The organism is Streptomyces sp. SID5469 (assembly GCF_009862865.1).
Taxonomy (GTDB): domain Bacteria; phylum Actinomycetota; class Actinomycetes; order Streptomycetales; family Streptomycetaceae; genus Streptomyces; species Streptomyces avermitilis.
Window position 1 is genome coordinate 2,285,579 of sequence record NZ_WWIN01000001.1, and the last position, 114,337, is coordinate 2,399,915.

Consider the following 114,337-nt stretch of genomic DNA (forward strand, 5'->3'; position numbering starts at 1 on the left):
GACGTGACGGTGGCCGAACTGGCCATCGAGACGTTCCTGCCGGCCGACCCGGCGACGGTCAAGTACCTCCAGTCACTACAGCCCTGACAGCTCGCCGTCGCCGGTCAGGACGGTGGCGCCGCCGTCCTGACCGGCGCAACTCCCTTGCGGGCGAAGGAAATCAAGACACCTCGACCCCATGAACCTTCCCGCGGGACATGTCACACTGCACGGATACTTCGGCGCGTGGGGAGGCGTGGCGTGAGTGAGCGGCGGGCCGCGCCCACCGTCGGACAGGTGGTGCTGGGGCGGCGGTTGCAGGAGTTGCGGGAGGCGGCCGGGCTGCGGCGGGAGGAGGCCGCGCGGGTGCTGCGGGTCGCCCCGGCGACCGTGCGACGCATGGAGACCGCCGAGGTCGCGCTCAAAATCCCCTACCTCCAGGTGCTGTTGGCCACCTACGGGGTGCCCGACGCCGAGGTCGCGGCCTACGTCTCGCTGGCCGAGGAGGCGAACCGGCCCGGCTGGTGGCAGCGCTATCACGACGTCCTGCCCGACTGGTTCAGCATGCACGTCAGCCTGGAGGGCGCCGCGAGCATCATCCGCTCGTACGAGCCGCACTTCGTGCCCGGGCTGCTCCAGACCGAGGACTACGCGCGTGCCGTGCTGGAGGCCGGGACCGTCGGGCAGACGCGCCCCGAGGACATCGAGCGGCATGTGTCGCTGCGCATGGCCCGGCAGAAGCTCCTCACCCGGGAACGGCCGCCGCATCTCTGGGTGCTCATGGAGGAGACCGTGCTGCGGCGTCCGGTGAGCATCCGGGGCCAGGTCATGCGCGACCAGATCGACCGGCTGCTCGAAGCCGCCGAGAGCGACGACATCACGCTTCAGGTCCTCGAGTACGCGGCCGGTCCGCATCCGGGGACGTTCACGTCGTTCGTGCTGTTCCGTTTCGCGGAGCCGGAGCTGCCCGACATGGTCTACAGCGAGTATCTGTCCGGCGCTCTCTATCTCGACTCGCGCGCCGAGGTGTCCCTGCACCTGGAGGTGCTGGACCACATGGCCGCCCGCGCCGCCTCCGGCCGGCGCACCCGGCAGATCCTGCGCGAGTACCGCGAGCGCTTCTGACCGCCGGAGCTCCTGACGGCCGATCTCCTGACCGCCGGACCTCCCGACCGCCGGAGCTCCTGACCGCCGGACCTCCCGACCGCCGGAGCTCCTGACCGCCGGACCTCCCGACCGCCCGATCTCCCGACCACCCGATCTCCCGACCGACCGCCAGGTCTCCCGACCGCGGTTCATCCGACCGGGATCATCCGACCGCCGGTGGCCGTGCCTCGTCGGGGAGTTGCCGAGCCGCAGGCCGGGACATGACGATGCCGCGCCCTCCTCGGGGAGGACGCGGCATCGGCGTACGGGCGTGTGTACGCGGGTCAGGCGAGCTTCGCCGACAGGGTGATCGTCGTGCCGGTCAGCGCCTGGCTGACCGGGCAGTTCTTCTTGGCGTCCTCGGCGGCCGCGACGAAGGCGTCGTTGTCGAGGCCCGGCACCGTGCCCTCCACGGTGAGGTGGATGCCGGTGATGCCCTCGCCGGGCTGGAAGGTGACATCGGCCGAGGTGACAAGCTTGGTGGGCGGGGTGCCGGCGCCGGCCAGGCCGTGCGACAGCGCCATGGAGAAGCAGCTGGAGTGGGCGGCGGCGATCAGCTCCTCGGGGCTGGTCTTGCCGTTCGCCTGCTCGGCGCGCGACGGCCACGACACCGGCTGCTGGCCGATGCCGGAGGAGTCGAAGGTGACGACTCCGTTGCCCTCGAGCAGGTTGCCTTCCCAGACGGTGTGTGCGGAGCGCGTGGTTGCCACGGTTCTTCCTTTCGGGTGGGGTCCCGTTGCCGGGAATCCGTCCCCGCCATCCGATCACACCTGGGCCCGCGACACCCACCCGACGGGGCGGCGACCTGCCGAACCGGCCGGTGAATCCCCTGCCGAAGGCCCCAGGGAAGCCTTACAGTCCATGCATGGTCGAACTCTTCCAAGTCCTCGGGGGAATCGCGGGATTTGGCGGAGTCGCACTCGGCGTCCTGTATCTGCTCTACCGGGACTTCGTGCGCGACATCATCCGCACCAGAATGTTCCGGACCCTCACCTCGGCACAGGCGACGGCGCTGTTCGGTGCCGTCATCGTGCTCGCCTTCGCCGTCGCGATCCTCGGGATCTTCGCCACGCTGGCCGAGAGCAAGGGCATCCAGCAGTTCGTCGTGCTCGTCGGGATGCTGCTGTTGTTCCTGCTCGCCGTGGTGGTCATCGCGGCGCGGGTGGCCACCGGCCCGCGGGCGCGCCGCCCGGCGGCCGGGGCGTCCCGGGCCGAACGGTCGCTCACCACGGTGCGCCGGCATGTGGGCCTCGGCGAGCCGGACCAGGCGGAACGCGCCCTGGAGGCCTCGCACGTGGACCAGGAGTCGGAGGAGTTCTGGTACTGGAAGGCCCGGATCGCGCTCGCCCGCTCGAACATCGAGGTCGCTTCCGGATATGTCGACGAGGCGCTGAGGCTCGAGGCCCGCAATCCGCACAGTCTCGCGCTGAAGATCGCGCTGCTGGTCCTGGGCCGTGATCCGGACCGGCGCGACCGGGCCGTCCGGCTGTCGGAGGAGAGCACCGGGCTCGGCCCCGAACTCGACGCCTGGCTGCGGCGGATGAGGGCCGAGGGAATGTTCGACGGCGGCGTGCACACCCGCACCGAGCTGGAGAGCCGGTGCCCGCTGCCCGCCCGTACGACGGAGAGTGCACATGCCGAGTGACGAGAACCAGCAGAACAGCCGGCGGAATGCCGGACGGCCCGCGGTCCTGTACGTCGGGCCGCCGGTCGCCGGGGACGACGTGGACCGGGCGGCGGCCGAGGCACGGGAGCGGGCGCGCGGAGCGGGGCTGGCGCCGCTGGAGGAGTTCGCGCGGACGGCGGAGGACGCCGACGCCTTATTGGCGGCCCATCCTGACGCCGTGCTCGTGGTCCATCCCGGTGACGCGCCGCCCGCGACGCCTTCCGAACCGGGCACGGGGCTGTGGGACTTCTTGCGCTGTGGCGCCGTACTGCGTCTGTGCGGGTCCGAAGCCGCGGGCGATGCGGAGCGGGTGCCGCTGCCGCCGCGCCGGGAGTGCTGGGCGTTCCTGGTACTCGACCTCGTCCGGCCGGACACCACCACGGGCGCGCCGTACCTCCGGGACCCCCGGCGCGAGGCGGAGTGCCGGGACTTCGCGGCGCTGCACGCTCTCTCGGTCATGGACGTCCTCACCGGCGATCGGGCGGTGTGGACACGGACCAGCGGTCTCGCCTCCGTGCTCCTGCCGGTGAACGAGGAGACGCTGACCGTCATCGTCCACCCGGAGATCACCGCCCCGGACGCGGACACCCTTGACGGCCTGCTGTGGCGGTGGCTGCGGCGGGGACGGACGATCCGCTCCGGGCGGCCGGTGGACCGGCATGCCCCGGGGATGCCCAGTGCCCGGGACATCACTTCCGAGCCCATGTACGAGCGGCGCCTGGCCGCCAATCCCGACACGGTGGCGGCGACACCAGACTCCGTCGGTCTGCTACTACCGCGACCTGGAAGCCCCCCTTTAAGCCCGCGCGTCCGTGGGAAACCGCTGGGGGCACAGCCCGGGGCTTCGGAGATGCCCTGCCACCCCCAAGCGGCCCCTTCCCCACACCCCCGCGACAACCACACCAGCCCCTCCCCCACGACGGCCTCTACAATACCGCCGCAACAACGCCTTCGGCACCCGGTCCGCGCTCGGTGTGAGGGACCTCATCGAGCAGGGCGTCATCATCGGGCAGGAGCAGATCCGGTTCGACGACTTCGTGGCGGACCGCACCGAGCAGGTGCCCGGCCCCCGGCCCGGCGAGGCCGTCGCCGTGAGCCATGGACTCGCCGCCGTACCGGGCGAGTTCAAGGCGAACGAGGCGACGACCCACTTCGTCGAGATCGCGCTGAAGGCGGGCCGCGCCCGCCCCGAGGACGCTCCCGCCACCGAGCCGCTCCCCGTGAACTTCGTCTTCGTCGTCGACACCAGCGGCTCGATGACGGGCACCAAGCTCGACACGGTGAAGTCCGCTCTCCAGACCATCTACCGCGAGCTGCGCCCCGCCGATTGCCTGGGCATCATCACGTTCGACCACAATGTGCGCACCGTCCTGCCGGCCGTCGCCAAGCAGGACCTGCCGCCCGAGCGCTTCGCGGAAGTGGTGTCCGCGCTGACCACCCAGGGCGGGACCGACATCGACCTCGGTGTGCAGTACGGCATCGACGAGATCAGCCGCCACTCCGTCAGCGGACGCACCGTCAACTGTCTCTACCTGTTCTCGGACGGCGACCCGACATCCGGCGAACGGGACTGGATCAAGGTCCGGGCGAACGTCGCCGCCAAACTGCGGGGCGACCTCACGCTGTCGTGCTTCGGTTTCGGCTCCGACGCCCGGATGCCCGAACTCGCCGCGCTCGCGGGGCTGGCCGGCGGCCACTCGACCTTCGTGACGCGGCCCGAGCAGGTCGGCGCGGATCTGCTGGGCGATCTGAGCAGACGTGACCACCTGGCCGCCATCGACATCCAGCTGCGGCTCGACATCGACCCCGAGGTGGAGATCCGGCACCTGTACGGGCATGACCTGGTCACCGACCCAAGAGCGCGCGCCGCGGTGCTCCGCGAGGCGGGGCAGGCGGCCGAGCGGGCGTTGCAGGACTACGGCACCAAGGCGCTGCCCGACATCATCACCGAGGACAAGGGCATCAGGATCTTCGCGCCCGACCTCGCGTTCGAGGAGACGTACTGGGTCGTCCTCGAGATCAGGGTGCCGGCGGGGCGCGAGCTGTCCGGGCTGGGTACGGCGACCGTGCAGTACGTGGACACCGTGGCCCGCGCGGGACGGCGGCACGAACTCGACCTGTGCGAGGCGCTCACGCTCCCCGAGGAGACGGTGACGGTGCACGCGGTCGGCCTGTGGACCAGCGAGGTCACCTTCTACGCGCTGGACGACCTGTACGACCGCGACAGGGAGGCGGCGAAGAACCGGCTGACGCACCACCTCAAGAACCTGGAGGCCGCACACAGTCACCTCCCGGCCAAGGAGTTCCGCGACGACCAGGTCACCCTGCGCAAGCTGATCACGCTCACCGGAGCACTGGGTGCCGTGGTCTCCTTCAGCGACGTCTCCCACGGCGCCGGTGCGGGTCCCGGCTTCGCGCCCGCCGTGCGGGTGATGAACGACTTCGGCAGGGTCCGGTCGGGGTTCTGGCCGCACTACTGACGCTGGCCGCTACTGACGCGGCCCCGGCCGTCGCGGTCGCCGCGCTTCGCGGTCAGCGCACGTCGCCGTCACCGCACTTCGCCGTCACCTCACCCGGAAGACCGGCCCCCGTGCGGTGAACGGCAGCCGTGCGCCCTGCGGGATGAGGTACGCGTGCTCGCGCCGGACCCGCAGGACGTCGCACCAGCCGTCCGTGATCACCGGGACGGGCGCGCCGGGCGGGAGGTCGTCCGCGCGATGCAGCAGGTCGATGCCGGGCTGGAGCACCGTACCGCCGCGGCCGTGCACCCGCAGCCGGCCGGCGATCACCGTGACCGGCAGATAGCCCGCGTCGTGCGGTGCCGCGTCGCAGAAGAAGGTCCACGTAGTCGCGGGGACTGCCCAGCGGGGCGCCGAGGATGTCACCCGCGCCCTTGCCGCGCAGGGTGGACAGGCGGCGCATCCAGCGCAGGTCGCCGGCGATGCGGTCGTACACCTCCTCCGCGGACAGGCCCCTCAACTCCGGTTCGCGGAGCAGCCCTTCGGGCATCGAGCCGATCTGCATCTCGCAGAGCCAGCCGTTGATGACGTAGTCGCAGGCGATGTTGAACAGCAGCGGGTCGCGGGCGCCGCAGCGGGCGCAGTGCGGCGTGCAGCATCTCGTGGGCGAGGATGAACCGCCATTCCTCGTCGTCGAACCGGCGCAGCGGGCTGATGTAGATCTCGGCGGCCTCCGTGCTCACGGCGGCGACGGAGATGCCGTGGGCGCGGGCGAGTTCGGCGTCGGCGACGAGGGACCGAAGGACTCCAGGAGCGCACTCGCCAAGTCCGGAGCCGCAGGATTCCGGGTGCGTGATGTCGGTGCCGGTGGCACCGGCCCGCCCCGACCGGACGGCCCTACGCCGCGCGCTCGTCGGCCCGCGTCGCCAGGGGCACCTGCGGGCCGTCGCACTCGCGCAGCCAGCGGCGGAAGACCCGGTGGAGGTGCTCGGCGCCGACCAGTTCGGTGCCGTCGTCCACCGGCGCCGAGAACGCGACCGGCGAGAGCAGGAAGGGACGCCCCTGCGCGCCGCCGAGCCCGCCGTGCGAACCGATCTGCTCCTCGAAGGCGAGGACTTCGCCCTCGACCGGGTCGTACCAGGAGTTGACCATGATGTCGGCGGTGTGCGGGAAGGAGTGCGTGCGCCGTACGGCGTCGGCGGCGCCGGGGCCGAAGTCGGCGAGCGGGCCGGGGTGTTCGTCGTCGAGCGCGTCGACGGGTATCTCGGCGCCGTGCGCCCCGAGCACCAGCCCGCCGTGCTCGTCGCTCCGTACGAGGACGAAACCTATGCCGGGATGGTTGGCGAGGGTGGACAGCAGCGCCGGGTGGCGCCGGTCGATCTCCTCCTTGCTCATCCGGTGCGGCACGTCGGGGAAGGAGACGAGCCCGAGGTTGCCGGAGGCGAGCACGACCGGCTCGGAGCGGCGGTGCGACGGGCGGTGTTCCTCGCCGCCCTCCTCGACCGGCCGCCGCAGCGCGGCGCGCACCGCCGCCCGCGCCTCGGCCCCGCTGTGGGTGCGCCGGGCCCTGCGCGGCACGGGCAGCCCGCAGCCGGCCCGGACCAGATTGCCGAGGGAGAGGCCGTAGCGGGTCTGGAAGGTCTCGCCGGGGCTCTGGCCGTGGTCGGAGAGGACGACGACGCGGTACGGCCGCGGGGCGTGCTCGGCGACTTTGGCGATCAGCGCGAGCGAACGGTCGAGGCGCTCCAGGACCTTCGCGGCGTCCCGGCTGCGCGGCCCGGAGTGGTGCGCGACCTCGTCGTACCCGACCAGGTCCGCGTAGACCGCGTTGCGGCCGGCGAGCATGTCGCCGATCACCGCGGCGACGACGACGTCCCGCTCGACGACGGTCGCGAAGGCGCGGATGAACGGGTAGAGGCCGCCGCGCTTGACCCGGGGCCGCTGTTTCCGCACGCGCGCCAGGGTGGACTGGCCCATCTCCCGGCCGACCTCGGCGACGAGGGACATGGCGGTGCGGACGGCGTTGGCGGGGTCGCAGAAGTAGGCGAAGTAGCCCGCCCGGGAGCGGTTCTTCCTCCCCCGCCGCGCGGCGATGGACAGGACGAGCGCGAGCTGGTCGGCGCCGCCGCTGAAGAGGTTGCCGCGGCTGGCGCCGTCGACGGTGAGGAGACCGCCGTCACCGGTGCGCTCGACGGCGCGGCGCTGGAGCTCGGCGGCGCTGGAGGGGCGGTTGCAGACCATGACCTCGTGGGTTTCCTTCTCGTACCAACGGAAGGCCGGGATGTCGTGGTTGGAGCCGTGCAGGATGCCTAGCTGGCTGGCGCCGGTCTGGCTGGACCAGTCGGTGCGCCAGGGGGTGAGCACATGGGTGGGGCCACGGCCGCCGCGGGTGCCGGCGGTGGGGAGGCCGAGCCAGGCGGCGACGGTCGGCATGAGCCCCTTGGCCGTCGCCTCCGCCAGGACGTCGTGGCCGACACCGTCGAGCTGGAGGAAGACGGTGCCCGGGGTGGAGGGACCCGCCTGCCCCTCGCCGCGTCTGCGGCGGCGGTCGGCGAGCCGGTACAGCCTGCGGCGGTACGCGTCGTCGTCCCGTACCGCGAGGGCACCGCCGGTGGCGGAGGCCACGGCGGACATCACGGCGGCGACCACGACGGCGGTCTCGGGCGCGGCCTCGCCCCGGCCGGAGGGGTTGATGCGCAGGGCGATCAGCAGCAGGGAGCCGTTGAGGAAGAAGACGAGCAGGCCGATGACGAGGGCGGGCACGAGGAGCAGCAGGCGCACGAGCAGGGGCCAGAAAAGGGACGACAGCAGACCGAAGACGCCCGCGCCGGCGGCCGCGGTGATGGCTATCCGGGTGGCGCTGTCACCGTTGTCGGACTGGAGCTGGAAGTCGGGGAGCAGTCCGGCGAGGACGAGCATGGTGACCGTCGAGACGGCCCATACGGCGATACTCCGCCACACCCCGCTGAGCACACTCCGCCAACGCCCGCCACCCACGCCGCACCCACCTCGCGTCCCGGCCCACACCTGTACGGGCCTTCTCCACCCTGTCACAACGCATGGGGGATCCCGGGTGTCACCGGATGCTCTCCCCCCGGCCATCCTGCTCCGCCGCAAGGGCGCGCAAGCGTGCGACCACGACGGCGGTGGGTCCACCCACAGGGGTCAGCGGCCGTCGTACCCCGCTGTCGGCATCGAAAGGCGCCGGTGGATACGGGCCTTCATCTTCGCGTCGTACGACGGTTCCGCGCGGCCCACCGTCTCCACGCGGACGCCGCGGCGGGCGCACTCCGCGGCGAACTCGTCCACGGAGGCGAGCGCGCGCTCCAGGACACGGTGGCTGGGGGCGACGAACAGGTCGACGAGGCCGGCCTCGACGTCGGCCCACAGGGCGCAGTGGTCGGGCCGCAGTCCGCGGACGAGGAGTTCCCGGGTCACGACGTAGCCGCGCTCGGCGGCCCAGCGGGCGCACATCGCGTACTGGCTGCGGGAGTCGACGAGGAAGGGGTCCGCGTCCAGTTCCTCCAGGGGCGTCAGGCTGGCGATGGCCGTGACCCGTACCGTGGCCGACGGGCCGAAGGCGCCGCGCACGTCTCCCATGGTGTCCCCCCTCACCTCCGGGTTTCGCCGCCGACCCTACTCCTGCCCGTAGGCTCGGGGGGAGTCGCGCGAAGGAGGCAAAGGGAGTGCCGGTGGAGATCACCTGGTGGGGGCATGCCACCTGCACGGTCGAGGACTCGGGAACGCGCGTTCTCACCGACCCGCTCTTCGCGCGCCGCCTGGCGCACCTGCGGCGCCGCCGGGGCGCACCGCCCCCGCCCGAGGCGGCGGTCGCGGACGTGGCGCTCGTCTCGCATCTGCACGCCGACCACCTCCACGTACCGTCCCTGGCCCGGCTCGCCCCCGGCACCCGGCTGCTGCTGCCGCGGGGCGCCGTGCGTCAGGTGCCGGGGCTGCGCAGGCTCGGTCATCTGCGGCTCACCGAGGTCGCGCCCGGCGATCGGACGCAGGTCGGTGACCTGGTCGTACGGACCGTTCCGGCGCGGCACGACGGACGGCGGCTGCCGGTCGGTCCGCACCGCTCGCCCGCGCTCGGGTTCGTGATCGAGGGTGCCGCGCGGACGTACTTCGCGGGGGACACCGGGCTGTTCGAGGAGATGGCCGAGGAGGTCGGGCCCGTCGACGTGGCGCTGTTGCCGGTCGGCGGCTGGGGGCCGTATCTCGGCGAGGGGCACCTGGACGCGGGGCGGGCCGCGCAGGCGCTCGCGCGGCTGACGCCCCGCAGCGCGGTACCGGTGCACTACGGCACGTACTGGCCGATCGGGATGGATGCCGTGCGCCCCCATGAATTCCACACGCCGGGCGCCGAGTTCGTGCGCCTCGCGGCGGAGCGCGCGCCGGCGGTCGCGGTGCACCTGCTGGCGCACGGCGAGAGCGTACGCCCGGAGGTGGCCCGGTGAGACGCCCGGTCCGCAGACCGCACACCACCGTGACGGAGGCCGCCCGGTGATATTCCTGGCCGCGGTGAACTCGACCGTGTCACCGGCGTCCACGCAGCAGGCCATCGGCTATCCGACGCTGTTCCTGCTGGTGCTGATCGGCGCGCTGGTGCCGGTGGTGCCGACGGGCGCCCTGGTCAGCTCCGCGGCGGTGGTGGCCTTCCATCAGTCGGCGCCCTTCGCGCTGCTGTTCGTCTTCGCGGTGGCGGCGCTCGCCGCGTTCCTCGGCGACATCGCGCTGTACTGGCTGGGCCGGCGCGGAATGCGCTCCAAGAACGGGTCGCGCTGGCTGCGGGCGATCCGCGACCGCGCGCCCGAGGACCGGCTCGCACAGGCGCAGGAGAAGCTGCGCGACCACGACATCGCGGTGCTCACGCTGTCCCGGCTGGTCCCGGCGGGCCGTCTCCCGGTGATGCTCGCCTGTCTGATGGCGGACATGCCGCTGCGGCGCTTCGCCCGCGGCAACGGCCCGGCGTGCCTCGCCTGGGCGGTGACGTACCAGCTGATCGGCATCCTCGGCGGTTCCCTGTTCGAGGAGCCGTGGGAGGGCGTGGTGGCGGCGGTCGCGCTGACGCTGACGATCAGCGTCGCGCCGAGCGTGTGGCGCAGGCTGCGCAGGGACGCCGCCTAGCTCTACGTCCTGTCCGGCGGATCATGATGCCGGAGGAAGGCGGCGGAGCCTTGTCAGCCCGGGTGCGCCGGGGCATGAACCGCCGGACAGGCTCTGGGCCCGGAGATCACTCCAGGACCCGGGAGGCCCCCACCGGCAGGTCCCACAGGTCCTCGCGGGCCAGCCCCGCCTTCTCCCAGGCCGCCCGCACCCGGGTGAGCGGCTCCAGGACCGGCTCCGCGGACAGGACGAACGTCGCCCAGTGCATCGGCGCCATCCGGTGCGCGCCGAGGTCGACCGCCGCCTGTACCGCCTCCTCCGGATCGCAGTGCACGTCGCTCAGCCACCAGCGCGGGTCGTACGCGCCGATCGGCAGCAGCGCCAGGTCGATACCGGGGTAGCGGCGGCCGATCTGCGCGAACCAGTGCCCGTATCCCGTGTCCCCAGCGAAGTACACGCGCTGCCCGTCGGGCGCCGTGAGCACCCAACCGCCCCACAGGGTGCGGCAGGTGTCGGTCAGGCTGCGTTTGGACCAGTGATGGGAAGGCACGAAGTCCAAGCGGACACCGCCCAGTTCGGCCGCCTCCCACCAGTCCAGCTCGGTCACCTGCGTGAAGCGGCGGCGCCGGAACCAGCGGGCGAGTCCGGCGGGCACGAACACCGGGGTGTCGCGCGGGAGTCTGCGCAGGGTGGGGGCGTCCAGGTGGTCGTAGTGGTTGTGGCTGATGACGACCGCGTCGATGCGCGGCAGGGCGCTCCAGGCCACCCCGACGGGGGTGATCCGGGCGGGTGTGCCGAGGATGCGGCGGGACCAGACCGGGTCGGTGAGGACGGTGAGGCCACCGATCCGGACCACCCAACTCGCGTGCCCCGCCCAGGAGACGGCGACCATGCGCGCGTCCACCCGGGGCAGCGGCGCCGGCTCGAAGGGCAGCTTCGGGATGTCGGCGAGTCCCTCGGGTCCCGGCCGTATCGCGCCCTCGCGGGCGAACCGGGCTAAGGCCTTGAGTCCGGGCAGCGGGGCGGTCAGCCGGTCGGCGAAGGAGCGCTGCCATCGCCGGCGCTCGCCGAGCGGACGCGGCTCGGGCGGTGCGTTCGGCGGTGCGAGGGGCCCGGCGGGGGTGGGCGGGGACGGGGACGGGGACGTGAATGTGGTCGTGGTCGTGGTCGTCGACGTCGGCTCGTCGGCGTCCTGGTCCGTCGGCGAAACGGTGCTCGTGGTGAACCCGGACTGCTTCGTCTGCTTCGTCTGCTTCGTCTGCTCCGTCTGCTCCGTCTGCTGCGTCTGCTGCGTCATCGAGGAGGCTCCCATCGCTGAGCGTCGTCGCGAAGATCGTCGAAGACCGATCCCAGAAGGATCAACGCGCGTTGCACGTGTGGCAGTTCCAAAGGCGCGGGTGAATCGAGGCACCGCGTCCGCTCCTCGGCGGTGGTGCCGAGGAGCGGCCCGGTGGACAGCCGTACGCGCAGGGCCGCGAGGTCGTCCCCGAAGCGCTGGCCGCCGGGCGCGGGCAGGCCGAGCCGGGCGGTGAGGAAGTCCTCCAGTTCCTGTGCGTCGCCCACTCCGTGCGCGCTGAGCGCGGAGCGCAGCGGGCCGAGGTCCACGTACAGATGCCGGCCGGCCTGCGGGGGCCGGGCGAGGGCGCCCGCGGTGACCACCGCACGGTGCGCGGCGGTGGCCACGCGCGCGTGCAGGCGTACGGCGGCGGTGAGGCGTTCGGTGACGTCGGCGGGCTCGTCGAGCGCGTACGCGGCGGCCGCGGCGACCGGTCGGGCGATCCGGGCGCCGAGCGCGGTGAGGACGTCGAGGACACGGGCGCGCAGCCCGGCGCCGTCGGCGGTGTCCGGGAAGCGGGCGACGGCCGCGGGCCAGCCGGCCGGCAGGAAGGGGCCGGCGAGGTCGGTCAGGACGGTGACCCCGTCGGGGAGCATCTCGGCGGGGCTGAACAGCACGGTGTCGTGCGGGCGGTGCACGGTGTCGCGCCAGGTCTCGTCGCTGACCAGGTGCAGTCCCTCGCCCGCGGCGGCCTCGATGGTCTCGTGCAGCACCTCGGGCGGGTGCGACGGTTGGCGGTTGGGGTTCGTTCGGCCGACCCGGCGACGGAACCGAAGGACCCCCCGGGATTCCCCCGGCCTTCGGGCACGGAACCCTGCGACCGGTTCTTCCAGGAGGGGGGGTCCGGAATCCCGGGAAGGCCCCCCCAATTTCCCCCGGGGGGTTCGCCAACAAGGGAACACCGGACCCTTCCCAGGCGGCCCCGGGCCCTTGGGGGTGCCCACCAGGCGGCGCAGGGCCGGGGCACGAGCACATCGCCACCGAGCGCCGCGGTCAGTGCGAGGAGCAGGGCCGGGGCGCCCGGTGCGGCGGCGACGCGGTCGGGGCCCGCGGACAGACCGCGCCGCCCGAAGTAGCCGCAGGCCGCGGCGAGGAGGGCGGGGCCGCCGCCGGCGGGTTCGGCGTCGGGGCGGTCCGCGGCGGCGGCGAGGGCGGCCGCGAGTCCCGGCAGTACGGGCAGTCCCTGGTCGGGCAGCGGCGGGCCGTAGCGGACGGGGCCGTGTCCTTCCCGATCCGTCCGCCGCATGGGTGCCTCCGCGCAGTCTCGTACGTCCGTTCCCCATACGGTCTCGGCCGTGCCCTCGGCCTCTCCGTACCCAGGGTTCCGTCCTGCCATGGGCGCCCGGCCGGGTTGCGCCCGTCACAGCGTCAGATGCGGGAGGACGTTCCCTTCCGGCGCAGCACTCGGTAGCAGGCGGCGCCGATGGCGACCGCGACCAGGACGCTGCCGGTGACCAGGGCGGGGATCGACCCGGTGAAGGCGCCGCCCTCGCCGGCCTGCGCTCCGCGCTGGACCCCGGGAGGCGCATCCGCCGCACCGGACGGATTCACGGCGTCGGGGCCGTTCGGCGTGTCGGGGGGATCGACGGCGTCGGGGCGATTCACCGCGTCGGGCGGCTCGACCGTGCCGGGGCGGCTCGCGGTGCCGGGCGGAGCCAACGTGCCGGGGGGATCCACCGCGGCGGGCGCATCCAGCGTGTCGGGCGGGACCACCACACCGGGCGGCACCACCGCACTGGGGGGATTCACCTCGTCAGGACGGTTCACCGCGTCGGGCGCGTCCGCCGCGTCGGGGCGATTCACCGCACCGGGATCCACCGTGTCGGGCGGAACCACCGCACCCGGAGGATCCACCGCGGCGGGCGCATCCAGCGTGTCGGGCGGAGCCACCGCGCTGGGAGGATTCACCTCGTCAGGACGATTCACCGCGTCGGGCGCGTCCGCAGCGTCGGGCGCGTCCGCAGCGCCGGGCACGTCCGCAGCGCCGGACGGATCCGCCGCGCCGTTGCGGGCCTCGCCGTCGCGGGTGTCGCTGGGCAAGGCGGTCCACTGACTCTCCTGGCCGCCCGTCGTCACGGGGCACTGTCCGTCGACCTCCCACTGCGCCGGGGGGCCGGCCGCACCGGTAGCACCGCCGTCGAAGTCCCCGTCGGACGGCATACGCGCCGTCTCGCCGTCGGCGGCCGCCCCGGCGTCGTCGTTCCCTCCGAGCCGCAGCTGGGCCTCGGTCTCCTCGGAGCTCTGCGGGCCGGCCTCGATGGCGTCGGACCGCTCCGCGCCGGTGGCGTCGCAGGAGACGGAGAGGGTGACGGCGCCGCCGGGCGCGACGGAGCGCGGTCTGACCTCCGTGGCCGGATCCGCGGACGCGGCCGGGGCGGCGACGCCCAGGGCGGCACCGGCCAGGGCGGTGGCGGACAGGACACGGGCGCAACGGCGCATGGGCTGGGCTCCTTCGGCGGGCTCTGCGGGGGCACGGCGGTCGTGCCCCCGCAGCCCATGACAGCCCGCCCGGCGGCCGCACGCGCGCGGCCGGGCACCATTCGCGCTACGTACGCCGCCGGGCGGGTGACAATGCCGGACCACTGCGGAGCCTGCGGTCGGCGGTACGGCGTCTGCGGTCGGCGCCCTGGGAGAGCCCTGGGAGAGCCGGCGCAGGGCTCCGAAGGCCGCGTCCGACCCCGCCGAGGCCACCCGGAACGCGGCGCCGGTGGGTGAGCCGCTTCTCCATGGCGAAGGCGAGGGCGAGGGCACGGCGAGGGACATGATGTCCCGTCACCTCGCCCTCGCCCTCGCCCTCGCTCTCAGCCGGACGAACCTGAACCTCGGCTCAGGCGGCGTCCCGCATCACCTGCTCGCGCAGTCGGTCGCAGCAGCGGCTGATGATCCGTGACACATGCATCTGGGAGATGCCGAGCTGCTCGGCGATGCGGCTCTGCGTCATGTCACCGAAGAACCTCATGTAGAGGATGTCCCGTTCGCGCTCGGGCAGCGCCTGGAGGCGCGGCTTGACGGCCTCGCGGTCGACGACGATGTCCAGGGCCGGGTCGGCCGAGCCGAGGGCGTCGCTGAGCGAGTACCCGTCCTCGCTGCCGGGCAGTTCGGCGTCGAGGGAGAGCGCCGTGAAGCTCTCCAGGGCCTCCAGGCCCGCCCGGACGTCCTCCTCGCTCATGTTGGCGTGCTCGGCGATCTCGGCGACGGTGGGCCTGCGGCCCGAGATGGTCTGCGAGAGGTCCTGACTGGCGAACCGCACACGGTTGCGCAGATCCTGGACGCGGCGCGGCACGTGCAGGGTCCACATGTGGTCGCGGAAGTGGCGCTTGATCTCGCCGGTGATCGTGGGCACGGCGTAGCTCTCGAAGGCGTTGCCGAGCTCGGGGTCGTACCGGTCGACGGCCTTGACCAGGCCGAGCGACGCGACCTGGCGCAGGTCTTCGTAGTTCTCGCCGCGGTTCCGAAAGCGTCCGGCGAGCCGTTCGGCCATGGGCAGCCAGGCCTCGACGATCTCCTCACGGAGTGTGTCGCGCTGCTGGCCCGGCGGGAGCGTGGCGAGCTTGCGGAAGGCCTCTGCGGTGTCGGGTGCATCGTCGTGCGAGTGGCGCTTCGCGCTGGCTTGGGTTCGCATGGTGCGTCGCAACTCCCTTGAGGGGTGCCTGGGGTGGACGGTCACCGTGGGAGCGCACCCGGACACGGGACCGGACACACCCGTGGTGAGGGTTTCCCGCTCCCACGGACGTGCCTCCTGTCCGAAGCACTGTCAGACCGCCTGCCCCTGATCATGCGAGGCAAACCACCCGCACAGCCTCCGGGTGAAAACCGTTGCCGCCCCCGGTTCAGGAGCGACGGCAGGGCCACGCGGCGGACGCTCCGCACGGGTCCGCCCGATCCCGTGTCGACCTCGTCCCACCGGGTACGCGGTGCTCACCCGAGCTCACCCCGAAAGGATCTGGAGCGAAACATGCAGCGAGGCAGTGACCGGCTGAGCGTCCACCGGGACGACGAGATGAAACACGAACTGCAGGGTCTGCTGCGGTCCGGTCACCCGACGCGGGCCGAAGAGTGGAACGACCCGGAACCGACGGCCGACGACGACCCGCAGATCGCGGGCGGCCCTGTGACGCCCGGCGGCGCCACGGGCTCGCTGGCCGCCGTGCGCTACGAGCTGGGCCGGCATCTGGGACGCACCTCGTTCCCCGCGGGGCCCGCCGATCTGATCGGCGCCCTGCGCCGCAGCCACGCCCCCGACGCGCTCGTCGAACCGCTGGAGCGGCTGCCGCACAAGGCCCGCTACACCAACGCGCACGAGCTTGCCGAGGCGGTCGTACGGACCGCCGACGGCGCCGGGCCGCAGGACGAGGAACAGGGGTAACACGGGTAACAGGCGAACTGGAGGAACAGGAGCCGGACGCCCAGCGAACAGGTTCGCGGGTACCGCGGGCCACAGCGGGAGATCACAGAAGGGACCACTTCCATGGCTGATTTCGTCAGGGAGGTCATGACTCCCGGCGTCGTCGCGGTCCGCCCCGACGCATCGCTCGTCGAGGCCGCGCAGCTCATGCGGGCCCAGGATGTGGGCGATGTCCTCGTGACCCTCGACCAGCAGCTCGTCGGCGTGCTCACGGACCGTGACATAGCGCTGCGTGCCGTCGCGGACGGCGTCGACCCGCGCACCGTGAGCGCCCAGGGCGTGTGCACGACCAACCCGGTGGTGATCGGCCCCGACGAGCCCGTGTCGGCCGCGGTCGCGCTGATGCGGGAGCACACCGTGCGCCGACTTCCGGTCGTCGAGGACGGACACCCGGTGGGCATGGTGAGTCTCGGCGATCTGGCGGTCGCGCAGGACCCCGAATCGGTGCTCGCCGACATCAGCCGCGCCGAACCGGACAGCTGGCCGGGCGCGGCTCCCGCGGCACGCTGAGGGCCGGCCGGCAGGCTGAGAAAGGACAGTGAACAGTCATGCGCATCGCATTCCTGACCGCCCCCGAGGGGGTCGAGCAGATCGAACTCACCGACCCCTGGCAGGCGGCGGTCGACGCCGGGCACCAACCGGTCCTGGTCTCGACCGAGCCCGGACAGGTCCAGGCGTTCAACCATCTCGACAAGGCGGACACCTTCCCCGTCGAGGAGGTGGCCGGTGAGGTGCCGGCCGACTCCTTCGGCGCGCTGGTCCTGCCCGGCGGGGTGGCCAACCCCGACGCACTGCGGATGGACGAGCGGGCGGTGGCTTTCGTCCGCGCCTTCTTCGACCAGGGCCGTCCGGTCGCCGCGATCTGCCACGCCCCGTGGACGCTGATCGAGGCCGGCGTGGTCCCGGGCCGTGTGCTGACCTCGTGGCCGAGTCTGCGGACGGACATCCGCAACGCGGGCGGCACCTGGGTCGACGAGCAGGTGCAGATCTGCGACCAGGGGCCCAACACGCTGATCACCAGCCGCAAGCCGGACGACCTGAAGGCGTTCCGCGAGGCGTTTCTGACCGAGTTCGACAAGGCTGCGGCCGCGTAGCGGCTCAGCCGGACGTCCCGAAGCCGGTGCTCGGTCCGGACCAGCTGGTCCGGACCGAGCACCGGCTTCACGTGCGCCGACCGCACGGGGGCCGGACGGTCGACGCGGACACCTCGGTCAGCTCGGACGCCTCACGCGCCCTGAGCACCTCACGCGGCTCGGGCAGACCTCACGCGAGTCACGACTGGAGGCTCGTCACGCCTGGGCGCATCCCCGCTCCCGGGCTCCCTCACGAGTGCGGCCCGGGGCCACCGGGCGGCGTGGATGGCGGCGCAGATACTCGCCCTCCAGCTGCGCCATGCGGACGTTGTGCACCCGCAGCGCGTCGTTGGAACCGTGCAGCAGCGTGTCGTGACGCGTGCGGTGGATCGCCTCCAGCTCCTTCATGAGTTGCTGGTCGGTCAGGCGGCCCGGGTCGACTCCGTTCATGATCGTGCCCCGATCGTCGTGTCCCTGGTGCGGTCCGGGTACGCGCTCGGGACCTACCACCCGAGGGCATCCAGGAGGGACCATGGATCTCGCCTCTCTCCATCCACTCTACGAACATCCGGGGCCCTGGGCCTCCGCATACGCCGACACGCCCCGGCGCACCAGGGCCACGCCTACGGGCGCTCCCCGACGGCGCGGGCCGCGCGCGTTCCGCTACCTGGCCCGCTCCACCCGGCGCTCGTCCCACACCGGCTCCGCCGTCTCCCGTACGCGGCCGTCGGAGCCGAAGACGAGATAGCGGTCGAAGGACCGGGCGAACCAGCGGTCGTGCGTGACCGACAGGACCGTGCCGTCGAAGGCCTCCAGGCCCTCCTGGAGGGCCTCCGCCGACTCCAGGTCCAGGTTGTCGGTCGGCTCGTCCAGCAGCAGCGCGGTCACGCCCTCCAGCTCCAGCAGGAGGATCTGGAATCGGGCCTGCTGTCCGCCGGACAACCGCTCGAACCGCTGCTCGGCCTGGGCGGTCAGCTCGTAGCGCCGCAGCCGGGACATGGCCGCGCCGCGGTCCTGGGAGTGCTCGCCCCACAGGATGTCCAGCAGCGTGCGGCCCTCCAGCTCCGGGTGGGCGTGGGTCTGCGCGAAGTGCCCGGGCACGACACGCGCGCCCAGCTTCCACTCCCCCGTGTGCGTGACGTCGTCGCCCGCGAGCAGGCGCAGGAAGTGCGACTTGCCGGAGCCGTTGGAGCCGAGGACGGCGACCCGCTCGCCGTAGAAGACCTCCAGGTCGAAGGGTTTCATCAGCCCGGTGAGCTCGAGCCCCTTGCAGGTGACCGCCCGTACCCCGGTACGGCCGCCCTTGAGCCGCATGGTGATGTCCTGCTCGCGCGGCGGCTCGGGCGGCGGTCCCGCCTCCTCGAACTTCCGCAGCCTGGTCTGCGCGGCCTGGTAGCGGGACGCCAGCTCATGGCTGATGGAGGCCGCCTGCCGAAGATTCAGCACGAGCTTCTTCAGCTGGGCGTGCTTCTCGTCCCAGCGCCTGCGCAACTCCTCGAAGCGCGCGAAACGTTCCCGCCGCGCCTCGTGATATGTCGCGAAACCGCCGCCGTGCACCCAGGCGTCCGCCCCGGTGGGGCTCGGTTCGACGCTCACGATCTTCTCCGCGGCGCGGGCGAGCAGCTCACGGTCGTGGGAGACGAAGAGAACGGTCTTGCGGGTCTCCTTGAGCCGCTCCTCCAGCCAGCGCTTGCCGGGTACGTCGAGATAGTTGTCGGGCTCGTCGAGCAGCAGCACCTCGTCGGTGCCGCGCAGCAGCGCTTCGAGCACGAGCCGCTTCTGCTCGCCACCGGAGAGGGTGCGCACCTGTCGCCACTGCGCCTTCTCGTACGGCACTCCGAGCGCGGCCATGGTGCACATGTCCCAGAGCGTCTCCGCCTCGTACCCGCGGACCTCGGCCCAGTCGGAGAGCGCCTGCGCGTACCGGAGCTGGGCGGCCTCGTCGTCGACGGTCATCATGGCGTGCTCGGCGGTGTCCACGGCGCGCGCCGCTTCCTGGATGCGGGGCGACGCGACGGACACGAGCAGTTCCCGTACGGTCGTCTCGTCCCGCACGGACCCCACGAACTGCCGCATCACCCCGAGTCCGCCGCCCACCGTGACCCCGCCACCGTGCGGCTTCAGCTCACCGGAGATCAGCCGCAGCAGGGTGGTCTTCCCGGCCCCGTTGGGCCCGACGAGGGCGACGACGGCCCCTTCTCCCACCCGGAACGACACATCGCCGAGCAGCACCCTCCCGTCGGGAAGGTAGTACTCGAGATGCGCGGCTTCCAGATGTCCCATGGCGCGCATTGTCCTGGGAATCGCCTGCCCCGGGCAAACTCGTTTCGTGTCCGCGGCCGCCTCCGCCCGGGCCGGCACGCAGTAATCCCGCCGCCCTGGGTACGTGCCCCCCATGACCCCAGATGTCGACCTGACGGTCCGCCCCCCGCGCCCCCGCGTCCTGCGAGACCGACTGCTCGCCGCCGACTACCGCCTCTTCGAGAAGGTCGCCGCCCGGCACTGGCCGGGGGGCGACCGCCTGCTGCCCAGGCTGAGCCGCACCGCGAACCACGGGGTCCTGTGGTTCGCCGCGGCCACCGCCCTCGCGGCCACCGGCAGCCCCCGTGCCCGCCGGGCCGCCGCCCGGGGCCTCGCCTCGCTCACCCTGGCCTCCGCCACGATCAACACCCTCGGCAAGCGCTCGGTCCGCCGCCCGCGCCCCGTTCTCGACCCGGTCCCGCACGTCCGCCGCCTCAAGCGCCAGCCGATCACCACGTCGTTCCCGTCGGGCCACTCCGCCTCGGCCGCCGCCTTCGCGACGGGCGTCGCCCTGGAGTCACGCGGCCTGGGCGCGGCGCTCGCACCGCTCGCCGCCGCCGTCGCCCTCTCGCGCGTCTACACGGGCGTCCACTTCCCGAGCGACGTCCTGGCGGGCGCGGCCCTGGGCGTGGGCGCCGCGTTCGCCGTCCGCGGGCTCGTGCCGACCCGCGACCGGCTCCCGCCGCCGGGCCGCCCGCGCGTGGACGCGCCCGCGCTGCCCGACGGCGCGGGTCTGGTGGTCGTGGCCGACCAGGGCGCGGCGGCCCCGGACCGCGTCCGCGCCCTCGGGGACGCCCTCCCCCGTGCCGAGACGGTGCAGTGCGAACCGGACGAGGTGCGGGCCGAGTTGGAGAAGGCCGCCGCCCGCGCCCAGGTGCTCGGGGTGTGCGGGGACGACGGCACGGTGAACGCCGCCGCCGAGGTGGCCCTGCGTCACGGCCTCCCGCTCGCCGTGCTGCCGGGCGGCTCACCCGACCACCTCGCGCACGACCTCGGCATCGAGGGCGTACGTGACCTGACCCGCGCCCTGCGGCAGGGCGACGCCGTGCGCGTGGACGTCGGCCGCTTCACCTCCGGGGACATCGAGCGCTGCTTCCTCGGCTCCGTCGGTCTCGGCGTCCATCCGGAGCTGGTACGCGAGCGGGAACGCTGGGCGGAGTGGCTCGGCGCCTGGCCGGCCGACGTGATCGCCGCGCTGCGGGTGCTGCGCGCGGACCATCACCCCTTGCAGGTCGGACTGGGGGGTGCGCCCCGCCCGCTGTGGCTGCTGTTCGCGGGCAACGGCACGCACCACCGCACGGGGCTCGCGCCCGGCCGCCGCCACGAGCTCGCGGACGGGCTCCTCGACGTACGCGTCGTGCACGGCGGCCGCCGCCCCGCCGCCCGCCTGCTGGCCGCGGCCCTCGCCGGTCCGCTCACCCGGTCCCCCGCCCACGCGGCGGTCCGGGTACGGGAACTGCGCCTGACCGGTGTCGCGCCCGGCACCCTCCTCGCCCACGACGGCGAAGTCACCGAAGTCCAGGGCGATGTGACGCTCCGGAAGCTTCCGGAGGCGCTGACGGTCTACCGTCCGTTCCCCCGCACCTGACCGCGAGATCGGTGGTCCATATGGCAAGACGCGGGTCTCATCATTCGACATTCGCACGTACCGTGATGCCTGTCGCCCCGCGGTGAGGCTCCGCGGGGCGCGTACGACGCGCAACCGACGCGAAGGGGAACGGTCATGTCGAAGTCGCAGGAGACCGCCGTCTACACCCACGGCCATCACGAGTCCGTGCTGCGCTCGCACACCTGGCGCACAGCGGCCAACTCGGCGGCGTATCTCCTCGACTCGCTGAAGCCCCACATGAAGATCCTCGACATCGGCTGCGGTCCGGGCACCATCACCGCCGACCTGGCGGCGCTGGTCCCGGACGGCCGGGTGACCGGGGTCGACCACGCACCGGACATCCTGGAGCAGGCCAGGGCCACGGCCGCCGGGCGCGGTCTGCGCAACGTCGAGTTCGCGGTCGCGGACGTGCACGCGCTGGAGTACCCGGACGACACCTTCTGCGTGGTGCACGCACACCAGGTGCTGCAACACGTGGGCGATCCGGTGCAGGCGCTGCGCGAGATGCGCCGGGTCACCAGGCCGGGCGGTTTCATCGCCGTCCGCGATGCGGACTACGCGGCCATGACCTGGTATCCCGAGTCACCGGGCATGACCGACTGGCTGGACCTGTACCGGCGCGTCGCCCGGGCCAACGGCGGTGAGCCGGACGCGGGGCGCCGGCTCAGGGCGTGGGCGCTGCGGGCGGGCCTGACGGACATCACCGCCACGTCGAGCACCTGGACCTTCGCCACCGCGGAGGAGCGGGACTGGTGGAGCGGCCTGTGGGCGGACCGCACCCTCGCCTCGGCGTACGCGGCCCGCGCCACGGAGGGCGGCCACGCGACCACGCGCCAGCTGCGGGCGGTGTCGCAGGCGTGGCGGGAGTGGGGGCGGCAGGAGGACGGCTGGTTCTCCGTCCTGCACGGAGAGATTCTCTGCCGCAAGATCGTCTAGAGCAGCGATCCGGCTAGAGCAGCGATCCGAGCGGTCCGAGGTCCAGATTCAGGTCCTCGGGCCGCACACCGTAGCGCTCGCACAGTTCCTTCATGCGGTCGTCGAGCAGCATCAGCGTGAGCCCGATCCGCTCTTCCTGGTCCTCCGTCAGCTCTCCCGTGTCGAAGCGGCGCACCGCCTGCCGCTCCATCAGCTGCCGCAGCAGTTCCACGACGGTCAGCACGAGCTTGACGAGATCGCGCTCCACGGTGTCGGGCTCGAGATCCAGCCGATTACGTCCACTGCTGCTTGTGCTCACTGTTCCTCCTGGTCCGGCCACGGCGAGGGGACCTGGGCGTTCACCGAGCTGATGAGCGCGTTCAGATCGATGCGCACGAGATCGACGTCCGCGATGCGCAGGGTGAGGTCGCCGGTGATGACGACGCCGCCGGCGAGCAGCCGGTCGAGCAGGTCCACCAGGGCGATCTCACGGCGTTCCACCACGGTCACGCGTCCGCCTCCCCGTCGATGCCGCTGAACGAGTACGCAGCCCAGGGGCCGGTGAGTTCCACCCGTACCCCGGACAGTTCGTCCTTCGTACGGTCCACTTTCTCCACGAACTCCTCCGAGTCCGAACGCGGCACCAGATAGGCCGCGTTGAGCACGTTGCGTCCCGACGCCCGGGAGAGCGCCGGATTCTGCGGGGCGTGCAGACGCGAATCCTCGGCGTATTCCGCGAGGGTGTGGTGCAGCCGGCCCGCGAAGCGCTCGCTGTTCTCCCACATCTCCTCGTGGGACCGATTGCGCTGACGCCGCTGACGCAGATAGTCCCGTCCCGAGGCCGCTTTCCCGGGCGAACGTTCCGGTTCCGTCTGCTCCGTTTCGGCGTACACCTTGACGCCCCACTCCACGCGCCCGTCCAGGCGGTCCAGCGTGCGGCGGAAGGCCTCCTCGCGCGCCTCCATCATGACCCGTACGGAGCTGTCGTCCTGGAACACGGTGCCGAGCCTGAGCGGCAGGGGCGTCGTGACCACGGTGAGCGCGTCGATCACACTTTGGTGGGCGCGGGCGGTCGCGGTCAGCCACTCCAGGTCCTCCAGATGGGCCCGCAGCGGCTCCTCGGCGAAGTCCTCCGCCGGCACCTCGCTGACGACGGCGACCAGACCGTGGTGCGAGAGCTGCTTGGGCGGGGCGCCCGCCACCCCCGTCAGCTCGGCCTGGAGGGGCGTGCCGAAGGGGCGGCAGACGGCGTACACGTAACGCAGCCCGGTCATGAGGCCTCCTCTTGGGGGCGGGCGCCCTCCAGTTCGGCGACATGGGCGCGCAACTCGGCGTTCTCCCGGGCGAGTTCGTTGTGCCGGGCGCGCGAGGACAGTGCCGGGTCGTCCTCCCACCAGTCGATGCCCATCTCCTTGGCCTTGTCGACGGAGGCGACGATGAGCCGCAGCTTGATGGTGATCAGCTCGATGTCGAGCAGGTTGATGCGGATGTCGCCCGCGATCACGACGCCCTTGTCGAGCACCCGTTCAAGGATGTCGGCGAGGTTGGCGCCGCCGCCTGAGCCGTAGGGGTCGGGCAGTCTGCTGGGAGTGGTCATCGGCGACCCCCGCCTACCGGGGCCTCTTCCTCTTCGTACTCGTACTCCTCCTCAGGAGCCTCGTCCTCCGGGACCTCGTCCTCGTCGGCGTACTCGCCCTCCGGAGCTTCGTCCTCGTCGGCGTATTCGGCCTGCTCCTCGTACGGCTCGCCTTCTTCGCCGTCCGCTTCGCCGTCCTCCTGGTCCTCGTAGGCCTCCTCGGGCTCTTCGGACTCGCCCTCAGGGCCCGACTCCTCGGCCTCCTCCTCGGCGACCGCGTCCTCGTGACTGCGGACGACCTCGCCGTCGCGGATCTCGCCGCGCCAGCCGTCCTCGGCCTCGCCCTTGAGCGTGATGAAGCGGGCGAAGTTCTTGAGGTCGAGCCGGGCCCGGCGGCCCTGGGCGCGCCAGATGTTGCCGGTCTTCTCGAACAGGCCCTTGGGGTAGTACTCGATGACGAGCAGCACCCGGGTGAGGTTGTCGGCCAGGGAGTGGAAAGTGACGACGCCCTTGGTCGTGCCCTTCGCGCCCTCGGACGTCCAGGAGATCCGTTCGTCGGCCACCTGCTCGGTGGTGTGCGCCTTCCAGCTGCGGTTGGACCAGAAGACCTTGAGCTGCCAGTCGCTCGTCGTGTCGTCGGCGCGGTTCGCGCTCTTGACGCCCTTGGCGAAGGTGCTGAAGTCCTGGTACTGGGTCCACTGGTCGTACGCCGTGCGCAGCGGCACGCCGACGTCGATGAACTCGATGATGACGGTGGGCTTCTTGCCCGCACCGCCCTTGCGCCGGCCCTTGCCGCCGGTCAGGTTCTTCAAGGCGCCCACGACACTGTCCTTGGCCCGGCCGGCGCCGAGTTCCAGGGCGGAACGCAGCGGGCCCTTGCCCTCGGCGAGTTTGCGGCCGCCGTCGAGCGCGAGCTTGGCGAAGCCCGGGCTGTTGCCTTCCGCGATGTCGTTGAGCTTGCCCGTGGTCTCACCGAGCTTGCGGCCGAAACCGACCAGCAGCCGCTGGGCCTGGGCGCCCAGGTACTCCTGCACCTCCGCCTTGAGCCGGTCGGCGGCCTCGCTCTGGACGACGCCGGTGATCGGGTTCTCCTTCACCCCGCCCTTCGCCTGGTCCTTCGCCCGGCCCGTCACGGACCCGAGGGTGTCACTCATCGTCGCCGCCCCTTTCCCGGGTACGAGTCCGGGTGACCCGGCGCGCGGAACTCTTGGCGGCCGCCGTCCTCTTGGCGGCCGCCGTCCTCTTGGCGGGAGCCTTCTTGGCCGCCTTCTTCGCCCCGGCCGTTCCCGCCGCCGTCTTCGTCGCCGGAGCCTTCTTGGCCGGAGCCTTCTTGGCCGGGCCCTTCTTCGCGGCGGTCTTCTTGGCCGGCGCCGCCCGGCGCGGGCGGTCCTCCTCGCCGTCGGGCTCCCGGTCCCGCTCTTCCGGCTCGTCCGCCTCGCCCCGCTCGTCCCGTGCGTCCTCCTCGTCCCGCTCGTCCTCCTCCTCGTCGTCATCGAGGCCCGGCACGTCCGGCGCGACGCCCGCGAGCTGGTCGCGCACTTGCGCGGTCCGCCCGTGCAGCCGGTCGGCGAGTCCTTCGATCTGCCGCTCGAGCAGCGCTCCGGAGGCGGCCTTGCCGACGCCGCGCAGATCCTGCCGCAGCTCGTCGCCGATCTCCTTGAACTGCGGGTTGTTCAGCAGCTGCTGGGAGACCAGGTCGGCGAGGGCCCGCGGGGTGAGGTTCAGCCGCTTGCCGGCCACCATGGTGCCGACGGCGAACGCCAGCTTCATCTTCTTGGTACGTCCGAGGACGTATCCGGCCCCTATCGCGAGGCCCAGTCCTATTCGATTCATCCTGTCGTCCCGTTGCCGGTTCCCGCGCCGCTGCGCGAGCTGGTCTCCAGCCGGTCGAGGAGCTCGTCCTCCCGGCGGTCGAATTCGGTCTCGTCGATCTCGCCCGCCTCGAGCTGCTGCTCGAGGCGGGCGAGTTCGGCACGGATCGTGGCCGGGTCGTAGTACTGGCGCTCTGCCTCCGCCAGTACCTGACCCAGCACCCAGATGCTGCCCCGCGCCGGTGCGAACGGCAGCAGCAGCACCTCTGTGATCAGGCCCATGCCATCAGCTCCCGGTGGGCGGCCGCCGGTGCCCGGCGGGTCACTCGACCCGCTCGGCGCCGGTGAAGCTGTCCACCGACTCGGACGGGTCGGGTTCGACGAAGCTGTACGGCGGCAGCGGCCCGTTGAGCCGCACGTCCAGGTGCGGATGGCCCTTGCGCAGCTGCTCGACGGCGGCGACGAAGGTGTCGGCGGCGTCGCGTGCCACCAGGAACGACACGTTGGCCAGCCAGCCCGTCGACTCGGGGCCGACGCTCACCGCGTCGGCCGCGGGCTCCAGCGTGTGCCGCACGTCCACCGCGTCCTCGGCCTCGCGCCGCTGGACGGCCGCCGCGACCATCTCACCGAGTTGCAGGCGATGGTCGTAACTGCCGCCGCCCGACTGACGGTTGGCCTCGGCGAGCGCCCGTATCTCGGTGTTCTCGGACATCACGCGGTGCAGGACGGCCTCTTCGTCGTGGCTCGCCTTGACGTTGTACTCGACCCGGCCGGCCAGTGCCGTCAGGCGCTCCTTGTAGTGGTCGGCCCGCTCGGCGAGCACACCGGCGACGGCCGCGTCGTCCGCCCCGACGCTGCCGAAGCGCATGGGCAGCACGGTGCCGCCGCCTCCGGCCTCGTTCAGGACGTTCTGATGGGCGAGCAGATCCCTGCGCTTGGGGCGCAGCCCCTCGGGCGCGTCGCTGACGATCGCCGCCAGCTCGCCCTCCTTGATGATGCGCACCGGCATCGGCGGTTCGCCGACCCCGCCCATGCCGTCGGGGAGCGAGGGGTGGGAACTCGCGGCGATGCCGTAGACGTACGTACTCACTCCTGCTCCTCCTTCCGGCGCGAGGCGGTGGACTTGCGGGCGCGGGGCCGGCTCTCGCTCTGCCCCTCCTCACGGGACTGCTTGAACGCGTCGGAGATCGTCTCGGCGGCGCCGGACAGCGCCCCCTTGGACTTGCCGCGGGCGCCGGACTCGGTGATGTCACCGACCAGGTCGGGCAGCCCCGGGCTCTTGTGCGGTCCGGATTCCAGGTCGAGCCGGTTGCACGCCTCGGCGAAGCGCAGATAGGTGTCGACACTGGCGACGACCACACGGACGTCGATCTTGAGAATTTCGATTCCGACGAGGGAGACCCTCACGAAGGCGTCGATGACGAGCCCTCGGTCGAGTACGAGCTCCAGAACGTCATACAGCCCACTGGAGCCACCTCCGCCACCGGTCTGCTGTGCGGGGACAACGGTCATGCGGGTTGAACCTCCCTGGTCCGTCAAATGGGTTGAGCGTGGGGCGGGGACGCGGTCTAGCGGGCGTCGGCCCGGCCGCGTTCGTAGCGGCGGACCCGGCGATAGCCGGTGAGTTCGCCGTACGGGTCGAGCTTCACCTCGTAGCTGGCCAGCAGGCTCATCGTGTCCGGGACACGGGCGAGTTCGAGAACCTCGACCTGCAACTGCCAGCCGTCCTCCGAGCGTTCGAAGGACGAGACCGACTCGGCCTCCAGGCCGGTGAGTTCGGCGAACTGGGCGCCTGCCTTGCGTAGCACCTCCATCGTGCCCGGCCGCTTTTCCGCCGTGCCGCCCCGCTCATTTCTCGGTGCGTCCTGCGTATTCTGTGAATCTTGTGATTTTGACGTGTTGGATGTGTTCGACATGGCCACCTCCCCCTTCGAATGGCCACAAAGGCGAGGGCCAAACCTCCAACACTGCGCAACAGTCCGTGGGTCAACCGCGCAATGCGCGGAACCGGCGCCCCCGAGGGGGCGCCGGGCAGGGCTCGGACCGTTAAGGCCCGGGCACGACGACGTGCGGTCCGCGCGAAGCCGCCGTCATCAGCACGGACGGCAGCTTCGGAAGGTCAGCGCACGACGGCCTGTTCCACCAGCAGCCGGGCCGCGGTGGCGATCGACTCGGCGTCGATGCCCGCGGCGTGCAACTGCTCGGCCGGGGACGCCGAGCCGGGCATCGTACGGACGGCGAGGCGCACCAGGCGGGGCACGGGGCGTCCGTCGAGGAAGGCGTCGAGGACCGCGTCACCGATGCCGCCCTCCTCGCGGTGGTCCTCGACGGTGAGGAGGCAGCCGGTGTCCTCGGCGGCCTGGCGCAGGGTGTCGCGGTCGACCGGCTTGACCGAGTAGAGGTCGATCACCCGGGCCCGGATGCCCGCCTCGGCCAGCGAGTCGGCGGCGGCCAGCGCCTCGTGGACGGTGACGCCGGCCGCGACGAGCGTCAGCCGGTCCTCGCCGGAGGACCGCAGCACCTTGCTGCCGCCGACCGGGAACTCCTCGTCGGGCCCGTACAGGACGGGCGACGCGCCGCGCGAGGTCCGCAGATAGCGGACGCCGTCGAGGCCGGCCATCGCGGCGACGAGCTTCGCCGTCTGGTTGGCGTCGCAGGGGTAGAGGACGGTCGAGTCGTACACCGACCGGAACATCGCGAGGTCCTCCAGTCCCATCTGCGAGGGCCCGTCCTGGCCGATGGACACGCCGGCGTGCGAGCCGACGAGGTTGATGCCCGCACCGCTGATCGACGCCATGCGCACGAAGTCATGGGCGCGGGTGAGGAACGCGGCGAAGGTCGCGGCGTACGGCACCCAGCCGCGGGCGGCGAGTCCGACGGCGGCGGCGACCATCTGCTGCTCGGCGATGTAGCACTCGAAGTAGCGGTCGGGATACTCCTTGGCGAAGTACTCGGAGCGGGTGGAGTCGCCGACCTCGCCGTCGATGGCGACGACGTCCTCGCGGGCGCCGCCGAGCGCGGTGAGCGCCTGCCCGTAGGCGTCGCGGGTGGCTACCTCGTCACCCTTGTCGTAGCGCGGGAGCTCCACCTGTCCCGGCGCGGCCACGGCGTGCAACACCCGTGCCGCCGGGGGATCTTGGACCTCGATGCGCAGCTCGCGGACGCCGCCGAGTTCGGCGATCGCCTCCTCGGCGTCCGGCAGCGGTTTGCCGTGCAGGCCCTCGCGGTCCTCGACGGCCGCGACGCCCTTGCCCTTGAGGGTGCGGGCGAGGATGACGGTGGGCTGGCCGCTGGTGGACTCGGCCTCGCCGTACGCACGGTCGACGGCGTCCACGTCGTGACCGTCGATCTCGATGGTGTGCCAGCCGAAGGCCTGGAACCGGCGGGCGTAGGCGTCCAGGTCGTGTCCGTGCCGGGTGGGGCCGCGCTGGCCGAGGCGGTTGACGTCGACGATCGCGGTGAGGTTGTCGAGGTGCTCGTACCCGGCGTGCTCGGCGGCCTCCCACACGGAGCCCTCGGCGAGTTCGCTGTCGCCGCACAGCACCCAGACACGGTAACCGGTGCGCTCGAGCCGCTTTCCGGACAGCGCGATGCCGACGCCGACGGGCAGACCCTGGCCGAGCGAGCCGGTGGCCGTCTCGACCCAGGGCAGCCGGCGGGGCGTGGGGTGCCCTTCGAGGCGGCTGCCGAGCTCGCGGAAGGTGAGCAGTTCGGCGTCGTCGATGGCGCCGGCCGCCTTGTAGGCGGCGTACAGCAGCGGCGAGGCATGTCCCTTGGAAAGGATGAAGCGGTCGTTGCCGGGGTGGGCGGGACGGTCGAAGTCGTAGCGGAGGTGGTGGGCGAGGAGTACGGCCATCAGGTCCGCGGCGGACATCGAGGAGGTGGGGTGCCCGGAGCTCGCGGCGTCCGCGGCACGGACACTGTCGACCCGCAACTGCTGTCCCAGTTCGGTGAGTTGACGGGTGTTCATGAGGGTCCTTCCGTAGTGGGGGTGTCAGTGGTGGCGAGCCTCTCCGGGGCGCCGGGCATCCGTGCCAGTTCCGGCGACGCGGTGTCCAGGGGCACCGACCAGGACCGCACCAGACCCAACTGCACGGCCTGGCGCGGCAGTACGGCCTCCAGCAGCCAGTCGGCGGCGACGCGGACACGGTTGCCGGGCATGGCGGCGAGGTGGTAGCCGCGGGTGACGGCACCGGCGAGCGGGCCGGACAGGGGGATGCCGAGGGGGTTGGCGGCGGCCTGCACCCCGCCGAGGTCCACGACGAAGCCCAGGTCGCGGTGGCGGTAGGGGCGGCGGGTGCCGATGCCGAACGAGGCGGCCACGTTGTGGCCGGCGGTCTTCCCCTGCCGCCAGGCGTGCTGGGCGGTCATCGGGGTGTACTGGCCCGGATTCTCCAGGTCGGGTACGGCGGCCGCGTCGCCGCAGGCGAACACCTCGGGGTGGCCGGGGACCTGGAGGGTCGGCTCGACGAGCAGCCGGCCGCTCTCCATCGGCAGTCCGAGGGACTCGGCGAGCGGGTCGGGCCGCACCCCGACGCACCATACGAGGGTGCGGGTGTCGACGAACTCGCCGTCGGACAGCAGGACTCCGTCGGACGTCGCCTCCTTCACGGAGGTCCCCATGCGCACCTCGACGCCCCGCTTGCGCAGCACGCGGTCGGCGGTGCGCGAGAGCCGTTCGTCCAGTCCGGGCAGGACCCGGGGTGCGACGTCGAGCAGCAGCCAGCGTGGCCGCCTGCCCTCGCGCAGCGGCCGGTTGCGCACCAGCGCGTCGGTGAGCAGCTGCCCCTGTACGGCGACCTCGGTTCCGGTGTAACCGGCGCCGACCACCACGAAGGTGCACCGGGAGGCGCAGGTCTCGGAGTCGGCCGCCGCGGCGGCGAGTTCCACCTGGCGGGTCACGTGGTCGCGCAGATACAGCGCCTCGGGCAGTCCCCGGAAGCCGTGTGCGTGCTCGGCGACGCCGGGAATGGGCAGCAGCTTGTTGACACTGCCGGCGGCGAGCACCAGCCGGTCGTACGTCAGTGTGCCGACGTCGCCCTCCGGGCCGGTGTAGCGCACGGTGCGAGCGTCGAGGTCGATGCCGTCCGTCTGGGCCTCGCCGAGCACCAGCCGCACGTGGGGCAGTGTGCCGGCGAGGGAGACGGTGACGCGGCGCGGCTCCAGGATGCCGGCGGCGACCTGGGGCAGCAGGGGCAGATACAGAAAGTAGTCCGTCGGGTTCAGGAGAGTGATGTCGGCCTTGTGCCGGGTCAGCCGGGAAAGGGTGCGGGCCGTCTGGTATCCGGCGAAGCCGGCACCGACGATCAGGATGCGGGGTCGACTCACGATTCGCCTCCGGCGGGTTCGCTCGTACGGACTTTCCGCGTCCCCTGGGAGGGGTCACCCAAACCCGACGGCCCCGCGCGTTTCCCCCCTCCGGCGGGGATATCCGGCCGGGAAACCGACCCGCCCCCGTCGCGGAGGTGCCGCCCCTGCCCGAGTACGGCCACGTCCTGCGGATCTCGCCACCACCTCCCGTAAGACGACGCGCGGGACCGCCGTCGGCCCCCGTCATCGCGACGGCCCCGCGACGCCCGGACCGAGCCGGCCCCCGTCAGGAGCCCGCTCGGCGGCCCCGGTGGTGCGGTGCTTCGGGGTCCATGTCGTCCTGACGCGGCGCACCCGGCTCCGCGGTTCCCGGCATCGGCGCGCCGGGCGCGACCGGCGGCACCGGCGGGTACGGCATGCCGAGGCCGCCCGGCGGCCCGGCGGGCGGGGTGCCCCCGACGACCCGGCCATGGTCGCCTGCCGGTTCGAGGTCGTACCTGGTCGTGGGCCGGGACGGCGACGGCCGCGCCGCGGCGCGCAGCAGCTGGGCGACGACACCGAGCACGGCGGCGGTGATCAGGGCGGCCGCCCAGCCCGGCAGGCCGAGCGACAGCGCCAGGCCGAGGGCGACCGCCAGCGCGGCACCCGCGTAGAGGGCGGCGGCGCCCGAAGCGGCGTAGAGCGTGGCCGTGCGGCGCTGCTTGCGACTCTGCTCGCGCAGCTCGTCGCGGATGGTCTCGCGGGCGACCTGCGCCAGCTCGTCGACCAGGCTCTTGTCCAGATGTTCCAGGTGATCGAGAGGCTTCATGCGGCCCGGGTACCCGGGCCTCCGCTCCCGTAACTCCGCGCGTGACGCCGTACGCACGGCGAAGCGCCGGACCCGGAGCCGGCGGAACATCCGGCCGGGGCGGGGGATCGGTCCGAAGCGATCTCCTCCCCCGCCGGTCCCAACTAGGCTCTGCGGTATGGAGATTCTGGGAGCCACGCTGCGTATCTGCGTCGACGACCTGGAGGCTTCGGTCCCGTTCTACGAGAGACTGGCGGGCGGCAGCGCGCTGCGTTTCGAGCGCGGTGGCGTCCAGGTCGCCGCGGTCGGCTGCTTCCTGCTGATGAGCGGGCCGGAGGCCGAACTCGACGTCCTGCGCAAGGTCGCGGCCACGATCGCGGTGAAGGACGTCGACGAGGCCCACCGAGTGCTCGGCGACTCGGGCGCCCACATCCTGGCGGGGCCGGTGGCCACGCCGGTGGGCCGCAATCTGATCGCGATGCACCCGGACGGCTCGGTGTACGAGTACGTGGACCGGCGGGCAGCGGACTGAGTCCTCGGCCCCGTGGCCCGGCCGGGTCCGGTGCGCGGGTCCGGTGTCCGGGTCCGGTGTCCGGGTCCGCCGTCCGGTCAGGACGCGTCGAACGCGGACACGACGATGTCGGCCAGCAGCGCCCCGGCCGTCCCGTCCGGGTCCAGGTCGGGGTCGTAGATGGTGACGTTGAGACCGGCGCAGTGCGGGGAGCGCAGCAACGGCCGCAGCAGCGCGACGACCTCGTCGGGCAGCAGCCCGTCCGGGTCGGGGCTGTCGACGGCGGGCATGACGGACGGATCGAGGACGTCCGCGTCCAAGTGCACCCAGAACCCCTGGAGTTGCGGTATCTCGAAGGCCTCCACCGTGGCCCGGGCGAGCGCGTCCGCACCCCATGCGCGAAGGTCGCCGACGGTGACGGTCGCGATCTTCAGCGCGCCGAGTTCCGTCCGCTCCGGATCGTCGTCGCGGATGCCGAAGAGCCGTACGTCCTCGTCCCGCAGATACGGCCGCAGCCCCTCGATGTCGGTCAGGTCCTCCTGCCCCCGCCCGGTGGCCAGCGCCAGTTCCTCGCCGCCCGCGGCGCCGACGCGGTCCGAGTTGCCGGGGTGGCGGAAGTCCGCGGAGGCGTCCACCGCGGCCAGCCCGTACCGCCCGATGCGGCGCAGTGCGAGCGAGGCGCCGAGCTGGATGGAGCAGTCGCCGCCGAGGACGACCGGCAGATCACCGGCGCGTACATGGTGTTCGATGCGGTCGGCCAGCTTGCGGGTGTACGAGGCGAGGGCGGCCGCGTTGAAGACGCCGTCGCCCTCCTGCCACTCCCCGCGGTCGTAGCGCGGCGGTACGACGACGCCGCCCTCCAAGGCGCCCAGGCGCTGCACGATGCGCTGTTCCCGCAGCGCGCCGGCGAGCTTGTAGCAGCCGGGCACGGTGCCCGGGGCGGGCGGGCGCAGGCCCAGGTTGGAGGGGGCGTCCAGGACGACGATGCTTCGCATGGGTTCATCCTCGCCGAAGGGCAAGCTCAGCGAGGGCCGGTCGCCGTGATCGCCCAGCGCTCGTGGTCCCGCCAGGCTCCGTCGATGTACAGGAAGTCCGGCGAGAACCCCTCGAGCCGGAAGCCGCAGCGGCGGGCGAGGGCGATGGAGGCGGCGTTGCCCGGCTGCGCGTTGATCTCCAGCCGGTGCAGCCCCAGGGTGGTGAACGCGTGGGCGACGACGAGTGCGAGCCCCTCGCCCATCAGCCCGCGCCCGGCGGCATGCGCGAAGACGCCGTATCCGAGTGTCCCGTTCAGAAAGGAGCCCGCGACGATGTTGTTGATGTTGATGAACCCGGCGATACCGCCGCCGTCCTTCTCGCACACCAGGAAGCCGGCCTTCGTCGGGTCCTCGATGAGCCGACCCGCGTAGGCGTGGTACGCGTCCGGGCTGTCGGGCGGAAACAGCCACGGCCGGTGCAGGTCCTTGCTCTCCCGCACCCGGGCGAGGAACTCGGCTTCGTCGTCGTAGGTGAAGGGCCGCAGGCCCACGCGGGGGCCCTCGGCGAGATAGCGGGAGTTCTCAGACACCCCGACACAGTACGACGGACGGCGCGTGCCAGGGCCTTTTGACGACAGGACCTAGCGGAGCGCGGGTTCGTCCAGTGTCAACGTTCCCGCGTCCGCGTCCAGTTCGGCCCGTACGCCGAACGGGATCGTCAGCGCTCCCTCGCAGTGCCCGAACCCGAACTCCTCCACGACCGGCACCCCGAGTCCGCCGAGCCGGTCGGCGAAGACCGCGCGCAGCTTCTCGTAGGGACCGCACCTCTCCCACGACCCGAGCGCGATCCCGGCGACCCCGTCGAACCAGCCGGCGCGCAGGAGCTGCGTGAGCGACCGGTCGATCCGGTACGCCGCCTCGCCGACGTCCTCGAGCATCAGCAGCCCGTCCCGGGCCCCGGCACGGGCGTGCGGGGTACCGAGGTCGGTGGCCAGCAGGCTCAGACAGCCGCCCAGGGTGACGCCCCGGGCCCGGCCGGGAACCAGCGCTGGGCCGCCGGACGCGATGGTGCGCACGGACTCCGGCTCGAACAGCGTGGCCCGCAGATGTTCCTGGGCCCGCGCGTTCTTGATGAAGTCGGCGCCCGCCGCCGCGGGCCCGTGCAGCGTGACGAGGCCCGCCCGGGTGGCGAACGCCTCGTGCAGCGCGGTGATGTCGCTGAACCCGACGAACACCTTGGGCCCGGCGGCCCGCATCGCGTCCCAGTCGAGCAGGTCGACCATCCGCTGCACCCCGTACCCGCCGCGGGCGCACAGCACCGCGTCCACGTCCGGGGCGCACCAGGCGGACTGGAGGTCGGCGGCCCGGTCGGCGTCGGTGCCCGCCAGGTAGTCGAACCGGGGATGCCGGTCGAGGACATGCGGGGTCGGGACGGGGTCGAGGTCCCAGCCCCGCAGGATGTCGAGGCCCGCCTGAATCCGTTCCTCGGGGACCGGGCCGCTCGGCGCGATCACGGCGACACGGGCGCCGGGGGCCAGGCGGGCGGGACGGTTCAGCGGGGTCGTCGACATCACGTGGTGAGCTCCAGGGTCGGGACACCGGGCGGATTCAGCCCGAAGACCTGCGCGTACAGGGAGAGCTCCGATTCAAGCACCCGCACCGTCGTGTCGGCCCGGCGGAACCCGTGCCCCTCCCCCTCGAAGGCGAGATACGCGTGCGGCACCCCCCGCCCCCGCATCCGCGCCAGGAACCGCTCGCACTGCGCCGGCGGACAGATCACGTCGTCCAGCCCCTGGAGCAGCAGGAACGGCGCGGTGATCCGGTCGGCGTGCTCCGCGGGCGACCGCTCGGCATAGCGCCCCGGCACCTGGGCGAGCGGCCCCACCAGCGACTCCAGGTACTGCGACTCGAAGTCATGGGTCTCCCCCGAGCCCCAGCCGGCGAGGTCGAGGATCGGATAGAGGATCGTGCCGCAGCCGTACACCTCGGTGCTCGCCAGGGACGCGGCCGTCGTCCAGCCGCCCGCGCTGCCCCCGCGGATGGCGAGCCGGGCGCGGTCCGCGGTGCCCTCCTCGGCGAGGCCGAGCGCGACGGCCGCGCAGTCCTCGACGTCGACGACGCCCCACTGCTCACGCAGCCGGTTGCGGTACTCCCGCCCGTGCCCGGTCGATCCGCCGTAGTTGACCTCGGCGACCCCGATGCCGCGCGAGGTGAAGTAGGCGATCTCCAGGTCGAGGACGAGGGGCGCCCGGCTGGTGGGGCCGCCGTGCGCCCAGATGACGTAGGGCGGCAGCTCGTCGCCGGGCGCGACGCACCCGGGGTTGTGCGGAGGGTAGATGTGCGCGTGGATCTCGCGCCCCACCGGCCCGGTGAACGTGCGGATCTGCGGCTCGGGGTAGCACGCGGGGTCGACCGGGTCGTCGTGCGCGGCGCCGATCACCCGGGCGCGGGCGACGGGGGTTGCCCCTGCTCGATCGGAGCCGAGAGCTTGGGGGAGGGTGTCCAGCTCGACCACCTCGTAGGCGCTGCGCGGGCTGGCGCCGATGCCGACGACCCGGGTGCCGTGCACGGCGAGCGTGGCGGCGAACTCGGTCCAGGGGCCGGCGGCGTCGACCACCTCGCCGGTCTCCGGGTCGAGGATGCCGAGCGCGGTGGCGCCCCGCCCGTGCACCACGGCGATCAGTCCGCTCTCCAGCGGGGCGAACCAGCGCTGCCCGATCTTCCACAGCGGGCCGCCGAACTCCTCCTCGCGGGGGCACACCGGCTCGTCGTCGCGGTACAGGTTCCACCAGCCGGTGCGGTCGCTGGCGTACAGCAGGGACCCGTCATGGGCCCAGTCCACCTGGGCGATCGACTCGTCGGGGCCGCCGGCGACCGTGTGGGCCTCCCGCAGCGTCCCGTCACCGGCGACCTCCGCGACGATCAGCTCCGTGCCGTCCCACGGCATCCGCGGGTGGTCCCAGGCGAGCCAGGCCGCGCGCCGCCCGTCGGGCGAGAGCCGGGGCCCGGTGACGAACCGGTGCCGCCCGTCGGTGAGTTCCCGCACGGCGCCCCGGTCCTCGGCCGCCGAACCGTCCAGCGGCACCGCGGCCACCACGCGGCGTACGTCCGTGGGCCCGTCGCCGGTGAACTCCTCCAGCACGCACCACACTTCGCCGCGTTCGACACGCAGCCGCGGGTCGACCCAGCGCAGTCCGCCGCCGACCGGGGAAACGGGCGTGAGGGGGCGCGGCCGCGCACCGGGGGTATCGGGCTCGTGGGCGTAGAGCCGCTGGTCGGCGAAGTCGACGAACACGACCAGCGGTCCCTCGGGGCGGGCCGCCCCCGCCCAGGGGCGGCCGCCGTACTCGATGACCCGGCTGCGCACGTTCCACGGCGCGGACAGGACGGACTCCTCCACGCCGTCCGCCCTGCGGCGTACGAGGGTGCGCCGGCCGCCCTCGGTGGGCCGCGGCTCGGTCCACCAGGCCTCGTCCCCGACGAAGCCCACGAACTCGGGCTGCCCGTCGTGCGCGGCCGCGAGCCCCGCCGCGATGGGCGAGGGCCATGAACCGTACGCCAGGGTCTGCATCCTGTCCCCCGTCCTAGGCGGTGCGAAGAAAGCGGTCGAGCACGCGGACGCCGAAGTGCAGGGCCTCGACGGGGACGCGCTCGTCCACGCCGTGGAAGAGGGCCTGGTAGTCGAAGCCCTCCGGGAGCTTCAGCGGCGCGAACCCGTATCCGGTGATGCCGAGACGCGAGAACTGCTTGGCGTCCGTGCCGCCCGACATGCAGTAGGGCACGACATGTCCCTCGGGTGCGAACTCCTCGACGGCGGCCCGCATCCTCGCGTACGTCACCGAGTCCACCGGCGCCTGGAGGGCCACCTCGCGGTGCTCGAACTCCCACTCCACGTCCGGCCCGGTGAGCCGGTCGAGGGTCGTGCGGAACTCGTCCTCACCGCCGGGCAGATAGCGGCCGTCGACATACCCGACGGCCTCCCCCGGAATCACGTTGATCTTGTAACCGGCGCTCAGCATGGTCGGGTTGGCGCTGCCCCGGACGGTCGGCTCGACGAGCGCGGCGGCCGGGCCGAGCTTCTTCAGCAGGCCGTCCATGTCGTCCATGTCGTCGAGGTCGTCGAGATCGGCGTCGATGCCGTAGACCGCCGCGAGTTCGGTGAGCGCAGCGCGCACCGTCGGCGTGAGCCGCAGCGGCCACGCGTGTGCGCCGATACGCGCGACGGCGGCGGCGAGGCGGGTGACCGCGTTGCTCCGGTTCACCTTGGAGCCGTGGCCCGCCCGGCCGTGGGCGGTGAGCTTGAGCCAGCCGGTGCCACGCTCGCCCGCCGCGATCGGATAGAGCTGTCGGCCGGCGCCGTCGTGGAAGGTGAACGCCCCCGACTCGCTGATGCCTTCGGTGCAGCCCTCGAAGAGCCCGGGGTGCCGGTCGGCGAGGAAGCCGGAGCCGTCCACGGCGCTCGCCTCCTCGTCGGCGGTGAAGGCGATCACGAGGTCGCGCCGGGGTCGCACGCCTTCGCGCGCCCAGTCCCGTACGACCGCGAGGATCATCGCGTCCATGTTCTTCATGTCGACCGCGCCCCGGCCCCAGACCACGCCGTCGCGGATCTCCCCGGAGAACGGATGCACGCTCCAGTCCGCGGCCTGCGCGGGCACCACGTCGAGGTGACCGTGCACGAGGAGGGCGTCGGCGAGGGGGTCGGTGCCCTCGATGCGCGCCACGACGTTCGTACGGCCCTCGGTGCGCTCCAGCAGCGTGGGCTCGAGACCCGCCTCGGCCAGCTTCTGAGCCACGTACTCGGCGGCGGGCCGCTCGCGGCAGTCCCCGCCGCCGCGGTTGGTCGTGTCGATGCGGATGAGGTCGGAGGTGAACCGTACGACCTCTTCGAGTGCCGGTGCTTCAGCCATACTGCTCCTCGACGGCGGCCGAGACGATCGTGGTGACCGCCTTGAAGGTGCGGATCCCCTCGTACATGGTCCCGCTGGTGTACGACACCTTCCGCTCTCCGATGCGCCCCACACCCGGCACGACGGTGGCGGCCATCGCGAGGTGCTCGGCGTCGAACTCGAGCGCCACGGTGAACGGCCCGCCCACGACGGGTTCGTGCGGCACGGCCAGCGAGGCCGCCTCCTTGGCCGCGGCACGGATGTCGGCGGCGGTCCTGGACGGCGTACGGCACACGGCCGCGTAGCGCGAGACATGGTCCTTGACGGCGACCTTGAGCGCCTCGGGCGCGTATCCGAGCGCGTCCTCGCAGGCCACGTCGTCGCCCGTGACGAGGACGACCGGCACCCCGTACTCGGCGACGACGTGGGAGTTGAGCAGTCCTTCGCTGGCCCGCTCGTCGTTCACCCACACGCCGGTGATGGAGTTGGCGAGGTAGGTGTGCGCGAGGACGCCCTCCATGCCGGCGCCCGCGTGGTAGCCGATGAACGCGATGCCGTCCACGTCTCCGTGCTGTACGCCCTCCACCATGGACAACGACTTGTGGCGGCCGGTGAGCATCTCCGCCCGCTCGTCAAGCCGTTCGAGCAGGAGATTGCGCATCGACCAGTGTGCCTCGTTGATGAGCACGTCGTCGGCGCCGCCGTCGAAGAAGCCGAGCACGGCCGCGTTCACGTCGGAGGTGAACATCGACCGGCACCGCTCCCACTGCGGGGTCCCGGGCAGCACATCGGCCGGCCAGGTCACACCCGTGGCGCCCTCCATGTCGGCGCTGATCAGGATCTTCATACCGCGTCACGCTACGCGCTGACGAACCCCCGGGCCAGGACCCGCGTCGCCGGGTGTGGAGGCGGCGTTACTCGTCCGCCCGCGGCCCGGCGTCCCGCTGCCGGTCAGGCCCCACGCCCTGCCAGCAGCCACCTGGACGGCAGTTCGATGCGCGTGCCGTCGGGCCGGTACTCGGTGGTGACGAGGGGCAGCTCGCCGCTCGCGAGAACCGTGAGACCTGCGGCGTCGAGGTAGGCGGGGACCGCGGCGTCCGCCACCTCGCCGGGGGCGATGCCGTGCCGGAAGACGGGTGCGAGCTTGGGCGGCGGTCCTTGGGGGCTCCGCGCCAGGCCCTTCAGCACCACTCCCGCGGCCTCGGCGAGTTCGACGAGGAAGAGCCGGCCGCGGTCGCCCAGCAGGGTCGCGATGCCGTCGACGAGCGGCTGCCGGTCGTCGGGCTCGCACTGGTGGAGCACGCCCCGCATATATATGTTGGCGTCGCCCAGTTCGGCGTGCAGGGTCTCGGCCTCGGTCTTCTCGGCCGCGTCCAGCAGCCGGTACGTGGCCTGGCCCGCGGGGTCGGCACGACGGGCGTGGTCGAGGGCCGCGGCCGACAGATCGGCGCCCACGACGTGCGGGAAACGGTCGGCCAGGAAGCGGGTCTGGGTGCCGTTGCCGCAGCCCAGGTCGACGAGGGGCAGGCCCGGGGCCGTCAACCGCGGCTCGAACAGTGCCAGATGGACGCCCGCGGTCAGTATGGGCTCCGCGTCCCAGAAGACGGCCCCCTGTCCTTCGGGGGCCTCGCGCCAGAAGCCCTCCCAGGCCTCCCGGTACCTACTCGTCACGCTCATGCCCAGCTCCCCGGGGTGCGACCGCAACCCGTCGGACCTGACGGGTCAGATCGGTCTACCGCGCAGGGCGCGCGGCCACAAGCACGTGACGCATTCCGTTACCGCCCGTTCGGTCCGCGTACACCGATCACGGCGGCTCAGCGTCTCGGCAGTGTCAGTTCGAACCACACCGTCTTGCCCGCGCTCGTACGGCTGGCCCCCCATTCCCGGGCCAGTGTGCTGACCACCCGCAGACCCCGCCCGAACTCGTCGGCAGGTCCCGCGCCGCGCAGCGACGGCAGCGTGTGGTCCTCGTCATCGACCTCGCACAGCAGGGTCTCGCCGCGCACCAGACGCAGCTCGACCCGACGGCTGCGGGCATGGCGTACGGCATTGGTGACCAGCTCGCCGACCATCAACTCGGCGTTGTCCGCCAGGCTGTTCAGTCCCCATTCGTGCAGTTGCTCACGCACCGCCGCACGCGCCCGGCCCACCTCGACGGGGTCGAGGGCGAAGCGCCACAGGGCGACGTCCTCGGGGGCGATGCCGCCCAGCCGGGCCATCAGCAGCGCCACGTCGTCCTTGCGTCCGCCCCGGACGTTGAGGGCGCGGATGATGGTGTCGCAGGCGTCGTCCATGGAGGCGGCGGGGTGGGCGGCGGACTCGCAGAGGGTGGCGAGACCCACCCCGATGTCCTCGCCGCGCACCTCGACCAGGCCGTCGGTGCACATCACCAGCCGGTCCCCGGGCGCCACGGGCACGCGTACCGACTCGAACGGCACCCCGCCGACGCCGATGGGCGCACCCGTCGGCAGGTCGAGCAGTTCGCTGCGGCCGTCCTCGGCGCGGACCAGCACCGGGGGTATGTGGCCCGCGTTGGCGATCTCCAGCTCGCTCGTGATCGGGTCGTAGACCGCGTACAGACAGGTCGCGAGGTAGGTGTCGCCGAGCCGCTGGGCGAGGTCGTCGAGGTTGCGCAGCAGCTGGGCGGGCGGCAGGTCGAGCGCCGCCATGGTCTGTACGGCCGTACGCAACTGGCCCATCATCGCGGCGGAGTTCAGGCCGTGACCCATGACGTCGCCGACGACCAGGGCGGTGCGGGAGCCGGGCAGTTTCACCGAGTCGAACCAGTCACCGCCGACCCGTCCCAGCAACGTGCCCGGCAGATAGCGGGTCGCGATGTCGCAGCCGGCCATGCGGGGCGCGATGTGCGGCAGCATGCTGTCCTGGAGGGTCTCGGCGACGCTCTCCTGGTAGGTGTACATGCGCGCGTTGTCGAGCACGAGGCCCGCGCGGGCGGCGAGTTCGGCGCCGGTGACCCGGTCCATGTCGTTGAACTCGACGCGCTCCGGATGCCGCAGCAGGATCATGAAGCCGAGCACCACGTTGCGGGCCTTCAGGGGCACGACCAGCATGGAGCGGTTGTTGATGAGCGGCCGGATGTCGCGCTTCTCGAACTGCGCGGCGATGGCGTGCCCCATCTGCTCGCTGATGCGCGGCACGAGAACGGGCTGCCCGCTGGTCATGCACTGGAAGAACGGCGTGTGCGCCGGGAACGGCATGGCCTCGCCGACCGGTACGACGTCGTCCCAGCGGCCCGGTTCGTCGGTGTGCTCGACGGCGACCCGGTGCCACATCGTGGTGGTGTCGGGCACGCCGTCGGGGAAGCCCTCGCCGGCGACGACCTGTTCGCGCAGATAGGTGCCCGCGACGTCCGTGAAGCGCGGTACGACGGCCTTGCTGACCTCGATGATGGTCTGCGCCAGATCGAGCGAGGTGCCGATGCGTCCGCTGACCTCGTTGAGGAACTCCAGGCGTTCGCGTACGGCGACGTACTCGAGGTCCTCGCCCTCGTCCTGGACGTCCTGCGGCACGCTCTCGCCCGACGCCACCGCCCTGGCGGCCCGCTCGCGACGCGCCTTGCGCTCCGCCCGCCGGGGCACACCCCAGTCGGGAGTGACGGGCACCCGGTCGTTCTGACTGAACTCCAGTACGGGATAACCCAGTTCGAGAACCTGCGAGACGATGCGCGCGCTCTCGCCGACGCTCATGCTGGGCAGGATCTCGGGCAGTTCGCGGGCCAGCTCCTCGGCGCCGGGGAAGTCGGTGTGCAGGGCGAAGCCGGGCGCGATGCGCTCGACGGCGACGCCCTCGGCACCCCGGGCGTCGGGGCGCAGCGCGTCCGCGTCGGCGGCCAGCACCAGCAGCCGCTCGGGGCCCGGGCCCACCAGGGGGTACGCCCACCACAGCACGTCGATGCGGTCACGCTCCGGCACCCGGAGCCGGGCCCGGCCGGCGGCCGGGTAGGAGAGCCATCCGCCGAGGGAGGACTCCAGGTCGGGGCCCAACCCTTCATACGCCGCGTACGCACCGTACGGCGCGATCTCGTCGTCGGGGAGCGCCCCGGAGACGGGGAGCAGGTCGACGGCGGGACGGCCCACCGCGTCCTCCCTCGATGTGCCGAACAGCCGGCGTGCGCCCCTGCTCCAGTGCGAGACCAGGCCCGCACGGTCGACGACGACCACGGCGAGGGGGATACGCCCGGCCGCGGTGGCCCGCTCCACCGCGCCGTGCCCAGCTCCGTGGCCGGAAGGTGCGCCCCACTCGGTGCCACGTTCCATGGCCCAGGCCCTCTCTCCCCACGGCTCCGCAAGATCTGTGCCGCCCTCACCACGGTACGGCGGCGGTCGGTCGCGATGTGTGGCAATACGGGAATTTGAGTCTCCGGGGGCGGCTCCGGCGTACGACACGGTCCGCACGCGCTCCGGTCCCGCCGGGGAGAGCCGTCCGGCGGGTCAGTCCTCGTGTCCCGGTCGGGTCAGTCCTCGTGCCCCAACTGCAAGTCGCGTTCCGTCCTGCCGCCCCCGGCGACCTGGAGCACGGTGGCCACCGGCGGATAGCCCGCCGCGATGACCGTGTACTCCCCCGACGAGAGATCGACGAACCGGAACGTTCCGTCACCGCCCGTGGTGAGCGTGTCGACGACGTTGCCCGCCGCGTCCAGCAGCGTCACCCGCGCGTCCTCGACGGGCCGCCCACCCCCGGCCCGTACCGTGCCCCGCAGCACCGCACCGCCGGCCAGTTCCACGTCCTGCCGGGTCTCACGCGCGGCCTGCACGGTGACGGGGAGCGCGGCCGGACGGAACGCGGGGGCGCTGGCGGCCAGGGTGTACTCCCCGGCCACCAACTCGGTGATGACGTAGCCCCCTTCGCGTCCGCTGCGGGTGGTGGAGACCACCTCGCCGTGGACGTTGGTGAGGGTCACGATGGCCTCGCGCACGGGGGTGCCGTCCGCCGTGAGCACGCTCCCGGCGAGCCTGCCCGCGCCGCCGAGCACGACGTCCAGTTCCACCGGACGCTCGCCGACGGTCACCGACACGGCCTGCGGCTGGTGGCCGCCCGCCGCGGCGATCAGGACGTACGACCCTGATCCGGGCGTGGACAGCGCGTACCGTCCGTCCTCGCCGCTGGCCCCCCGTCCGATCTGCTGCCCCGCGACGTCGATGAGGGTGAGCGCGGCGCGCGGCACGACGGTGCCGTCGGGGTGCTGCACGGTGCCGCAGACGGGCACACCGGCGGCGTACGGCGAACGCGCCTGCGGGACCTGGGCGAGGGAGACGGGCTCGGCGGGGGCGTTGTGGGACACCAGTGGTTTCTCCTTGAGAAAGAAAGCGATGAGCAGGCCCAGGACGAGCACCGGCACGAGGAAGAGGAAGATGCGCGGCATGGCGTCGGCGTAGGCGGCGACATAGCCGTCGCGCAGGTCCGGGGGAAGCGCGTGGACGAGTTGCGGGGTGAGGGACTCGGGGTCGGGAAGCCGGGCGCCCGCGCGCGTGGGAAGGCGTTCCTCCAGCGCGTCGGCGAGCCGATGGGCGAACAGTGTGCCGAACACGGCGGCGCCGACGCTGCCGCCGATCTGCCGGAAGTAGTTGTTGGCGCTGGTCGCGGTGCCCAGGTCGGCGGGGCGCACCGAGTTCTGCACGGCGAGGACCAGGACCGGCATCACCATGCCGATGCCGGCGCCGAGGACGGCCATCCAGATGCTGTACTGGAGCCGGGGCGTGTCCGCTTCGAGCCGGGAGAGCAGCCACATGCCGACGGCGGCCAGGACGCTGCCGAGGATCGGCCACATCCGGTACCGGCCGGTGTGGCTGATGAGCTGCCCGGCGATGATCGAGGCGCCGACGATCCCCGCCATCATGGGCAGCATCAGCAGTCCGGACTCGGTGGCCGAGGCGCCGTCGACCATCTGGAGGAAGGTCGGCAGATAGCTGGCCGCGCCGAACAGCGCGACACCGATGACGAGTCCGACGAGCCCGGTGACGTTGAAGACGGAGTCCCTGAACAGCCGCAGGGGGATGAGGGGTTCGGGCGCGAAGTGCTCGACGACCAGGAAGAGGACGGCCGCGACGCACGCGCCCGCGCCGAGCCCCAGGATGATCCGCGAGTCCCACGCGTACTCGGTGCCGCCCCAACTGGTGAGCAGTACCGCGCAGGTGGACGCCACGGCCAGCAGCAGCGCCCCGAGAACGTCGAGGCGCGCCTTGGTGAGGGGCTTGGGCAGTTTCAGCGCGACGGTGACGACGGCCAGGGTGACCAGGCCGAAGGGCGCGTTGATGTAGAAGCACCACCGCCAGGAGAGGTGGTCCGTGAAATAGCCGCCGAGAAGGGGCCCGGCGACGGAGGCGAGACCGAAGGCGGCGCCGATCAGGCCCATGAAGCGGCCGCGTTCGCGTGGCGGGACGATGTCCGCGATGATCGCCTGGACGCCGATCATGAGTCCGCCGGCGCCGAGGCCCTGGATCGCGCGGAAGGCGATCAGCTGATCCATGGTCCGCGCCCGGCCGGCGAGCACGGAGCCGACGACGAAGACGACGATCGCGAACTGGAAGACGCCCTTGCGGCCGAAGAGATCGCCGCACTTTCCGTAGACGGGCAGTGCGACGGTGGCGGTGAGCAGATACGCGGTGATCGCCCAGGACATCCTGTCCAGACCGTGCAGCTCGCCGACGATCTTCGGGAGCGCGGTGGCCACGATCATCTGCTCGAGGGCGGCGAGCAGCATGGCGAGCATGAGGGCGCAGAAGACCAACCGCACCCGGCGCGGGCCGAGTTGCGCGGGCCCGGGCGCCGGTGGGGCGGGGGTGTCCGAGGGCTCGGCGGCCGGCTCGTCCTTGACCAGAGTGGTCCCGCCCACGTCTCGCTCCCCATCGTCGCGCTCGCCGCACAATTGCCGCTTTCCGCGACAACTACGAGCAAGCGCGACGAGTTACGGCGTACTACCGCAGGACCGGGAGATCCACTCGAAACGGTGAGGGTGGCAACGCGCCCCGGATGATTGCCTCTTGGGCTACTTCTCCATCGCGGCGGCGAGGTTGGCGAGTTCCGCGTCGTAGATCCGGGCGAGGCCCTTGGGCGCGAAGGTCCTCTCGAAGAAGCCGCCGATGCCGCCGGCGCCGTTCCACACGCTGGTGACGACGACGCGGGACTTGCCCTCGCCGGCCGGGGTGACCCGCCAGGTGGTGACCATCGAGGAGTTGCGGTCCTTCTCGACGAGCTCGCCGTCGGTCGGCTCGGTCACCTCGAGGAGGCAGTCGCGGACGCGCTTGCTGGTGGCCTGGAGCTTCCAGTGGACGAGGGTGCCCTCGCCGTCGCCGCCCTCGCGCACCTCGTACTCGCTGAAGTGCTCCGGCAGCACCTTCGCGCGGGCGTCGCTGTAGTCGGCGAGGGCGTCGAACACCTTCTCCGCGTCCGCCGCGATGATCCGCTCCGTCGTGGCTTCGACCTGCGCCATTGCGTTCCTCCAGCACCTGGATTCTCGGGGTTGACGGTCAGCCAACCACCCCGTGGCCCGGCCGCCCAAATCGGGGTGCCCCTCAGCCACCGAAAGGCGAGGTCGCACGATCAAGGGAACATGTGTTCTATTCTGTGGTCAGTGCTACCGAGGAGGCGTCATGCGCTGGGAGAACCTCACAGCGGGCCCCGCCGGGGACCCCGCCCGAGACGCCGCGCTGTTCGGCGCGGACGCGGTGACCACCCGTACCTTCGACACCCCGGAGTTCCGCGGCATCACCTTCCACGAGATCCGGGCCCGCTCGATCGTGAACCGGGTGCCGGGGGCCTCGCGCATGCCGTTCGAGTGGACGGTGAACCCCTATCGAGGCTGCACACACGCGTGCGTGTACTGCTTCGCCCGCAAGACGCACAGCTATCTGGACCTCGACACGGGTCTCGGCTTCGACTCGCAGATCGTGGTCAAGATCAACGCGCCGGACCTGCTGCGCCGCCAGCTCGCCTCACGCCGCTGGCACGGGGAGCACGTCGCGATGGGCACCAATGTCGACTGCTACCAGCGGGCCGAGGGCCGCTACCAGCTCATGCCCGGCATCATCGCGGCCCTGCGCGACCACGCGAACCCCTTCTCGATCCTCACCAAGGGCACGCTGATCCTGCGCGACCTCGACCTCCTCGAGCAGGCCGCCGAGGTCACCGACGTCGGCATCTCCGTGTCCGTCGGCTTCACCGACCACGAGCTGTGGCGCACCGTCGAACCGGGCACCCCGGCCCCGGAGCGCCGCCTGGACGTCGTGCGCACCCTGAGCGAGCACGGCATCGGCTGCGGCGTCCTGATGGCCCCGGTCATCCCCTTCCTGAGCGATCAACCGGCCCAACTCCGCGCCACCGTACGGGCGATCGCCGCCGCCGGGGCCACCTCCGTCACGCCCCTGGTGCTGCATCTGCGGCCCGGCGCCCGGGAGTGGTTCATGGCCTGGCTCGAGCACCATCACCCGTACCTCGTGCGCCGCTACGAGCGCCTGTACGCGGAGGGCGCGTACGCCCCCAAGTGGTACCAGCGCCGGATCACCCGTCAGGTCCACGAACTGGCCCAGGAGTACGGCATCGGCCCCACGCGCGCGGGGATGCCGCGCCGGATACCCGAACCCGAACCCGAGACGCCGCCGACGCCCGAGCCGACGCAGCTCACGCTGCTCTGAGGGCATCCGAGCGCATCCCGCTACCCAATTGGGTCAAGTCTCGACAGAACACGTTCTTCCGGGCGCCGTTTCCGGGACGATGCGGCGAGGGCCGTGACACCCGCGGTCCGACACCCTGCGTCCTGGGAGGCCTCGCTTGAGAAAACGCGCAGCCGTGCTGTGCGGTGCCGCCGTGATGGTGGCCGGGATGCTCACCACCGCACCTGCCGACGCGAGTGCTCCACGCACCGCGCGGACCGCATCCGCCGCGAAGCTCACCTGGAAGAAGTGCGGCACCGCCGACTTTCCGAAACTGCAGTGCACGTCCCTGAAGGTGCCGCTCGACCACGCGCACCCGGGCGGGCGGAAGATCACGCTCGCCCTGTCCCGGGTCCCGCACACCGCGAAGACGTACCAGGGCCCGCTGCTGGTCAACCCCGGCGGCCCCGGCGGCAGCGGTCTCGCGCTCGCCGGATTCGTCGCGTCCTCGCTGCCCAAGGCGGTCGCGGCGCAGTACGACGTGATCGGCTTCGACCCGCGGGGCGTGGGCAGCAGCAAGCCGGCCCTGGACTGCAAGCCGGGGCACTTCAAGCCGGTACGCCCGGACTCCGTGCCCAGCACTCCCGCCCTGGAGAAGGCCAACGTCTCCCGTGCGACGTCCTTCGCCAAGGCGTGCGGCACCAAGTACGCGAGCCTGCTGCCGTACCTCGACACCATCAGCGCCGCACGCGACCTGGACTCGATCCGCCAGTCGCTCGACGCCAAGAAGATCAACTACTTGGGCTACTCGTACGGCACCTACCTCGGCGCCGTCTACGCGAAGCTCTACCCGGACCGGGTACGCCGGCTGGTCCTCGACTCGATCGTCGATCCCACGGGCGTCTGGTACGACGACAACATCGCGCAGGACTACGCCTTCAACGACCGCCATCTGGCGTTCCTGGCGTGGGTCGCCAAGCACAACAAGACGTACAAGCTCGGCACCGACCCGGCCAAGGTCGGGGCCAAGTGGTACGCGATGCGGGCGGCGCTCGCCAAGAAGCCGGCCCAGAAGAAGGTGGGCGCCTCCGAGCTGGAGGACACCTTCATCCCCGGCGGCTACTACAACGGCTACTGGCCCCACCTCGCCGAGGCGTTCGCGGCCTATGTGAACGACAAGAACTCCGACCCGTTGGTGAAGGCGTACGCGAACTTCGGCGCGGTCGACGCCGCGGGAGACAACGGCTACAGCGTCTACACCTCGGTGCAGTGCCGTGACGTGTCCTGGCCGCGCGACTGGAACCAGTGGCGCAAGGACAACTGGGCGGTGTACGAGAAGGCGCCGTTCATGGCCTGGAACAACGCCTGGTACAACGCGCCGTGCGCGTTCTGGCCGACGAGTTCGGCACGTCCGGTGGACCTGTCCAACAACGCGCTGCCGCCGGCGCTGCTCTTCCAGGCGACGAACGACGCGGCCACCCCGTACGAGGGCGGCGTGACCGTCCATCACCTCCTGCGCGGCTCCAGCCTGGTGGTCGAGCAGGGCGGCGGGAACCACGGCATCACGCTGAGCGGGAACGCCTGTCTGGACAAGCACCTGGCGACATATCTCACCAACGGAAAGGTGCCGCACGGCGGCGGCGACATCGACGCGGTGTGCAAGAAGGTGCCCGACCCGGCGCCGTCGAGCACCAAGGCGTTGCCCTCCGCGGCCCGCGGCTCGGCGCTGCACGGGCTGCTCGGCTTCCGCGGCTGAGGCCTCGCGCGAAACGGCCGCGGCCCGTCGGGGGCGTTGTCAGACCCATGGTCCACCATGGACGCATGAGTGAACTGACCCGCGTCCCCGCCCCCGACGGGGTAGCCGCGGCGGCGCGGGGCCGCCGGATCGTCGAGCACCCGCGCGTACGTCCCGGTCGCCGCCGGGATGCCGCGGTGGTGGGCACGTGACCGGCGTCCTGGTCCGGGAGATGACCCTCGACGACTGTCACCACGTCTCCACGATCCGCATCCGCGGCTGGCAGACCGCCTACGCGGGGCTGATACCCCAGTCGTACCTCGACGCGCTCGACCTCGACGCGGACGCCGAGCGGCGCCGCACCCATCTGGTCAAGGGCGACGGCACGATGGTGAACCTGGTCGCCGAGCGGGCCGGTGAAGTCGTCGGCTGGGCCTGCCACGGGCCGTACCGGGACGGTGAAGTCCGCACGCGGGACGCCGAGTTGTACGCGATCTATGTACGCCCCGATGAGGTGGGCAAGGGTGTCGGGCAGGCTCTGCTGCGGGAGTCGACGCGGCGGTGCGCGTCCGCGGGACACCGGCACATGTTCCTGTGGGTGCTGAAGGAGAACGCCCCGGCGCGGCGCTTCTACGAGCGCTCCGGATTCGCCCCGGACGGCGCCGAGGAGCCCTTCGAGGTGCACGGCGTCACGGTGCCCGAGGTGCGGTACGTCCGCGCCCTCGGCGCTCCCCACCGAGGCGGGCGCGGTCCCGCTACTCCCGAGGCGCCCGCGGCCCCGGCAGCCGCTTCAGTGCGCCCGCCGCCGCCTGTGCGAGCGCCGGATGCGCGAGGGCGTCCGTGAGCACCTCCCGCGCCCGGACGTCCCCCAGCGCGCCGAGCCCCTCCACACACGCGAGGGCGACCCGGCGGTACGGGTCGTGCGGCCGCAGCCTCCGCCGGAGCGTGGTGATCAGCGCGGGCACTGCCTCGGGGGCCCGCAACTCCACCAGCAGCCGCACGGGATGGAGCGCGTAGGCGACGCGCAGTTCATTGGTGGCGAGGGCGGCGGCCGCCCGGGCGGTGCGCGGATCGTCGAGCCGGGCCAGGGCGTACGCGGCGGACGCGCAGCGCTGCGGATCGCGGTGGTTGAGCAGCAGGACGAGCGCCTCGAACGCCCGCCGGTCCCCGGCCACACCGAGCCGGAAGGCGACCAGTTCCCGCGCCCACAGCGGCTGTCCCGGCTCGGTGAGCGCGGCGGCCAGCTCCTCCACATCGCCGGTCGCCAGCAGACGCTCGTAGGCCACCGAGGCCCCCGCCTCGTTCCGTAGACGACGCTCCGTGAGTGATCGCAACTCTTCGTCCATGAGGCCGAGCCTAGGCAACCGACTCGGTCTCCGGGGACGTACATCACAAACACGGGGGCTGGCGCGCTCGTTACCCGCGGGTTAAGCTCAATCGAGCGAGTTACCCACTCGCGGATTTGCTTATGACGGCCTGGTGACGCAGCCGTCGTGAGTGCTGGTCGGTTCGGTACCTCAGGTACCTCATCACGGCACGGCTCCGGGACAGAGCCGGTCGGTCCTCACCGTTCCCCGGGCGTGTGCACGCCCCCGGACGGCACCGGGCGTGTGCGCTCGTCAGCCCGGCAACACCCGCACTCCTCGCATCCCTTCGCACCGTGTGCGCCCGCCGGCGCACCCGCGTGCGCTCCTCAGCCGTCACCCTCATTCCTGGAGTCCCGCGATGGCCACTCCCCCGTTTGACCCCTCTCTGTCCCCGCTGAAGACCGTTGCCGTGATCGGCCTCGGCACGATGGGCACCGGCATCGCCGAGGTCCTCGCCCGGGCCGGCCGCGAGGTCGTCGGCATCGACATCAGCGAGGCCGCCGCCGGCCACGCCGTCACCGCCCTGGAGGCCTCGACCGCCCGCGCCGTGCAGCGTGAGCGGCTGACCGAGCAGGAGCGCGGCGACATCCTCGCCCGCTTCCGCACCTTCACCGACCTTCAGGCCGCGGCCGACGCCGACCTGGTCATCGAGGTGACCCCGGAGTCGTACGAGATCAAGCAGCAGGTCCTCCGCGCCCTCGACGGCATCGTGCGTGCGGACACCATCCTCGCCACCGGCACCAACGCCCTCTCGGTCACGCGTCTCGCGGCCGACTCGGCGCACCCCGAGCGCGTCCTCGGGCTGCACTTCTTCAACCCGGCGCCCGCGATGAAGCTGGTCGAGGTCGTCTCGTCCGTGCTGACCGCGCCCACCGCCGTCGCCGCGGTCACCAACCTCGCGCTCGACCTCGGCAAGGAGCCCGTCGCGGTCGGCGACCGCCCCGGCTTCGTCGCCGACGGGCTGCTGTTCGGCTACCTCAACCAGGCCGCCGCGATGTACGAGGCGAAGTACGCCTCCCGCGAGGACATCGACGCCGCGATGAAGCTGGGCTGCGGACTGCCCATGGGCCCGCTCGCCCTGCTCGACCTGATCGGCGTCGACACCGCGCGCACCGTCCTGGAGGCCATGTACGCCGAGTCCCGCGACCGCCTGCACGCCCCCGCGCCGATCCTCAAGCAGCTCAGCGAGGCGGGCCTGACCGGCCGCAAGTCGGGACGCGGCTTCTACTCGTACGACGAGCCCGGCAGCGCCACCGTCGTGCGGGACGCGCTGACGCCGCTCTCCGGAGGACCCGGGGAGCAGGGCCGTACGGTCCGCTCGGTCGGCGTCGCCGGCTCCGGCACCATGGCGTCCGGCATCGCCGAGGTCTTCGCGAAGGCCGGGTACGAGGTCGTCCTCGCCGCCCGCAGCGAGGAGAAGGCGCAGACGGCCAAGGCCCGGATCGGCAAGTCCCTGTCGCGTTCCGTCGACAAGGGCCGGCTCACGGCCGAGGCCGCGGCCGAGACCCTGGACCGGATCACCCCGGCGGGCTCGTACGACGCCTTCGCGGACGTCGATCTCGCCCTGGAGGCCGTCGCCGAGGACCTGGAGATCAAGCAGCAGCTGTTCGCCACGTTCGACAAGGTCTGCAAGCCCGGCGCGATCCTCGCCACCACCACCTCCTCGCTGCCCGTCGTCGCCTGCGCCCGTGCCACCTCGCGCCCGCAGGACGTGATCGGCATGCACTTCTTCAACCCGGCTCCGGCGATGAAGCTGGTCGAGGTGGTCCGCACGGTCCTGACCGGTGACGATGTGCACGCCACGGTCCGCGAGGTCTGCGCCAAGATCCGCAAGCACCCCGTGGACTGCGGCGACCGGGCCGGATTCATCGTGAACGCGCTGCTGTTCCCGTACCTGAACAACGCGATCAAGATGGTGCAGGAGCACTACGCGACGCTCGACGACATCGACGCCGCGATGAAGCTGGGCGGCGGGTACCCGATGGGACCCTTCGAACTCCTGGACGTCGTCGGCCTCGACGTCTCCCTGGCCATCGAGAAGGTCCTGCACCGCGAGTTCCGCGACCCGGGCCTGGCCCCGGCGCCGCTCCTGGAGCACCTGGTGGCCGCGGGCTGCCTCGGCCGCAAGACCGGCCGTGGTTTCCGCGAATATGCCAAGCGCTGACCGTCCCGACGACTGGTTCGCGGACAGCCCCGACTGGGGCGGACTCCTCGATCCGGCCGGCCACCCCCCGCCCACGCCGGGCGGGGGGAATCCCGGACGTGCACGCTCCCCTGCGCAGATGCAGTACGTTCGGGTCATGTCCCAGCCCGCCAGGTCCTCACGTACCGCAGCCACGCCCGACGCGCCGGAAAGTGCCGCGGGCAGTCGTGCTGCCGCCCAGCGGCTCAAGATGCGCCGCGAACTGGCGGCCGCGGCGATGGAACTGTTCGCGACCAAGGGGTACGAGGCGACCACCGTCGACGAGATCGCGGCGGCCGCGGGGGTCGCGCGGCGCACGTTCTTCCGCCACTTCCGCTCCAAGGAAGAGGCGATCTTCCCCGACCACGACGACACCCTGGTCCGGGCGGAGGCGGTGCTCAACGCCGCGCCCGCGCACGAGCATCCGCTCGACACGGTGTGCCGTGGCATCAAGGAAGTCATGAAGATGTACGCGGCCCGGCCCGAGATCTCCGTGTCGCGCTACAAGCTCACCCGCGAGGTCCCGACGCTGCGCGAGGCGGAGATCGCGTCGGTCGCCCGCTACGAGCGGCTCTTCACACGCTATCTGCTCGGCCACTTCGACGAGCACGCGCACGACGACGACGCGAACGACGATCCGCTGCTGGCGGAGGTCGCCGCGTCGGCGGTCGTCACCGCGCACAACCATGTACTGCGGCGGTGGCTGCGGGCGGGCGGTCAGGGCGATGTCGAGGCCCAGCTCGACCACGCCTTCGCCATCGTCCGCAAGACGTTCGGCACCGGGATCGGCGCCGGACGGGAGACCGCGCCGCCCCGGTCGGCGCCGGCGTCCTCGTTCACCGACGGGGACGTGCTGGTGACCGTGGCCCGCGTCGACGCCCCGCTGGATCAGGTGATGCGCACCATCGAGCAGGCGCTCAAGGAACGGTCGTAGGCGCTTCGTCACCACACCGCGGCTGCGCCGCGTGTCCCCACCGCCGGACGGGCTCGATTTGAGTGCGTCCGGCGTTTTTGCGCCCTGCTCTGATCGATCATCGCTCACGTGTTACGTAAAGATTTCATCTGAGCGCAATTTCTGGCACTCCGTGCCTTGCCAGGTGACACGGCGTGCCATACGTTGAATATGTCCGGGCGGCCGGCGTGCAGAGACCTTTCGTACGCCGGCTGTCCCCGCAAGCCAATGGCGAGCGCGCCCGGACGCCTGCGTCACAGGCACCCTCCTGCGCCACAAAGCGCTGCCACAGCACCACCTCCGCCGAACCGACGGCACCCCTCACACCAGCAGCAGCACCGACGTAACCCTCAGCGTCTCCCCTCAAGACGCCACTTCGCCGGAGGCAACACCGTGAAGGAAATCCTGGACGCGATTCAGTCCCAGACGGCCACGTCTGCCGACTTCGCCGCACTGCCGCTCCCCGACTCGTACCGCGCGATCACCGTGCACAAGGACGAGACGGAGATGTTCGCCGGGCTCAGCACCCGCGACAAGGACCCCCGCAAGTCGATCCACCTGGACGACGTGCCGGTGCCGGAGCTCGGCCCCGGCGAGGCCCTGGTGGCCGTCATGGCGTCCTCCGTGAACTACAACTCGGTCTGGACGTCGATCTTCGAGCCGGTGTCGACCTTCAACTTCCTGGAGCGCTACGGGCGGCTCAGCGATCTCAGCAAGCGCCACGACCTGCCGTACCACATCATCGGTTCTGACCTCGCGGGCGTCGTCCTGCGCACCGGCCCGGGAGTCAACTCCTGGAAGCCCGGCGACGAGGTCGTCGCGCACTGTCTCTCGGTCGAGCTGGAGTCGTCCGACGGCCACAACGACACGATGCTCGACCCCGAGCAGCGCATCTGGGGCTTCGAGACCAACTTCGGCGGGCTCGCCGAGATCGCGCTCGTCAAGTCCAACCAGCTGATGCCGAAGCCGGACCACCTCAGCTGGGAGGAGGCCGCCGCTCCGGGCCTGGTGAACTCGACCGCGTACCGGCAGCTCGTCTCCCGCAACGGCGCCGGCATGAAGCAGGGCGACAACGTCCTCATCTGGGGCGCGAGCGGTGGACTGGGCTCGTACGCCACGCAGTTCGCGCTCGCCGGCGGCGCCAACCCGATCTGCGTCGTCTCCAGCGAGCAGAAGGCGGACATCTGCCGCTCGATGGGCGCCGAGGCGATCATCGACCGCAACGCCGAGGGCTACAAGTTCTGGAAGGACGAGACCACCCAGGACCCGAAGGAGTGGAAGCGCTTCGGCAAGCGCATCCGCGAGTTCACCGGCGGCGAGGACATCGACATCGTCTTCGAGCACCCCGGCCGCGAGACCTTCGGCGCCTCGGTCTACGTCACCCGCAAGGGCGGCACCATCACCACCTGCGCCTCGACCTCGGGCTACATGCACGAGTACGACAACCGCTACCTGTGGATGTCGCTGAAGCGGATCATCGGCTCGCACTTCGCGAACTACCGCGAGGCCTGGGAGGCCAACCGCCTCGTCGCCAAGGGCAAGATCCACCCCACGCTCTCCAAGGTCTACTCCCTGGAGGACACCGGGCAGGCCGCCTACGACGTGCACCGCAACCTCCACCAGGGCAAGGTCGGCGTGCTCGCCCTCGCGCCCCGCGAGGGCCTGGGCGTGCGCGACGAGGAGAAGCGCGCGCAGCACATCGACGCCATCAACCGCTTCCGGAACATCTGAGGTCACGTAGATGACTGAGCGTCAGACCAGCGACGGGCGGCGGGAGAAGGACCGGCCGTGGCTCATGCGCACGTACGCCGGCCACTCCACCGCCGAGGCGTCCAACGAGCTGTACCGGCGCAACCTCGCCAAGGGCCAGACCGGCCTGTCGGTCGCGTTCGACCTGCCGACACAGACCGGCTACGACCCCGACCACATCCTCGCCCGCGGCGAGGTCGGCCGGGTCGGAGTCCCCGTCTCGCACCTCGGTGACATGCGCCGGCTGTTCCAGGACATCCCCCTGGAGCAGATGAACACCTCGATGACCATCAACGCCACCGCCATGTGGCTGCTGGCGCTCTATCAGGTCGTCGCCGAAGAGCAGGGTGCGGACATCACCAAGCTCCAGGGGACGACCCAGAACGACATCGTGAAGGAGTACCTGTCGCGGGGCACGCATGTGTTCCCGCCGGGTCCTTCGCTCCGTCTGACGACGGACATGATCTGCTACACGGTCAACCACATCCCCAAGTGGAACCCCATCAACATCTGTAGCTACCACCTACAGGAGGCGGGGGCCACACCGGTCCAGGAGATCTCGTACGCGATGTCCACCGCGATCGCCGTGCTCGACGCGGTCTTCGCGTCGGGGCAGATCCCCGAGGACCGCAAGGGCGATGTCGTCGCCCGTATCTCCTTCTTCGTGAACGCGGGCGTCCGCTTCGTCGAGGAGATGTGCAAGATGCGCGCGTTCGGGCGGATCTGGGATGAGATCACGCGTAAGCGGTACGGCATCGAGGACCCCAAGCAGCGGCGCTTCCGGTACGGCGTGCAGGTCAACTCCCTCGGTCTGACGGAGGCGCAGCCGGAGAACAACATCCAGCGGATCGTCCTCGAGATGCTGGCCGTGACGCTCTCGAAGGACGCACGCGCGCGTGCCGTACAGCTGCCCGCCTGGAACGAGGCGCTGGGCCTGCCGAGGCCCTGGGACCAGCAGTGGTCGCTGCGTATGCAGCAGGTGCTCGCCTACGAGAGCGACCTGCTGGAGTACGCGGACATATTCGAGGGCTCGCACGTCATCGAGGCGAAGGTCCAGGAGCTGGTCGAGGAGTCGCTGGCCGAGATCGACCGGATCCAGGAGATGGGCGGCGCGATGGCCGCCGTCGAGTCCGGCTACCTCAAGTCCCAGCTCGTCGCCTCGCACGCGGAGCGCCGGGCCCGGATCGAGTCGGGCCGGGAGAAGATCGTCGGCGTCAACATCTTCGAGTCGACCGAGCCGAACCCGCTGACGGCCGACCTGGACGCGGCGATCCAGACGGTCGACCCGGCGGTCGAGGCCCGGGTGATCGCGGCGCTGGGGACCTGGCGCGACACCCGCTACCAGCCGCCCTTCAACCACCCGCGCCCGTGCAAGGCGCTGGAGAAGCTGAAGGAAGCCGCCAAGGGCACCGGCAACCTCATGGAGGCCACCCTGGAGTGCGCCCGCGCCGGGGCCACGACCGGCGAGTGGGCCGGGGCGCTGCGCGAGGTGTTCGGCGAGTTCCGCGCGCCGACCGGTGTGTCCTCCGCGCCGGTCGCCGTCACCGCCGAGGCGGGCACCGCGCTCGCGCTGGTCCGTCAGAAGGTGGAGCTGACCGCGAAGGACATGGGCGTCGGCAAGCTCCGCTTCCTGGTGGGCAAGCCGGGCCTGGACGGGCACTCCAACGGCGCCGAGCAGATCGCCGTGCGGGCCCGTGACGCCGGGTTCGAGGTGGTCTACCAGGGCATCCGGCTGACGCCCGAGCAGATCGTGGACGCGGCCCTGGCCGAGGACGTGCACGGCGTCGGCCTGTCCATCCTGTCCGGTTCGCACGCGCAGCTCGTGCCCGACGTTCTCGACCGGCTCCGCGAGGCCGGCGCGACCGACATTCCGGTGATCGCGGGCGGGATCATCCCGAACGCGGACGCCGAACAGCTGCGGGCCGCGGGAGTGGCCGCGGTCTTCACCCCGAAGGACTTCGACATCACCGGAATCATCGGCCGTATCGTCGACGAGATCCGGAAAGCGAACAAGCTCGACCCCCTGGAGGTCCCCGCATGACCACGCCCGTCAACCGCCTGCGCCCGCGACGCTCCTGCCTCGCGGTGCCGGGAAGCAACCCCCGCTTCCTGGAGAAGGCCCAGGGCCTCCCCGCCGACCAGGTCTTCCTCGACCTGGAGGACGCCTGCGCCCCGCTCGCCAAGCCCGAGGCGCGGCACACCATCGTGAAGTTCCTCAACGAGGGTGACTGGACGGGCAAGACGCGGGTCGTGCGCGTCAACGACTGGACGACGCAGTGGACGTACCGGGATGTCGTCACGGTCGTCGAGGGCGCGGGCCAGAACCTCGACTGCATCATGCTGCCGAAGGTCCAGGACGCCCAGCAGGTCGTCGCGCTCGACCTCCTGCTCACCCAGATCGAGAAGACGATGGGCTTCGAGGTCGGCAAGATCGGCATCGAGGCGCAGATCGAGAACGCGCAGGGCCTGAACAACGTCAACGAGATCGCGCAGGCCTCGCCGCGCGTCGAGACGATCATCTTCGGCCCGGCCGACTTCATGGCGTCGATCAACATGAAGTCGCTGGTCGTGGGCGAGCAGCCGCCCGGCTACCCGGCGGACGCCTACCACTACATCCTGATGAAGATCCTGATGGCCGCCCGCGCCAACAACCTCCAGGCGATCGACGGCCCCTACCTCCAGATCCGCAACATCGACGGCTACCGCGCGGTCGCCCAGCGCGCCGCGGCCCTCGGTTTCGACGGCAAGTGGGTGCTGCACCCGGGCCAGGTCGAGGCGTCCAACGAGATCTTCTCCCCCTCCCAGGAGGACTACGACCACGCCGAGCTGATCCTGGACGCGTACGACTTCTACACGTCCGAGGCGGGCGGCAAGAAGGGCTCGGCGATGCTCGGCGACGAGATGATCGACGAGGCCAGCCGCAAGATGGCGCTGGTCATCTCGGGCAAGGGCCGGGCCGCCGGCATGCAGCGCACGTCCAAGTTCGAAGCCCCGGAGGCCTGAGCACCATGCAGTTCGGACGCACGTACGAGGAGTTCGAGGTCGGCGCGGTCTACAAGCACTGGCCCGGAAAGACGGTCACGGAGTACGACGACCACCTCTTCTGTCTGCTGACCATGAACCACCACCCGCTCCACATGGACACCAACTATGCGGAGAAGACGACGGACTTCGGGAAGAACGTCGTCGTCGGGAACTACATCTACTCGCTGCTGCTCGGCATGTCGGTCCCCGACGTCTCGGGCAAGGCGATCGCCAACCTGGAGGTCGAGTCGCTGAAGCACGTGGCGCCGACCTTCCACGGCGACACGATCTACGGCGAGACCACGGTCCTCGACAAGACACCCTCCAGGTCCAAGTCGGACCGCGGGATCGTCTACGTCGAGACCAAGGGCTACAAGCAGGACGGCACGCTGGTCTGCGTGTTCCGCCGCAAGGTGATGGTCCCCACCGAGACGTACATCAAGGAGCGCGGCGGCGAGCAGCCCGGCCGCCCGGAGCTCACCGCACCTGCGGAGAAGAAGACGGAGAAGTAGCCATGGCGCGACTCGCCCAGACCGCCGGTCTGACCGACATCCAGCAGGAGATCCTCTCCACCGTCCGCGACTTCGTGGACAAGGAGATCATCCCGGTCGCCACCGAGCTGGAGCACCGCGACGAGTACCCCCAGCAGATCGTCGACGGCCTCAAGGAACTGGGCCTGTTCGGCCTGATGATCCCGGAGGAGTACGGGGGCCTGGGCGAGTCCCTCCTCACCTACGCGCTCTGCGTCGAGGAGATCGCCCGTGGCTGGATGTCGGTGTCCGGCATCATCAACACGCACTTCATCGTGGCGTACATGCTCAAGCAGCACGGCACTCAGGAGCAGAAGGACCACTTCCTGCCCCGGATGGCGCTCGGCGAGGTGCGGGGCGCGTTCTCCATGTCGGAGCCGGCTCTTGGTTCGGATGTGTCCGCGATCTCGTCCAAGGCGGTCAAGGACGGCGACGAGTACGTCCTGAACGGCCAGAAGATGTGGCTGACGAACGGCGGCTCGTCGAATCTCGTGGCGGTCCTCGTCCGAAGTGACGAAGGACACCCCGAGGGCACGGCGCCCCACAAGTCGATGACGACCTTCCTGGTCGAGAAGGAGCCCGGCTTCGGAGAGGTCCGCCCCGGCCTCACCATTCCCGGGAAGATCGACAAGATGGGTTACAAGGGGGTCGACACCACCGAGCTGATTATGGACGGACTACGCGTTCCGGCCAATCGGGTACTCGGAGGCACGACCGGCCGAGGGTTTTACCAAATGATGGACGGAGTGGAAGTCGGCCGCGTGAATGTAGCGGCCCGTGGCTGCGGTGTGGCGCAGCGTGCTTTCGAACTCGGCGTCTCATATGCCCAGCAGCGTCACACTTTCGGCAAGCCGATCGCCCAGCACCAGGCCATCCAGTTCAAGCTCGCGGAGATGGCTACCAAGGTCGAGGCCGCCCATGCAATGATGGTGAACGCGGCCCGCAAAAAGGATTCCGGGGAACGAAACGACCTCGAAGCAGGGATGGCGAAGTACCTCGCGTCCGAATACTGCAAGGAAGTCGTGGAGGACGCTTTCCGGATTCACGGCGGTTACGGCTTCTCCAAGGAGTACGAGATCGAGCGCCTCTACCGGGAGGCCCCGATGCTGCTGATCGGTGAAGGGACCGCCGAAATCCAGAAAATGATCATCGGACGCAGGCTGCTCGAAGAGTATCGACTCCAGGGCTAGATGTCCGGGTTCGGGGTGTTTTCATCGAGAAGAAGATCACACCCCGTCAACACTCTTCGGCCGCCGACTCGGCTTCTTGGCTTGCCCAGTTGCGGCCCGCGACCGGTACGATCCCGGGAAAGCCGCCGTCCCCCGTTACAGCGCGGCATCATCCGCTACGAAGGTCATCCATGCCCCACAGCCAAACCTCTGCACCTCGCGGCCGGGTCCGCCTCGCGCGCGGAGCATCGCCGTGGCTTCTCCCGACCGTTGCCACCGCAGCACTCAGCCTGGTCCGGGCGCGCCGCTCCGGCGCCGCCAAGGCCGTGGCCGTACCCGCCACCGCACTGGCGGCGGGCATGCTGTGGTTCTTCCGCGACCCCGAGCGCGAGATCACTCAGGGCCGGGTCATCTCGCCCGCCGACGGCGTCGTCCAGAGCATCATGCCCTGGAAGGACGGGCGTACACGCGTCGCGATCTTCATGAGCCCGCTCAACGTCCACGTCAACCGCGCGCCGCTGTCCGGCACGGTGACGTCTGTCGAGCACATCCCGGGTGGGTTCGTTCCGGCGTTCAACAAGGAGAGCGAGAACAACGAACGCGTCGTCTGGCACTTCGACACCGAGCTCGGTGACATCGAGATGATCCAGATCGCCGGCGCGGTCGCTCGCCGCATCGTCCCGTACGTGCCGCAGGGCACCAAGGTCGAGCAGGGCGACCGGATTGGCCTGATCCGCTTCGGCTCGCGCGTCGACATCTACCTCCCCGAGGGTGTCGACGTCGACGTGGAGGTCGGTCAGAAGACCGTGGCTGGGGTGACTCGAATTGACCGTGATTGATCCTGAGACACAGACCGGCTGGGTGCCGGAGGCCGACGAGGTGGACGACGAGGAGGAGATGCCCCTCTCCCTCCGCCTCTCAATAGCGGACACGCTGACTCTCGGCAACGCCACGTGCGGCTTCATGGCGGTGTACTTCACCACCACCGGCATCCTGATCCCGCACCTCACGGGCAGCCAGGAGTCGGGCATGGCCCGGCACAGCGCGGCCACGGCGGTCATCCTGATGCTGTGCGCGGCGGTCTTCGACCTCTTCGACGGCCTCGTCGCCCGCAAGCTGCGCTCCTCACCCATGGGCGCGGAGCTGGACAACCTCTCCGACCTGATCAGCTTCGGCCTGGCACCGGCGTACTTCGTGCTGGTCTACGGCATGGTCGCGGACGACGCGCACCAGAGAGTGGCGGCGGTGGGGGCCATCGTGGTCCTCCTCGCGGTCGTCCTACGCCTCGCGCGCTTCTCCTGCGTGACGGTCAAGGACGGCACGTTCCAGGGCATGCCCTCGCCGTTCGGCGCGCTGACGGTCGTCTCCATCGTGCTCCTCGAGCTGCCGTTCGTCGCCACGCTCATGGCGATCATCGGCACCGCCTGGCTGATGGTGAGCCGAGTCGAGTACCCGAAGCCGCGGGGTCGTCTCGCGGTGGCGATGCTCTCCTGGATCGTGCTGTCGATGGGCCTGCTGGCGGCGTGGGCCTTCGACGCCCCCAGCGGCCAGCTGCTCCTCCAGACGGGCTGCGCGCTCCAGCTGGTCATGGGCGCGGTGATCCCCCTCTTCGCGACGGCGCGGCGGGTGAACAACTTCCGCGACAACCGCCGTGAGGCGCGTGCCGCGCAGTTGCCGTAGCGGATTGGTCGTAACGAGTACCCGAAGGGCCCCGAGCCAGTTGGCTCGGGGCCCTTCGGCGTGTGCCGCGTTCCCGGCCGCTCCGGCGTCTGCCGGGCTCAGACCAGGAAGTCCCGGGCGATGTTCTCCGCGACCCGCTCCAGGATCGGCCCCGCGTCCTCGATGCACTTCGCGATGTCCGGCTCGGACTCCGTCAGCGGGTACGCCCGCCGGATGCCGGCCCGCCCCAGCTCCTGCGGCGGCAGGGCGAGCCGCCCGCACACCGCGACGACCTCCTTGCCCGCCGCCCGAGCTGCCGCGGCCACACCCGCCGGCGCCTTCCCGTGCAGCGTCTGCTCGTCCAGCGACCCCTCGCCGGTGATCACGAGCGTGGCGCGGTCCAGCGCCGGCGCGAAGCCGAGCACGTCCAGCATCACCTCGATGCCGGGCCGGAACCCGGCGCCGAGCACCAGCGCCCCGTACCCGATGCCGCCCGCGGCACCCGCACCGGGCGCGGCGGCGTACTCCGCGGCCTTCGGCCCGATCGCCTTCTCCAGCACCGCCGCGAAGTGCGCCAGCGCCGCGTCCAGCGTGGCCACGTCGTCCGGTGCGGCGCCCTTCTGCGGCCCGTACACCGCGGGTGCGCCCTTCGGCCCGGTCAGCGGATTGTCGACGTCGCTCGCGAGGACCAGCTCGATCTCCGCGAGGCGGGGGTCGAGGCCCGAGAGATCGGCCAGGGCGAGCTCGCTCAGTCCGCCGCCCCCGGGAGCCACCGGCTCGCCCTCCGCGTCCACGAAGCGCGCACCGAGCGCGGCCAGCATGCCCGCCCCGCCGTCGGTCGTCGCGCTGCCGCCGACCCCGAACACGATGGTCCGCGCCCCGGCGTCCAGCGCGGCCCGCAGCAGTTCCCCGGACCCGTACGTCGACGCCGTGAGCGGCGCGAAGACACCTTTGGGCAGCCGTTGCAGCCCGCTCGCCTCCGCCATCTCCACGACCGCGGTGCCGCCGCGCAGCGCGAACGCCGCCGTGACCTCTTCGCCGAGCGGCCCGGCGACCCGCACCGCACGCCGCTCGAATCCGGCCGCGACCGCCGCGTCCACGGTCCCGTCGCCGCCGTCGGCCACAGGCAGCGCCTCGACCTCCACGGCGGGCGCGACCCGGCGCAGGCCGGCCGTCACACGCTCCGCGACCTGTACGGCGGTCAGCGACCCCTTGAACTTGTCCGCGGCGATGAGCACCCTGCGGGTCCCGTTGACTCCAGCGTCCGCCACCTTGCATTCCCCTTGCTCTCCGGGCCTTGCTCACGTCAAGGCAGTCGCGCCGCAGCGACCTTAACCGCAGGACGCACTCGCCGTCATGCCCCGCCGGGCCCCCGGAACACAGCGCATCCGCCCCCGGAATCGGGTACACCGAAGCTATGACCCCTGTGGGCACCGAACCGGATCTCGCCGACCGCGTCCTCGGCGGCTGGCTGGGCCGGATCGCGGGCAACATGCTCGGCAAACCGGTCGAGCAGGGCGACCACTGGACGCGGGAGCGCATCGACCGCTATCTGCGGCAGGCCGGGGCCCTGCCGCTCACCGACTATCTCCCCGAGCCCGTCGGCCCGGGCGCCGGCGACGAGTTCGCGCTGCGCCCCGAGTGGCGCCAGTGCGTACGCGGCCGTATCCACGGCAGCTGCCGGGACGACGACGTGGACTACGCGATCCTCGGCCTCCACCTCCTCGAGACGCACGGCTTCGGCTTCAGCACGGAGCAGGTGGGCGACCTATGGCTGCTGCGGCTGCCGTACCTCCAGACGTTCACGGCGGAACGGGCGGCCTACCGCAACCTCGCGGGCGGCATCAGACCACCGCTCACCGCGACGTACGAGAACCCGTACCAGGAGTGGATCGGCGCCTTGATCCGCGCCGACATCTACGGCTGGACGTGCCCCGGCGCTCCTTGGCGCGCGGCCTCGCTGGCCCGCCGGGACGCCGTGCTCTCCCACACCGGCAACGGGGTGTACGGCGCGATGTGGGCGGCGGCACTGATCTCGGCGGCGTTCACGGCACCCGGGGTGCGGGACGCCCTGGACACGGCCCTGACGGTCATCCCCGCGAGCAGCCGCCTCGCCCGCATCGTGCGCCGCGTCGCCTCGCTGCACGAGACCCGGCTGAGCTGGGAGGACACGCTCAGCACGGTGGCCGAGGAGACGGCGGGGCTCGGCTGGATCCATACGGTCCCGAACGCCGCGGTCCTCACGGCGGGGCTCCTGTACGGCGACGGCGACTTCACCCGCACGATCACACTGACGGTGCGCGGCGGCCTGGACACCGACTCGAACGGCGCGACGGCGGGCTCGGTGGCGGGCGTCCTCAGCGGGGCGGCCGCGATCCCGCCCCAGTGGAAGGACCCGCTGGAGGACACGGTCCGCAGTGCGGTGTTCGGCTTCGACGGGGTACGGATCAGCGAACTGGCCGCACGCACGCTCGCACTGGCGGAGACGGAACCGGAGACGGGGGCCGGCCCGGAGACGGGGGCCGCCGGGACCGGTCTGGACACTCCGTAGCGAGGCACAGCACGGCGAGGCGGGGGAGACCGGGCCGGAGGAACGGTCGACGAAGTCCCTGCCGGGAGCGCCGAGTTCGCCGCGCCGTGGCGGGATCACGACGTCACGGCGTTCCACTCCTCGGTCCGCCGCTGCGCCACCCGGAACGTCCGCGCGGACTGGATACCCTTCCGGAGTGACCACTCCACAAGACTTCGCCACGTACATCGCGGGCCTCCCCCGCGTCCTCGCCGGTGCCGCCGTGCTCTTCCGTGACGCCACGGGCCGGGTGCTGCTGGTCGAGCCCAGCTACCGGGAGGGCTGGGCGCTGCCGGGCGGCACGATCGAGTCGGACGACGGGGAGACACCGAGGCAGGGCGCACGACGGGAGACGGCCGAGGAGATCGGACTCGACGTCGAGCCGGGCCGGCTCCTGGCGGTGGACTGGGTGCCCGGAACGGCCCGCCCACCCCTGGTGGCGTACCTGTACGACGGCGGCGTTCTCGGCGAGGAGGACCTCAAGGCGATCCGCCTCCAGGAGGAGGAACTGCTGTCCTGGCGCCTCGTGCCGCGGGAAGAGCTTCCGGAATACCTTTCGGGCGCCCTGGGCCGTCGCGTCCTGGCCGGACTCGACGCGGTGGCCGAGGGTGCGGGGACGGCGGAGCTGGAGAACGGACACCGGGTGGGCTGATGCCGCCGGGCCCGGTCAGTCAGGAGCTGAGGATCCTGCGCTTCTGTTCCTCGAATTCGGTCTCGGTGAGGACACCCTGGGCCTTGAGCTCCCCGAGCTGCTTCAACTGATCGATCTTGCTGCTCATGTCGTCGGCAGGCGGGGCGGGAGGGGGCTGGGCGGCCGGCGGGGCCTCCTGATACTCCTGCTGGGCCCATCGCCCCTGCTGGCGGCGTGACACGCGGTTCGACACGGCGGTCGCCGTACCGGCCACTACGGCTGTGCGGGCGACCCCGCGGCAGGAGACCTGGCACGGCGGTTTCCTTTCTTGCAGGATGCATGCTCCCTGCCGAAGGCACGCGTCTCGCCGGAGGCATGCGACACAAACAGTCCACCGAGCGACACACAATTCTCGGTGCACCGGACACTCCCATTGGAGCACCGGATGAATTCCCTCGCACATCGGCCTTCGTGCTGCCCTGCGTAAATACCGACGTTCTGCCGGACTGTGATTCTCGTGGCAAGCTGAAATGTGGCCACCGGCCGGTTCGCTGGTCAGTGGCGAGGCCTACGTGGGAGGAGCTCACAATGACCACGACTGGAATGCAGCAGCGGCACGGGACCGGAAGTGGCAGCGGAGGAGCCTGGGTGTCCGGCTGGACCGCATTCGCCGGGGCCATGATGATCCTCGGCGGGACGATGGCGGTATTCGAAGGAATCTCCGCCATCGTCCACGACGATGTCTTCATCGTCACCAACAGCTACTCCTACAACTTCAACCTGACGGGTTGGGGCTGGATCCACCTCATCCTCGGCATTCTGGTCTTCTTCGCCGGCATCGCCGTGTTCCGTGGTGAGCTGTGGGCACGCATCACCGGAATCGTGCTGGCCGGCCTGTCGATGATCGCCAACTTCATATGGCTGCCGCACTCCCCCTTCTGGGCCATCGTGCTGATCGTCGTGGATGCCTTCGTCATCTGGGCGCTGTGCGTCGGAACCGACCGGGACGCCGCCCGCACCACCGCCTAGCGGCCTAGCTGGCCGCGCCGTCCCGGGCAACCCGGCGGGTGGGTGTTGGGCCGTTCGGCACCGGACGGCACCCCGACCGGCTGAAAGGAGACGTGCCACCGAGCCGTACTGATCCACCCATGTTTTCTTGGTGGGGCGGATTCCTCCGGATCTCCGCATCGGCACCCACAGGGAGACACGAGTGGAAACCACCGGAAGTGACGGTCGCCAGCCCCTTGCCCCCCAGCTCCTCAAAGGACAGAAGGCGCTGGTGACGGGTGCGAATTCCGGCATCGGCAAGGCCACGGCGATCGGCCTGGGACGCGTGGGCGCCGATGTGGTGGTGAATTACGTGGCCGGGCGGGACGCCGCGGAAGAGGTGGTGCGCGAGATCGAGAGTTTCGGCGTCCGCGCCTACGCACACGAGGCGGACGTGTCACAGGAGGACCAGGTCGCCGACATGGTTTCCCGTATGGTCAAGGAGTTCGGGACCATCGACGTCATGGTGGCGAATGCGGGACTCCAGCGCGATGCCCCCGTCATCGACATGACCATGGCCCAGTGGCAGAAGGTGCTGGACGTCAATCTGACCGGACAATTCCTGTGCGCCCGTGAAGCGGCCAAGGAATTCATGCGGCGCGGCGTCGTCCCGGAGGTTTCACGCTCGGCAGGGAAAATCATCTGCATGAGTTCGGTCCACCAGATCATCCCCTGGGCGGGCCATGTGAACTACGCGGCGTCCAAGGGCGGGGTGCTGATGATGATGGCGACCCTCGCCCAGGAGCTGGCACCCCACCGGATCCGGGTCAACGCCGTTGCTCCGGGGGCGATTCGCACACCGATCAACCGCAGCGCCTGGGACACCCCGGAGGCCGAGGCCGACCTTCTCCGGCTCATCCCCTACCGCCGCGTCGGCGACCCGGACGACATCGCGAACGCGGTGGCCGCTCTGGCGTCCGACCTCTTCGACTACGTCGTGGGGACCACGATCTATGTGGACGGCGGCATGACGCTGTTCCCCGGTTTCGCCACGGGTGGCTGACGCCCGCTGCCCCTCAGCAGCCGTCCGGCACGAGCCACCGAGGCCCATGTGAACAGCGCGATCGACCACTTCCTGGCCAACGCCCCGGCACAGCTTCTGCCGGCCCGGGAGCTGATGGCCTTCACCCTGGCCTCCCACATCCTGCTCGTGCCCTTCGGCGTGGCCCTGCCCGCCATCACCCTCCTGATGCACTACCGCGGGCTGCGCAAGGGCGACGCCGTCGCGCTGCTGCTCGCGCGGCGCTGGTCGGCGGTCATGGCCGTCCAGTTCGCCATCGGCATCGTGACCGGCACGGTGCTCTCCTTCGAATTCGGTCTGCTGTGGCCGGGCATGATGGGCCGGTGGGGCGATGTCTTCGGCCTCGGTTTCGGGGTCGAGGCATGGGCGTTCTTCCTCGAGGCGATCCTCATCGCGATCTACCTGTACGGCTGGCGCCGGCTCAAGCCGTGGACGCACTTCTGGCTCGGCCTGCCCCTGCCGCTGGCCGCCCTGATGGGGGGCGTTCGGCATCGTGGCCGCGAACGCCTGGATGAACACCCCGCGCGGCTTCACGCTCGACGCGTCCGGCAACCCCGTGAACGTCGACGTGCGGCGGGCGGTCTTCACGCCGATGCTCGGCCCCGAGTACTGGCACTTCGTGGTCGGGGTGATCCTCACCGCCGGGTATGTCGTCGCCGGGGTGTACGCGGTCGGGCTGCTGTGGGGCCGCCGGGACCGCTACCACCGGCTCGGCTTCACCGTGCCGTTCTCCGTCGCCGCGATCCTCACCCCCGTGCAGTTCATCCTCGGGGACTCGATCGCCCGCTCCGTCTTCCACAAGCAGCCGGTGAAGTTCGCGGCCACCGAGATCGTCTGGAAGACCGGCACCCATATGCCGGAGTACATGTTCGGGCGTCTGCGTTCCGACGGGTCGATCTCCGGCGGCATCAAGATCCCCCAGCTGGACTCGATCCTCGCCGGATTCAGCGTGAACACCAAGGTGACGGGCCTGTCGTCGGTTCCCGCGAGCGACCGCCCGACCGCGACTCAGGCCACGATCGCCCACTGGGCGTTCGACATCATGGTGACCATCGGGAGCCTGCTCGTCCTGCTCGCCCTCTGGTACGGCTGGTGTTGGCTGCGCCACCGTGGCCTGCCCAGGTCACCGTGGTTCTTCCGGTGTGCCGCTGTCGCCGGCGCCGCCTGCCTGCTGACGGTGGAGTGCGGCTGGATCACGACCGAAGTGGGCCGTCAGCCCTGGATCGTCTACCAGAACATGCGGGTCTCGGAGGCGGTGACGGACACCCGTGCCTCGTCTCTGTGGGCGATGCTCGGCATCGTCGTGGTGGTCTACGTACTCGTCCTCGGTGCCTTCCTGGCCGTCCTCCTGAAGATGAGCAGCCGGTGGCGGCTGGCCGACGAGGACGCTCTCGCGGGAGCCGCCGCCGAGGATCTGGAGGACGACACCCCCTACGGGCCCCGCCCGTTGTCCACGACCGGAAGCGGGCACAGAGGCGGGAACAACGACGGCGGCAGCGGCAGGGACACGGACAGGGGCGGCGAATGATCGAGGACGTCGTCGCCTGGGTGCTGCTGGCCGTGGTGGCCGCGTACGCGTGCGCCGGCGGCGCGGACTACGGCGCCGGATTCTGGGACCTCGTCGCGGGCGGCCCCGAACGCGGCAAACGCCCCAGGTGGCTCATCGACCACGCCATGGAACCGGTGTGGGAGACCAACAACGTCTGGCTCATCTTCATCCTGGTCATCATGTGGACGGGCTTCCCGGTCCTGTTCCAGACGGTCTTCACGGCCATGTGGCTCCCGCTGGCACTCGCGGCCGTGGGACTCGTCCTGCGCGGCGCCGGCTTCGCCCTGCGCAAGCCCACCCGGCGCCTCGCCCGGCGCAGGATCGTCGGCGCCGTCTTCGCCCTCTCCTCGCTTCTTACGCCCTTCTTCCTCGGAGCGGCCGTCGGGGGTCTCGCCACGGGCCGGGTGGCTCCGGGCACGAAGGCGTCCGCCGACGCCTGGGCCAACGGGACGTCCGTGATCGCCGGACTGCTCACCATCGCCGCGACCGCCTTCCTCGGAGCGGTGTTCCTCACCGCCGACGCCCGCCGCTTCGATGCCGCCGACCTCGTCGGATACTTCCGGCTGCGGGCCTGGTGCAGCCTCGGCGTCATCGCCGTACTGGCGGTCGTCGGGCTCGCCGTGACCCACGACGACGCGCGCTACGTCCACGACGGGCTGACCGGCGGAATCGGTCTCGCCCTCGTCCTGGTCGCCGTCGTCAGCGCGTTGGCCACCGCCGGGCTGCTGTACCGAACGGCGACGGGATGGGCGAGGATCACCGCGGTCGGCAGCGTGGCCCTCGTCGTCGTGGCGTGGGGGCTGGCCCAGCGGCCCTATCTCATCCCCACCTCACTGACCGTGTCCGAGGCGGCCGGCGCGTCGACGACGCTGCGCTGGCTGATGCTGGTCACGGTCATCGCGGTGGTGCTCGTCGGACCGCCCCTGGTCCTGCTCTACCGGCTGGACACCCGCGGAGCCCTCCAGCCCCTCACGGACGCGGACCTGCGGCGGACGGCGTCCGGCCGGGATCCCGAGAACCCGTGACCGGGGCCGGGGCCGGGGCCGGGATCCAGGCCGCCGAGGAGTCGCCGATCGTGTTGGTCGTGGGGGTGACAGGCTCCGGGAAGACCACCGTCGGCAAGGCCGTCGCCGAGCAGCTCGGACTGGAGTTCGTCGAGGGCGACGACTTCCATCCCGCCGCGAACATCGCCAAGATGACCGCCGGCCACGCACTGGACGACGCCGACCGCGAGCCCTGGCTACGTGCCCTCGCCGACCGCATCCGGCACTCCGCCGCGGCGGGCGAGGGGCTGGTCGTCGCCTGCTCGGCCCTCAAGCGCGCCTACCGCGACAAGCTCCGGGCGGCCGCGGGCCCAGGGCTGTGGTGCCTGTACCTCGCCCTCGACCGGGACACCGCCCGGGACCGCGTGTCCCGGCGCACCGGTCACTTCATGCCCGCCCAGCTGGTCGACTCACAGTTCGAGACACTGGAGCCGCTGGAACCGGACGAGCCGGGCATGACCATGGACGCCACGGCCGCCCTCGCGACGATCCTCACCCGGGTGCGGGCCGCCGTCCCGCGCTCCGGCAGGGGCACGGCCCCCTGACGGGTCAGCCGCTCAGGAGTACGGCGACGCCTCCGGTCCGCTGTGCCGGACCGCCGGTACGGGCGACGCCTCCGGCCCGCGGTGCCGCACCGCCGGTACGGACGGGGGAGACCCTCCTGGGCCCGTCCCGCGACCCACGGTGGCGCGGCCGCTACATCGTCGGCGGCTGATCGGCGTCCGTCGCGTCCAGCGCGGCCAGGATGGCCGGTACCGGGATCCGCCCGGAGGCGACCAGTTGCGCACCGCCGCGTCGCAGGGCGGTGGCGAAGGGCGCGGCCCACAGGTTCTCGTAGACCAGGATTCCGGCGGAGTTGCCGGGCTCCAGGGCGGCGCCCGCCTCCTCGATGTCGTCCTGGCCCAGCAGGCCGGAGGACGCGCCCTCGAAGACGGCCAGGTCCAGAGCTCCGTCGCCGGTGAGGTCGGCGATCTCCAGGCCGACCACGGATCCGTCCTTTTCCTTTCCGACAAACATCAGATCGAGGATTCGAATGATGCCGCGGTCCACCAGATCGACCAGCAGAGGAAATCCCTCGCCCGTCATTCGGTTACCGGGAAACTCGACGACCAGATAGTCGATCGGACCCATTTCGACGGATTCATCGCTCACAGCTTCACCCCTGGGTGGTCACGGAATTCCCCCGGTCGCCGAATGCCATTGCGCCATCGTCCCCGAATGCCATTGCATCATCGGACGGAAGCCTCCGCACCTCGGTGCGGTATTCACCCCTCGGTGCGGTATTCACCCGCCGGGCCCGTCCGGGTCGCCGGATCGGGTCCGTACGGATCTCCTGTGACCATGACCAGCAGCGCACCTCCACCGGACCCGGACCAGCACTCCGCGGACCCGTCCGGCGACCAGCGGCTCTCGGCGCGGGAGCGCAGCGAGCTGGACAAGCTGCGGCACCGGGTGAGCGCCCTGGAGGGCGCCGGGCCGTCGGGGGCCGGGCCGTCGGGGGCCGGGCGGCACCACTGGCTCCGGTCGACGGGTTCGGTCCTGCTGATTCTCCTGGCCTCGCTGCTGTCGCTGCTGGCCGTCGTCGCGGTCTGGGCGAACAGCATCGTGCGGGACACGGACCGCTATGTCGCCACGGTCGGGCCGCTGGCGGGCAATCCGGACGTGCAGAAAGCGATCACCAACCGGGTCACCAGCGCGGTCCTCGCGCAGATCGACGTGGAGGCACTGGTCAAGGAGCTGGAGCAGGCGGCGGCGCAGCAGGGTGCCCCGCCGAAGGCGGCCCAGTTGCTCGGCGACCTGAGCGGCCCGATCACGAGCGGCCTGAAGAGCCTGGTCAGCAGCACCGTCCAGCGGGTGGTCTCCAGCAGTGCCTTCGACACGCTCTGGGTGGACGCGAACCGCTCGGTCCACAGCGCTCTGGACAAGGCCCTCACGGGCCACGACGGCGGTGCGGTGTCCCTCAAGAACGATCAGGTCGCCATCGACGTGGGGCCGATCGTGGCCAAGGTCAAGGACCAGCTGGTCAGTGCCGGCTTCAAGCCCGCCGCCCGGATCCCGGCCGTGCATACCGACTTCGTGGTGTTCGCGTCGAAGGACATCGGCGAGATCAAGACGTATCTGCGGGTGCTGGAGATCATCGGCAACTGGCTCCCCGTCATCGCCGTGCTGATCGGCGCCGTGGGCGTGTACCTGGCCGTCAACCGCCGTCGGGCCCTGATCGGGATCGCGTCGGGGGTGTTCGCCGCCATGCTGCTGCTCGGCGTCGCACTCACCGTCGCCCGGGCGATCTACCTCGACCATCTGCCCTCCGGGACGTCAGACGCCGCCGCGGGCGCGGTGTACGACGCGCTGGTCAAGTTCCTGCGCGCGAGTGTGCGGGCGGTCGGTGCGCTCGCCCTCCTGACGGCCGTCGGCGCGTTCCTCAGCGGCCCGTCCCGGGCCGCCGTCCTCACCCGTACGGGCTGCCGCAGGAGCATCGGCGCCCTGCGCGACGTCGCCGTGTCGGCGGGGCTCCCGCTGGGTGCGGTCGGCCGGTTCGTACACCGTTACAAGCGGTGGATCGGCGGCGTGATCCTGGTGGTCGCCGCGGTCGTCCTGTTCACCTGGAGCTATCCGACCACGGCTGTCGTGGTGTGGACGGTGGTGATCGTGCTGGTGGCCTTCGCGATCCGCGAGTTCCTGGACGCGCCGCCTACGGAGCCCGCCTGACCGCGCCCTCGTGCCGGCGTTCGCTCACCCGCCGCCAGATCGCCCGCTGGCACTTGAGCGTGCCGGTCCCGACCACGATCAGTACGACGATGTTGAGCAGCAGTTGGAACAGGGAACCCCGGGCCTCGTCCCAGCTGGCGAACGCGCACGAGACCCCGATGTCGGCCCCCGCCGGAATGGTGGTCACCGAGATGAAGACGCCGAGCAGTGCGCTCGTCCGGGCCTCGGCGAGCGAGACGATGCCGACGATCCCGGCCAGCACCGCCACCACGGCCGAGAAGAAGTTGGGGGTGTCGATCAGATTCGAGACGGGCCTGATCCCCAGCTCGAAGGCCGTCGGCTGCAACCCGGAGCCCCGGACCACGAGGGCGAAGAGGAAGGTCGCGGCAACGGCCAGCAGGAAGCCCACGAGCAGGGCCACGAGGCCCCGCTGGATTCTCGGCCGGGAGTGGTGGTCGATCCCGAGGGCGATGCTGGTGATGGCCCCGTACTCGGGTCCGACCACCATGGCCGCGACGATGAGGATCTGGGAGTTGGTGATGATGCCGACCGCGCCGATGATTCCGGCGATGACCAGGAAGAGGTAGAAGCTCGGGGGGTACCTGCCCTCGGCCCGGATCCTGGCCTCCACCTGCTCCCACACCGGTGCGCGCAGCCGGGCCCCGAGCCGCTCGGCCCCGGTCCTGGCCGCCCGCTCCGAGAACACCATGTCGACCGGGTCGAGGACGATGGAACCGTCGTGTTCCAGTCCGAGGGCCCGCAGGCCGCGCAGCACCTCGTTCGCGGCTCCGGTCAGGACGTCGCACTCGATGGCGTCGCCGTCGGGGTTGCGTACGCCGCCCGTCTGCAGGACCAGGTTCAGGACGCACGGCTCTGCGCTCAGCAGGGCCATGGTGCGTTCCGTGAGGTCCGGCGGGCACACCGCTCGGACATGGATCATGTCCATCCGGACCTCCGCGGGTCGGTGCGGTGCGCCGGCCGTGGCCCGGACAGGTCACTCACCCATTAACGCGGCGGCCCCTGAGCGCGGCAACTCGGCGGGCGGACCCCCGGCACCTGCCGCAGGGTGGGGACATGCGGACGCCCGACGAGCTGAGCGAGGCCGGCTTCCGGTCGCTCTACCGACATCTGCGCGACACGGCCCCCGGCGGCGGCACACGCCGGGGCGCCCTGGACACCATCAGCGCCGAACAGGTGCTGGCGGCCGTCCGCGAGGTGCGGTCGGGACGTACGGTGTCGCTGGCCGCCCCCGTCAACACCCATGCCGCGCCGGACGACGCCGATCCGGCCGAGCACCGGCTCACCGCTCCGGCCGACGGCGAACCGGACCCGACCGGAGTGCAGTTCGCGCGGGACCGCATCGCCATGAACATTCACGGCGATGTGAACAGCCATATCGACGCGCTGTGCCACGTCATCTACGACGGCACCCTGCACGGTGGCATACCGGCGGCGGACGCGCTGTCGCCGGACGGGGCGAGCGCCCTGTCCATCGCCCTGGCCCGCGACGGCATCGTCGGACGCGGGGTGCTCCTCGACATCCCCCAGCTGCACGGCGTCCCCTGGCTCGAACCGGGATCGCAGGTGACGGCCGAGGACCTGGCCGCCGCCGAGGCGGGGCAGGGGGTCCGGGTCGGCCGGGGCGACATCCTCCTCGTACGGGTCGGGCATCGCCGACGGCGTGCGGAGCTGGGGGCCTGGGACGTGGCCGACGCTCGGGCCGGACTCCATCCGGCCGCCATGGAGTTCCTGGCCGAGCGGGAGGTGGCCGTACTCGGCAGCGACGGCAACAACGACGCGGCTCCGAGCGCGGCACAGGGCGTCGCGTTCCCGGTGCATGTGCTCGCCATCCACGCGATGGGACTGCATCTGCTCGACTATCTGCGGTTCGAGGACCTCGTACCGCTCTGCGCGCGGGACGGCCGCTGGTCGTTTCTCTGCGTGATCGCCCCCCTGCGGCTGCCCGCGGCCACCGGCTCCCCCGTCAATCCCCTCGCCATCCTGTGACGGCCGTCGGCCCCCGCTCACCCGACCGGCCCAACTCGCCGGAAACATCACCCGGAGATACGTTGGTGGTTGGGGCCGATGTCCCCTTCACCGGGCAGGACGGACGATGTTCCGAGGACGGTGGCCGGCATGACCGACGCGCGGCACTACGACGTCATCATCATTGGCACCGGTGCGGGCGGTGGCACGCTCGCCCACCGACTGGCCCCCACCGGGAAACGGATCCTCCTGCTCGAACGCGGTGACTACCTGCCCCGCGAACGCGACAACTGGGAATCCACCGCGGTCTTCGTCAAGGGCAAATACCGCGCTCCGGAGTTCTGGTACGACAAACACGGAAACCAGTTCCCGCCCGAAGTCAATTACTACGTCGGCGGCAACACCAAGTTCTACGGCGCCGCGCTCTTCCGTCTGCGCCCCGAGGACTTCGGCGAACTCCGCCACCACGACGGCATCTCCCCCGCCTGGCCGCTGAGCTACGAGGAACTCGAGCCGTACTACACGCAGGCCGAACACCTCTACCTCGTCCACGGCCGGCACGGCGAAGACCCGACCGAGGGTCCCACCAGCGCCCAGTACGCCTACCCGCCGGTCCAGCACGAGCCGCGCATCCAGCAACTCAGCCACGACCTGGAGAAGCAGGGGCTGCACCCCTTCCACCTTCCGATCGGGGTGAACCTCACCCAGGACGACCGGGGCCGGGCCACCCACGCCAGCGCCTGCATCCGCTGCGACCGCGTCGACGGCTTCCCCTGTCTGGTCGGCGCGAAGTCCGACGCGCAGGTCATCTGTGTCGACCCCGCCCTGGAGCACGCCAACGTCGAGATGCTCACCCATGCGGATGTGCGGCGCCTCGACACGGACGCGACCGGACGGAGTGTCACCTCGGTCGTCGCGACGGTGGGGGACGGGGCCGCTTCCACCGTGGAGTTCAGCGCCGACATCGTGGTCGTCGCCTGCGGCGCCGTCAACTCCGCCGTCCTGCTGCTGCGTTCGGCCGATGACCGGCATCCGCAGGGCCTGGCCAACAGCTCGGGCGTGGTGGGCCGGCACTACATGCGGCACAACAACCTGGCCCTGATGGCCGTGTCCAAGGAACCGAACGACACCAAATTCCAGAAGACCCTGGCGCTGCACGACTGGTACCTGGGATCCGACGACTGGGACTACCCTCTCGGCGGCATCCAGATGCTCGGCAAGTCCGACGCCGAGCAGATCCACGGCGAGGCGCCCCGCTGGGCCGGGGCCGTCGCCCCCGACATGCCGTTCGAGGTACTCGCCCACCACGCGGTCGACTTCTGGCTGTGCGGAGAGGACCTGCCCCTCGCCGAGAACCGCGTCACCCTGGACGGGGACGGCGGCATCCATCTGGCGCTCGACGAGAAGAACAACATCGCCGGGCTGAAGCGCCTGCGGCACAAACTACAGGGCATGCTCAGCCACTTGGGCATGCACGAGCACCATCTGCTGTCGCACAGCATCTACCTGCACAAGGGCATGCCCATCGGCGCCACCGCGCATCAGGCGGGCACGGTCCGCTTCGGCCGCGACCCCGCCGACTCCGCCCTCGACGTCAACTGCAAGGCCCACGACCTCGACAACCTCTACGTCGTCGACACGAGCTTCTTCCCGAGCATCGGCGCGGTGAATCCCTCGCTGACCGCCATCGCCAACGCCCTGCGGGTCGGCGACCATCTCGCGGAGCGACTGCGGTGACGGCGGGCCACCCGGCCGACCACGAGACCCGACACCGCACGCCGCGGGAGCGAGCCGCACTCGGCAAGGCCGCCCGGTCCTCCGTACCCCGCTCCAGTCACGCCGAGTTCGCGCCCCCGCAGAAGCGGCCCGACCCGGTGGACGTCGTCGACGCGCAGTCGGCGACGCGGGTGCCCGAGCTCGTACCGATCCGCTACGGCAGGATGACCGAGTCGCCGTTCCGCTTCTTTCGGGGGGCCGCCGCCATCATGGCGGGGGATCTCGCCGGCACTCCCCGGTCCGGGTTCAGGACGCAGCTGTGCGGCGACGCACACCTGCTGAACTTCCGGCTGCTGGCCTCTCCCGAGCGCCGCATGATGTTCGACATCAACGATTTCGACGAGACGCTGCCCGGCCCGTGGGAGTGGGACGTCAAGCGGCTGACCACCAGTCTCGTCATCGCGGGCCGGGCGAACGGCTTCAGCGCCAAGGAGCGGGCCGGCATCGTGCGGTCGACGGTGCGGTCCTACCGCGAGTGGATGCGGCGCTTCGCCGGATGGGGCAATCTCACCGTGTGGTACGCCCAGTTCGACGAGGAGTGGGTGCGCGCCCACTTCATAGACGAGGCGAGCGCGGGGATCCGCGACAGTTGGTCGCAGGCGGTGGCGAAGGCACGTACCCGGGACAGTCTCCACGCCTTCGGCCAACTCACCCACATCGTCGACGGGAAGGTCCGCATCGCCGCGGATCCGCCCCTGATCACGCCGCTCCAGGACCTGCTTCCGGATGTCGAACGCGGCGCGCTGGAGAAGGAGATCCGCCGGCTGATCGAACGTTACGGCCGGACCCTTCAGTCGGACCGGCGGATTCTGCTGGAGCAGTACCGGGTGGCCGACTTGGCCCGCAAGGTGGTCGGGGTCGGCAGCGTGGGCACCCGCTGCTGGATCGTGCTCCTGCTCGGCAGGGACGACAAGGATCCGCTGCTCCTCCAGGCCAAGGAGGCCGACGAGTCGGTGCTGGCGCCCTTCGCCGGCGCGAGCGGCTACCGGACGCAGGGCGAGCGCGTGGTCTCCGGCCAGCGGCTCATGCAGGCCACCAGCGACATCTTCCTCGGCTGGGAGCGGGTCGACGGCATCGACGGCCGCCGACGAGACTTCTACGTACGGCAGTTGCGGGACTGGAAGGGCATCGCCGAGCCCGAGGTGATGGTGCCGGCCGGCATGCGGGCCTTCGGTGAGCTGTGCGGTGCCACGCTGGCCCGCGCGCACGCCAGGTCGGGGGACCGGATCGCCATCGCCGCGTATCTGGGCGGCGGCGATGTCTTCGACCGGGCGCTGGTGACGTTCGCCGAGCGCTACGCCGACCAGAACGAGAAGGACCACCAGGCGCTCGTCGACGCCGTCCGCACGGGACGGGTAGCGGCTGAAGCCGCCTGAAAGGGAGACCACCAAGGAGGCCAGCATGGAACGCTACCCGCCCATCGCCGACCACGGGCTCGTCGGGGACCTCCAGACCGCGGCGCTGGTGTCGTCCCAGGGCGTGATCGACTGGTTCGCGGCACCGCGTTTCGACTCGCCCAGTATCTTCGCCTCCCTGCTCGACCACGACGGCGGCGGCCATTTCCTCCTCGCGCCCGAGCACCCCGAGGGGACCTGGAGGCAGCTCTACTACCCGGACACCGGCGTCGTGGTGACCCGCTTCATGTCACCCGACGGAGTCGGCGAGATCATCGACTACATGCCGGTCCTGCCGGGCCCGACGGCGAGCGACCGGCACAGCCTGGTGCGGATCGTACGCTCCGTGCGCGGCACCGTGCGCTTCCGCCTCGTGTGCCGGCCGCGGTTCGACTACGCGCGGGCCACCCACGAACTGGACCTGACGCCCGACACGGCGACGTTCCGGGCCCCGGGAACGACCGCGTTCCTTCAGTCCACCATCCCGCTCGAACGGGACGAGCAGGACGTCCGCGGCGCCATCACCCTCAACGGCGGAGAGTCGGCGGCCGCGGTGTTCACCGTGTGTGCGCCGGGCGGGGAGGCGCCGCCACCGCCCACCACGGAGCGGATCACAGAAGAGCTCTGGGAGAACATCGCGTTCTGGCACGGGTGGGTGCGCACCTCGCGCTACCACGGCCGCTGGACGGACATGGTGCACCGCTCCGCGATCACCCTCAAGCTCCTCACGTACGCGCCCACGGGCGCGCCGGTCGCCGCCGCCACCATGGGACTGCCCGAGCAGGTCGGCGGTGAGCGCAACTGGGACTACCGGTACACCTGGGTGCGGGACGGCTCCCTGTCGGTGCGGGCGCTGCTCGACCTCGGCTTCGTCGAGGAGGCGGCCCGCTTCACGCGCTGGCTGGGCGACCGTCTGAGCGCCCGCGAAGGGCCGGACGACGAACCCCTCCAGATCATGTACCGGGTGGACGGCGACCCTCATCTGACGGAGGAGATCCTGGAGCACTTCGAGGGCTACCGCGGCTCCTACCCGGTCCGGGCCGGCAACGCCGCCTCCGACCAGCTTCAGCTCGACATCTACGGCGAGGCTCTCTATGCCCTGGCCGAGGGCCGCGAGATCGGCGAACAGACGGGCTATCACGGGTGGAAGGCCCTGGCCGGCACCCTGGACTGGCTCGTGGACTCCTGGGACCGGCCCGACGAGGGCATCTGGGAGACCCGGGGCGGACGCCAGGACTTCACCTACAGCCGGGTGATGTGCTGGGCCGCCTTCGACCGCGGCCTGAGGCTGGCCGCCACGTTCCGCAGGCCGGCCGACACCGTGCGCTGGACCCAGGCCCGGGACGCCATCCTCGAACAGGTCATGGAGCGCGGCTGGAACGACAAGGAGCAGGCCCTGGTCCAGCATTACGGCGGCGACGTCCTGGACGCCTCCCTGCTGCTCGCCCCCCGGGTCGGCTTCATCGCCCCCCGGAGCCCCGGCTGGCTCAACACCCTCGACGCCATGGACCGCGTCCTCGTCTCCGACAGCCTCGTCTACCGCTACGACCCGCAGGCCTCCCCCGACGGACTGCGCGGCTCCGAAGGGACGTTCAGCCTGTGCACGTTCCTGTACGTCGACGCTCTCGCCCGCGCGGGGCGCCTCCCCCAGGCCCGCTACACCTTCGAGAAGATGCAGACGTACGCGAACCACGTCGGCCTGTTCGCCGAGGAGATCGGCCCGAGCGGGGAGCAGCTCGGCAACTTCCCCCAGGCCTTCACCCATCTCTCCCTCATCATGGCCGCGACGACCCTGGACGAGGCGCTCGACGGGCCCCACCACTGAACTCCGGTGGCGCGGGCATCAGAACAAGGCGGCACCCCGCTCGAAGTCCAGCAGCCGCCGCTTGCGCTCCAGGCCGCCTCCGTAGCCCGTGAGGCTGCCGTCGGCGCCCACCACACGGTGACAGGGGACGATGATGCCGAGCGGGTTCTTGCCGTTGGCCAGACCCACCGCGCGCGATGCCTTCGGATTGCCGAGGGCGCCGGCGAGTTCGCCGTACGAGCGGGTCTCGCCGTAGGGGATGCGGCGCAGTTGCTCCCACACGGTGCGCTGGAACGGCGTGCCGTCCAGGCGGAGCGGCAGGTCGAACTCCGTCAACTCGCCCGCGAAATAGGCGGTCAGCTGGTCGACCGTCTCGCCGAACGGCGTGTCGTCGCGTGCCCCGAATGTCTCCTCTGAGGGGCGGTGGCGCTGGGCGACCATGTAGAGGCCGCACAGGACGCCGTCCGCCGCGACGAGGGTGAGGGGGCCGTACGGGCTGTCGACGAGCATGTGCTGTTTCACTGGATGTCCTCACACCGGCAGGAAGTTGATCGGGTGGCTGTCCGTCGCCCACAGGTACTGGACCGCGTACGCCCGCCACGGCCGCCAGGCCGCCGCGCGTGCGGTGAGCGCGGCCGGTGTGGACGGCAGGCCCAACTCCTCGGCCGCGCGCCGGATTCCGAGGTCGGTGGGCAGGAACGCGTCGGGGTCGCCGAGGGCGCGCATCGCGATGACGTCCGCGGTCCAGGGGCCGAAGCCGGGGAGGGACAGGAGCCGGGCGCGGGTCTCCTCCCAGTCGCTCTCCACGCCCAGATGAAGTCCGCCCTCGGCCAGTTGGCGGACCAGCGTGGTGAAGGTGGTGCGGCGGGTACGGGGCATCGCGAGCGACTCGGGGGCGACGGCGGCCAGCGCCTCGGGGGCCGGGAAGAGGTGGGTGAGGCCCCCCTCGGGGTCGGTCACCGCTTCGCCGTGCGCGGTGACCAGGCGGGCCGCGTGGGTACGGGCCGCGGCCGTGGACACCTGCTGGCCCAGCACGGCCCGTACCGCGAACTCGGCCTCGTCGACGGTACGCGGCACCCGCCGCCCCGGCGCCTTGTCGACGAGCGGGGCGAGCAGCGGGTCGGCGCGCAACTGGTCGTCGATGGCGACCGGGTCGGCGTCCAGGTCGAGCATGCGGCGGCAGCGGCTGATGGCGACGGGCAGGTCGCGCAGGTCGCTGAGGGAGAGGCGGCACCCTATGTGGTCGGCGGCGGGGGTCAGGGCGACGATCCCGTGCCCGTACGGCAGGCGCAGGGTGCGCCGGTACGCGCCGTCCCGCCATTCCTCCACTCCGGGTACGGCGGTCGCCGCGAGGTGGCCGAAGAGGTTGTCGGGGTTGAGCGGGGCGCGGAAGGGGAGGCGGAGCGTGAGAGCGCCGGGGGACACGACCGTCTTCTTCGGGAGCCTGCCGCGCAGCTCGCTCGGGGAGAGGGCGAAGACCTCGCGCACGGTGTCGTTGAAGGTGCGGATCGAGGAGAAGCCCGCCGCGAAGGCGATCTCCGCCATGGGGAGGCTGGTCGTCTCGATGAGCAGGCGGGCGGTCTGGGCGCGCTGGGCCCGGGCGAGCGCGAGCGGGCCCGCGCCGAGTTCGGCGAGGAGCTGGCGTTCGATCTGGCGGGTGCTGTAGCCGAGCCGGGTGGCGAGGCCGGGCACGCCCTCGCGGTCCACCACGCCGTCGCCGATCAGGCGCATGGCGCGGGCGACGAGGTCGGCGCGCTGGTTCCACTCGGGCGAGCCGGGGCTGGTGTCCGGGCGGCAGCGTTTGCAGGCCCGGAAACCGGCCTGCTGGCAGGCCGCCGCGCTCGGGTAGAACGTCATGTTCGCCGGCTTCGGCGGCACCACCGGGCAGCTCGGACGGCAGTAGATCCTCGTGGTCAGGACCGCCGTGAAGAACCACCCGTCGAACCGCGCGTCCTTGGACCGGACGGCGCGCACGCAGCGCTCACTGTCGATGTGCATCCCGTTCCGCATGCCTCAAGCATCGACCACCGCCGGGGGCGGGGCTGGCGGGATTCCGACATGTACGTGGCGTGGCCTGGCCCCGGACGGCGCGCCTTGCGGTCGGCACGCGGACTCGCGCGGCGGCCGCGGCCCGTGGAGGCCGGCCAGGGCCGTGGCCGGCCCTCATCCGCCCGGCCGCCCTCGCCGCGGGCGGTGGCCGCAGCGCGGCGGCGTGGCGGCCGTCGCGCGCGCGTACGGCCCCGGGACCGCGTCCGGTCAGATGTCGCGCTGCTCCAGGGGCCGTACGGCGGGGCCCTGGAGGATCTGGCCGTCGGGGGCGAAGCGGGAGCCGTGGCAGGGGCATTCCCAGGCCCGTTCGGCTCGGTTGAAGGCCACGAGGCAGCCCAGGTGCGTGCAGCGCGCGGAGACGGCGTGCACCTGTCCGTCGTCGTCGCGGTACACCGCGCAGCGCTCTCCGCCCGCGTGCACGACGGCGCCGTCCCCCGGGGCGATGCCGGTCACCGACGGGCCGGACAGCGGGGGCAGCCGGTCGCCCACGAAGTGCCCTGCCACCTGGGCCTGGTGCTTGAGGAACTCCGTGCCTTCCCGCACGACGGAGGCCACGCGCCCCGGATCGTACAGATCACGCCATGGAGCCGTCCCACCGGTGATCAGCTCGCCCAGCAGGCCGCCCGCCATGATGCCGCCGCTCAGCCCCCAGCCGCCGAAGCCGGTGGCCACGTAGGTGTGGCGGCTGCCGGGGTGGAGTGGCCCGACCAGCGGCACGGAGTCGGTGGAGTCGTTGTCCTGCGTGGCCCACCGGTGCGTGAACGTGAGGTCGCCGAAGTGCCGGGCGGCCCACTCGGCAAGGCGCTCGAACCGCTCCTCGACGTCGTCGCCCGCACCCGGCGTGAAGTGCTCGCCGGTCACGATGAGCAGCCGTTTTCCCTCACCGTACGGCGCCGTGCGCATGGAACGCGTGTTCTCCTCCGGGGTGATGTACATACCCCGCGGGGCCCTCTCCTCGGCGATGGGCGCGGCCACGACCAGTTCGCGGCGGGGTGAGAGCCGGGTGAACAGCAGCGCACGGTCGAAGACCGGGTAGTGCGTGGCGACCACGACGGCGTCGGCGGTGATCCTGGCGCCGTTCTCCGTCGTGAGGACGCAGGGCTCCCCCTCGGTGAGGTCCACGACCCGGGTCCGCTCGTGCATCAGTCCTCCGCGCCGGCGGATCTCGTCGGCCAGCGCCAGCAGGTACTTGCGCGGATGGAACTGGGCCTGGCCCGTGACCCGGACCGCGCCGGCGACCGGGAACGGCAGCTCCGTCTCCGTCACGTACTCGGCGGGCAGCCCGGCCTCGCGGGCCGCCGCGGCCTCCGCGCGTACCTCGTCCGCGCGGGCGCCGTCCCTGACGTAGGTGTACGCCGCCGCCTCCTCCCACTCGCAGTCGATGCCGAGTTCGTCCACGATCTCGGCGGCGCGCCGGATCGCGTCCGTCTGGGAGCGCGCGTACAGCCGCGCGGCGTCCGTCCCGCGGGTACGGCGGAGCCGGTCGTAGACAAGGGTGTGCAGCGCGGTGAGCTTGGCCGTGGTGTGACCGGTGACCCCGGCGGCGATCCGCCCGGCCTCCAGCACCGCGACGCTGCGTCCCCGTCGGGTCAGCTCCCACGCGGCACTCAGTCCGGCGATGCCCGCACCGACCACGGCGACATCGACCGTCGTGTCACCGGCCGGTACGGGCGCGGGGGCACCGGGCGGCGCGGTCTCGAGCCAGTACGACGTCTGTGTGCGTGCCTGAAGGGTCATGCGCTCCGAGTTCCACGCCCGCCCGCGCCCACACCGGGTGTGAAGGAACAGCCGAAGGGGACTCGATCGGTCCGCGCCCAGCCGCGCGCCCCCGGCAATCGACACCCAGGGGCACCAACCCGTCGGCCGGCAAGGAGAAACCGTGCCATCAGCACCCATCGACGGAGGGGCCGATGCGTACTCCACCGACCGACCCGACACCGCCCCGGCCCACCCCCGCGCCGGGACCGACGGACCCGCAGCCCGGCCCGGCGCCGGGCCCCGTGCCCGCCCCCGGGCCCGATCCCGTGCCACCGGCACCGCCGGCGCCACCGGGCCCCGATCCCGTACCGCCGGCGGGTTCGTCGGCCGCGGTGGCAGCGAGTTCGGCGAACCGCCGATGAAGCCGGCTTCCGTCCCGGCCCAGGCCTCGGGCTGAGCCCCGGGCCCTCGTCGACCGGCTGCGCGACGCGCTGACAGGGCGCGGCAAGAAGGACTGACGCTCGCGGCGGCGGCCCGTTCGGACGCGAGTGGTCCGGAGGCCGCTGTCTGCTCCGCGGCGGCGGAGCCCCGCGCCCCGGCCGCCGCACCACGCCTGTTGCCATCGAGCCGACCTGGTCGCGGGCCGTGGACGGGCGCCGTACCCGCTCCGGAGCAAGCACGCCCGCCGTCATGAACTGCGCAGTCTCCTCCAGACGGCCTTGGCCGCGTTGTGGCCCGACATACCGTGCACGCCGGGTCCCGGCGGGGTGGCCGAGGAGCAGATGAAGACGGCCGGGTGGGGGGTGCTGTACGGGAAGAGGGAGAGCCTAGGGCGCAGCAGGAGCTGGAGTCCGGATGCGGCGCCGCAGGCGATGTCACCGCCGACGTAGTTGGCGTTGTGGGCGGCGAGTTCGGGCGGGCCGGCCGTGGCGCGGGCGAGGACACGGTCACGGAAGCCGGGCGCGAACCGCTCCAGCTGGCGCTCCATGGCATCCGTGAGGTCGCCCGTCCACCCGTTCGGAACGTGGCCGTACGCCCAGAAGACCTGCTTTCCGTCCGGCGCCCGCGAGGGGTCGACGACGCTGGGCTGCACGGTGATCAGGAAGGGCGGGTCGGGAGCCCGGCCCTCGCGCGAGGCGGCGCGCAGGGCGGTGCCGATCTCCGCGCTGCTCGCGCCGATCTGCACGGTGCCGGCGGTGCGCGCCTCCTTCGCCGTCCACGGCACGGGGCCGTCCAGCGCGTAGTCGATCTTGAATACGCTTGCCCCGTACCGGTATCCCTCGTAGTACCTGCCGAAGCCGGCGATCCGGGCCAGCGCGGTGGGCGAGGTGTCGAAGACGTAGGCCCGCGCGGGCGGCAGGTCGTCGAGGCGCTTGACCTCGTAGTCCGTGTGGACGGTGCCGCCGAGGTCCTTGAGGTACGCGGTGAGCGCGTCGGAGATGGACTGGGAGCCGCCGCGGGCGACGGGCCAGCCGCGGGCGTGTGCGGCCAGGGCGAAGACGAGGCCGACGGCTCCGGTGGCGATGCCGTCGAGCGGGGCGATGACATGCGCCACGAGCCCGGCGAACAGCGCCTTCGCGCGCTCGTCGCGAAAGCGGCGGGTCAGCCAGGTCGAGGGGGGCAGCCCGACGAGGCCGAAGCGGGCGAGGGTGACCGGGTCGCGGGGCAGCGCGGTGAGGGGGAGCGACATGAAGTCCTGCGCCAGGGTGTCCCAGCGGCTGAGGAAGGGCTCCACCAGCCTGCGGTACGTGCCCGCGTCACGCGGCCCGAAGGAGGCGGCCGTCTCGGCCACGGACCGGGACAGGACCGCTGCCGTGCCGTCGGTGAACGGGTGCGCCATGGGCCGCTCGGCGTGCAGCCACTGAAGTCCGTACCGCTCCAGCGGCATCGCCCTGAACGCGGGCGAGTTGATCCCCAGCGGGTGTGCGGCGGAGCACGGGTCGTGGCGGAAACCGGGCAGGGTCAGCTCTTGGGTGCGCGCCCCGCCGCCCACGGTGTCGCGGGCCTCGAAGACGGCCACGGAGAAGCCGCGGCGCGCCAGCTCCACGGCAGCCGTCAGTCCGTTCGGTCCCGCACCCACCACGACCACATCGAGCATCGACGGCACCTTCGGACTCCTTCGTCAGCCGATCGGCCACTGGGGATCAGGATATGCCGCTGGACCGACAGCGCCGGGGCGCGGGGGGCCCTTGCCCGGTGACGCACAGGTTCCGTTTCCGGGTGCCGGAGGAGGCTGCCTGGAGGGGCCCGCCGACCGCGCGTCTCACGGCTCAGCCGCCGGCCGACAGCAGCCCCACCACCCGGCGGGCCGTCGCCTCGTCCCGCGCCGCCGTGAACGGGAGCGCGTTGCCGCCGGTTATCCGGAACGGCTCGCCCGCGCGGGTCAGATGGGCGCCGCCCGCCTCCTCGACCAGCAGCAGGCCGGCCGCGTGATCCCAGGCCGCCTCCCAGGAGAACGCCGTCGCGTCCAACTCGCCCCGGGCGACGGCGAGATACTCGAGCCCCGCCGAGCCGCACGGGCGCGGGAGGACGCCCTCGGTGCGCAGGGCGAGGAGTGCGCGCTTCTGTTCTTCCGTGGTGTAGTCCGGGTGGGACGTGGCCACTTCGAGGTCACGGCCCGGATCGGGCGCGCCCGAGCGCAGCGGTTCGCCGTCGAGGTGGGCCCCGCGGCCCCGTATCGCCGTGGCCAACTGGTCGAGGGCCGGGGCGTAGGTCCACGACGCGTGGACGACGCCGCCCTGCGCCAGCGCGACCAGTGTGCAGAAGCCCGGGTCACCGTGCACGAACTGGCGGGTGCCGTCGACCGGGTCGACGATCCAGACCGGCGCCTCGCCCTGAATCGCCTCGTATGTCACGGGGTTGGCGTGCACCGCCTCCTCGCCGACCACGACCGAGCCGGGCAGGAGCTTGGCGAGCACCTCGGTGAGGTACGCCTCGGCCTTGCGGTCGGCGTCCGTGACCAGGTCGTGCGGGCCGCTCTTCTGGTCGATCTCGTGCGCGGCGAGCTGCCGGAAGCGCGGCATGATCTCGGTCGCGGCCGCCTGGCGGACCGCCTCTTCGACGTCTGACGTGCGGTGGGCGAGAAACTCTTCGATGGTTTCGGTGTCTCCGATCATGACTCCATGACAGCACGCGCCACTGACAATCCCCACCCGTCCGGTGTACTACGGGTGGAATCGGCATGAATACCCGGTTCGGAGATCAGCGCCCGACCGCGTACCCCTGCATCCCCCGCGGGTTCGCCGCCGCCGACAGGACACCGGTCTCCGGGTCCCGGGCGACCGCGCACAGCCGCCCCTCGGACCAGGCCTCGCCGACCAGGACGTCGTGGCCGCGCCGCCGCAGCTCCTCGACGACCCCGGGGTCCGTACGGGACTCGACGGTCACACTGCCGGGGCGCGTCCCGCGCGGGTAGAAGGAGCCGGGGAAGCTGTCGTTGTGCCAGTTCGGGGCGTCGATGGCGCCCTGGAGGTCGAGGCCGCCCCGGACCCCGGAGCGCAGGACGACGGCCAGGAAGAAGTGGGTCTGCCACTGGTCCTGCTGGTCGCCGCCGGGCGTGCCGAACGCGAGCACGGGGACTTGGTCCCGCAACGCCAGCGAGGGCGTGAGGGTGGTGCGGGGGCGGCGGCCCGGGGTGAGGGAGTTCGGCAGGCCCTCGTCCAGCCAGGCCATCTGGAGCCGGGTACCGAGCGGAAAGCCGAGTTCGGGCACGACCGGGTTGGACTGGAGCCAGCCGCCGCTGGGCGTGGCCGCGATCATGTTGCCCCACCTGTCGACGACGTCGAGGTGGCAGGTGTCGCCCCGGGTGCCCCCGTCCGCCGCGATGTCCGGTTCCCCGGGCACCGGGGACAGCGGGCTCTTGGCGACGGTGGGCTCGCCCGCTCCCGGGGGACCGAACGCGGGCTCGGGTTCGTCGGCGGCCACCACGCGTGCGTGCCCGCTCATCCGCGGGGTCCGCCCGCCCGGGCTGCCGGGGCGCAGCTCGTACGAGGCCTTGTGGCCGACGAGCACCCGCCGCTCGGCGTTGTACGCGTCCGACAGCAGCTCGGCCAGCGGCACCTCGGCCGCGTCGCCGTACCAGGCCTCACGGTCGGCCATGGCGAGCTTGCAGCCCTCGATGAGGAGGTGGACGTAGTCGGCGGACCCATAGCGCGGCAGCTCGGGCGGGAGCAGCGCGAGCTGCTGGAGGAGGACCGGGCCCTGGCTCCAGGGGCCGGCCTTGCACAGCGTCCAGCCCTGCCAGTCGTACGTCGCCGGAGCCTCGTAGGTCGCGGCCCAGGAGGCGAGATCGGCGGCCGTCAGCGTGCCGGTGTGCCGCTCGCCGCTGGTGTCCAGGGTGGGCCGCCCGGACTGGCGTACGAGCGCCTCGGCGATGAACCCGCCACGCCACACCTCCCGTGCCCTCTCGATCTGGGCCACCCGGTCTCCGGTGCCCGACACCTCGGCGATCAGCCGTTTCCAGGTCGCGGCGAGCGCCGGGTTGCGGAACAGTTCACCCGGCCGTGGCGCCTTTCCGCCGGGCAGATACACCTCGGCCGACGAGACCCACTCCGTCTCGAACAGCTCGCGCACCGTCTCGACGGTCTCCCCGACGCGCTCCACGGGCGCGTGCCCGTCCTGCGCGTATCCGATGGCGTACTTGAGGACGTCCGCGAGGGACTTCGTTCCGTAGTCGCGCAGGAGGAGCATCCAGGCGTCGAACGCACCCGGAACGGCGGCCGCGAGCGGCCCCGTACCGGGTACGAGATCCAGACCGAGTCCCTTGTAGTGCTCGATCGTGGCTCCGGCCGGCGCGACTCCCTGCCCGCACAGCACCCGCACCTCACCGCCCGCCGGGGCGAGGATGATCGGCACCTCTCCCCCGGGCCCGTTGAGGTGCGGCTCGACGACATGCAGGACGAAACCGGCGGCGACGGCGGCGTCGTAGGCGTTGCCGCCCTCCTCCAGGACGGCCATCGCCGACTGGGAGGCGAGCCAGTGCGTGGAGGACACCATGCCGAAGGTGCCCTGGAGGGTGGGGCGGGTCGTGAACATACGGCCTCTCACCTCGCTGTTTCCGCTCATCGGCCAGATCGGTCGGCGCTCAGGATCGGCCCTGGGGGGAATCTGGGGAGTTCGAGTCACACGCGAGAGATCCAATCACGGCACCGAAGCCCACGCGGGCACGCTTCAGACCCCCTGCTCACGGACGCGTACGGCACCCACGCGAGAGGCCCGGAGAATCCGCACAAAAGCGCCACACAGACTGCACTCAGGCTTTCGAAAGCCTCGTTAGCGTTGCTGGCTGCTCGATTCCACGTGCGAACGTGACCAGGCCCCGGCGGGGCGACGGCATGTCAACTCAGGAAGACCGCAAATGGACTACTGCTCCTCGTGTCGCCGGCATCTCAATGGCGCCCTGGTGTGTCCCGGGTGCGGTGCCTACGCTCCGGACATCGCACCGGCCACCGTCGACGGTGGCGTCGTCCCGAGCTGGGCCGGCACGGCGACGACGGGCACGACGGTGAGCGAGTCGGTGCCGTGGGAGTACCCGGCCTCGGACACGTGGCACGACGGCCGTCTTCGTGACGAGGCAGCGGTCGAAGCCGGCCTGGAGGAGGCCCCGGAGACCGACCCGTACGGCGACCTCGAGGGCACGATGCCCGCACCCGCACCGCAAGGGCGGGCGGCGCGGCGTCGCCAGCTGGCCCGCTGGAAGAAGAACCAGCGCCGGGCCGTGGTCGCGACTGCCGTCGCACTCGTCGGAGGCGGCCTGACCGTCGCCGCGATGGACCGGCACTCCGCCGACCGGGCACAGGCGTCCACCGCGCCGGAGGTCGCGACCATGGGCACCGCGGACGAACAGGTGGCTGAGCAGCCCCACCCCTCGTCGACACAACCCGGAACTCGCCTGTCTTCGCACACTCCCCCCGCGCAGTCGCCCACGACCGACCTTCCGCGCCGGCGGTCCGCCGCCGCCCCGCCCCGCGTCACACCGCCGAGCGCTCAGCCGTTCGCCGCCGCCTCTCCCCCTCCGACGGCGAGGGCGGCGGCCCCGCAGCCTCGGACCGCCTCCCCGTCCACCGTCGGAACGGTGCCCGACGGCACCGGTACGGCGGCGAAGGAAACGTCCGCGTCTGCCGGCGCCGATGACACGGCCCCGGGAGCACCGCAGGCGAGCCCCGCGCCCACAACGACTTCACCTTCGCAGATCTGCCTGCTCCTGGTGTGCCTCGGCTGATCGGCCGTTCAACGTCAGCGAGTGCGGACGGAGCCTGCGGGGACCGGGGAGTTCTCTCAGTACCCGCTCGGGCTTCTCAGAGCTTCCCGCCGATCTCGCAGGCCCGGCACGGCGGCCGGCCGCAGGTGCACTGCGTGATGGCGTCGAGGACGTCGCGATCGTGGTAGAGGCACTCGTCCTTGCAGGTGTGGCGCGGGATGAATCCCGCCGGGATCTCACCGGGCCACGGCTCGTGACCGTCCCGGCAGCGGGCGAACCGCTCGGGGTCGGTGGAGTGCAGGTCGTGCATGCTCGACCGCGCCTCGTCCTCCAGTTCCCGCACTCGCTGCACCAGGCTCTTCAGCTCGGTGGCAATGCTGGAGTACCGGTCGGCGCCGGTCCTTACGTGTGCGGCCCGCAGTGCCATCGCCGCGTTGCCCAAAAAACGGCCGGCATCCTGAAGGTCGGTCACGTGATGCAACTGAATGCCGTTCACGCCCCGTACCCACACGGCGTCCATGCTGCTCACTGATCCACCTTTCCAGCGTTCGCCTTGATTACCTTGCGAAACAGTATGCGCGGCGCCGGTGCCTCCGCATAGAAAAACTGTCTATTCAGCAAGCTAAGGGTCTCCGTCGCGCCCCGCCAGCAGATTCCGGGTGAGTCGGCTCACAGAAGACATGGGCCCGCAACAGGCATGACCAGCAGAAGGTCCATTGCTCACTCACGTGGTGGATCTTCAGCCGCGTCTTCCAATGGATCTTCTGCTGATTTCTTGTCCGCCCTCTGTTATTGAGCCGCCGTTCCGGCTCAATATGCGTTATCCGGTGACCGTGTAGGAGCGCGCTCCCGTTCCGGCTAGCCCACCACCGTCGACGATCAGGTACTCCGGACGGATGGGGCGCCCGTCGAACCAGCACTCCAGGATCTCCCGGGTACCGGCGGCGTAGCGGGCCTGCGCCGAGAGGGTCGAACCGGACACGTGCGGCGTCATCGCCTCGTACGGCATGGTGCGCCACGGATGGTCGGGCGGTGGCGGCTGCGGATACCAGACGTCACCGGCGTATCCGGCCAGTTGGCCGCTGTTGAGGGCCCGCACCACGGCATCCCGGTCGACGATGAGCGCGCGTGCGGTGTTGACGATGTACGAACCGCGCTTCATGGCCCCGATCAGGTCGTCGTCGAAGAGGTTCTGCGTCTGCGGATGCAGCGGGGTGTGGATCGACAGCACGTCGACCGAGGAGGCCAGCGAACGAGCGTCGGGATGCCAGGTCAGCTCCAGTTCCTCTTCGACCTCCTTGGGCAGCCGGTGCACGTCGCTGTAGTGCAGCCTTACGTCGAACGGCGCCAGGCGGCGCAGTACCGCCTGGCCGATCCGGCCGGAGCCGAGGACGCCGACGTCCATGCCTTCGAGGTCGTAGGCGCGCGAGACGCTGTCGGCGATGTTCCAGCCCTTCTTGGCGGTCACCCAGTCGTGGGCCGGCATGTAGTTGTGGACCAGAGTGAGGATCTGCATGACGGCGTGCTCGGACACGCTGATGCTGTTGCTGAAGGTCACCTCCGCCACCGTCATGCCGTGGGCGATGGCGCTCGGCAGGTCGACGTGGTCCGACCCGATCCCCGCCGTGATCGCGAGTTTGAGCCGGGGCGCGGAGGCGATCCGCTCGGCGGTCAGATAAGCGGGCCAGAAGGGCTGCGAGATGACCACGTCCGCGTCGGGCAGCTCGCGGTCCAGAGTGGAGTCCGGCGCTTCCTTGTCGCTGGTGACGACATAGGTGTCGCCTCGGTCCTCCAGGAACCGGCGTAGTCCCAGTTCTCCGGAGACGCTGCCGAGGAGCTGCCCCGGGGTGAAATCTATGGTTTGTGGGGTCGGCGTTGTCTGACCGCCCGGATATCCGGTGATGGCCGGAATCTCATCGCGGGCGTAGTCGGGAGGATAACCGCCCACGGGGTCGGGATAGAGCACCGCAAGGATCTTTGCCATGGCCGTCCTCCATCGGTGGGGCCGCCGCTCCGGCTGAACCGGTCGAGTACCGATGATCTTGAATTTTAGTTGAGCATGCGTCGGCGCTGCAATCCCCACGGATATTATGGAAGTGGGCCAGTGGATAAGGATGCGGATATTCGATCAGGCCTGCGGCAGGAGTTCGGGCGACAGCGTGTACCGATCCGTGTTCTGTACGGAGGCTTCTGATGCGGGCGGACGAATCCGGGCCCGAGCGGGAATCCCGAGAGCCCACGCACATCCCCGGCGCCGAACCCGAACTGGGTGGCGAGCCCACGCCGCGAGGCGAGCCCGGGCCGGGATTCGAGCCCGGGCCGGGAGGCGAGCCCGCACCGTCACGCGCGCCGTTCCGCTCACGTCTGCGCAAGGGCGTCCTGGCGGCGGTCGCGCTCGGCGGCGTTCTGGGCGGGTCGGCCCGCTACGCCCTGGGACTGACGTTTCCCACACCTCGGGGGACGTTTCCGGTGACGACGTTTGCCGTCAACGTGTCCGGTGCGTTCCTACTGGCGCTGCTGCTCGTGTACGTACTCGAGATCTGGCCGCCGACCCGGTACGTGCGACCGTTCGCCGCCGTCGGGTTTCTCGGCTCCTTCACCACTTTCTCGACGTGGATGGTCGACACCGATCGCCTTCTGGGTCACGGCCACTACGCAGTCGCGGCCTTCAACGTGTTCGGCAGTCTGTTCGCCGGCCTGGCCGCCACCGGTCTGGGCCTGGCCATCGGCAGGATGGCCCTGGCCCGGCGGGTACGGCTGGCCGCGCGGCACGGCCGCGCCCGCCGGTACGGCTGGTGGGTCCGGTGATCGTCACCCTGCTCGCCGTCGGTGCCGCGGCCGCGGTCGGGGCGGTCGCGCGCTACATGCTCGACCAGTACGTGCAGTACCGAAGCCCGGGCCTGTTCCCGCTCGGCACATGGCTGATCAACGTCACCGGTTCGTTCGTGCTGGGGCTTCTGGTGGGCCTCGGCGCGCGGCACGGACTGCCGGAGCAGTTCGTGCCCATTGCCGGCGTCGGATTCTGCGGCGCCTATACAACGTTCTCCACATTCAGTTACGAGTTGGTCCACCTGCGCGAGAAGGGACAGGTCAGAAAGTCCCTGCTGTACGGCGCTTCGAGCCTCACGGCGGGTCTTCTGGCGGCAGCGGCGGGGCTCGCCGTCGAATCGTTCTGAGAATCGAATCGCTCCGGGAATCGAATCGCTCCGGGAAGGGCAGGACCAGCCGTCGGGGACTTGACACGTGGATTCACGAGACGTCTCCTTGAACGTAGGAAACATTATGTGGCGTACGCCTCTCCGGACACGCCGCACGCGATCGGGTTGGCCAGCGTCCACCGAAATCCGGAGGCTGCTGATGGCAACCTATGAATATCTATGCAGCCGCTGCGGGGCCTTCGATGTGAAGTTGGAAATCGGGACGGCGCCCCGGGCTTACGGTTGCCCTGTTTGCGCAGGCGCTGCGAGACGTGTGTATTCCTCGCCCGGTCTCTCGCTGACCTCGCACGCGGTCGCCGCCCTCCACGTCCGGGAGGAGCAGGCGCGTGAGGCCCCGGCAGTAGTCTCCCAAGTGCCGCCACGCAGAAGGGTGCCACGGCACCCGCACCCCGCGCTCTCGCGGCTTCCGCGTCTCTGAGGGCGGTGGTCGACAAGGCAGAACGTCTCATGCGGGTTTCGGCATCGGAACACGACGTCGTTCCCGCAGCGCTGTGCGGAATACGGAATCACGCAACGCGGGCCGGGAGTCGAGCCGCATCCCCGGCAGCTCACCGGCAGTCCGGGCACGACGCGATTCCGCCCCCCACGCGGACTTAGGAGGTGCGTCCCCGTGGGAAACGTGGGACTGCTCTTTGTCGGTGCGGTGCTCTTCATGAACGGACTGCTGCTGCTCGGGAAGGTTGATGCCAAAGCAGCAGCGGTGTTCAACCTTTTCATAGGCGCACTACAGGTACTGACGCCGACTTACCTCATCTTCACCGCCAACGGCGACCCCATGAAGATCCTGGCGGCATCAGGCATCTACCTCTTCGGGTTCACCTACCTCTATGTAGGTATCGGCCTGCTCACCGGTCTCGACAGCACCGGCGTCGGCTACTACTCGCTGTTCGTGGCAGTTGCCGCCCTGGGATACTCGTTCGTCAATTTCCGGCTCTTCAAGGACTACCCCTTCGGGGTCATCTGGCTCTACTGGGCCTACCTGTGGTTCCTGTTCTTCCTGCTGCTCGGTCTCAAGAAGGACGACCTCAAGATCTATACCGGTTGGGTCACGGCGATCGAAGGCTGGGTCACGGGTGCGATTCCCGCGGGGCTGCTGCTCTCCGGCTACTGGAAGCACCCCACCGAGACCGCCATCGCACTGGCGGTCTTCGGCGTGGTGGTGTTCGTGGGGCTGTGGCCGCGCACCCATAGAACGCCCCGGCCGACCTCAGCCGCCCCGCGGACCGGAGGTGTGGGCGCACCAACGTGACCGGATCAGAAACGAGGAGTTCTCATGCCTGAAATTCTCTTCAGTGTGGACCACAGCAAGTCGATGCGTGACCAGGCCGTGCCCGGCCACAACAGGTGGCACCCGGACGTCCCCACCGTCGCCATGGTGAAGCCAGGAGCGGAGTTCCGCATGGAGTGCCGCGACTGGACCGACTGCCAGGTCGGCAACAACGACACCGCCAACGACGTACGCGACATCGACCTGACCATCCCTCACATGCTCAGCGGCCCGATAGGCGTGGAGGGCGCCGAACCCGGCGACCTGCTCGTCGTCGACATCCTCGACCTCGGCCCCGTTCCGCAGCAGACCGGGGACGCGGCAGGACAGGGCTGGGGCTATACCGGCATCTTCGCCAAGGCCAACGGCGGAGGCTTCCTGACCGACTACTTCCCGGACGCCTACAAGGCCGTATGGGACTTCCACGGACAGCAGGCCGTCTCCCGCCACCTTCCCGGGATCCGCTTCACCGGAATCACCCACCCCGGGTTGTTCGGAACCGCTCCGTCCGCCGAGATGCTCGCCCGCTGGAACACCCGCGAGCAGGCGCTGATCGACACCGACCCGAACCGGGTCCCCCCGCTCGCCGTACCGCCGGACGCCACCAACGCACTCGCCGGCACGGCCACCGGAGACCTCGCACGGCGCATCGGCGAAGAAGGCGCACGCACGGTGCCGGCCCGCGAGAACGGAGGCAACCACGACATCAAGAACTTCACCCGGGGATCGAGGGTCTTCTACCCCGTACACGTCCAGGACGCGAAGCTCTCAGGCGGCGACCTGCACTTCAGCCAGGGCGACGGAGAGATCACCTTCTGCGGCGCCATCGAGATGGGCGGCTTCATCGACTTCCACGTCGACCTGATCAAGGGCGGCATGGAGACGTACGGCATCTCCACCAACCCCGTGTTCATTCCGGGCAACGTCGAGCCGAGGTACACGGAGTTCCTCACCTTCATCGGGATCTCCGTCGACCACGACACGGACACGAACTACTACCTGGACGCGACGCTGGCCTACCGCCGGGCCTGCCTCAACGCCGTCGAGTACTTCAAGAAGTTCGGCTACAGCGGAGAGCAGGCCTACCTGCTGCTCGGCTCCTCCCCCATAGAGGGACGCATCAGCGGCATCGTCGACATCCCCAACGCCTGCTGCTCGCTGTACGTACCCACCGCCATGTTCGACTTCGACGTGCGGCCGACCGCCGCCGGCCCGATGAAGGCCGACCGCGGCCAGTGCGCGCTGGCCACTGCCTGAACCGGACCACGAGGGATGCGTGCCCTCAGGCAAGAGCGACGGGCCCAGGGGCGTCACCGGAACACCGGTGACGCCCCTGGAGCGTCCGCCGGCAGGGCCTAGGAGGCAGGTGCCCACGCCGTCGTCCCGAGCGTGTTCTCCGGGCCGATGTCGAGCGGCTCTTGAGGACGTACGTTCATGGCGTCCCGCCCCGTCTTCGGCGCGACCCGGAGGTACGTGCCGTCCTCGGCTCCCATCCGCCAGTAGAGACCTGCCCGCGCGGTCTCGCCCGGCGCGAGCGTCAGCGGCTCGGGGCCGGGGTCCTGCGGCGCCATGAACACCTTGTCCGTCCCCTCGACGGTGCGCACGCCCGTGAGCGGGGTGCCCCTCTCGTCGAGGACGCGCACGGACGGGTAGCCGTTCACCTCGTAGGACCGCTTGCCGCAGTTGGTCAGGGTGAGCGTCATGGCGCGCAGTCCCATGGCCGCGTCGACGGGGCCGGAGTCGAAGCGCAGACCGGAGGGCGGGCAGCCGCGTTCCTGCTGGACCGGTACGACGGGTGAGGGCCCGGGGGTCGCGGACGCGGGCGGCGGGGCGGCCCGGGTCGGCGACGGGGCGGCCCGCGTCGGCGATGGGGTGGGCCTGCGTTCGGGGTTGCGCTCGCGGTCCAGTTCGGCGGAGAGTCCGCACCCGCTCGCGGCCAGCGCCAACAGACAGGCGAGAGCGGCGCAGCGGGCCGGCTTCGGGCGTATCGCGATCACGCGCCGATGATGGCACGCGGTCTCGGCACAAGGCGTCACTCCGCTCGCCCCGCGCCGCCACCAGGCCCGACTCGCGGGAGAACAGCACCAGTTGGGCCCGGCCACAGGCGCGCCCGGCTTCGTCGTCGCGTTCGTCGTCGCGCGGCTGATGCGGGTCTCGGCCGTGAAGGGGCTGATGCCCCCGGTGCGCGGCGATCTCCTCGCCGGTGAGGCCGCCCCCGGCAAGCGCGGTGACCTCGCGTTCGTCACGAACATCGCGTACGCACTGGAGACGGATCACGGCGTCCGGCTCCGGGCCGCGGTGCGGCCCGTGACGGCGGGGCAGCCCACAGCCCGTCAACAGGGAGCCACTGTGACCGCACAGGTACGGAGCGAGTTGGCCCTTCCGCCCCACAGATACTCGTGTGACACTGGCGTCCCGTCCGCAGTGCGGACTCTCTCCGCACCATCCCCCACGAGAAGTGCGCCGTGTCTTCGCTGCCTCTGCCGCTCGCCCTCACCGCACGTCTGCTGCCGGTCGCCGTACTCGCCTCGGCCGGCTGGGCCCTGACGTCGGGTCCGTTCGCCCCGGCACCGACCGCCCAGCACAAGCCGACACAAAAGACACAGACCCAGAGCCCCACCGCACCCTCGACAACGGCGGCCACCAAGACGTACGCCTCGGCCCCGGCACCGTGCGGCGCCGTGCCGGAGAAGACGGTGACCTCCCTGGTCCCCGGCACCAAGACCGCGGGCAAGGAGATCGCGTCGACCGACAAGTCGGTCCGCCGCACCTGCTCCTGGAATGCGCTCAAGGGGTACGACTACCGCTGGCTCGACGTCTCCTACGAGATATCGGACACGGACAAAGCGGCACAGAAGACCTTCGAGCAGCGCACTACGGAGAAGAGCGGCGGAGGGGCGGTCCCCGGACTCGGCGACGAGGGCTACTCCGTCGTGAACCTCACCACGGAGGACAAGCAGCAGACGCGCGAGGGTGTGGTGATGGCTCGCGTGTCCAACGCGCTGGTGACCGTCACGTACAACGGCAGCGACTTCGAGACGCAGAAGGCGCCCGGTACGGACGAGATCAACAAGGGTGCCATCAAGGCCGCGAAGGCCGCGGTGGCAGCGCTGGAGGACGGGCAGAAAGCCTGACCGTCCTCCGTGCGCTCCGTACCGTTGCGTCAGACCGCGGTGCGTCAGACCGCGGTGCGTCAGACCGCGGCCTTGTCCCGTCCGCGCAGCGCCATCAGCACCACGTACAGGACCGTCGAGGTGCCGAGGCCCACCGCCCAGCCGTAGTCGGCCAGCGACTGGAGCGCCGGTATGGGCCGGCCGTCGATCAGGGGATGGAAGTCGGCACCTCCGACGGCCAGCACACCGCCGACCACGAAGGCGACGACGGCCCGCCAGTTCCAGCCGCCGTCGTACCAGTAGCGGCCGCCCGCGCGGTACAGGTCGGCGAGGTCGAGGGAGCCGCGGCGCAGGATCCAGTAGTCGGCGATGAGAATGCCGGCGACCGTGCCGAGCAGACCGCCGACCAGGCCCAGCCAGGTGAAGATGTAGCCCTGCGGGTCCGAGTACAGCTTCCACGGGAAGATCAGCACACCCAGCACACAGGTGGCGAGCGCACCGGTGCGGAAACTGATCTTGCGGGGCGCGATATTGGAGAAGTCGAAGGCCGGTGAGACCAGGTTGGCCGCGATGTTCACGGACAGGGTCGCCACCAGCACGGTGACCAGCGCGAAGATGATGCCGAAGACGTTGTCGGTCTTGGCGGCGAGCTGTACCGGGTCCCAGACCGCCTCGCCGTACACCACCTGGGAGCCGGAGGTGACCATGACGGACAGGAACGCGAACAACGTCATGGTGGTGGGCAGACCGAGCGCCTGTCCCCAGGTCTGGGCCTTCTGACTCCTGCCGTACCGGGTGAAGTCGGGGATGTTCAGCGACAGCGTGGACCAGAAGCCGATCATGCCCATGAGCGACGGCGCGAACAGCTTCCAGAAGTCCGGGCCCCAGCCGAGCTTGGAGGGCTGGTCGAGGAGCGGGCCGAAGCCGCCGGCCTTGCTGCTCATCCACCACAGCATCACACCGGCGCCGACGAGGACGAAGGGCGCCGCCCAGTTCTCGAAGCGGCGGATCGTCTCCATGCCCCGGTAGATGATGGCGACCTGGAGCACCCAGAAGATCGCGAACGACAGCCACATGGTCCAGGCGTAGCCGCCGACCTTCGAGGCGTTCGCCCAGCTGTCGCCGAAGAGCTTCCCGGCGAGGAAGTAGATCGCCTCGCCGCCGATCCAGGTCTGGATGCCGAACCAGCCGCACGCCACCAACGCCCGTACGACAGCGGGCAGGTTGGCGCCGCGGATGCCGAAGGAGGCGCGGGCGAAGACGGGGAAGGGTATGCCGTACTTGGGTCCCGCATGCCCGGTGAGCAGCATCGGGACCAGCACGATCAGGTTGGCCAGCGCGATGGTGAGCACGGCCTGCTTCCAGTCCATGCCGACGGCTATCAGACCGGAGGCGAGGGTCCAGGAAGCGGTGTTGTGGGCCATGCCGACCCACAGGGCGGAGAAGTTGTACGTGGTCCAGGTGCGCTTTTCGACCGGGACCGGAAGCAGGTCCTCGTTGGCGTAGGGGCCGCTGGGGGCGGGCGCGTCCGGGGCGATCTCCACCCGTCCGTCGGGCAGGGTGACTTGGGCGGTGGGCGGGCTGTCCGGAGGGACGGTCTCGGTCATGGGCAGGCCAATCAATGAGGCGGGACGGGAAAGGCCGTGCGGGTGGCGCTTGGGGGGGGTGCGCGGAGAGCGCCCTGTCCCCTTCCCGGGCGGCGGGAAGGGGACGATCCGAGGAGCGGGCCAACGGCCCTGTCAATGCCGACAGTTGACGTTTACCGGCGGCAGTTGCCGTTACTGCGGGCCGTTGACGGCCGGGATGATCTTCGTCCCGTAGGCGTCGATGACGGCTTCCTGCGCGTCGTGCATGTCGTAGACGGCGAACTGGTCGACGCCCAGCTCACGCAGGGCGTTCAGCTTCTCGATGTGCTGCTCGACCGTGCCGATCAGGCAGAACCGGTCGACGATCTCGTCCGGCACGAACGCGGTGTCGGGGTTGTCGGTACGCCCGTGGTGGGAGTAGTCGTAGCCCTCGCGGGCCTTGATGTAGTCGGTGAGTTCGTCGGGTACGGCGGCGGAGTGCTCGCCGTACTTGGAGACGAGATCGGCGACATGGTTGCCGACCATCCCGCCGAACCAACGGCACTGCTCGCGCGCGTGGGCGAGCGCCTCGGGCGAGTCGTCCGCCGTGACGTACGCCGGCGCGGCGACGCAGATCCTGACCTCGGACGGGTCGCGCCCGGCCGCCACGGCCGCGTCCTTGACGGCCTTGACCATGTACTCCGTCAGATAGAGGTCGGCCAGCTGGAGGATGAACCCGTCCGCCTCCTCGCCGGTCATCTTCAGGGCCTTCGGGCCGTAAGCGGCCATCCAGACCGGGAGTTCGGCGCCCGGCTTGACCCACGGGAACTTGACGACCGTACCGCCGAGGTCGGCCTCATCGCCGCGGCCGAGGGCACGGATCACCTTCATGGCACCGCTTATACGGGCGAGGGTGTTGGGCTTGCGCCCGGCGACGCGCATCGCGGAGTCGCCACGGCCGATGCCGCACACCGTGCGGTTGCCGAACATGTCGTTCAGCGTCGCGAAGGTGGAGGCGGTGACCTCCCAGGTGCGGGTGCCCGGGTTCGTCACCATGGGGCCGACCGTCAACTTCTGCGTGTTGGCGAGAATCTGACTGTAGATCACGAACGGTTCCTGCCACAGCACGGCCGAGTCGAAAGTCCAGCCGTAGCGGAAGCCGTTGCGTTCGGCCCGCTTCATCAGGCTGATGACACGCGAGGCCGGCGGGTCGGTCTGCAGGACGAGTCCGAAGTCCATGTGCGCCACTCCTAGTTCAGGTACTGACAGGTGGAGCGGGGGGTGTAGACGCCATGCCCCGCGCGCCCGGTGAACTCCCGCTCGGTGATGACCGGTTCGCCCCGCGAGAGCACGGTCTCGACCCGTCCCGTGACGCGCCTGCCCTCGTACGCCGAGTAGTCGACGTTCATGTGGTGCGTCTCGGCCGAGATGATCTGCTCGGCGTGCGGGTCGTAGATGACGACATCGGCGTCGGCGCCCGGCGCGATGGTCCCCTTCTTCGGGTACAGGCCGAACATCCGGGCCGGGGTGGCGCAGGCGATCTCGATCCAGCGGCGGCGCGAGATGTGCCCGTCGACGACGGCCTGGTGGAGCAGGTCCATACGGTTCTCGACCCCCGGCAGACCGTTGGGGATCTTGGAGAAGTCGCCCCGGCCGAGCTCCTTCTGGCCGACGAAGCAGAAGGGGCAGTGGTCGGTGGAGACGACCTGGAGGTCGTTGGTGCGCAACCCGCGCCACAACGCGGCCTGGTGCTGTTTGGGGCGAAGAGGCGTGCTGCACACGTACTTGGCGCCCTCGAAGTCGGGCTCGGCGAGGTTGTCGGTCGACAGGAACAGGTACTGCGGACAGGTCTCGCCGAAGACGTTCAGTCCCTCGTCGCGCGCCCGTGCCAGCTCGGCGACCGCTTCCTGCGCCGAGACGTGCACGACGTACAGCGGAGCGCCCGCGACCTGCGCGAGCTTGATGGCGCGGTGGGTGGCCTCGGCCTCCAGCAGGGCCTTGCGGACCTCGCCGTGATACCGGGGGTCGGTCTCACCGCGGGCCAGCGCCTGCTCGACCAGCACGTCGATCGCGATGCCGTTCTCGGCGTGCATCATGATCAGGCCGCCGTTCTCGGCGGAGCGCTGCATGGCGCGCAGGATCTGGCCGTCGTCGCTGTAGAAGACGCCGGGATAGGCCATGAACTGCTTGAAGGAGGTGACGCCCTCCTCGACGAGGAGGTCCATCTCCTTCAGCGTCTCGTTGTTGACGTCCGAGACGATCATGTGGAAGGCGTAGTCGATGGCGCACTTGCCATCGGCCTTGGCGTTCCAGGCGTCCAGGCCCTCGCGCAGCGAATGGCCCACGCTCTGCACCGCGAAGTCGACGATCGTCGTCGTACCGCCCCAGGCCGCGGCCCGCGTACCCGTCTCGAAGGAGTCGGAGGCGAAGGTGCCGCCGAAGGGCAGTTCCATGTGGGTGTGGGCGTCGACTCCGCCCGGAATCACGTACTTTCCGGTGGCGTCGATGGTCCGCTCGGCCGTCCAGGCCTCGGCGGCCGGGGTGCCCGAGGCGGCGAGGGCGACGATGCGGCCGTCCTCGATCAGGACGTCGGCGTGGATCTCGTCGGACGCGGTGACGACGAGGCCACCGCGGATGACGGTACGGCTCATGCTCCCTCTCCTACTCCTACCGTGGTCAGCACTGCTGTCTGGTGCGGCGGTCGGTCCCGCCGGTCCGGCCGCCCGTGCACCGGACCGGCGAACGCCCGGCCGGCTACGGAGCGGTCAGGGGCCCGTACGCGCCCGGGGCGCGGTCGCGGTAGAACTGCCAGCGGTCGCGCACTTCCCGCAGCTTGGCCAGGTCCAGGTCGCGGACGACGAGTTCGGTCTCCTTGTCGCTCGCCACCTCGCCGACGAACTGCGCCTCCGGGTCCACGAAGTACGAGGTCCCGTAGAAGTCGTTGTCGCCCAGCTCCTCGACGCCCACGCGGTTGATGGCGCCGACGAAGTACTCGTTGGCGACCGCCGCCGCCGGCTGCTCCAGCTGCCAGAGGTAGCCGGACAGACCGCGCGAGGTGGCCGACGGGTTGAACACGATCTCGGCGCCCGCCAGGCCCAGCGCCCGCCAGCCCTCCGGGAAGTGACGGTCGTAGCAGATGTAGACACCGATCCTGCCGACGGCGGTGTCGAAGACCGGCCACCCGCTGTTGCCGGGGCGGAAGTAGAACTTCTCCCAGAATCCCTCGACCTGCGGAATGTGGGTCTTGCGGTACTTGCCCAGGTACGAGCCGTCGGCGTCGATCACGGCCGCGGTGTTGTAGAGGACGCCGGGCTGCTCCTCCTCGTACATCGGCAGGACCAGGACGATGCCCAGTTCCCTGGCCAGCGCCTGGAAGCGCTTGACGATCGGGCCGTGCGGGATCTGCTCGGCGTACTCGTAGAACGCCTTGTCCTGGACCTGGCAGAAGTAGGGACCGTAGAACAGCTCCTGGAAACACAGGACCTGTGCGCCCTGTGCGGCCGCGTCGCGGACCGCCTGCTCGTGGACCTGGATCATCGATTCCTTGTCGCCGGTCCATGCGGTCTGGAAGACGGCGGCGCGGATCACTCTGCTCATCGGGACCTCCGGTCGCTCGGTGTGCGGCGAGCCTAGAAAGTCCTGGGACCCGGATTGAGTTGCACCGTGTCACGTCTGCGGACACCTGGCGTTCCACGGTGTCACCCCTGTCCGAACGCACGTGTTTCCTGCTCTTGTCCACGCCGTTTCACCCCTGTTGGGCATCGTGTGCGAGCAGCGCGATGTGGACGGAGGCGGCCTGTTCGAAGTCGTCGAGGTCGACGCCGAGCCGCGCCTGGATGGCCTCCAGCCTGCGGTAGAGCGCGGGCCGGCTGACGTGGTGGAGCTGCGCGGTGCGGGACTTGTTGCGGCCGGTGGCCAGATAGGTGCGCAGTACGGGCAGCAGGTCCGACTCGGCGTCGCGTCCGCACAGCAGCCCGTTCAGCTCGCGCTCGGCGAAGGACTGGACGTACGGGTCGTCCCGCAGCAGCCGGATCAGACCGCGCAGATGGACGTCCCTCAGGCGCACCACGGCCGGCAGGTCCAGCACGGCCGAGTTCTCGGCCACGGCGTCGGCCACGTGCTGGGCCTCACGCAGCCCGGCGGGCACGTCGTCCCAGGCGGTACGCGGATCGGCGGCGGCGACCACGGTCCCGCTCGCCCCGGACTCCGTACGCAGCCGGGTGGCGAAGTGCGCCGAGAGTGCCTCCGCGTCCTGGTCCCGGGCGAGGCTGAGCAGCACGGCGGTGGCTCCGTCGGCCAGTTCGGCGACGAGTCCGGGCAGCCCCAGCATGCGCAGGACGCGGTCGAGCACGGGCGGCTCCCCGTCCCGTACGACGAGCGGCACGAAAGTCCGGCGGTTGACGGGCAGTCCGGCGGCCCGCGCACGCGGCAGGAGCTGACGGGCCGGTACGACACCGGAGACGAGGTCCGTCAGCAGGCCCTGCGCGGACTGCTCCTCCCAGGTGTGGGCGGAGCCGCCGAGCATCCGGTGCAGGACCAGCGCCTCGGCGGCCCGGTCGGCGAGCAGGCGCCCCGTGGCGGCGTCGCCGCGGTATCCGCACAGTACGATCCGGCCCCAGCGCTCACCCCGCCCGCCCAGCTCGGCCCGGACCCAGCCGGCGCCCTCGCTGCCGCCCGCCTGACGCGCTATGCGCTCCCAGTCACGCAACACGTCGTCGACCGCGGACCGCTCCCCCGCCGTGGCGAGGACGCGGTGCGCGAGATTGGTGACGACGACGGGACAGGCGGCGTGCCCGGCGATCTCGTCGAGCATCCGCTGCAGAGGAGCGCCCGCCGTGATGAGTCCGGTGAGCGCCGTGCGTACCGCCTCGGACAGGCTGACGGCCGCGAACTTCTGTCGTACGAGCCGGGATTGGACCTCTTCCGTCAACTCGGCGAACGGGAAGGGCCGGTGGAGCACCACCATGGGCAGACCGCAGCGCTCCGCGGCCCGGCGCATCACGTCCGGCGGCGCCGGGAAGGCCCGGCCGAGTCCGAGGACGACGGCCGCGGCCTCCGCGCGGTGCAGCGAGCGGATGTACTCGGCCTGCGCCTCCGGGTCGCCGGCCAGCAGCACCCCGGTGGTGAGGACCATCTCGCCGCCGGTGAGCATCACTCCGACGTCGGCGGCCTCGGCGACGTGCACCCAGCGCACGGGCCGGTCGAGGTGACCGGCGCCGGCCACCACCTCGGGCTCTCCGGCGAGTACCCGGTCCAGGGTGAGGACCTGGCGTACCGACAGGGCGGGTTCCAGGGCGGTGGTCATGGCGACGTTCCCTTGCTCGGGCCTGCTGCTCAGGTGTTACGGAAGACACCTCATGGTTCAGACACTCCTCAGGGCGCGGTCGAGGATCGCGGCGCCCTCTTCCGCCTCGGCGACGGTGAGCGAGAGCGGCGGGGCGATGCGCAGCGCGCTGGTGTTGTGGGCGCCGCCCTTGCCGAGCAGCAGGCCCGCCTCACGGGCGGCTTCGAGCACGGCGGACGCCGCCTGCGGGTTCGCCTCGTCGGTGCCGGGCTTGACCAGCTCGATGCCGATCATGAGCCCGCGCCCACGCACCTCCCGTACGACGGGAAGCTGCGCGCCGATGGCCCGCAGCCGCTCGATGAGCAGGCCGCCCACGCGCCGGGCATTGCCCTGGAGATCGTGTTCGAGGAGGTAGATGAGGTTGGCGAGGCCGGCCGCCATGGTGATCTGGGTGCCGCCGAAGGTCGAAATGGAGTTGGCGTCCAGGCAGTTCATGATGTCGGCGCGGGCGACGACGCCACCGATGGACATGCCGTTGCCGATGCCCTTGGCGAAGGTGAGGATGTCCGGCGGGCCGCTCTGCCCGTGTGCCTGCCAGCCCCAGAAGTGCTCGCCGGTGCGGCCCCAGCCGGTCTGCACCTCGTCGGCGATCCACAGGATGCCCTGCTCCTGGAGTACCTCCCGGAAGGCCGCGTACAGCCCGTCGGGCGGTGCGGTGAAGCCGCCGACGCCCTGGACGGGTTCGGCGATCAGGGCGGCGGGCGGGCGGATGTGGCCGAGCAGGTCCTTCAGGTCCTCCACGCAGGCCGCGATGAAGTCGGCGTCGCCGAGTTCGGCGTACGGGCCGCGGGTGCGGACGCCACCGTGCACGTACAGCGTCTGCAGGGGTGACAGCGAGGTGGGCGACCAGCCCTTGTTGCCGGTGATGCCGACCGCGCTGAACGAGCGGCCGTGGTAGCTGTTGCGCATCGCCAGGATCTGGTTGCTCTGCCGGTACGTCGTCGCCAGCAGCAGCGCGGTGTCGTTGGCCTCGGTGCCGGACGTGGTGAAGAAGACCCGGGCGTCCGGGATGCCCGACAACTGGGCGATCCGCTCCGCGAGTTCGACCATCGGCCGGTTGAGGTAGAGGGTCGAGGAGTGGACGATCCGCCCGGCCTGCTCGCTCACCGCCTTGGTGATCTCGGGCAGCGCGTGCGCGGTCATGGTGGTGAGGATGCCGCCGAAGAAGTCGAGATACCTGTTGCCTGCCGCGTCCCAGACGTGGCGGCCCTCGCCGTGGGTGATCTCGATCGGGTCCGCGTAGTAGAGCGCGAGCCAGTCGGGCAGGACGGACCGGTGACGCCCGTACAGGTCGCTCACGGCCGCACCAGCCCTTCGTAGGCGTCGGGGCGGCGGTCGCGGTAGAAGGCCCACTGCTGCCGCACTTCGTCGATGACGTCGAAGTCGAGGTCACGGACGACGAGTTCCTCGGACTTGTCGCTGGCGACCTCGCCCACGAACTGCCCGCGCGGGTCGACGAAGTAGCTCGTCCCGTAGAAGTCGTTGTCGCCGTACTCCTCCTGGCCGACGCGGTTGATCGCGGCGATGAAGTACTCGTTGGCGACGGCCGCGGCGGGCTGCTCCAGCTGCCAGAGGTAGGCGGACAGACCGCGCGAGGTGGCGGAGGGGTTGTAGACGAGCTGGGCGCCGTTGAGGCCGAGCTGCCGCCAGCCCTCCGGGAAGTGACGGTCGTAGCAGATGTAGACGCCGACCTTGCCGACCGCGGTGTCGAAGACGGGCCAGCCCATGTTCCCCGGTTTGAAGTAGTACTTCTCCCAGAAGCCCTTCACCTGGGGGATGTGGTGCTTGCGGTACTTGCCCAGGTAGGTGCCGTCGGCGTCGATCACGGCCGCGGTGTTGAAGTAGAAGCCGGACTGCTCCACCTCGAACACGGGCACGACGATCACCATGCCGGTCTCGCGCGCGAGCTCCTGCATACGAACCACCGTGGGTCCGTCCGGTACCGGCTCGGCCCAGCGGTAGTGCTCGGGCTCCTGGACCTGACAGAAGTAGGGGGCGTTGAAGACCTCCTGGAAACCGATCACCTTCGCGCCCTGCCGGGCCGCCTCGCGGGCGTGCTCCACATGCTTGGCGATCATGGATTCGGTGTCACCGGTCCAGGTCGCCTGGACCAGTGCGGCGCGTACGACGTGGGCCATGTGCCGCTCCTTTGCCTGTTGTCCTCGCGGGGACGTCAGAGAGCCTCTACGCCCGTAGACACAGGCGGTAGAGGCTCGAACGTAAGCCTCCGGGACGGCCTTGCCAAGACCATCGTCGTTAACCCGCGGAGTCGATCACGTTTCGCACCCCTGTGGGTGAGTGGCCGGCCGTGCGGCGCAACCCCTGGTGCCTCGCGCGCCCCAGGTGTGTCAGGTCGTGAACCCGGCGACACGGAGGGCGTGGACGAGGTCCCAGTGGCATTCCTCGGAGACGCCCCGGGCCGCCTCCAGGAGCAGGGGGACGAGCGTGTGCGGGTCCGCCTCGACACTGCGGGCCGCTTCCTCCGGAGTGCGGATGCGTACGTACGCGTCGAGCAGGGCGCGGGCCTCGCGGTGGCGGCCGTCGCCGGTGAGCCCGAGCAGGGCCTCGCCGATCTCCGGGGCGGGCCGGACCACCCCCTGCCGCAGCATCTGTTGCCCGTCCACCGTGCGGCCCGCCGCGACGAGCGCGTCCGCGGCGGCGACCAGGCGGTCGGCGGGGAGCGAGGCCGCCTCCCACAGGAGGGTGGCCCAGTCGGCGCCGAGGCCGACGCGGTGCAGTTCGGCGGCGAGCAGCGGGAAGCGGGCGGCGGGCCAGTACGCGGCCTCGACGAGCAGCGCGTGCGCCTCACCGCTGCGGCCCTCGCCGCGCAGTCGGGTCAGTGTGCGCACGGTCTCGATGGTGTCGCGGCGCGCCTCGTCGTCCAGCGGCTCGCGTCGGGGCTTCGCCGCCGGGGCCTGCCCGGCGGCTCCGGCGAAGCGGGCGCCGCGGGGGGTGCGGCCGGTGTTCGGTGCGGGCGCGGGAGCGGGTGCGGCGGGCAGGGTGGCGGCGGGCGGTGTCTCCTGCGCGTCGATCATCCCGGCGAAGCGGGCGCTGCCCCGGGGGCGGCGCTTTCCGCGCTGCTTGGGCATGGTGGCCGGGGCTGCGGAGGTGACGGGCGGGGGGTTGTCGGTGGTGTGGGGCGGATCGGTGGGATCGGTGGGACCGGTGGGACTGACGGGGTCGGCTGGGTCAGCGGGGCCGGTGAGGCCGTCAAAGCCGGTGGAATCAGTGGAATCAGTGGGACCGGTGGAACCGGTGGGACCGGTGGGACCGGTGAGGTCTGTGCGGCCGGAGAGGTCGGCGTGGCCGGTCGGTCCATAGCCCTGCTGCTGTGGACGCAGCCGCCGAGGACGACTGTCGCCGGTCCCGTCCGGCTCCCGCTGTCCGGCCTCCTGCGCCCGGAAAACACCCCCGGTCCCGCTCCCGCTCGGCGGGAAGTGCTGCGTGCCCTGTCCATGGGCGCGCAGGGCGCGGCGGTCCAGGTCCTCCATGCGGCGCCGTAGCTCCGCGCAGCGGGCCGTCGCACGGTCGTGGTCGTCGCGGGCCCAGGCGAGGTCCAGGCGGACGGAGTCGGCCTCCTCGTGGGAGCCGGCCGACGGAAGCAGCCGGCCCAGCTCCGCCTGGCGCTCGGCGGCGTAGCGCTGTTCGCGGAGCATCACGTCCAGCCGGTCGCCGAGGGCGTCGCGGCCGCCGGGCCGGGCGTCGTACGCGGCGAGCGAGGCGGCGTGCAGCGAGCGGGCCCGCTCGGCCTCCTCGGCCACGGCCCCGGGACCGTATTCCGCGGCGAGGTCCTGGAGGAGCGCCTCCACCACGTCCCAGGGCGGCACCTCCCAGCCGTCGAGACAGGCCCGCATGCCGTCGGGGTCCCGCTGCCAGAACACTCCGCACCAGCCGCCGTCCTGATCGAGCCTGGCCAGCAGGCCGTTCAGGTACCTCGCGAACTCCCCCACCTGTCTCGGGAGTTGTTCCACAGCCATCGCCACAACTCCCGCCAGACTGGAGTACTCCGATCCGGTAGAAAACACCAACCGTGTTACGGAACGGCTACGAGGAGTTTTCAGACCGGACGCAGAGCGCTCCGCCGAAGCGCGGGGCGTCCGTGCGCGCCCCCGCTCATACGCCGATCAGTACGCACCGCCCGGCGATGTCGTCCATGGACAGTCCGAGTGCGCGCGCCAGCGCCGCGACGGTGAAGAAGGCCGGGGTCGGGGCGCGGCCGGTCTCGATCTTGCGCAGGGTCTCCGCCGAGAGGCCGGCACTCGCGGCGACGTCGGCCATGGTGCGACTACCACGGGCCTCGCGCAGCAACTGCCCGAGCCGCTCGCCGCGTTCATGTTCTTCGGGGGTCAGCGGGGTGCGCACCATGACCACATTCTAATACCGGCTCGCCTCCGCCGGAGAGCCGATCGGGCGTTATGCCAATAGGGCCCTACCGGTATAATAATTGGCATGGTGGAACTCAAGACGGATACGTCGATCGACGCGATGCACGAGGCGGGCCAGGTCGTGGGGAGAGCTCTCACGGCGGTGCGGGAGGCCGCCGACGTGGGCGTCTCCCTGCTGGAGCTGGACGAGGTGGCACGCGGAGTACTGCGGGAGGCGGGGGCCTCGTCGCCCTTCCTCGGCTACCGGCCGTCGTTCGCGCCCACGCCCTTCCCGGCGGTCATCTGCGCCTCCGTCAACGAGGCGATCGTGCACGGCATCCCGGACGGGTACCGGCTGCGCGACGGCGACCTGGTCTCCGTCGACTTCGGGGCCGAACTGGGCGGCTGGGTCGGCGACTCGGCGATCAGCTTCATCGTGGGCACGCCCCGGGCCGCGGACGTACGGCTCGTGGAGACCGCCGAACGCGCGCTGGCCGCGGGCATCGCGGCGGCCGTCGTCGGCAACCGCATCGGGGACATCGCGCACGCGATCGGCTCGGTGTGCCGGGCGGCGGGGTACGGCATCCCGGACGGCTTCGGCGGTCACGGCGTGGGCCGCCGGATGCACGAGGACCCGCCGGTGCCGAACGAGGGCCGCCCCGGCCGCGGTCTGCCGCTGCGCCACGGCATGGTGCTGGCGATCGAGCCGATGCTGATCGGCGGCGGCACGGACGGTTTCCACGCGGCGGCGGACGGCTGGACCCTCCGTACCGACGACGGTTCACGCGCGGCCCACGCGGAGCACACGGTGGCGATCACCGACGCGGGACCCCGGATCCTGACAGCCCGCACAAAGACCCACGCCGCCTGAAGACCCACACCGCCCGAGAACGCACGCGCGGCGGCCGGCGGCAGGCGTCTCAGCGACGGCACGTCCGCGCGGACGCGGACCGGTTCAGAGCCCCGCACACGGCCGCCGGCCGGGCGGTCCGCGCCCCACCGGTGTCCGGCCACCGCCTGTCGCGCCACGGCTGCGCCGGGGCGGCGGCCGAACACCTGGGCCCGTCTACGACGCCGGCCGCACCACCATCGCCGACCCGCCGCCCCGGCGCACCTTCTCCGCCGCGGCCAGCCACTTGCCGTTCGACAGGCGCTGCACGCCCGTCGCCGCGCCGATCTCCGGGTTCAGCTTGAAGGAGTGCCCGATGGCTTCCAGCTTGCCCCTGAGCGTGCTGTCGTACAGGCCCGGTTCGAGCTCCGTCTGGGCCGCGTTGCGCTGGCTGGCGCGCGGCGCGGCGATCGCGTCGACCAGCGGCAGCCCGCGGTCGAGGAACCCGGTCAGGGTCTGCAGCACGGTCGTGATGATGGTCGCGCCGCCCGGCGAACCGAGCGCGACGACCGGCTTGTCGTGCCGGTCGAGCACGATCGTCGGCGAGATCGACGAGCGCGGGCGCTTGCCGGGGCCGGGCAGGTTCGGGTCGTGCACGGCCGGGTTCGCCGGGGTGAAGGAGAAGTCCGTCAGTTCGTTGTTCAGGATGAAGCCGCGGCCGGGGACCGTGATGCCGCTGCCGCCGGTCTGCTCGATGGTGAGCGTGTAGGCGACGACGTTGCCCCACTTGTCGGCCACCGTGAGGTGCGTGGTGTTCTCGCCCTCGTACGTCGTCGGAGCCGCCGTGCCCCCGGTGGCGCAGGCCTTCGCCGGACTGCGCGGATCACCCGGCGCCAGCGGGCTGGTCAGCACCGCGTCGTCGCTGATGAGGCACGCGCGCGAGTCGGCGTACTTCTGCGACAGCAGTTCCTTCGTGGGTACGTCCTCGAAGGCGGGGTCGCCCACCCAGCGCCCCCGGTCCGCGAACGCGATCCGGCTGGCCTCGATGTAGTGGTGCAGGTACTGCACCTCGTCGGCCTTCGACAGGTCGGTCTTCTCCAGGATGTTGAGCGCCTCGCCGACCGTCGTGCCGCCCGAGGAGGAGGGGGCCATGGAGTAGACGTCGAGGCCCCGGTACGAGGTCTTCGTGGGCGCCTGGAGCTTCGCGCGGTAGGCCTCGAGGTCTTTGGCCGAGAGTCGGCCGGGCCGGGCGTTCCAGCCCGAACTTGGCTCCACGGGCGGCTTGTTCACGGTGGCGACGATGTCCTCGCCGAGATCGCCGCGGTAGACCGCGTCGACGCCCTTGGTGCCCAGCTCGGCGTAGGTGCGGGCGAGATCGGGGTTCTTGAAGGTGGAACCGACCACCGGCAGCTCACCGTTCGGCAGGAACAGCTTCGCCGTGTCCGGGAAGTAGCGGAACCGGGCCTCGTTGGAGGCGGTCTGGGTGCGGAAGGTGCTGTCGACCGTGAAGCCGTCGCGCGCGATCCGCTCCGCCGGCTTCAGCACCGTGCCGAGCCGCTTGCTGCCCCACTTGTCGAGGGCGGTCTGCCAGGTGGCGGGCGAGCCGGGCGTGCCCACGCTCAGGCCGCTGGTGACGGCGTCGGCGAAGGCGAGCGCCTTGCCGTTCTCCTCGAACAGGTGGGAGTCGGCGGACAGCGGCGCGGTCTCCCGGCCGTCGATGGTGCGCACCGTACGGGACTTGGCGTCGTAGTAGACGAAGTAGCCGCCCCCGCCGATGCCCGACGAGTACGGCTCGGTGACGCCGAGCGCCGCGGCGGTGGCGACGGCCGCGTCCACCGCGTTGCCGCCCTTCTTCAGCACCTCGATGCCGGCGGCGGAGGCATCCGCGTCGACGCTCGACACGGCACCGCCGTAGCCGACGGCGACCGGAACTTTCCGCACCGAGGTGACCGCGGTGGGTGGAGCCGCCGCTCCCACCGACACCACCGCGGCCGAAACCGCCAACACCGCCAGATTCCGTGCCACAGGCCGACGCATCCGTACCTCCAGATCACAGGCGTCTGCGCAGCGTAACCGTATCGCCATGGCCCCGTCAGGGGCTCCTCCAACAGCGTAGAACGCACCCGGCTAGCATGCGCGCCCATGAATGACGACGTGCGCAACATCGTCCTCGGCGTGGTCGCGGCCGGCATCAGCGCCGCCCTCGGCTGGATCGCCCGTACCTATCTGTGGAAGCGGAAGCTGCGCCGCAAGCAGGCGTTCTTCGGGCTGCCCGACAACTCGGAGTCGCTGCTGGTGGTCAACCGCGAGGCGGGCGGCCCCGAGCTGACGGTGATGCGCCACGACGTGTTCGCGCTGCTCGAACTCTCCGCGCTGATCAAGGACTGCGGCGCGCACGCCCAGGTCGTCGCGCACGACGCGGCCCAGCAGGGCTTCGGCGAGCGCACCGAGTTCTGCGTCGGCGGGCCGTCCTCGAACCGCCGGATGGCCGCGCACCTCCACAGCCTGCTGCCGGGCATACAGGTGAACACCGACCCCGAACCGGGCCCGGACCGCGGCGCGTTCCAGATCGGCACCGAGCGCTACCGGCTGGAGTCCGGCAAGGGCGAGTACGTGCTCCTCGCCCGCCTCACCGCCGACCTGGGCCACGGCACACGACCGGTCTTCCTCTTCTGCGGCCAGCGCGCCATCACCAACCAGGCGGCCACCCGCTATCTCGCCCGCAACCACGAGCGCCTCGCGCGCAAGTACGGCGGCAACTCCTTCGTCCTGCTCCTGAAGGTCGTCAACTCCCAGGCGTACGGGCCCGATGTCGTCGAACTCGTCGCGGACGTCACCCGGGCCGCGCAGACCCCGGCGCCGGTCGTGGCTCCCCGCAACTCGCACCGCGCCTCCTAGGTTTCAGGCCATTCCAACAATCGTTACTGGCACGTAACTTACCGACGGGTTACTTAAGGTAAGGAGCTGCGGTTACCGTCGGGTCACTTTGCACTGACAAAAGTGAGGAGTGACCCGTGGGACACGCACGCAAGACCCTGCGCACGACCGCAGTGAGCGCCGTATCGGCGACCCTGATCGCCGGCACCGCCCTCGGGCTCGCCCCCACCGCACAGGCGGCGTCGGGCGGCGTCAGCTTCGTCGACATCGCCGGTGACGGCGGCACGGTCCTGAAGGCCAATGTCGTCACGCCCGCCGGCGCCGACGGCTCCCGCACCTACCCGCTCATCGTGCTGCCGACCAGCTGGGGCCTGCCGCAGGCCGAGTACCTCGCCCAGGCCCACAAGCTCGCGGACTCCGGCTATGTGGTCGTCAGCTACAACGTCCGCGGCTTCTGGCAGTCCGGCGGATACATAGAGGTGGCCGGCCCGCCCGACGTGGCGGACGCCTCCAAAGTGATCGACTGGGCCCTCGCCCACACCCCGGCGGACGCGCGGAAGGTCGGCATGGCGGGCATGTCGTACGGCGCCGGCATCAGCCTGCTCGCCGCCTCGCACGACAAGCGGATCAAGGCGGTCGCGGCCCTCAGCGGCTGGGCCGACCTCACCGACTCGATCTACTCGGGCCGCACCCAGCACGTCCAGGCGGCCGCCCTGCTGGACGGTGCCGGAACCCTCACCGGCCGCCCGAGCCCCGAACTCCAGCAGGTCTTCAAGGACTTCTTCGCCTCCGACCTGTCCACGGAGCCGGACCTCCTCGCCTGGGGGAAGAAACGTTCCCCCGAGACGTACATCGACCAGATGAACAAGAACGGCGCGGCCGTCTTCATGGCCAACGGCTGGGGCGACACGATCTTCTCGCCCAATCAACTCGCCAAGTACTACGAGGAGTTGACCGGCCCGAAGCGCCTGGAGTTCCGCCCCGGCGACCACGCCACCGCCGAGATAGCCGGCCTGTTCGGGGTCCCCAACGACGTGTGGACGGACACGGAACGCTGGTTCGACCACTACCTCAAGGGCGAGGACAACGGCATCGACGGCGAGCAGCCGGTCCAGCTCAAGCCCCGTTCCACGGGTGACTACGAGGGCTATCCGGACTGGAAGTCGGTCGGCGCGACGACGAAGAAGATCGCCCTCACGGGCACCACCACGATCCACACGAACGTGGACTCGGGCGCCAACGGCGGGCTCATCTTCCTGTCCAGCATCCTCGACCAGCTCGCCCAGCTGCCCCCGATGGCCTCGATCCCGCTGCTGCCGCGCTACTGGGCCGCCGTCTGGCAGTCGGAGAAGTACACGAGCGGCCAACACGTGCGCGGCACGGTGAAGCTGCACACCACGGTCACCGGCACCAAGGAGAGCGGCACCCTCGTCGCGTACCTCTACGACGTGGGCCCGCTCGGTGTCGGCAAGCTGGTCAGCAACGCTCCGTACACCTTCCACGGCCAGACCCCCGGTCAGCCGTTCGGCGTCGACCTGGAACTGTCCTCCACGGCCTACGACGTCCCGGCGGGGCACCGCCTCGCCCTGGTCGTCGACACGGTCGACTCCCTCTACATCGAGCACAACCCGTCCGGCGCGCAGCTGACCTTCTCCTCGCCGGAGCACGACACCTCATACGTGTCGGTACCCCTGCGCGAGCAGTGATCTCCGGCTGCTGCCGGCCGGGCCTGGCCCTGTGCGCTGCTGCTCCCCCTATGGTCTCGGGGCCGTGGGGGGACCCCCACGCGGCAGCAGCGTCCCTGGCTCGGCCGCGGCGACTTCCACGGCCTCGGTCTTGGGACTGCGCTGCTCACGCCGGGACACCCACTGGGCGAACCAGGAAAGCAGCATGCACATCCCGATGTAGATCGGCGAGATCACCATCACCACGGGGATGAACGGCAAATCGTAGTCGAGGTTCGACGCGATCAGTTTCCCGGCGTGGAGGAACTCCTCGTAGGTGATCAGATAACCGAGCGAGGTATCCTTCAGGGCCACCACCAGCTGGCTGATGATGGCGGGCAGCATGGCGCGTACGGCCTGCGGTACGAGCACGTGCGCCATCACCTGCGTCTTGCGCATGCCGAGGGCGAACGCGGCCTCCCGCTGACCGCGTTCGACGGACTCCACGCCCGAGCGGAAGACCTCGGCGAGCACCGAGCCGTTGTAGAGGGTGAGTCCCGCGACCAGTGCGGGCAGCGGCTGCACCTTGAGCGCCACGAAGATGAAGAAGATCATCACCAGCACCGGCATGGCCCGGAAGAACTCGACGACCAGCGTGGCCACCCAGCGCACCGGGGCGTGGTCCGAGAGCCGCCCGGTGGCGAGCAGGCCGCCGAGGGCCAGCGAGAGTACCGCGGCGATCCCGAAGGCCTTGAGCGTGTTGCCGAGACCGCGCAGCAGCAGTTCCTGGATTCCCTTGTACTCGAAGGGCATCCACTTGGTGTACGTGAACTGGCCGGTGTCGAAGAGGAGATACACGATCCAGCCGACCAGGGCGAGCAGAACGACGGTCGACAACACCCCGTACAGTCGGTGCCGTTGTCGCGTCCTGGGCCCGGGGATGTCGTAGAGGGCCGTGGCCTCAAGGGTTTTGGTGGTCATCGGGCGACTCCCCAGCGGCGTTCCAGAAAGTTGAAGATCGCGCTGATGGTGAGGGTGATGATCAGGTAGCCGACGGCGATCCAGACGAAGGTCCAGACGATGTTGTAGCCGAGCTCGCTGAGCGTCTTGTACGTGCCGAGCAGCTCGTTGACGCTGAACGCGCCGGCGATCGCGGAGTTCTTGGCGAGGGCGATGAGCGTCGAGCCGACCGGCGAGATCACGGAGCGGAACGCCTGGGGCAGGACGACCACGGACAGCGTCTGCTCGAACGTCATGCCCAGGCTGCGGGCCGCCTCGCCCTGTCCCCTGGGCACGGTGTTGATGCCGGAGCGCAGCGCCTCACAGATGAACGCCGAGGTGTAGCAGCCGAGCGCGAGGACCGCGAACACCTCGAAGGGCAGAACGAGTCCGAACCGCGGCAGGCCGAGCAGCACCGCGAAGAACAGCAGGGTGAGCGGCGTGTTGCGCAGCACCGTCACCCAGGCTGTGCCGAAGGCCCGCAGGGAGGCGACGGGAGCGACCCGGAAGGAGGCCATGAGGAACCCGAGGACGAGTGCCAGCGCCGAGGCGTAGACGGTGAGTTCGACCGTCCCGAGGAATCCCTTGGCGAAGGTGGAGAAGTTGTCTGTCAGTACGTTCACATCGGCCTCGCTCAGCTCGCCGGGTAGCGGTCGATCGCGGGCGGGGTGGGCGCCGGCACGCCGGACAGGCCGAGCGTCGCCTCGTACGCCTTCTTCCAGTCGCCGTCCTTCTCACGGGCCTCCAGCGCGTCGTCGAGAGCGAACCTGAGGGCGTTGTCGTTGCGCGGGAC

The 114,337-nt window shown here is 71.1% G+C and carries 102 protein-coding genes and 5 pseudogenes (2 of these 107 cut by a window edge); 46 read left to right on the plus strand and 61 right to left on the minus strand.

Going from position 1 to position 114,337, the window contains the following annotated elements; translation table 11 throughout:
* Both GTY58_RS09820 and GTY58_RS09825 read left to right on the plus strand, forming a co-directional pair.
* Positions 1-87, plus strand: partial view of a helix-turn-helix transcriptional regulator gene (locus GTY58_RS09820; RefSeq protein WP_010983299.1) — the final stretch only. It extends 771 nt beyond the left edge of the window; the window shows 87 of its 858 coding nt (coding positions 772-858); its start codon lies beyond the left edge, outside the window; its stop codon occupies positions 85-87.
* A gap of 153 nt (positions 88-240) precedes the next feature.
* Entirely contained in the window at positions 241-1,104 is an 864-nt protein-coding gene (locus GTY58_RS09825) for a helix-turn-helix transcriptional regulator (RefSeq protein WP_010983300.1), read from the plus strand.
* A 305-nt stretch (positions 1,105-1,409) separates the two neighbouring features.
* On the opposite strand, the gene GTY58_RS09830 is transcribed toward GTY58_RS09825, so the two are convergent.
* The gene (locus GTY58_RS09830) at positions 1,410-1,835 is read right to left on the minus strand and encodes an OsmC family protein (protein ID WP_010983301.1); all 426 of its coding nucleotides are present in this window, start codon (positions 1,833-1,835) and stop codon (positions 1,410-1,412) included.
* A gap of 155 nt (positions 1,836-1,990) precedes the next feature.
* On the opposite strand from GTY58_RS09830, the gene GTY58_RS09835 reads away from it, so the two are divergent.
* On the plus strand, positions 1,991-2,770 hold the full coding sequence (locus GTY58_RS09835) for a hypothetical protein (protein ID WP_107083166.1): 780 nt from the start codon (positions 1,991-1,993) through the stop codon (positions 2,768-2,770).
* Positions 2,771-3,765: 995 nt separating this feature from the next.
* Positions 3,766-5,271: a VWA domain-containing protein gene (locus GTY58_RS09840; protein WP_042492897.1), complete on the plus strand. Its 1,506-nt coding sequence runs from the start codon at positions 3,766-3,768 to the stop codon at positions 5,269-5,271.
* A gap of 84 nt (positions 5,272-5,355) precedes the next feature.
* On the opposite strand, the pseudogene GTY58_RS09845 reads toward GTY58_RS09840, so the two are convergent.
* From GTY58_RS09845 to GTY58_RS09855, 3 genes and pseudogenes are all read right to left on the minus strand, one after another.
* A pseudogene (locus tag GTY58_RS09845) lies at positions 5,356-6,059 on the minus strand (hypothetical protein); the annotation flags it as partial.
* 88 nt (positions 6,060-6,147) lie between these two features.
* A complete protein-coding gene (locus tag GTY58_RS09850) occupies positions 6,148-8,247 on the minus strand; it encodes an alkaline phosphatase family protein (protein ID WP_171033202.1) in 2,100 nt (699 codons plus the stop codon).
* 168 nt (positions 8,248-8,415) lie between these two features.
* Positions 8,416-8,850, minus strand: coding sequence for a hypothetical protein (locus GTY58_RS09855; RefSeq protein ID WP_037647360.1), 435 nt, complete (start codon positions 8,848-8,850; stop codon positions 8,416-8,418).
* A gap of 86 nt (positions 8,851-8,936) precedes the next feature.
* Here GTY58_RS09855 and GTY58_RS09860 point away from each other — a divergent pair, with 86 nt between their 5' ends.
* Positions 8,937-9,710 carry an MBL fold metallo-hydrolase gene (locus GTY58_RS09860; RefSeq protein WP_037647357.1) on the plus strand — a complete coding sequence of 258 codons (774 nt, stop codon included), beginning with the start codon at positions 8,937-8,939 and terminating at the stop codon, positions 9,708-9,710.
* 46 nt (positions 9,711-9,756) lie between these two features.
* Entirely contained in the window at positions 9,757-10,380 is a 624-nt protein-coding gene (locus tag GTY58_RS09865) for a VTT domain-containing protein (RefSeq protein WP_010983308.1), read from the plus strand.
* Between the two features lie 106 nt (positions 10,381-10,486).
* Here the strand turns inward: GTY58_RS09865 and GTY58_RS09870 are convergent, their stop codons facing one another.
* From GTY58_RS09870 to GTY58_RS09885, 4 genes and pseudogenes are all read right to left on the minus strand, one after another.
* Positions 10,487-11,656 (minus strand): MBL fold metallo-hydrolase, encoded by a 1,170-nt coding sequence (locus GTY58_RS09870; protein ID WP_010983309.1) that lies wholly within the window; start codon positions 11,654-11,656, stop codon positions 10,487-10,489.
* A pseudogene (locus GTY58_RS09875) lies at positions 11,653-12,941 on the minus strand (pyridoxal phosphate-dependent aminotransferase). Before GTY58_RS09875 ends, GTY58_RS09870 begins: the two are co-directional and overlap by 4 nt.
* A gap of 122 nt (positions 12,942-13,063) precedes the next feature.
* Positions 13,064-14,134, minus strand: a complete 1,071-nt coding sequence (locus GTY58_RS09880) for a hypothetical protein (protein ID WP_010983311.1) — start codon at positions 14,132-14,134, stop codon at positions 13,064-13,066.
* 388 nt (positions 14,135-14,522) lie between these two features.
* Positions 14,523-15,317, minus strand: a complete 795-nt coding sequence (locus tag GTY58_RS09885; protein ID WP_010983312.1) for an RNA polymerase sigma factor SigF — start codon at positions 15,315-15,317, stop codon at positions 14,523-14,525.
* Positions 15,318-15,650: 333 nt separating this feature from the next.
* Here GTY58_RS09885 and GTY58_RS09890 point away from each other — a divergent pair, with 333 nt between their 5' ends.
* The 3 genes from GTY58_RS09890 (at position 15,651) to GTY58_RS09900 (ending at position 17,194) form a co-directional block, all read left to right on the plus strand.
* Positions 15,651-16,061, plus strand: coding sequence for a DUF2795 domain-containing protein (locus GTY58_RS09890; RefSeq protein ID WP_010983313.1), 411 nt, complete (start codon positions 15,651-15,653; stop codon positions 16,059-16,061).
* Between the two features lie 102 nt (positions 16,062-16,163).
* Positions 16,164-16,610 carry a CBS domain-containing protein gene (locus GTY58_RS09895; RefSeq protein ID WP_010983314.1) on the plus strand — a complete coding sequence of 149 codons (447 nt, stop codon included), beginning with the start codon at positions 16,164-16,166 and terminating at the stop codon, positions 16,608-16,610.
* Positions 16,611-16,648: 38 nt separating this feature from the next.
* Positions 16,649-17,194 (plus strand): type 1 glutamine amidotransferase domain-containing protein, encoded by a 546-nt coding sequence (locus GTY58_RS09900; protein WP_010983315.1) that lies wholly within the window; start codon positions 16,649-16,651, stop codon positions 17,192-17,194.
* 195 nt (positions 17,195-17,389) lie between these two features.
* On the opposite strand, the gene GTY58_RS09905 is transcribed toward GTY58_RS09900, so the two are convergent.
* Positions 17,390-17,623: a DUF6158 family protein gene (locus GTY58_RS09905; RefSeq protein WP_037647525.1), complete on the minus strand. Its 234-nt coding sequence runs from the start codon at positions 17,621-17,623 to the stop codon at positions 17,390-17,392.
* 213 nt (positions 17,624-17,836) lie between these two features.
* Positions 17,837-19,456, minus strand: coding sequence for an ATP-binding cassette domain-containing protein (locus GTY58_RS09910; protein WP_010983317.1), 1,620 nt, complete (start codon positions 19,454-19,456; stop codon positions 17,837-17,839).
* Between the two features lie 112 nt (positions 19,457-19,568).
* Between GTY58_RS09910 and GTY58_RS09915 the strand changes: the two genes are divergently transcribed.
* Together GTY58_RS09915 and GTY58_RS09920 are read left to right on the plus strand one after the other, a co-directional pair.
* A complete protein-coding gene (locus GTY58_RS09915; protein ID WP_010983318.1) occupies positions 19,569-21,062 on the plus strand; it encodes a bifunctional phosphatase PAP2/diacylglycerol kinase family protein in 1,494 nt (497 codons plus the stop codon).
* A 135-nt stretch (positions 21,063-21,197) separates the two neighbouring features.
* Positions 21,198-22,019 carry a methyltransferase domain-containing protein gene (locus GTY58_RS09920; protein WP_010983319.1) on the plus strand — a complete coding sequence of 274 codons (822 nt, stop codon included), beginning with the start codon at positions 21,198-21,200 and terminating at the stop codon, positions 22,017-22,019.
* A gap of 13 nt (positions 22,020-22,032) precedes the next feature.
* On the opposite strand, the gene GTY58_RS09925 is transcribed toward GTY58_RS09920, so the two are convergent.
* The 13 genes from GTY58_RS09925 to GTY58_RS09985 form a co-directional block, all read right to left on the minus strand.
* Positions 22,033-22,317: a gas vesicle protein K gene (locus tag GTY58_RS09925; protein ID WP_010983320.1), complete on the minus strand. Its 285-nt coding sequence runs from the start codon at positions 22,315-22,317 to the stop codon at positions 22,033-22,035.
* Entirely contained in the window at positions 22,314-22,508 is a 195-nt protein-coding gene (locus tag GTY58_RS09930) for a gas vesicle protein (RefSeq protein ID WP_010983321.1), read from the minus strand. Before GTY58_RS09930 ends, GTY58_RS09925 begins: the two co-directional genes overlap by 4 nt.
* Positions 22,505-23,272, minus strand: coding sequence for a GvpL/GvpF family gas vesicle protein (locus GTY58_RS09935; protein ID WP_010983322.1), 768 nt, complete (start codon positions 23,270-23,272; stop codon positions 22,505-22,507). Before GTY58_RS09935 ends, GTY58_RS09930 begins: the two co-directional genes overlap by 4 nt.
* Entirely contained in the window at positions 23,269-23,595 is a 327-nt protein-coding gene (locus GTY58_RS09940; RefSeq protein ID WP_010983323.1) for a gas vesicle protein, read from the minus strand. The genes GTY58_RS09935 and GTY58_RS09940 overlap by 4 nt, the downstream gene beginning before the upstream one ends.
* Positions 23,592-24,728, minus strand: a complete 1,137-nt coding sequence (locus GTY58_RS09945) for an SRPBCC family protein (RefSeq protein ID WP_010983324.1) — start codon at positions 24,726-24,728, stop codon at positions 23,592-23,594. The genes GTY58_RS09940 and GTY58_RS09945 overlap by 4 nt, the downstream gene beginning before the upstream one ends.
* Positions 24,721-25,407, minus strand: a complete 687-nt coding sequence (locus GTY58_RS09950) for a hypothetical protein (RefSeq protein ID WP_010983325.1) — start codon at positions 25,405-25,407, stop codon at positions 24,721-24,723. The genes GTY58_RS09945 and GTY58_RS09950 overlap by 8 nt, the downstream gene beginning before the upstream one ends.
* Positions 25,404-25,667 carry a gas vesicle protein GvpG gene (locus GTY58_RS09955; protein ID WP_010983326.1) on the minus strand — a complete coding sequence of 88 codons (264 nt, stop codon included), beginning with the start codon at positions 25,665-25,667 and terminating at the stop codon, positions 25,404-25,406. Before GTY58_RS09955 ends, GTY58_RS09950 begins: the two co-directional genes overlap by 4 nt.
* A gap of 40 nt (positions 25,668-25,707) precedes the next feature.
* On the minus strand, positions 25,708-26,475 hold the full coding sequence (locus tag GTY58_RS09960; RefSeq protein WP_010983327.1) for a GvpL/GvpF family gas vesicle protein: 768 nt from the start codon (positions 26,473-26,475) through the stop codon (positions 25,708-25,710).
* Positions 26,472-26,897, minus strand: coding sequence for a gas vesicle structural protein GvpA (locus tag GTY58_RS09965; RefSeq protein ID WP_010983328.1), 426 nt, complete (start codon positions 26,895-26,897; stop codon positions 26,472-26,474). The genes GTY58_RS09960 and GTY58_RS09965 overlap by 4 nt, the downstream gene beginning before the upstream one ends.
* Positions 26,898-26,953: 56 nt before the next feature.
* Entirely contained in the window at positions 26,954-27,301 is a 348-nt protein-coding gene (locus GTY58_RS09970) for a gas vesicle protein (RefSeq protein ID WP_010983329.1), read from the minus strand.
* A 203-nt stretch (positions 27,302-27,504) separates the two neighbouring features.
* On the minus strand, positions 27,505-29,355 hold the full coding sequence (locus tag GTY58_RS09975) for a transketolase (RefSeq protein WP_010983330.1): 1,851 nt from the start codon (positions 29,353-29,355) through the stop codon (positions 27,505-27,507).
* Positions 29,352-30,713 carry an NAD(P)/FAD-dependent oxidoreductase gene (locus GTY58_RS09980; protein ID WP_010983331.1) on the minus strand — a complete coding sequence of 454 codons (1,362 nt, stop codon included), beginning with the start codon at positions 30,711-30,713 and terminating at the stop codon, positions 29,352-29,354. Before GTY58_RS09980 ends, GTY58_RS09975 begins: the two co-directional genes overlap by 4 nt.
* Before the next feature lie 268 nt (positions 30,714-30,981).
* Positions 30,982-31,503 (minus strand): phage holin family protein, encoded by a 522-nt coding sequence (locus GTY58_RS09985; protein WP_037647523.1) that lies wholly within the window; start codon positions 31,501-31,503, stop codon positions 30,982-30,984.
* A 157-nt stretch (positions 31,504-31,660) separates the two neighbouring features.
* Here GTY58_RS09985 and GTY58_RS09990 point away from each other — a divergent pair, with 157 nt between their 5' ends.
* On the plus strand, positions 31,661-32,014 hold the full coding sequence (locus GTY58_RS09990) for a VOC family protein (protein WP_010983333.1): 354 nt from the start codon (positions 31,661-31,663) through the stop codon (positions 32,012-32,014).
* Positions 32,015-32,091: 77 nt separating this feature from the next.
* Here the strand turns inward: GTY58_RS09990 and GTY58_RS09995 are convergent, their stop codons facing one another.
* The 10 genes from GTY58_RS09995 to GTY58_RS10040 form a co-directional block, all read right to left on the minus strand.
* Entirely contained in the window at positions 32,092-32,988 is an 897-nt protein-coding gene (locus GTY58_RS09995; RefSeq protein ID WP_010983334.1) for an arginase family protein, read from the minus strand.
* A 26-nt stretch (positions 32,989-33,014) separates the two neighbouring features.
* A complete protein-coding gene (locus GTY58_RS10000) occupies positions 33,015-33,557 on the minus strand; it encodes a GNAT family protein (RefSeq protein WP_010983335.1) in 543 nt (180 codons plus the stop codon).
* A gap of 51 nt (positions 33,558-33,608) precedes the next feature.
* Positions 33,609-34,538 (minus strand): LD-carboxypeptidase, encoded by a 930-nt coding sequence (locus GTY58_RS10005; RefSeq protein ID WP_037647347.1) that lies wholly within the window; start codon positions 34,536-34,538, stop codon positions 33,609-33,611.
* On the minus strand, positions 34,538-36,538 hold the full coding sequence (locus GTY58_RS10010) for a prolyl oligopeptidase family serine peptidase (RefSeq protein ID WP_010983337.1): 2,001 nt from the start codon (positions 36,536-36,538) through the stop codon (positions 34,538-34,540). The genes GTY58_RS10005 and GTY58_RS10010 overlap by 1 nt, the downstream gene beginning before the upstream one ends.
* Positions 36,539-36,551: 13 nt before the next feature.
* Positions 36,552-37,874 (minus strand): M20/M25/M40 family metallo-hydrolase, encoded by a 1,323-nt coding sequence (locus GTY58_RS10015; protein ID WP_010983338.1) that lies wholly within the window; start codon positions 37,872-37,874, stop codon positions 36,552-36,554.
* Positions 37,867-38,700, minus strand: a complete 834-nt coding sequence (locus tag GTY58_RS10020; protein WP_010983339.1) for a M55 family metallopeptidase — start codon at positions 38,698-38,700, stop codon at positions 37,867-37,869. The genes GTY58_RS10015 and GTY58_RS10020 overlap by 8 nt, the downstream gene beginning before the upstream one ends.
* A 104-nt stretch (positions 38,701-38,804) precedes the next feature.
* Positions 38,805-39,530, minus strand: a complete 726-nt coding sequence (locus GTY58_RS10025) for a class I SAM-dependent methyltransferase (RefSeq protein WP_010983340.1) — start codon at positions 39,528-39,530, stop codon at positions 38,805-38,807.
* A 137-nt stretch (positions 39,531-39,667) separates the two neighbouring features.
* Positions 39,668-42,130 carry a SpoIIE family protein phosphatase gene (locus GTY58_RS10030; protein WP_010983341.1) on the minus strand — a complete coding sequence of 821 codons (2,463 nt, stop codon included), beginning with the start codon at positions 42,128-42,130 and terminating at the stop codon, positions 39,668-39,670.
* A 197-nt stretch (positions 42,131-42,327) separates the two neighbouring features.
* Positions 42,328-44,706 carry an MFS transporter gene (locus tag GTY58_RS10035; protein WP_010983342.1) on the minus strand — a complete coding sequence of 793 codons (2,379 nt, stop codon included), beginning with the start codon at positions 44,704-44,706 and terminating at the stop codon, positions 42,328-42,330.
* 153 nt (positions 44,707-44,859) lie between these two features.
* Positions 44,860-45,303 (minus strand): SRPBCC family protein, encoded by a 444-nt coding sequence (locus GTY58_RS10040; protein WP_010983343.1) that lies wholly within the window; start codon positions 45,301-45,303, stop codon positions 44,860-44,862.
* Between the two features lie 160 nt (positions 45,304-45,463).
* Here GTY58_RS10040 and GTY58_RS10045 point away from each other — a divergent pair, with 160 nt between their 5' ends.
* The 4 genes and pseudogenes from GTY58_RS10045 to GTY58_RS10055 all read left to right on the plus strand — a co-directional run.
* Positions 45,464-46,504 carry an Rv2578c family radical SAM protein gene (locus GTY58_RS10045; protein ID WP_010983344.1) on the plus strand — a complete coding sequence of 347 codons (1,041 nt, stop codon included), beginning with the start codon at positions 45,464-45,466 and terminating at the stop codon, positions 46,502-46,504.
* A gap of 136 nt (positions 46,505-46,640) precedes the next feature.
* Positions 46,641-48,218 (plus strand): alpha/beta hydrolase, encoded by a 1,578-nt coding sequence (locus GTY58_RS10050; protein WP_010983345.1) that lies wholly within the window; start codon positions 46,641-46,643, stop codon positions 48,216-48,218.
* A 65-nt stretch (positions 48,219-48,283) separates the two neighbouring features.
* Positions 48,284-48,409, plus strand: coding sequence for a hypothetical protein (locus GTY58_RS41295; RefSeq protein ID WP_255253725.1), 126 nt, complete (start codon positions 48,284-48,286; stop codon positions 48,407-48,409).
* Between the two features lie 20 nt (positions 48,410-48,429).
* Positions 48,430-48,921, plus strand: a pseudogene (locus tag GTY58_RS10055) (GNAT family N-acetyltransferase); the annotation flags it as partial.
* A gap of 31 nt (positions 48,922-48,952) precedes the next feature.
* On the opposite strand, the gene GTY58_RS10060 reads toward GTY58_RS10055, so the two are convergent.
* On the minus strand, positions 48,953-49,543 hold the full coding sequence (locus GTY58_RS10060) for an adenylosuccinate lyase (RefSeq protein WP_037647346.1): 591 nt from the start codon (positions 49,541-49,543) through the stop codon (positions 48,953-48,955).
* A gap of 379 nt (positions 49,544-49,922) precedes the next feature.
* Between GTY58_RS10060 and GTY58_RS10065 the strand changes: the two genes are divergently transcribed.
* From GTY58_RS10065 to pssA, 9 genes are all read left to right on the plus strand, one after another.
* Positions 49,923-51,728: a 3-hydroxyacyl-CoA dehydrogenase family protein gene (locus GTY58_RS10065; protein WP_010983348.1), complete on the plus strand. Its 1,806-nt coding sequence runs from the start codon at positions 49,923-49,925 to the stop codon at positions 51,726-51,728.
* A 136-nt stretch (positions 51,729-51,864) separates the two neighbouring features.
* Positions 51,865-52,680: a TetR family transcriptional regulator gene (locus tag GTY58_RS10070; RefSeq protein WP_010983349.1), complete on the plus strand. Its 816-nt coding sequence runs from the start codon at positions 51,865-51,867 to the stop codon at positions 52,678-52,680.
* Positions 52,681-53,091: 411 nt separating this feature from the next.
* On the plus strand, positions 53,092-54,429 hold the full coding sequence (gene ccrA, locus GTY58_RS10075; protein ID WP_010983350.1) for a crotonyl-CoA carboxylase/reductase: 1,338 nt from the start codon (positions 53,092-53,094) through the stop codon (positions 54,427-54,429).
* Between the two features lie 10 nt (positions 54,430-54,439).
* Positions 54,440-56,488, plus strand: a complete 2,049-nt coding sequence (locus GTY58_RS10080) for a protein meaA (protein WP_010983351.1) — start codon at positions 54,440-54,442, stop codon at positions 56,486-56,488.
* Positions 56,485-57,450, plus strand: coding sequence for a CoA ester lyase (locus GTY58_RS10085; protein WP_010983352.1), 966 nt, complete (start codon positions 56,485-56,487; stop codon positions 57,448-57,450). Before GTY58_RS10080 ends, GTY58_RS10085 begins: the two co-directional genes overlap by 4 nt.
* A 5-nt stretch (positions 57,451-57,455) precedes the next feature.
* On the plus strand, positions 57,456-57,983 hold the full coding sequence (locus tag GTY58_RS10090; protein ID WP_010983353.1) for a MaoC family dehydratase: 528 nt from the start codon (positions 57,456-57,458) through the stop codon (positions 57,981-57,983).
* A gap of 2 nt (positions 57,984-57,985) precedes the next feature.
* Positions 57,986-59,191, plus strand: a complete 1,206-nt coding sequence (locus GTY58_RS10095) for an acyl-CoA dehydrogenase family protein (protein WP_010983354.1) — start codon at positions 57,986-57,988, stop codon at positions 59,189-59,191.
* Positions 59,192-59,361: 170 nt separating this feature from the next.
* Positions 59,362-60,009 carry a phosphatidylserine decarboxylase gene (locus GTY58_RS10100; RefSeq protein WP_010983355.1) on the plus strand — a complete coding sequence of 216 codons (648 nt, stop codon included), beginning with the start codon at positions 59,362-59,364 and terminating at the stop codon, positions 60,007-60,009.
* 22 nt (positions 60,010-60,031) lie between these two features.
* Complete coding sequence (gene pssA / locus GTY58_RS10105; RefSeq protein ID WP_037647344.1) at positions 60,032-60,850, plus strand: CDP-diacylglycerol--serine O-phosphatidyltransferase; 819 nt, start codon at positions 60,032-60,034, stop codon at positions 60,848-60,850.
* A gap of 98 nt (positions 60,851-60,948) precedes the next feature.
* On the opposite strand, the gene GTY58_RS10110 is transcribed toward pssA, so the two are convergent.
* Complete coding sequence (locus tag GTY58_RS10110) at positions 60,949-62,100, minus strand: glycerate kinase (protein ID WP_010983357.1); 1,152 nt, start codon at positions 62,098-62,100, stop codon at positions 60,949-60,951.
* Between the two features lie 146 nt (positions 62,101-62,246).
* Here GTY58_RS10110 and GTY58_RS10115 point away from each other — a divergent pair, with 146 nt between their 5' ends.
* Positions 62,247-63,380, plus strand: coding sequence for an ADP-ribosylglycohydrolase family protein (locus GTY58_RS10115; protein WP_010983358.1), 1,134 nt, complete (start codon positions 62,247-62,249; stop codon positions 63,378-63,380).
* Between the two features lie 175 nt (positions 63,381-63,555).
* Positions 63,556-64,050: an NUDIX hydrolase gene (locus GTY58_RS10120; protein ID WP_010983359.1), complete on the plus strand. Its 495-nt coding sequence runs from the start codon at positions 63,556-63,558 to the stop codon at positions 64,048-64,050.
* A 19-nt stretch (positions 64,051-64,069) separates the two neighbouring features.
* On the opposite strand, the gene GTY58_RS10125 is transcribed toward GTY58_RS10120, so the two are convergent.
* Positions 64,070-64,363, minus strand: coding sequence for an SHOCT domain-containing protein (locus GTY58_RS10125; RefSeq protein WP_042494315.1), 294 nt, complete (start codon positions 64,361-64,363; stop codon positions 64,070-64,072).
* 254 nt (positions 64,364-64,617) lie between these two features.
* On the opposite strand from GTY58_RS10125, the gene GTY58_RS10130 reads away from it, so the two are divergent.
* The 5 genes and pseudogenes from GTY58_RS10130 (at position 64,618) to GTY58_RS10150 (ending at position 69,234) form a co-directional block, all read left to right on the plus strand.
* On the plus strand, positions 64,618-65,058 hold the full coding sequence (locus tag GTY58_RS10130) for a hypothetical protein (protein WP_010983360.1): 441 nt from the start codon (positions 64,618-64,620) through the stop codon (positions 65,056-65,058).
* Positions 65,059-65,239: 181 nt separating this feature from the next.
* On the plus strand, positions 65,240-66,079 hold the full coding sequence (locus GTY58_RS10135; protein ID WP_010983361.1) for an SDR family oxidoreductase: 840 nt from the start codon (positions 65,240-65,242) through the stop codon (positions 66,077-66,079).
* 114 nt (positions 66,080-66,193) lie between these two features.
* Positions 66,194-67,625, plus strand: a pseudogene (locus tag GTY58_RS10140) (cytochrome ubiquinol oxidase subunit I).
* Positions 67,622-68,671: a cytochrome d ubiquinol oxidase subunit II gene (locus GTY58_RS10145; protein ID WP_010983363.1), complete on the plus strand. Its 1,050-nt coding sequence runs from the start codon at positions 67,622-67,624 to the stop codon at positions 68,669-68,671. The pseudogene GTY58_RS10140 and the gene GTY58_RS10145 overlap by 4 nt, the downstream one beginning before the upstream one ends.
* Positions 68,668-69,234 (plus strand): gluconokinase, encoded by a 567-nt coding sequence (locus tag GTY58_RS10150; protein WP_010983364.1) that lies wholly within the window; start codon positions 68,668-68,670, stop codon positions 69,232-69,234. Before GTY58_RS10145 ends, GTY58_RS10150 begins: the two co-directional genes overlap by 4 nt.
* A gap of 151 nt (positions 69,235-69,385) precedes the next feature.
* Here the strand turns inward: GTY58_RS10150 and GTY58_RS10155 are convergent, their stop codons facing one another.
* Positions 69,386-69,820, minus strand: a complete 435-nt coding sequence (locus GTY58_RS10155; RefSeq protein ID WP_037647336.1) for a DUF6325 family protein — start codon at positions 69,818-69,820, stop codon at positions 69,386-69,388.
* Between the two features lie 210 nt (positions 69,821-70,030).
* Between GTY58_RS10155 and GTY58_RS10160 the strand changes: the two genes are divergently transcribed.
* Complete coding sequence (locus GTY58_RS10160) at positions 70,031-71,398, plus strand: membrane protein (protein ID WP_010983366.1); 1,368 nt, start codon at positions 70,031-70,033, stop codon at positions 71,396-71,398.
* Here GTY58_RS10160 and GTY58_RS10165 read toward each other — a convergent pair.
* Complete coding sequence (locus GTY58_RS10165; protein WP_037647332.1) at positions 71,382-72,344, minus strand: DUF389 domain-containing protein; 963 nt, start codon at positions 72,342-72,344, stop codon at positions 71,382-71,384. The two genes, GTY58_RS10160 and GTY58_RS10165, sit on opposite strands and share 17 nt — an antisense overlap.
* A gap of 128 nt (positions 72,345-72,472) precedes the next feature.
* On the opposite strand from GTY58_RS10165, the gene GTY58_RS10170 reads away from it, so the two are divergent.
* The 4 genes from GTY58_RS10170 to GTY58_RS10185 all read left to right on the plus strand — a co-directional run bounded on the left by GTY58_RS10170 (position 72,473) and on the right by GTY58_RS10185 (position 78,379).
* Entirely contained in the window at positions 72,473-73,405 is a 933-nt protein-coding gene (locus GTY58_RS10170; protein WP_010983368.1) for a cyclase family protein, read from the plus strand.
* Positions 73,406-73,534: 129 nt separating this feature from the next.
* Entirely contained in the window at positions 73,535-75,121 is a 1,587-nt protein-coding gene (locus GTY58_RS10175; RefSeq protein WP_037647329.1) for a GMC family oxidoreductase, read from the plus strand.
* Complete coding sequence (locus GTY58_RS10180; protein WP_010983370.1) at positions 75,118-76,536, plus strand: DUF2252 domain-containing protein; 1,419 nt, start codon at positions 75,118-75,120, stop codon at positions 76,534-76,536. Before GTY58_RS10175 ends, GTY58_RS10180 begins: the two co-directional genes overlap by 4 nt.
* A 25-nt stretch (positions 76,537-76,561) precedes the next feature.
* A complete protein-coding gene (locus GTY58_RS10185; protein ID WP_010983371.1) occupies positions 76,562-78,379 on the plus strand; it encodes a glycoside hydrolase family 15 protein in 1,818 nt (605 codons plus the stop codon).
* Between the two features lie 18 nt (positions 78,380-78,397).
* Here the strand turns inward: GTY58_RS10185 and GTY58_RS10190 are convergent, their stop codons facing one another.
* The 6 genes from GTY58_RS10190 to GTY58_RS10215 form a co-directional block, all read right to left on the minus strand.
* Entirely contained in the window at positions 78,398-78,880 is a 483-nt protein-coding gene (locus GTY58_RS10190) for a methylated-DNA--[protein]-cysteine S-methyltransferase (protein WP_010983372.1), read from the minus strand.
* A 9-nt stretch (positions 78,881-78,889) separates the two neighbouring features.
* Positions 78,890-80,368, minus strand: a complete 1,479-nt coding sequence (locus GTY58_RS10195) for an AlkA N-terminal domain-containing protein (protein ID WP_269966654.1) — start codon at positions 80,366-80,368, stop codon at positions 78,890-78,892.
* Between the two features lie 246 nt (positions 80,369-80,614).
* Positions 80,615-82,144: an FAD-dependent oxidoreductase gene (locus tag GTY58_RS10200; RefSeq protein ID WP_010983374.1), complete on the minus strand. Its 1,530-nt coding sequence runs from the start codon at positions 82,142-82,144 to the stop codon at positions 80,615-80,617.
* A 649-nt stretch (positions 82,145-82,793) separates the two neighbouring features.
* Entirely contained in the window at positions 82,794-84,203 is a 1,410-nt protein-coding gene (locus GTY58_RS10205) for an NAD(P)/FAD-dependent oxidoreductase (protein ID WP_037647502.1), read from the minus strand.
* 172 nt (positions 84,204-84,375) lie between these two features.
* Positions 84,376-85,221: an inositol monophosphatase family protein gene (locus GTY58_RS10210; RefSeq protein WP_010983376.1), complete on the minus strand. Its 846-nt coding sequence runs from the start codon at positions 85,219-85,221 to the stop codon at positions 84,376-84,378.
* A gap of 85 nt (positions 85,222-85,306) precedes the next feature.
* On the minus strand, positions 85,307-87,139 hold the full coding sequence (locus tag GTY58_RS10215; RefSeq protein WP_037647321.1) for a gamma-glutamyltransferase: 1,833 nt from the start codon (positions 87,137-87,139) through the stop codon (positions 85,307-85,309).
* 322 nt (positions 87,140-87,461) lie between these two features.
* On the opposite strand from GTY58_RS10215, the gene GTY58_RS10220 reads away from it, so the two are divergent.
* Positions 87,462-88,325 (plus strand): hypothetical protein, encoded by an 864-nt coding sequence (locus tag GTY58_RS10220; RefSeq protein WP_010983378.1) that lies wholly within the window; start codon positions 87,462-87,464, stop codon positions 88,323-88,325.
* A 76-nt stretch (positions 88,326-88,401) separates the two neighbouring features.
* On the opposite strand, the gene GTY58_RS10225 is transcribed toward GTY58_RS10220, so the two are convergent.
* Positions 88,402-88,824, minus strand: a complete 423-nt coding sequence (locus GTY58_RS10225) for a hypothetical protein (protein ID WP_037647319.1) — start codon at positions 88,822-88,824, stop codon at positions 88,402-88,404.
* Between the two features lie 300 nt (positions 88,825-89,124).
* Positions 89,125-90,288 (minus strand): NAD-dependent formate dehydrogenase, encoded by a 1,164-nt coding sequence (locus tag GTY58_RS10230; protein ID WP_010983380.1) that lies wholly within the window; start codon positions 90,286-90,288, stop codon positions 89,125-89,127.
* A 209-nt stretch (positions 90,289-90,497) separates the two neighbouring features.
* On the opposite strand from GTY58_RS10230, the gene GTY58_RS10235 reads away from it, so the two are divergent.
* The 4 genes from GTY58_RS10235 (at position 90,498) to fmdA (ending at position 94,046) form a co-directional block, all read left to right on the plus strand.
* Positions 90,498-91,112 (plus strand): CrcB family protein, encoded by a 615-nt coding sequence (locus tag GTY58_RS10235; protein WP_010983381.1) that lies wholly within the window; start codon positions 90,498-90,500, stop codon positions 91,110-91,112.
* A complete protein-coding gene (gene crcB / locus GTY58_RS10240; RefSeq protein ID WP_010983382.1) occupies positions 91,109-91,480 on the plus strand; it encodes a fluoride efflux transporter CrcB in 372 nt (123 codons plus the stop codon). The genes GTY58_RS10235 and crcB overlap by 4 nt, the downstream gene beginning before the upstream one ends.
* Positions 91,481-92,132: 652 nt before the next feature.
* Positions 92,133-92,771, plus strand: coding sequence for an AmiS/UreI family transporter (locus tag GTY58_RS10250; protein WP_010983383.1), 639 nt, complete (start codon positions 92,133-92,135; stop codon positions 92,769-92,771).
* Between the two features lie 24 nt (positions 92,772-92,795).
* Positions 92,796-94,046 carry a formamidase gene (gene fmdA, locus GTY58_RS10255; RefSeq protein WP_010983384.1) on the plus strand — a complete coding sequence of 417 codons (1,251 nt, stop codon included), beginning with the start codon at positions 92,796-92,798 and terminating at the stop codon, positions 94,044-94,046.
* Between the two features lie 98 nt (positions 94,047-94,144).
* On the opposite strand, the gene GTY58_RS10260 is transcribed toward fmdA, so the two are convergent.
* Entirely contained in the window at positions 94,145-94,786 is a 642-nt protein-coding gene (locus tag GTY58_RS10260; protein ID WP_048894405.1) for a DUF4232 domain-containing protein, read from the minus strand.
* 46 nt (positions 94,787-94,832) lie between these two features.
* Positions 94,833-95,036, minus strand: a pseudogene (locus GTY58_RS40580) (DNA-binding response regulator); the annotation flags it as partial.
* Between the two features lie 218 nt (positions 95,037-95,254).
* Here GTY58_RS40580 and GTY58_RS10265 point away from each other — a divergent pair.
* Positions 95,255-95,923 (plus strand): hypothetical protein, encoded by a 669-nt coding sequence (locus GTY58_RS10265; RefSeq protein ID WP_010983386.1) that lies wholly within the window; start codon positions 95,255-95,257, stop codon positions 95,921-95,923.
* Between the two features lie 59 nt (positions 95,924-95,982).
* On the opposite strand, the gene GTY58_RS10270 is transcribed toward GTY58_RS10265, so the two are convergent.
* The 9 genes from GTY58_RS10270 to GTY58_RS10310 all read right to left on the minus strand — a co-directional run bounded on the left by GTY58_RS10270 (position 95,983) and on the right by GTY58_RS10310 (position 107,176).
* Positions 95,983-97,509 carry an NCS1 family nucleobase:cation symporter-1 gene (locus GTY58_RS10270; protein ID WP_037647313.1) on the minus strand — a complete coding sequence of 509 codons (1,527 nt, stop codon included), beginning with the start codon at positions 97,507-97,509 and terminating at the stop codon, positions 95,983-95,985.
* A 171-nt stretch (positions 97,510-97,680) separates the two neighbouring features.
* The gene (locus GTY58_RS10275; protein WP_010983388.1) at positions 97,681-98,706 is read right to left on the minus strand and encodes a TIGR03842 family LLM class F420-dependent oxidoreductase; all 1,026 of its coding nucleotides are present in this window, start codon (positions 98,704-98,706) and stop codon (positions 97,681-97,683) included.
* A gap of 11 nt (positions 98,707-98,717) precedes the next feature.
* Entirely contained in the window at positions 98,718-100,118 is a 1,401-nt protein-coding gene (gene hydA / locus GTY58_RS10280) for a dihydropyrimidinase (protein WP_010983389.1), read from the minus strand.
* Between the two features lie 103 nt (positions 100,119-100,221).
* Complete coding sequence (locus GTY58_RS10285) at positions 100,222-101,064, minus strand: nitrilase-related carbon-nitrogen hydrolase (RefSeq protein ID WP_010983390.1); 843 nt, start codon at positions 101,062-101,064, stop codon at positions 100,222-100,224.
* A gap of 148 nt (positions 101,065-101,212) precedes the next feature.
* The gene (locus GTY58_RS10290) at positions 101,213-102,772 is read right to left on the minus strand and encodes a PucR family transcriptional regulator (protein WP_010983391.1); all 1,560 of its coding nucleotides are present in this window, start codon (positions 102,770-102,772) and stop codon (positions 101,213-101,215) included.
* Between the two features lie 57 nt (positions 102,773-102,829).
* The gene (locus tag GTY58_RS10295; RefSeq protein WP_010983392.1) at positions 102,830-104,110 is read right to left on the minus strand and encodes an aspartate aminotransferase family protein; all 1,281 of its coding nucleotides are present in this window, start codon (positions 104,108-104,110) and stop codon (positions 102,830-102,832) included.
* Positions 104,107-104,949, minus strand: coding sequence for a nitrilase-related carbon-nitrogen hydrolase (locus tag GTY58_RS10300; RefSeq protein WP_010983393.1), 843 nt, complete (start codon positions 104,947-104,949; stop codon positions 104,107-104,109). The genes GTY58_RS10295 and GTY58_RS10300 overlap by 4 nt, the downstream gene beginning before the upstream one ends.
* Positions 104,950-105,159: 210 nt before the next feature.
* Positions 105,160-106,788, minus strand: a complete 1,629-nt coding sequence (locus GTY58_RS10305; RefSeq protein ID WP_037647310.1) for a hypothetical protein — start codon at positions 106,786-106,788, stop codon at positions 105,160-105,162.
* A 136-nt stretch (positions 106,789-106,924) separates the two neighbouring features.
* Positions 106,925-107,176: a helix-turn-helix transcriptional regulator gene (locus tag GTY58_RS10310; protein ID WP_037647308.1), complete on the minus strand. Its 252-nt coding sequence runs from the start codon at positions 107,174-107,176 to the stop codon at positions 106,925-106,927.
* An 84-nt stretch (positions 107,177-107,260) separates the two neighbouring features.
* Between GTY58_RS10310 and map the strand changes: the two genes are divergently transcribed.
* The gene (map, locus tag GTY58_RS10315) at positions 107,261-108,046 is read left to right on the plus strand and encodes a type I methionyl aminopeptidase (RefSeq protein WP_010983396.1); all 786 of its coding nucleotides are present in this window, start codon (positions 107,261-107,263) and stop codon (positions 108,044-108,046) included.
* Between the two features lie 195 nt (positions 108,047-108,241).
* Here the strand turns inward: map and ggt are convergent, their stop codons facing one another.
* On the minus strand, positions 108,242-110,041 hold the full coding sequence (gene ggt, locus GTY58_RS10320; RefSeq protein ID WP_010983397.1) for a gamma-glutamyltransferase: 1,800 nt from the start codon (positions 110,039-110,041) through the stop codon (positions 108,242-108,244).
* Between the two features lie 105 nt (positions 110,042-110,146).
* On the opposite strand from ggt, the gene GTY58_RS10325 reads away from it, so the two are divergent.
* Both GTY58_RS10325 and GTY58_RS10330 read left to right on the plus strand, forming a co-directional pair.
* The gene (locus GTY58_RS10325) at positions 110,147-110,902 is read left to right on the plus strand and encodes a hypothetical protein (protein WP_010983398.1); all 756 of its coding nucleotides are present in this window, start codon (positions 110,147-110,149) and stop codon (positions 110,900-110,902) included.
* 116 nt (positions 110,903-111,018) lie between these two features.
* Positions 111,019-112,587 carry an alpha/beta fold hydrolase gene (locus GTY58_RS10330; protein WP_010983399.1) on the plus strand — a complete coding sequence of 523 codons (1,569 nt, stop codon included), beginning with the start codon at positions 111,019-111,021 and terminating at the stop codon, positions 112,585-112,587.
* A gap of 48 nt (positions 112,588-112,635) precedes the next feature.
* Here GTY58_RS10330 and GTY58_RS10335 read toward each other — a convergent pair whose 3' ends face one another.
* The 3 genes in view from GTY58_RS10335 to GTY58_RS10345 are tightly spaced (at most 11 nt apart) and all read right to left on the minus strand, a layout consistent with a single transcriptional unit that may run on beyond the window.
* Complete coding sequence (locus tag GTY58_RS10335; protein WP_010983400.1) at positions 112,636-113,526, minus strand: amino acid ABC transporter permease; 891 nt, start codon at positions 113,524-113,526, stop codon at positions 112,636-112,638.
* Positions 113,523-114,167: an amino acid ABC transporter permease gene (locus GTY58_RS10340; RefSeq protein ID WP_010983401.1), complete on the minus strand. Its 645-nt coding sequence runs from the start codon at positions 114,165-114,167 to the stop codon at positions 113,523-113,525. The genes GTY58_RS10335 and GTY58_RS10340 overlap by 4 nt, the downstream gene beginning before the upstream one ends.
* 11 nt (positions 114,168-114,178) lie before the next feature.
* Positions 114,179-114,337 carry the 3' portion of a glutamate ABC transporter substrate-binding protein gene (locus tag GTY58_RS10345; RefSeq protein WP_010983402.1) on the minus strand. The gene runs 759 nt beyond the window's last position, so only the last 159 of its 918 coding nucleotides appear in the window; its start codon lies off the right edge, out of view; the stop codon is at positions 114,179-114,181.

Coding starts and splice junctions, on each gene's coding strand:
- GTY58_RS09835 (WP_107083166.1), top strand. CDS start 1,991: ATGGTCGAACTCTTCCAAGTCCTCGGGGGAATCGCGGGATTTGGCGGA.
- GTY58_RS09855 (WP_037647360.1), bottom strand. CDS start 8,850: ATGGGAGACGTGCGCGGCGCCTTCGGCCCGTCGGCCACGGTACGGGTC.
- GTY58_RS09870 (WP_010983309.1), bottom strand. CDS start 11,656: ATGACGCAGCAGACGCAGCAGACGGAGCAGACGGAGCAGACGAAGCAG.
- GTY58_RS09880 (WP_010983311.1), bottom strand. CDS start 14,134: ATGCGCCGTTGCGCCCGTGTCCTGTCCGCCACCGCCCTGGCCGGTGCC.
- GTY58_RS09885 (WP_010983312.1), bottom strand. CDS start 15,317: ATGCGAACCCAAGCCAGCGCGAAGCGCCACTCGCACGACGATGCACCC.
- GTY58_RS09890 (WP_010983313.1), top strand. CDS start 15,651: ATGCAGCGAGGCAGTGACCGGCTGAGCGTCCACCGGGACGACGAGATG.
- GTY58_RS09895 (WP_010983314.1), top strand. CDS start 16,164: ATGGCTGATTTCGTCAGGGAGGTCATGACTCCCGGCGTCGTCGCGGTC.
- GTY58_RS09900 (WP_010983315.1), top strand. CDS start 16,649: ATGCGCATCGCATTCCTGACCGCCCCCGAGGGGGTCGAGCAGATCGAA.
- GTY58_RS09905 (WP_037647525.1), bottom strand. CDS start 17,623: ATGAACGGAGTCGACCCGGGCCGCCTGACCGACCAGCAACTCATGAAG.
- GTY58_RS09910 (WP_010983317.1), bottom strand. CDS start 19,456: ATGGGACATCTGGAAGCCGCGCATCTCGAGTACTACCTTCCCGACGGG.
- GTY58_RS09915 (WP_010983318.1), top strand. CDS start 19,569: ATGACCCCAGATGTCGACCTGACGGTCCGCCCCCCGCGCCCCCGCGTC.
- GTY58_RS09920 (WP_010983319.1), top strand. CDS start 21,198: ATGTCGAAGTCGCAGGAGACCGCCGTCTACACCCACGGCCATCACGAG.
- GTY58_RS09935 (WP_010983322.1), bottom strand. CDS start 23,272: ATGACCGGGCTGCGTTACGTGTACGCCGTCTGCCGCCCCTTCGGCACG.
- GTY58_RS09940 (WP_010983323.1), bottom strand. CDS start 23,595: ATGACCACTCCCAGCAGACTGCCCGACCCCTACGGCTCAGGCGGCGGC.
- GTY58_RS09945 (WP_010983324.1), bottom strand. CDS start 24,728: ATGAGTGACACCCTCGGGTCCGTGACGGGCCGGGCGAAGGACCAGGCG.
- GTY58_RS09950 (WP_010983325.1), bottom strand. CDS start 25,407: ATGAATCGAATAGGACTGGGCCTCGCGATAGGGGCCGGATACGTCCTC.
- GTY58_RS09955 (WP_010983326.1), bottom strand. CDS start 25,667: ATGGGCCTGATCACAGAGGTGCTGCTGCTGCCGTTCGCACCGGCGCGG.
- GTY58_RS09965 (WP_010983328.1), bottom strand. CDS start 26,897: ATGACCGTTGTCCCCGCACAGCAGACCGGTGGCGGAGGTGGCTCCAGT.
- GTY58_RS09970 (WP_010983329.1), bottom strand. CDS start 27,301: ATGTCGAACACATCCAACACGTCAAAATCACAAGATTCACAGAATACG.
- GTY58_RS09975 (WP_010983330.1), bottom strand. CDS start 29,355: ATGAACACCCGTCAACTCACCGAACTGGGACAGCAGTTGCGGGTCGAC.
- GTY58_RS09985 (WP_037647523.1), bottom strand. CDS start 31,503: ATGAAGCCTCTCGATCACCTGGAACATCTGGACAAGAGCCTGGTCGAC.
- GTY58_RS09990 (WP_010983333.1), top strand. CDS start 31,661: ATGGAGATTCTGGGAGCCACGCTGCGTATCTGCGTCGACGACCTGGAG.
- GTY58_RS09995 (WP_010983334.1), bottom strand. CDS start 32,988: ATGCGAAGCATCGTCGTCCTGGACGCCCCCTCCAACCTGGGCCTGCGC.
- GTY58_RS10005 (WP_037647347.1), bottom strand. CDS start 34,538: ATGTCGACGACCCCGCTGAACCGTCCCGCCCGCCTGGCCCCCGGCGCC.
- GTY58_RS10010 (WP_010983337.1), bottom strand. CDS start 36,538: ATGCAGACCCTGGCGTACGGTTCATGGCCCTCGCCCATCGCGGCGGGG.
- GTY58_RS10015 (WP_010983338.1), bottom strand. CDS start 37,874: ATGGCTGAAGCACCGGCACTCGAAGAGGTCGTACGGTTCACCTCCGAC.
- GTY58_RS10020 (WP_010983339.1), bottom strand. CDS start 38,700: ATGAAGATCCTGATCAGCGCCGACATGGAGGGCGCCACGGGTGTGACC.
- GTY58_RS10025 (WP_010983340.1), bottom strand. CDS start 39,530: ATGAGCGTGACGAGTAGGTACCGGGAGGCCTGGGAGGGCTTCTGGCGC.
- GTY58_RS10030 (WP_010983341.1), bottom strand. CDS start 42,130: ATGGAACGTGGCACCGAGTGGGGCGCACCTTCCGGCCACGGAGCTGGG.
- GTY58_RS10040 (WP_010983343.1), bottom strand. CDS start 45,303: ATGGCGCAGGTCGAAGCCACGACGGAGCGGATCATCGCGGCGGACGCG.
- GTY58_RS10045 (WP_010983344.1), top strand. CDS start 45,464: ATGCGCTGGGAGAACCTCACAGCGGGCCCCGCCGGGGACCCCGCCCGA.
- GTY58_RS41295 (WP_255253725.1), top strand. CDS start 48,284: ATGAGTGAACTGACCCGCGTCCCCGCCCCCGACGGGGTAGCCGCGGCG.
- GTY58_RS10060 (WP_037647346.1), bottom strand. CDS start 49,543: ATGGACGAAGAGTTGCGATCACTCACGGAGCGTCGTCTACGGAACGAG.
- GTY58_RS10065 (WP_010983348.1), top strand. CDS start 49,923: ATGGCCACTCCCCCGTTTGACCCCTCTCTGTCCCCGCTGAAGACCGTT.
- GTY58_RS10070 (WP_010983349.1), top strand. CDS start 51,865: ATGTCCCAGCCCGCCAGGTCCTCACGTACCGCAGCCACGCCCGACGCG.
- GTY58_RS10080 (WP_010983351.1), top strand. CDS start 54,440: ATGACTGAGCGTCAGACCAGCGACGGGCGGCGGGAGAAGGACCGGCCG.
- GTY58_RS10085 (WP_010983352.1), top strand. CDS start 56,485: ATGACCACGCCCGTCAACCGCCTGCGCCCGCGACGCTCCTGCCTCGCG.
- GTY58_RS10090 (WP_010983353.1), top strand. CDS start 57,456: ATGCAGTTCGGACGCACGTACGAGGAGTTCGAGGTCGGCGCGGTCTAC.
- GTY58_RS10095 (WP_010983354.1), top strand. CDS start 57,986: ATGGCGCGACTCGCCCAGACCGCCGGTCTGACCGACATCCAGCAGGAG.
- GTY58_RS10100 (WP_010983355.1), top strand. CDS start 59,362: ATGCCCCACAGCCAAACCTCTGCACCTCGCGGCCGGGTCCGCCTCGCG.
- GTY58_RS10115 (WP_010983358.1), top strand. CDS start 62,247: ATGACCCCTGTGGGCACCGAACCGGATCTCGCCGACCGCGTCCTCGGC.
- GTY58_RS10130 (WP_010983360.1), top strand. CDS start 64,618: ATGACCACGACTGGAATGCAGCAGCGGCACGGGACCGGAAGTGGCAGC.
- GTY58_RS10145 (WP_010983363.1), top strand. CDS start 67,622: ATGATCGAGGACGTCGTCGCCTGGGTGCTGCTGGCCGTGGTGGCCGCG.
- GTY58_RS10155 (WP_037647336.1), bottom strand. CDS start 69,820: ATGGGTCCGATCGACTATCTGGTCGTCGAGTTTCCCGGTAACCGAATG.
- GTY58_RS10160 (WP_010983366.1), top strand. CDS start 70,031: ATGACCAGCAGCGCACCTCCACCGGACCCGGACCAGCACTCCGCGGAC.
- GTY58_RS10165 (WP_037647332.1), bottom strand. CDS start 72,344: ATGGACATGATCCATGTCCGAGCGGTGTGCCCGCCGGACCTCACGGAA.
- GTY58_RS10170 (WP_010983368.1), top strand. CDS start 72,473: ATGCGGACGCCCGACGAGCTGAGCGAGGCCGGCTTCCGGTCGCTCTAC.
- GTY58_RS10175 (WP_037647329.1), top strand. CDS start 73,535: ATGACCGACGCGCGGCACTACGACGTCATCATCATTGGCACCGGTGCG.
- GTY58_RS10185 (WP_010983371.1), top strand. CDS start 76,562: ATGGAACGCTACCCGCCCATCGCCGACCACGGGCTCGTCGGGGACCTC.
- GTY58_RS10195 (WP_269966654.1), bottom strand. CDS start 80,368: ATGCGGAACGGGATGCACATCGACAGTGAGCGCTGCGTGCGCGCCGTC.
- GTY58_RS10200 (WP_010983374.1), bottom strand. CDS start 82,144: ATGACCCTTCAGGCACGCACACAGACGTCGTACTGGCTCGAGACCGCG.
- GTY58_RS10205 (WP_037647502.1), bottom strand. CDS start 84,203: ATGCTCGATGTGGTCGTGGTGGGTGCGGGACCGAACGGACTGACGGCT.
- GTY58_RS10210 (WP_010983376.1), bottom strand. CDS start 85,221: ATGATCGGAGACACCGAAACCATCGAAGAGTTTCTCGCCCACCGCACG.
- GTY58_RS10215 (WP_037647321.1), bottom strand. CDS start 87,139: ATGTTCACGACCCGCCCCACCCTCCAGGGCACCTTCGGCATGGTGTCC.
- GTY58_RS10220 (WP_010983378.1), top strand. CDS start 87,462: ATGGACTACTGCTCCTCGTGTCGCCGGCATCTCAATGGCGCCCTGGTG.
- GTY58_RS10225 (WP_037647319.1), bottom strand. CDS start 88,824: ATGGACGCCGTGTGGGTACGGGGCGTGAACGGCATTCAGTTGCATCAC.
- GTY58_RS10230 (WP_010983380.1), bottom strand. CDS start 90,288: ATGGCAAAGATCCTTGCGGTGCTCTATCCCGACCCCGTGGGCGGTTAT.
- GTY58_RS10235 (WP_010983381.1), top strand. CDS start 90,498: ATGCGGGCGGACGAATCCGGGCCCGAGCGGGAATCCCGAGAGCCCACG.
- fmdA (WP_010983384.1), top strand. CDS start 92,796: ATGCCTGAAATTCTCTTCAGTGTGGACCACAGCAAGTCGATGCGTGAC.
- GTY58_RS10270 (WP_037647313.1), bottom strand. CDS start 97,509: ATGACCGAGACCGTCCCTCCGGACAGCCCGCCCACCGCCCAAGTCACC.
- GTY58_RS10275 (WP_010983388.1), bottom strand. CDS start 98,706: ATGGACTTCGGACTCGTCCTGCAGACCGACCCGCCGGCCTCGCGTGTC.
- hydA (WP_010983389.1), bottom strand. CDS start 100,118: ATGAGCCGTACCGTCATCCGCGGTGGCCTCGTCGTCACCGCGTCCGAC.
- GTY58_RS10285 (WP_010983390.1), bottom strand. CDS start 101,064: ATGAGCAGAGTGATCCGCGCCGCCGTCTTCCAGACCGCATGGACCGGC.
- GTY58_RS10290 (WP_010983391.1), bottom strand. CDS start 102,772: ATGACCACCGCCCTGGAACCCGCCCTGTCGGTACGCCAGGTCCTCACC.
- GTY58_RS10300 (WP_010983393.1), bottom strand. CDS start 104,949: ATGGCCCACGTCGTACGCGCCGCACTGGTCCAGGCGACCTGGACCGGT.
- GTY58_RS10305 (WP_037647310.1), bottom strand. CDS start 106,788: ATGGCTGTGGAACAACTCCCGAGACAGGTGGGGGAGTTCGCGAGGTAC.
- GTY58_RS10310 (WP_037647308.1), bottom strand. CDS start 107,176: ATGGTGCGCACCCCGCTGACCCCCGAAGAACATGAACGCGGCGAGCGG.
- map (WP_010983396.1), top strand. CDS start 107,261: ATGGTGGAACTCAAGACGGATACGTCGATCGACGCGATGCACGAGGCG.
- ggt (WP_010983397.1), bottom strand. CDS start 110,041: ATGCGTCGGCCTGTGGCACGGAATCTGGCGGTGTTGGCGGTTTCGGCC.
- GTY58_RS10325 (WP_010983398.1), top strand. CDS start 110,147: ATGAATGACGACGTGCGCAACATCGTCCTCGGCGTGGTCGCGGCCGGC.
- GTY58_RS10335 (WP_010983400.1), bottom strand. CDS start 113,526: ATGACCACCAAAACCCTTGAGGCCACGGCCCTCTACGACATCCCCGGG.